General features: G+C 70.3%; 86 protein-coding genes (1 of these 86 cut by a window edge). 61 read left to right on the forward strand and 25 right to left on the reverse strand.

Annotated features, from left to right (window positions below; genetic code table 11):
* The 7 genes from ACWGKS_RS20550 to ACWGKS_RS20580 form a co-directional block, all read left to right on the forward strand.
* Positions 1–599: the 3' portion of a DegT/DnrJ/EryC1/StrS family aminotransferase gene (locus ACWGKS_RS20550; RefSeq protein ID WP_358509661.1), read on the forward strand. 547 nt of this gene lie to the left of the window's left edge; 599 of the gene's 1,146 nt are visible here — the last part of the coding sequence; its start codon lies off the left edge, out of view; it ends in the stop codon at positions 597–599.
* A 134-nt stretch (positions 600–733) separates the two neighbouring features.
* Complete coding sequence (locus tag ACWGKS_RS20555; RefSeq protein ID WP_358509664.1) at positions 734–1,732, forward strand: UbiA family prenyltransferase; 999 nt, start codon at positions 734–736, stop codon at positions 1,730–1,732.
* Positions 1,729–3,078, forward strand: coding sequence for a protoporphyrinogen/coproporphyrinogen oxidase (locus ACWGKS_RS20560; RefSeq protein ID WP_358509667.1), 1,350 nt, complete (start codon positions 1,729–1,731; stop codon positions 3,076–3,078). The genes ACWGKS_RS20555 and ACWGKS_RS20560 overlap by 4 nt, the downstream gene beginning before the upstream one ends.
* Positions 3,075–4,685, forward strand: a complete 1,611-nt coding sequence (locus ACWGKS_RS20565) for a class I adenylate-forming enzyme family protein (protein ID WP_358509670.1) — start codon at positions 3,075–3,077, stop codon at positions 4,683–4,685. The genes ACWGKS_RS20560 and ACWGKS_RS20565 overlap by 4 nt, the downstream gene beginning before the upstream one ends.
* Positions 4,682–6,343: a CoA transferase gene (locus ACWGKS_RS20570; protein WP_452523556.1), complete on the forward strand. Its 1,662-nt coding sequence runs from the start codon at positions 4,682–4,684 to the stop codon at positions 6,341–6,343. The genes ACWGKS_RS20565 and ACWGKS_RS20570 overlap by 4 nt, the downstream gene beginning before the upstream one ends.
* Complete coding sequence (locus ACWGKS_RS20575; RefSeq protein ID WP_358509676.1) at positions 6,340–7,956, forward strand: class I adenylate-forming enzyme family protein; 1,617 nt, start codon at positions 6,340–6,342, stop codon at positions 7,954–7,956. Before ACWGKS_RS20570 ends, ACWGKS_RS20575 begins: the two co-directional genes overlap by 4 nt.
* Complete coding sequence (locus tag ACWGKS_RS20580; RefSeq protein WP_358509679.1) at positions 7,953–8,756, forward strand: class I SAM-dependent methyltransferase; 804 nt, start codon at positions 7,953–7,955, stop codon at positions 8,754–8,756. The genes ACWGKS_RS20575 and ACWGKS_RS20580 overlap by 4 nt, the downstream gene beginning before the upstream one ends.
* A gap of 33 nt (positions 8,757–8,789) precedes the next feature.
* Here ACWGKS_RS20580 and ACWGKS_RS20585 read toward each other — a convergent pair whose 3' ends face one another.
* Together ACWGKS_RS20585 and ACWGKS_RS20590 are read right to left on the reverse strand one after the other, a co-directional pair.
* A complete protein-coding gene (locus tag ACWGKS_RS20585; RefSeq protein WP_358509681.1) occupies positions 8,790–9,236 on the reverse strand; it encodes a carboxymuconolactone decarboxylase family protein in 447 nt (148 codons plus the stop codon).
* A gap of 72 nt (positions 9,237–9,308) precedes the next feature.
* A complete protein-coding gene (locus tag ACWGKS_RS20590) occupies positions 9,309–10,253 on the reverse strand; it encodes a ketopantoate reductase family protein (RefSeq protein WP_358509684.1) in 945 nt (314 codons plus the stop codon).
* A 238-nt stretch (positions 10,254–10,491) separates the two neighbouring features.
* On the opposite strand from ACWGKS_RS20590, the gene ACWGKS_RS20595 reads away from it, so the two are divergent.
* Entirely contained in the window at positions 10,492–12,012 is a 1,521-nt protein-coding gene (locus ACWGKS_RS20595; protein WP_452523559.1) for a fatty acyl-CoA synthetase, read from the forward strand.
* Positions 12,013–12,017: 5 nt separating this feature from the next.
* Here the strand turns inward: ACWGKS_RS20595 and ACWGKS_RS20600 are convergent, their stop codons facing one another.
* A complete protein-coding gene (locus ACWGKS_RS20600; protein WP_452523561.1) occupies positions 12,018–13,877 on the reverse strand; it encodes a CPBP family glutamic-type intramembrane protease in 1,860 nt (619 codons plus the stop codon).
* Positions 13,878–13,954: 77 nt separating this feature from the next.
* Between ACWGKS_RS20600 and ACWGKS_RS20605 the strand changes: the two genes are divergently transcribed.
* The 5 genes from ACWGKS_RS20605 to ACWGKS_RS20625 all read left to right on the forward strand — a co-directional run bounded on the left by ACWGKS_RS20605 (position 13,955) and on the right by ACWGKS_RS20625 (position 19,055).
* On the forward strand, positions 13,955–14,713 hold the full coding sequence (locus ACWGKS_RS20605) for a TetR/AcrR family transcriptional regulator (protein WP_358509693.1): 759 nt from the start codon (positions 13,955–13,957) through the stop codon (positions 14,711–14,713).
* Positions 14,714–14,786: 73 nt separating this feature from the next.
* Positions 14,787–15,476: a FadR/GntR family transcriptional regulator gene (locus ACWGKS_RS20610; protein WP_358509696.1), complete on the forward strand. Its 690-nt coding sequence runs from the start codon at positions 14,787–14,789 to the stop codon at positions 15,474–15,476.
* On the forward strand, positions 15,473–16,261 hold the full coding sequence (locus ACWGKS_RS20615; protein ID WP_452523564.1) for a creatininase family protein: 789 nt from the start codon (positions 15,473–15,475) through the stop codon (positions 16,259–16,261). The genes ACWGKS_RS20610 and ACWGKS_RS20615 overlap by 4 nt, the downstream gene beginning before the upstream one ends.
* Before the next feature lie 196 nt (positions 16,262–16,457).
* Positions 16,458–17,435, forward strand: coding sequence for an alpha/beta hydrolase family esterase (locus ACWGKS_RS20620; RefSeq protein ID WP_358509703.1), 978 nt, complete (start codon positions 16,458–16,460; stop codon positions 17,433–17,435).
* A gap of 33 nt (positions 17,436–17,468) precedes the next feature.
* Entirely contained in the window at positions 17,469–19,055 is a 1,587-nt protein-coding gene (locus tag ACWGKS_RS20625) for an AbgT family transporter (RefSeq protein WP_452455012.1), read from the forward strand.
* Between the two features lie 59 nt (positions 19,056–19,114).
* On the opposite strand, the gene ACWGKS_RS20630 is transcribed toward ACWGKS_RS20625, so the two are convergent.
* Complete coding sequence (locus ACWGKS_RS20630) at positions 19,115–21,544, reverse strand: GH92 family glycosyl hydrolase (RefSeq protein WP_452523567.1); 2,430 nt, start codon at positions 21,542–21,544, stop codon at positions 19,115–19,117.
* A 142-nt stretch (positions 21,545–21,686) separates the two neighbouring features.
* On the reverse strand, positions 21,687–22,334 hold the full coding sequence (locus tag ACWGKS_RS20635; RefSeq protein WP_358509708.1) for an NAD(P)-dependent oxidoreductase: 648 nt from the start codon (positions 22,332–22,334) through the stop codon (positions 21,687–21,689).
* A 253-nt stretch (positions 22,335–22,587) separates the two neighbouring features.
* Between ACWGKS_RS20635 and ACWGKS_RS20640 the strand changes: the two genes are divergently transcribed.
* Positions 22,588–23,157, forward strand: a complete 570-nt coding sequence (locus ACWGKS_RS20640) for a TetR/AcrR family transcriptional regulator (RefSeq protein ID WP_358509711.1) — start codon at positions 22,588–22,590, stop codon at positions 23,155–23,157.
* A 913-nt stretch (positions 23,158–24,070) separates the two neighbouring features.
* On the opposite strand, the gene ACWGKS_RS20645 is transcribed toward ACWGKS_RS20640, so the two are convergent.
* A complete protein-coding gene (locus ACWGKS_RS20645; RefSeq protein WP_452523569.1) occupies positions 24,071–25,276 on the reverse strand; it encodes an ISAs1 family transposase in 1,206 nt (401 codons plus the stop codon).
* Positions 25,277–25,459: 183 nt separating this feature from the next.
* On the opposite strand from ACWGKS_RS20645, the gene ACWGKS_RS20650 reads away from it, so the two are divergent.
* Positions 25,460–26,053 carry an HNH endonuclease signature motif containing protein gene (locus ACWGKS_RS20650; RefSeq protein ID WP_452523571.1) on the forward strand — a complete coding sequence of 198 codons (594 nt, stop codon included), beginning with the start codon at positions 25,460–25,462 and terminating at the stop codon, positions 26,051–26,053.
* 949 nt (positions 26,054–27,002) lie between these two features.
* On the opposite strand, the gene ACWGKS_RS20655 is transcribed toward ACWGKS_RS20650, so the two are convergent.
* Positions 27,003–27,458, reverse strand: coding sequence for a hypothetical protein (locus tag ACWGKS_RS20655; protein WP_358509142.1), 456 nt, complete (start codon positions 27,456–27,458; stop codon positions 27,003–27,005).
* Positions 27,459–27,543: 85 nt separating this feature from the next.
* Positions 27,544–28,284, reverse strand: a complete 741-nt coding sequence (locus tag ACWGKS_RS20660) for a GntR family transcriptional regulator (RefSeq protein ID WP_358509139.1) — start codon at positions 28,282–28,284, stop codon at positions 27,544–27,546.
* Between the two features lie 137 nt (positions 28,285–28,421).
* Here ACWGKS_RS20660 and ACWGKS_RS20665 point away from each other — a divergent pair, with 137 nt between their 5' ends.
* From ACWGKS_RS20665 to ACWGKS_RS20780, 24 genes are all read left to right on the forward strand, one after another.
* Entirely contained in the window at positions 28,422–29,423 is a 1,002-nt protein-coding gene (locus ACWGKS_RS20665) for a Gfo/Idh/MocA family protein (protein WP_358509136.1), read from the forward strand.
* Between the two features lie 41 nt (positions 29,424–29,464).
* A complete protein-coding gene (gene iolC, locus ACWGKS_RS20670; protein WP_358509153.1) occupies positions 29,465–30,406 on the forward strand; it encodes a 5-dehydro-2-deoxygluconokinase in 942 nt (313 codons plus the stop codon).
* Positions 30,396–31,316, forward strand: a complete 921-nt coding sequence (locus tag ACWGKS_RS20675; RefSeq protein ID WP_452523574.1) for a Cgl0159 family (beta/alpha)8-fold protein — start codon at positions 30,396–30,398, stop codon at positions 31,314–31,316. Before iolC ends, ACWGKS_RS20675 begins: the two co-directional genes overlap by 11 nt.
* A complete protein-coding gene (iolB, locus tag ACWGKS_RS20680) occupies positions 31,313–32,200 on the forward strand; it encodes a 5-deoxy-glucuronate isomerase (protein WP_358509134.1) in 888 nt (295 codons plus the stop codon). Before ACWGKS_RS20675 ends, iolB begins: the two co-directional genes overlap by 4 nt.
* Positions 32,197–34,104 carry a 3D-(3,5/4)-trihydroxycyclohexane-1,2-dione acylhydrolase (decyclizing) gene (gene iolD, locus ACWGKS_RS20685; RefSeq protein WP_358509131.1) on the forward strand — a complete coding sequence of 636 codons (1,908 nt, stop codon included), beginning with the start codon at positions 32,197–32,199 and terminating at the stop codon, positions 34,102–34,104. Before iolB ends, iolD begins: the two co-directional genes overlap by 4 nt.
* Positions 34,105–34,124: 20 nt before the next feature.
* On the forward strand, positions 34,125–35,075 hold the full coding sequence (locus ACWGKS_RS20690; RefSeq protein ID WP_358509129.1) for a TIM barrel protein: 951 nt from the start codon (positions 34,125–34,127) through the stop codon (positions 35,073–35,075).
* A 43-nt stretch (positions 35,076–35,118) separates the two neighbouring features.
* Entirely contained in the window at positions 35,119–36,096 is a 978-nt protein-coding gene (locus ACWGKS_RS20695) for a substrate-binding domain-containing protein (RefSeq protein ID WP_358509126.1), read from the forward strand.
* Positions 36,097–36,098: 2 nt separating this feature from the next.
* Positions 36,099–37,163, forward strand: a complete 1,065-nt coding sequence (locus ACWGKS_RS20700; RefSeq protein WP_358509123.1) for an ABC transporter permease — start codon at positions 36,099–36,101, stop codon at positions 37,161–37,163.
* 2 nt (positions 37,164–37,165) lie between these two features.
* Complete coding sequence (locus tag ACWGKS_RS20705) at positions 37,166–37,996, forward strand: ATP-binding cassette domain-containing protein (protein WP_358509120.1); 831 nt, start codon at positions 37,166–37,168, stop codon at positions 37,994–37,996.
* Positions 37,997–38,062: 66 nt separating this feature from the next.
* Positions 38,063–39,115 carry a LacI family DNA-binding transcriptional regulator gene (locus ACWGKS_RS20710; protein WP_358509117.1) on the forward strand — a complete coding sequence of 351 codons (1,053 nt, stop codon included), beginning with the start codon at positions 38,063–38,065 and terminating at the stop codon, positions 39,113–39,115.
* Between the two features lie 175 nt (positions 39,116–39,290).
* Positions 39,291–40,607, forward strand: a complete 1,317-nt coding sequence (locus ACWGKS_RS20715; RefSeq protein WP_358509114.1) for an extracellular solute-binding protein — start codon at positions 39,291–39,293, stop codon at positions 40,605–40,607.
* A gap of 25 nt (positions 40,608–40,632) precedes the next feature.
* Positions 40,633–41,598, forward strand: coding sequence for a carbohydrate ABC transporter permease (locus ACWGKS_RS20720; protein WP_358509111.1), 966 nt, complete (start codon positions 40,633–40,635; stop codon positions 41,596–41,598).
* A gap of 34 nt (positions 41,599–41,632) precedes the next feature.
* Positions 41,633–42,430, forward strand: coding sequence for a carbohydrate ABC transporter permease (locus ACWGKS_RS20725; RefSeq protein WP_358509108.1), 798 nt, complete (start codon positions 41,633–41,635; stop codon positions 42,428–42,430).
* 202 nt (positions 42,431–42,632) lie between these two features.
* The gene (locus tag ACWGKS_RS20730; RefSeq protein ID WP_358509105.1) at positions 42,633–43,631 is read left to right on the forward strand and encodes a substrate-binding domain-containing protein; all 999 of its coding nucleotides are present in this window, start codon (positions 42,633–42,635) and stop codon (positions 43,629–43,631) included.
* Positions 43,632–43,682: 51 nt separating this feature from the next.
* Positions 43,683–45,203: a sugar ABC transporter ATP-binding protein gene (locus ACWGKS_RS20735; protein WP_452523578.1), complete on the forward strand. Its 1,521-nt coding sequence runs from the start codon at positions 43,683–43,685 to the stop codon at positions 45,201–45,203.
* A gap of 14 nt (positions 45,204–45,217) precedes the next feature.
* A complete protein-coding gene (locus ACWGKS_RS20740) occupies positions 45,218–46,228 on the forward strand; it encodes an ABC transporter permease (protein ID WP_358509099.1) in 1,011 nt (336 codons plus the stop codon).
* 21 nt (positions 46,229–46,249) lie between these two features.
* A complete protein-coding gene (locus tag ACWGKS_RS20745; protein ID WP_358509097.1) occupies positions 46,250–47,338 on the forward strand; it encodes a zinc-dependent alcohol dehydrogenase family protein in 1,089 nt (362 codons plus the stop codon).
* Positions 47,335–48,537, forward strand: coding sequence for a hypothetical protein (locus tag ACWGKS_RS20750; RefSeq protein ID WP_358509094.1), 1,203 nt, complete (start codon positions 47,335–47,337; stop codon positions 48,535–48,537). Before ACWGKS_RS20745 ends, ACWGKS_RS20750 begins: the two co-directional genes overlap by 4 nt.
* 9 nt (positions 48,538–48,546) lie before the next feature.
* Positions 48,547–49,302 carry an SDR family NAD(P)-dependent oxidoreductase gene (locus tag ACWGKS_RS20755; RefSeq protein WP_358509091.1) on the forward strand — a complete coding sequence of 252 codons (756 nt, stop codon included), beginning with the start codon at positions 48,547–48,549 and terminating at the stop codon, positions 49,300–49,302.
* A 25-nt stretch (positions 49,303–49,327) separates the two neighbouring features.
* A complete protein-coding gene (locus ACWGKS_RS20760) occupies positions 49,328–50,059 on the forward strand; it encodes a FadR/GntR family transcriptional regulator (protein ID WP_358509089.1) in 732 nt (243 codons plus the stop codon).
* On the forward strand, positions 50,056–51,201 hold the full coding sequence (gene dgoD, locus ACWGKS_RS20765) for a galactonate dehydratase (RefSeq protein ID WP_358509086.1): 1,146 nt from the start codon (positions 50,056–50,058) through the stop codon (positions 51,199–51,201). Before ACWGKS_RS20760 ends, dgoD begins: the two co-directional genes overlap by 4 nt.
* A 16-nt stretch (positions 51,202–51,217) precedes the next feature.
* Entirely contained in the window at positions 51,218–52,078 is an 861-nt protein-coding gene (locus ACWGKS_RS20770; RefSeq protein WP_452523581.1) for an SMP-30/gluconolactonase/LRE family protein, read from the forward strand.
* Complete coding sequence (locus tag ACWGKS_RS20775) at positions 52,075–53,055, forward strand: sugar kinase (RefSeq protein WP_358509080.1); 981 nt, start codon at positions 52,075–52,077, stop codon at positions 53,053–53,055. Before ACWGKS_RS20770 ends, ACWGKS_RS20775 begins: the two co-directional genes overlap by 4 nt.
* A complete protein-coding gene (locus ACWGKS_RS20780; RefSeq protein WP_358509077.1) occupies positions 53,048–53,644 on the forward strand; it encodes a bifunctional 4-hydroxy-2-oxoglutarate aldolase/2-dehydro-3-deoxy-phosphogluconate aldolase in 597 nt (198 codons plus the stop codon). The genes ACWGKS_RS20775 and ACWGKS_RS20780 overlap by 8 nt, the downstream gene beginning before the upstream one ends.
* Positions 53,645–53,661: 17 nt before the next feature.
* Here ACWGKS_RS20780 and ACWGKS_RS20785 read toward each other — a convergent pair whose 3' ends face one another.
* The 5 genes from ACWGKS_RS20785 to ACWGKS_RS20805 form a co-directional block, all read right to left on the reverse strand.
* Positions 53,662–54,759, reverse strand: coding sequence for a M20 family metallopeptidase (locus ACWGKS_RS20785; protein WP_358509074.1), 1,098 nt, complete (start codon positions 54,757–54,759; stop codon positions 53,662–53,664).
* Positions 54,760–54,801: 42 nt separating this feature from the next.
* Positions 54,802–56,052, reverse strand: coding sequence for an AI-2E family transporter (locus tag ACWGKS_RS20790; protein WP_358509071.1), 1,251 nt, complete (start codon positions 56,050–56,052; stop codon positions 54,802–54,804).
* Between the two features lie 293 nt (positions 56,053–56,345).
* Positions 56,346–56,738 (reverse strand): VOC family protein, encoded by a 393-nt coding sequence (locus ACWGKS_RS20795; protein ID WP_067604217.1) that lies wholly within the window; start codon positions 56,736–56,738, stop codon positions 56,346–56,348.
* An 88-nt stretch (positions 56,739–56,826) separates the two neighbouring features.
* On the reverse strand, positions 56,827–57,036 hold the full coding sequence (locus tag ACWGKS_RS20800) for a hypothetical protein (RefSeq protein ID WP_358509069.1): 210 nt from the start codon (positions 57,034–57,036) through the stop codon (positions 56,827–56,829).
* A gap of 105 nt (positions 57,037–57,141) precedes the next feature.
* A complete protein-coding gene (locus ACWGKS_RS20805) occupies positions 57,142–57,657 on the reverse strand; it encodes a pyridoxamine 5'-phosphate oxidase family protein (protein WP_358509067.1) in 516 nt (171 codons plus the stop codon).
* A 131-nt stretch (positions 57,658–57,788) separates the two neighbouring features.
* Here ACWGKS_RS20805 and ACWGKS_RS20810 point away from each other — a divergent pair, with 131 nt between their 5' ends.
* From ACWGKS_RS20810 to ACWGKS_RS20830, 5 genes are all read left to right on the forward strand, one after another.
* Positions 57,789–60,344, forward strand: coding sequence for a M14 family zinc carboxypeptidase (locus ACWGKS_RS20810; RefSeq protein WP_358509065.1), 2,556 nt, complete (start codon positions 57,789–57,791; stop codon positions 60,342–60,344).
* A gap of 109 nt (positions 60,345–60,453) precedes the next feature.
* A complete protein-coding gene (locus ACWGKS_RS20815) occupies positions 60,454–60,915 on the forward strand; it encodes a GNAT family N-acetyltransferase (protein WP_358509064.1) in 462 nt (153 codons plus the stop codon).
* 369 nt (positions 60,916–61,284) lie between these two features.
* Positions 61,285–62,007 carry a DUF4352 domain-containing protein gene (locus ACWGKS_RS20820; RefSeq protein WP_358509062.1) on the forward strand — a complete coding sequence of 241 codons (723 nt, stop codon included), beginning with the start codon at positions 61,285–61,287 and terminating at the stop codon, positions 62,005–62,007.
* Positions 62,008–62,353: 346 nt separating this feature from the next.
* Positions 62,354–64,498, forward strand: coding sequence for a fibronectin type III domain-containing protein (locus ACWGKS_RS20825; RefSeq protein WP_452523587.1), 2,145 nt, complete (start codon positions 62,354–62,356; stop codon positions 64,496–64,498).
* Between the two features lie 37 nt (positions 64,499–64,535).
* Entirely contained in the window at positions 64,536–64,991 is a 456-nt protein-coding gene (locus ACWGKS_RS20830) for a hypothetical protein (protein WP_358509058.1), read from the forward strand.
* Between the two features lie 51 nt (positions 64,992–65,042).
* Here the strand turns inward: ACWGKS_RS20830 and eccCa are convergent, their stop codons facing one another.
* A complete protein-coding gene (gene eccCa / locus ACWGKS_RS20835) occupies positions 65,043–68,930 on the reverse strand; it encodes a type VII secretion protein EccCa (protein WP_358509147.1) in 3,888 nt (1,295 codons plus the stop codon).
* Positions 68,931–69,288: 358 nt separating this feature from the next.
* Between eccCa and eccD the strand changes: the two genes are divergently transcribed.
* Complete coding sequence (gene eccD, locus ACWGKS_RS20840; RefSeq protein ID WP_358509056.1) at positions 69,289–70,635, forward strand: type VII secretion integral membrane protein EccD; 1,347 nt, start codon at positions 69,289–69,291, stop codon at positions 70,633–70,635.
* Between the two features lie 61 nt (positions 70,636–70,696).
* Here eccD and ACWGKS_RS20845 read toward each other — a convergent pair whose 3' ends face one another.
* Positions 70,697–73,426: a TPR repeat region-containing protein gene (locus ACWGKS_RS20845; RefSeq protein WP_358509054.1), complete on the reverse strand. Its 2,730-nt coding sequence runs from the start codon at positions 73,424–73,426 to the stop codon at positions 70,697–70,699.
* A 66-nt stretch (positions 73,427–73,492) separates the two neighbouring features.
* Positions 73,493–73,921 carry a hypothetical protein gene (locus ACWGKS_RS20850; protein WP_358509052.1) on the reverse strand — a complete coding sequence of 143 codons (429 nt, stop codon included), beginning with the start codon at positions 73,919–73,921 and terminating at the stop codon, positions 73,493–73,495.
* Between the two features lie 393 nt (positions 73,922–74,314).
* On the opposite strand from ACWGKS_RS20850, the gene ACWGKS_RS20855 reads away from it, so the two are divergent.
* The 7 genes from ACWGKS_RS20855 (at position 74,315) to ACWGKS_RS20885 (ending at position 81,382) form a co-directional block, all read left to right on the forward strand.
* The gene (locus tag ACWGKS_RS20855) at positions 74,315–74,647 is read left to right on the forward strand and encodes a hypothetical protein (protein ID WP_358509050.1); all 333 of its coding nucleotides are present in this window, start codon (positions 74,315–74,317) and stop codon (positions 74,645–74,647) included.
* 67 nt (positions 74,648–74,714) lie between these two features.
* On the forward strand, positions 74,715–75,011 hold the full coding sequence (locus ACWGKS_RS20860) for a WXG100 family type VII secretion target (protein WP_358509048.1): 297 nt from the start codon (positions 74,715–74,717) through the stop codon (positions 75,009–75,011).
* Positions 75,012–75,034: 23 nt separating this feature from the next.
* On the forward strand, positions 75,035–75,415 hold the full coding sequence (locus ACWGKS_RS20865; protein WP_358509046.1) for an ABC transporter permease: 381 nt from the start codon (positions 75,035–75,037) through the stop codon (positions 75,413–75,415).
* A gap of 102 nt (positions 75,416–75,517) precedes the next feature.
* Positions 75,518–76,450 (forward strand): AAA family ATPase, encoded by a 933-nt coding sequence (locus ACWGKS_RS20870; protein ID WP_452523602.1) that lies wholly within the window; start codon positions 75,518–75,520, stop codon positions 76,448–76,450.
* Positions 76,450–77,580, forward strand: coding sequence for a DUF58 domain-containing protein (locus tag ACWGKS_RS20875; RefSeq protein ID WP_358509042.1), 1,131 nt, complete (start codon positions 76,450–76,452; stop codon positions 77,578–77,580). The genes ACWGKS_RS20870 and ACWGKS_RS20875 overlap by 1 nt, the downstream gene beginning before the upstream one ends.
* Entirely contained in the window at positions 77,568–79,847 is a 2,280-nt protein-coding gene (locus ACWGKS_RS20880) for a DUF3488 and transglutaminase-like domain-containing protein (protein ID WP_358509041.1), read from the forward strand. The genes ACWGKS_RS20875 and ACWGKS_RS20880 overlap by 13 nt, the downstream gene beginning before the upstream one ends.
* Entirely contained in the window at positions 79,844–81,382 is a 1,539-nt protein-coding gene (locus ACWGKS_RS20885) for a serine/threonine protein kinase (RefSeq protein WP_358509039.1), read from the forward strand. Before ACWGKS_RS20880 ends, ACWGKS_RS20885 begins: the two co-directional genes overlap by 4 nt.
* A gap of 87 nt (positions 81,383–81,469) precedes the next feature.
* On the opposite strand, the gene ACWGKS_RS20890 is transcribed toward ACWGKS_RS20885, so the two are convergent.
* From ACWGKS_RS20890 to ACWGKS_RS20910, 5 genes are all read right to left on the reverse strand, one after another.
* A complete protein-coding gene (locus tag ACWGKS_RS20890) occupies positions 81,470–82,102 on the reverse strand; it encodes an MBL fold metallo-hydrolase (protein WP_358509037.1) in 633 nt (210 codons plus the stop codon).
* The gene (locus ACWGKS_RS20895) at positions 82,099–83,184 is read right to left on the reverse strand and encodes an S-(hydroxymethyl)mycothiol dehydrogenase (RefSeq protein WP_358509035.1); all 1,086 of its coding nucleotides are present in this window, start codon (positions 83,182–83,184) and stop codon (positions 82,099–82,101) included. The genes ACWGKS_RS20890 and ACWGKS_RS20895 overlap by 4 nt, the downstream gene beginning before the upstream one ends.
* Positions 83,185–83,294: 110 nt before the next feature.
* Positions 83,295–84,116, reverse strand: coding sequence for an alpha/beta fold hydrolase (locus ACWGKS_RS20900; RefSeq protein WP_358509033.1), 822 nt, complete (start codon positions 84,114–84,116; stop codon positions 83,295–83,297).
* 159 nt (positions 84,117–84,275) lie between these two features.
* Positions 84,276–85,079 carry a peptidoglycan recognition protein family protein gene (locus ACWGKS_RS20905; RefSeq protein ID WP_358509031.1) on the reverse strand — a complete coding sequence of 268 codons (804 nt, stop codon included), beginning with the start codon at positions 85,077–85,079 and terminating at the stop codon, positions 84,276–84,278.
* A 278-nt stretch (positions 85,080–85,357) separates the two neighbouring features.
* A complete protein-coding gene (locus ACWGKS_RS20910; protein WP_358509029.1) occupies positions 85,358–85,705 on the reverse strand; it encodes a DUF3817 domain-containing protein in 348 nt (115 codons plus the stop codon).
* 284 nt (positions 85,706–85,989) lie between these two features.
* On the opposite strand from ACWGKS_RS20910, the gene ACWGKS_RS20915 reads away from it, so the two are divergent.
* A complete protein-coding gene (locus tag ACWGKS_RS20915) occupies positions 85,990–86,793 on the forward strand; it encodes a siderophore-interacting protein (protein WP_358509027.1) in 804 nt (267 codons plus the stop codon).
* Between the two features lie 6 nt (positions 86,794–86,799).
* Here ACWGKS_RS20915 and ACWGKS_RS20920 read toward each other — a convergent pair whose 3' ends face one another.
* A complete protein-coding gene (locus ACWGKS_RS20920) occupies positions 86,800–87,504 on the reverse strand; it encodes a VOC family protein (RefSeq protein ID WP_358509025.1) in 705 nt (234 codons plus the stop codon).
* Between the two features lie 295 nt (positions 87,505–87,799).
* Positions 87,800–93,268 carry an ATP-binding protein gene (locus tag ACWGKS_RS20925; protein ID WP_358509023.1) on the reverse strand — a complete coding sequence of 1,823 codons (5,469 nt, stop codon included), beginning with the start codon at positions 93,266–93,268 and terminating at the stop codon, positions 87,800–87,802.
* A gap of 435 nt (positions 93,269–93,703) precedes the next feature.
* Here ACWGKS_RS20925 and ACWGKS_RS20930 point away from each other — a divergent pair, with 435 nt between their 5' ends.
* The 5 genes from ACWGKS_RS20930 to ACWGKS_RS20950 all read left to right on the forward strand — a co-directional run bounded on the left by ACWGKS_RS20930 (position 93,704) and on the right by ACWGKS_RS20950 (position 99,466).
* Positions 93,704–94,534 (forward strand): siderophore-interacting protein, encoded by an 831-nt coding sequence (locus ACWGKS_RS20930; protein WP_358509021.1) that lies wholly within the window; start codon positions 93,704–93,706, stop codon positions 94,532–94,534.
* A 145-nt stretch (positions 94,535–94,679) separates the two neighbouring features.
* Positions 94,680–95,150 carry a hypothetical protein gene (locus ACWGKS_RS20935; protein WP_358509019.1) on the forward strand — a complete coding sequence of 157 codons (471 nt, stop codon included), beginning with the start codon at positions 94,680–94,682 and terminating at the stop codon, positions 95,148–95,150.
* Positions 95,151–95,207: 57 nt separating this feature from the next.
* Entirely contained in the window at positions 95,208–95,903 is a 696-nt protein-coding gene (locus tag ACWGKS_RS20940) for a TetR/AcrR family transcriptional regulator (protein ID WP_358509018.1), read from the forward strand.
* 41 nt (positions 95,904–95,944) lie between these two features.
* Positions 95,945–98,473 carry an MMPL family transporter gene (locus ACWGKS_RS20945; RefSeq protein WP_358509016.1) on the forward strand — a complete coding sequence of 843 codons (2,529 nt, stop codon included), beginning with the start codon at positions 95,945–95,947 and terminating at the stop codon, positions 98,471–98,473.
* Between the two features lie 96 nt (positions 98,474–98,569).
* Complete coding sequence (locus ACWGKS_RS20950; RefSeq protein ID WP_358509014.1) at positions 98,570–99,466, forward strand: GAF domain-containing protein; 897 nt, start codon at positions 98,570–98,572, stop codon at positions 99,464–99,466.
* A gap of 95 nt (positions 99,467–99,561) precedes the next feature.
* Here ACWGKS_RS20950 and ACWGKS_RS20955 read toward each other — a convergent pair whose 3' ends face one another.
* Positions 99,562–100,809 carry an amidohydrolase family protein gene (locus tag ACWGKS_RS20955; protein WP_452523596.1) on the reverse strand — a complete coding sequence of 416 codons (1,248 nt, stop codon included), beginning with the start codon at positions 100,807–100,809 and terminating at the stop codon, positions 99,562–99,564.
* A gap of 164 nt (positions 100,810–100,973) precedes the next feature.
* Here ACWGKS_RS20955 and ACWGKS_RS20960 point away from each other — a divergent pair, with 164 nt between their 5' ends.
* From ACWGKS_RS20960 to ACWGKS_RS20970, 3 genes are all read left to right on the forward strand, one after another.
* Positions 100,974–101,807, forward strand: coding sequence for a MurR/RpiR family transcriptional regulator (locus tag ACWGKS_RS20960; RefSeq protein WP_358509011.1), 834 nt, complete (start codon positions 100,974–100,976; stop codon positions 101,805–101,807).
* Between the two features lie 104 nt (positions 101,808–101,911).
* Positions 101,912–103,321, forward strand: a complete 1,410-nt coding sequence (locus tag ACWGKS_RS20965; protein WP_358509009.1) for a sodium:solute symporter family protein — start codon at positions 101,912–101,914, stop codon at positions 103,319–103,321.
* Positions 103,322–103,444: 123 nt separating this feature from the next.
* On the forward strand, positions 103,445–105,610 hold the full coding sequence (locus tag ACWGKS_RS20970) for an NB-ARC domain-containing protein (protein WP_452523599.1): 2,166 nt from the start codon (positions 103,445–103,447) through the stop codon (positions 105,608–105,610).
* 1,922 nt (positions 105,611–107,532) lie between these two features.
* On the opposite strand, the gene ACWGKS_RS20975 is transcribed toward ACWGKS_RS20970, so the two are convergent.
* Positions 107,533–109,461 (reverse strand): calcineurin-like phosphoesterase C-terminal domain-containing protein, encoded by a 1,929-nt coding sequence (locus tag ACWGKS_RS20975; protein ID WP_452523600.1) that lies wholly within the window; start codon positions 109,459–109,461, stop codon positions 107,533–107,535.
* Positions 109,462–109,906: the final 445 nt, after the last annotated feature.

The following is a 109,906-nucleotide window of genomic DNA, read 5'->3' on the forward strand; positions in this document are numbered from 1 at the left end:
ACGCCGGTGTGTACTCCTTCGTTCAGGTCAAGGTCTTCGGGATGCCGGGTGAGGGCGGCGTGGTCCTCACCGACGACACCGACCTCGCCGAACGGGTGCGTATGTCGCGCAACCACGGTCAGGACGGCCGCAACCGCTTCCTGCACCACCACGTCGGCCACAACAGTCGCTTCGACGAGGTGATGGCCGCCTTCCAGCAGCACCGCCTGGCGGGCCTCACCGAACGGATCGACCGCCGCACCGCGATCTGTTCGTACTACTCCGAACGCCTGGCCGACCTGGCCGACGCCGGGATCGTCGCGCCGCCCGTGGGCGGGGACGGCCGATTCCCCTACGTCTACACGCTTCTGTGCGAGGACCGTGAGGGACTGCGCGACCACCTGGCCGCCGAAGGGGTCGCCGCCCACGTCTACTACCCGCGGATCCTGCCCGAACAGCCGGCCTTCGCCCCCCACGCCCGACCCGACGGAACCTGGCCCCGGGCACGGGAGGCGGCTCGCCGCAACATCTCCCTGCCCCTGTACCCGCACCTGAGCGACGCCCGCGTCGAACACGTGGTCGAGGCCGTTCGGTCGTTCGTCCACACGCGGAACCGCTGACGGGACCCACCCCCACAGGAGGCCCCTCCGATCGGAGGGGCCTCTCCGCGGACATGCTCCGGAGCCCACACCAGCAAGAAGGAGGCAGGGGCGCCCTCCCCGGCCCACGCCGGAGTGGTCGCCCCGAGAACACGATGACCGACCAAGTGAGCGCGCCCTCCGAGTCGCCCACCCCCGAAACCCTCACCGGTTCGGCGGCCCCGCCAAGGCCCACCCTGGGGACCTACGCCCGGCTGGCCAAGCTCGACATCGTCGACTACTACATCGGTCTGCCGTTGGTGTTCGCCCTGACGCTGCCCCTGTTGGGCATGCGCGTCGACACGATCGGGTTCCTCCTGCTGATCCTGGTCGCCGAGATCGCGGTGGTGGCCGCCATGGTCGCCTTCGACGACGTCACCGGCCACCGGGACGGTTCCGACGCCGCCAACTACGGTTCCGACGCGGCCCGCCGCCGACTGGCCCGCAAACCCCTGGTCGCCGGGACGCTCACCGAGCCCCAGGCACTGCGCTTCGGGCGGGTGGCGACCGTCGCGAGCGTCGCCCTGTGGACCCTGGTGGTGGCGCTGGCCCCGCACCGGCCGCTGTGGGCCGTCATCGGCGCCGCCCTGTGCCTGGTCGCGTCGGTCCAGTACTCCTGGGGACTGAAGATCAGCTACCGGGGTTTCCAGGAGATCTTCCTCGTCGGCCTGGGCGTGGGGTGGATCCTGGTGCCCTACGGGCTGCTCATCGGGCACGTCGACGGGTTCGTCGTCGTCCAGGCGTTGATCTTCGGTGGCGGCCCGATGATCTTCGGCCTGTACTCCAACACCAACGACGCCGACGGGGACCGGGCCGCCGGACGGATCACCGTCGCCACGATGGTCTCGCCGCGCGTCAACTCGATCTTCATCATCGCGCTCACCGCGGTGGAGACCCTGCTGGTCACCGCATCGCATCTGGTCGGCATCGCGCCCTGGTGGTTCCCCCTCGCCCTGCTGCCCGTCATCGCGCTGCGCGTGACCCAGCTCTTCATCGGGTTCGTCCTCGGCGACATCCTGCGGGCGCGACGCATGGCCATCCACACCCACCGCGTCACGGTCGTCCTGCTCATCGGCGCCAACCTGATCGCCGCCTTCCTCATGGGGGCGTCGTGAACACACCGATCGACGTGGCGGTGGTCGGCGCCGGTCCCGCCGGGTTGGCGACGGCGCACCTGTTGGCCGGGGCGGGGCGCGGCGTCCGGGTCCTGGAGTCCGCCGACGCCGTGGGCGGACGGACACGCACCCTGCGCACCGAGGGCCACCTCATCGACACCGGCGCCGAGATGATTCCGTCGGCCGACGCCTACCCGGCGACCTGGCGGCTCATCCGGGCGATGGGGCTCGACGGCGACCCCGAGGCGATCCCCCTGGTACGCGACGCCCTGTCGGTGAGGTGGAGGGGGCGATCCCATCGGCACGCGGGGCGCCCCCTGGGATTGCTCACCGGGATGGGCCTGTCCCCGCGCGCCCGCTGGGACCTGGCGCGTCTGCAACTGAGCCTGGGCCGGGCGGGCCTGGACCCCGAGCACCCCGAGAGGGCCGGGCCGGGGGAGACGACCATCGCCGACCTGCTCCGCCCTCATCACCCGCAGTTGCGCGAACGGCTGTTGGGTCCCCTGGCGGCGGGGTTCTTCGGCTGGCCCGCGGACCGGGCGGTGGCCGCGCCCTTCGCCGCACACCTGGTGGCCTCCGGAAGCACCGCGACCTGGCGCACCTACCGGGACGGGATGGACACCCTTCCCCGGGCCCTGGCCGCCCGGCTCGACGTGCGCACCGACCACCCGGTCACCGCGGTGGCCCCCGGCCCGGACGGGGTACGCCTGGACTCACCGCGAGGCGCGCTCACCGCACGGGCGGTCGTCCTGGCCGTGCCCGCCCCCGTCGCCGCGCGCCTGTACCCGGACGCGCCCACGGTCGAACACGAGTACCTGGCGGCCTGTGGGTACGCGCCGATGCTCCGACTGTCCCTGATGTTGGACGCCCCACTGTCCCCGCGCGGTGCCCGCCGAGGCTTCGCCCACCTGGTGCCCGACGACCCCCTGATCGGGGTGGTCACCATCGACCACGCCAAACATCCCGGACGGGCGCCGCGGGGGCGAGGCCTGATCTCGCTGATCGCCACCCCCACGGCGGCGCGGGACCTGCTCGACGCCCCCGACGAGGAGGTGACCCGGCGATTCCTGGCAAGGGTCGAACGCTACCTGCCCGGTGCGGGGGCGCGCGTGCGCGGGGCGGTCACGCACCGTTTCCGGCACGGTCTGCCCCTGCCCGAACCACGAACGATGTCCGCGCGCCCCGCCTTCGTCGACCGTCCCCTGGCGGCCGTCGACTACGCGGGGGACTGGATCTCCTCTCGACCCTGCAGTGAGGGGGCGGTGGCGTCGGCTTACACGGCGGCCGAACGCGTCTTCGCCTTCCTCACCGCGACCCGCGAACCCACTCCGATCGAGGCAACGTGATACCGAGCAAACCCATCCACCTGGGCACCCTCTTCGACGACCTGACCATGCGCGGGTCCACCACCGCCGTGCGCCTGAGCCGGCCCCTGGACATCGCCCCGGAAGCGGGCGTCGAACTCGACGTGCCGGGTGCCCGCACCCTGGTCCATCGGATCTGTGGATGGTTCGCCCAGGCCGGGGTCCGATCGGGCGACCGCGTCGCCATCGCCAAACGCAACCACTGGGACTACGTCCTGCTCGCCTGCGCCGCCGCGCGCATGGGAGCGGTTCCCGTGTCGCTGTCGGCCCACCTGGCGCCGTCGGCCCTGGCGACCCTGCTCCGGAGGTCGGAACCGGCGCTGCTGGTCACCGACACCGCCCTGCTGCTCGGCGCGAGGGACGCCGGACACGACCCCTCGCTCCACGCCGCCCGGACCCTGGTGGTGGACGGGGACGTCGAGGGCGCGCTCACCCTCGACGACGTGCGCGGGGGCACCGCGCCCCCACCGCGCCGCCCGCACCTGGACGCCCCACTGACGATCATGCACACCTCCGGCACCACCGGTGTACCGAAACTGGCCGTGCACTCCACCCGAACCCTCATGCGCAGGTTGGCCGGGTTCGAATCCCACCGGTGGCCGATCCTGGGCAGCCGCCGCGACGACACCGTCACCTCCTCGATCTCCTTCGCCCACGGCCGCGCCCTGGCCTGGACCGCCGGGGTGCTGTGGCTGTTCCCCGACGCGCTCTCGGCGATCACCTCACCGGACCTGGAGGAAGCCGGGCCCGCGCTGCGCCTGCACCGACCCACCGTCCTGGAGGCCCAACCCGCGACCCTGGCGCGCTGGCAGCGCCACCTCGGCCAGGAGGGACCACGGGAGGGGCTACGACGGGTGCGGCTGTTCGTCAGCACCTTCGACGCCGTGCACCCCTCCACCGTCCGCACGTTCCTCGACGCCAGCGAACGCCGGTTCCCGGTGTGGATGCAGGGATGGGGCCAGAGCGAGACGGGACCGCTGACCTTCCGCTTCTTCACCCGCCGGTCGCTGTCCCGACGTCAGGGTGTCGGCGCCACCACCCGCGACCTGGGGCGACCGATCCCGGGCCGGACCCGGTTGCGCGCCGTGGACCCCCGCACCCTGCGCCCCCTCCCGGCCGGGGAGGAGGGCCTGCTGTTCTGCCGTACCGAAGCCCTGTGCCTGGGCTACGTCGGGGAGGAGGGGCGCTGGCGGGACAAGCTCGTGGGCTCTTGGTGGAACACCGGCGACATCGGCTCCATCGACCGCACCGGCGCGGTCCGCCTGGTGGACCGTGAGGTGGACGGCCTGACCGAGGGAGGTTGCCTGGAGATCGAGGACGTCGTCGACGAGCGACTCCCCCGGGTACTGGAATGCGTCGTGCTCGGCGTCGCCGAGGGGCCGCCCGTCCCGGTGTTGGCCACCGAGGACGGGACCCTGGACCCGGGGGAGTGGAAGAAGGCCGTCGAGGACCTGCCGACGATGGCCGACCCGATGGTCCTCACCTGGGACGAACTGCCGTGCACCGGGACCGGCAAGGTACGGCGGGGCGCGTTGCGGGAGAAACTGGGCCTATCCTTCGGAGGCCGTGGGACGGGGCGGTGGACGTGACCGCGACGGCGGCCGTCGCGGCACCGTTGACGGGGACCACGGTGCGGGCCGTGGGCGACACGGTGCCGGTACGCGTGGCGATCTCCCGGTTGCGGGAACTGGGCTGTGCGGTCGAACGGGTGGGCGAGGCCCCGCCCGACCCCGGGTCCGCCGGACGGATCGACCTGCTCCCCGGCCCCGCAGGCCCCGCGGGACCGCCCGCGGGCTGCGACATCACGTGGTCGACCCCTTCGGTGCCCCTGTACGGCGAACGCGACGTCCAGGCCGCGTGCGGTCTGGCCCACCTGCACGGCCGTGCGCGGGGCCGCGACCGGTTCCTGCCGATCGACTACGCGTCGGTGTGCGCGGGCGTGCTCGCGGTGCAGGCGGTGCTGGCGACGAAACTGACCCTGGAGCGCGGTGGACCGGCGCTGCGGGGGTCGGTGTCGGTGGCCGGGGCGGCGTTGATGGCAGTCGCCCCCTACGTCGCCGAGGCCACCGCGACACGGGGGACACCGCCGCAAGAGCACCCGGGGCAGGCACCGCCGTTCCGTTCCTCGGACGGGGTCCGCTTCGAGGTCGAGACCCTCGATCCCGAGGCGTGGCTCCTGTTCTGGCGGACGTCGGGCGCACCCATGGAGGCGATCGCCGCAGGGTGGGCACCATTCCAACGACGCTTCGCCACCGCGGTGTGTCCGCTGCCCGAGGCGCTGTTCGACACCCTCGCCGCACGGTCGTTCGCGGTCGTGCGCGACATCGCCCGAGAGTGCGCGGTGGGGGCCGTCCCCTTGCGCTCACCGGGGGAGAACACCGAGGAGGGACCTTCCTCACCCGGCCGACTACGCGACCTGGACGCCACGCCCGGCCCGCCCCTGCCCTCGTGGCCGGGCAACGGGACCGCGCCCCTGTCCGGGCTGAGCCTGGTGGAGGCCACCAACCGGGTCCAGGGCCCCTTGGCGGGGCTGGCGCTGACCCTATTGGGCGCCGAGACGGTGCGCGTCGAACCGCCGGGCGGTGATCCCATGCGCGGGGTGCCACCCCTGGCGGGAGGGCTCTCGGCCCGCTTCGCCGCGTTCAATCGGGGCAAGGACGCGGTCGAGTGCGACCTGAGGAGCACCGAGGGCCGTCGCGCGGCGGGCGAGTGGGCGGCGCGGGGGCACGTTCTGCTCTACAACTGGCCACCCGGCCGGGCCGAACGGTTCGGGCTGGGCGTCGACGACCTCACGGCTCGTGCCCCGGGTCTGGTGCACGTCCACGCCGAGGGTTGGGCCGGTGAGGAACCCGCCCCGGGGGCTCCGGCCACCGACTTCTCGATCCAGGCCCACGGCGGGATCGCCCACCTGCTGGCCGACGACGACACCGGCCCTGCTCCCTCCCTGGTCACCCTCACCGACGTGCTCGGCGCCCTGCTGGCGGCCGAGGCCGCCCTGGCCGGACTGTTGCTACGTGCCCGCACGGGTGCCGGTGTCGCCGGCCGCACGGCGCTGGTCGACGCCGCCCGCCTGCTCCGGTGGGCCGGTCGCGGCCGTGCCGGTTCGACCGGGCACGGCACGCCGCCGGTCGCGGACCCGGAAACCGTCGCCCGGAACTTCCCCGAGGCGTTCACCCGGGAGCACGGGGTCGCCCTGCCCCGCGCGCCCTGGACGTTCGCGCCCCTGGACGGGGAGGCGCCGCGATGACCTGGACCTCCTCGGCGGGCATGACCCTGCCCGACCTCGTACCCGCCGGCCTCCGTGAACGATGGGTCCAAGAGGGGACATGCCCGGGACGGGACCTGTACTCCCTGTTCCTGGACACCGTGCGTGCGGACCCCGGGCGCGAGGCGATCGTGGACGCCCACGGCGCCCTGGACCGCGCGGGGCTGGCCGCGCGGGCCGGCCGGGCCGCCGCGGCCCTGACCGTTCACGGGTGCGGTGAACGCGACGTCGTCGCGGTGCTGCTGCCCGACGGCCGGGACGCGATCGCCGTCGAACTCGGCATCGCCGCCCTGGGCGCGGTCGCCCTCCCGATCCCCTACGGGCGCTCCCGGGCCGACGTGCTCTCCCTGGTGGAGCGGTCCCGCGCAAGGCTGGTGGTCACCGACACCGGTCGGGTCGACGACCTGGGACGGACCTCCCACTGGTGCGTCGACACCGGGGGACTGGACACGAACGGCCCGTTCGCGCACACGCCGGTTCCCGAACCGGCGCGGCCCGACTCCGACTCGCCCGCCCGCATCCTCGTCTCCTCGGGATCGGAGGGCGCACCGGGCATGGTCGCCTACTCCCACGACGCCATGGCCGGGGGACGGGGCAACTACGCGCGGGCGCTACTGGGCGGCGCCGGCCCCGTCCGAGCGCTGATCCCGGTCCCCCTGGCCTCGTCCTTCGGTTCGTTGGGCATCGTGTCCCTGATCCGGCTCGGGGCGACCCTGATCGTTCCGGGACGCTTCGATCCCGTGGCCGCGCTGCGCTCCATCGAACGCCACCGGCCCACCCACGTGATCGGCGTGCCCACGATGCTGCGCCGCATCGCCCTGGTGGAAGAGGGCGTCGATACCTCGTCGCTGCGGGCCCTGGTGGCCAGCGGGGCGCCTCTGCACCGGGACGTTCTGGACCTGTGCCGGGAGCGCTTCGGCCGGCCCGTGATCAACGTCTACGGCTCCACGGACGGGGTGAACTGCCACACCGCGCACGACCCCGACCGATGGGAACCGGGCATGGCCGGTCGACCCGACCCCGAGGTCACCGAGATCCGGGTGTGCGATCCGCGAGGGCGTCCCCTGCCGGCGGGGCGGGACGGCGAGATCCTGGCCCGGGGGCCGATGACGCCCCTCTGCCAGGTCGGCGCACCCGAACTCCACGCGCGCGGGCGCACAGCCCACGGTTGGGTCCGCACCGGCGACGTCGGGCGTCTGGACGAGGACGGCACCTTGTGGGTCGTGGACCGGCTGCGCCGCACGGTGATCCGGGGGGGTGTCACCCTCTTCCCCGCACAGGTGGAGCGTGCCCTGGTCGCCCACCCCGCGCTGGCCGAGGCGCAGTGCGTGCCCGTACCCGACCCCGACCTGGGCGAACGCATGTGCGCCTGCGTCTGCTCGCTACCCGGCGTGGATCCGCCCACGCCCCGCGAACTGATCCTCCACCTGCGCGACCGGCACGGGATGGACGTTCGGGCTCTGCCCGAACACGTGCTGTTCCTGCCCGCGCTACCGCTCGGCCCGACCGGGAAGACGTGCACCTCCACCCTGACCCGGATGGCGGCCGACGCGGTGCGAGACCGACCGACCGTACTCTCAGGAGACCCCAAGTGACACAGACCGTTCCCGCCGAAGCCGGTTACGTCTTCGACAACCACAACGAGAACGCCGGCGACCAGCACCGGTTCCTGGCCGCCGCCTACGACCCCCTGACCACCCGCAGGCTCGCCGAGACCGGGGTCGGACCCGGATGGCGCTGCCTGGAGGTGGGCGCCGGGGGAGGCGGTGTCGCCCACTGGTTGGCTCGGCGGGTCGCCCCGGGCGGTGAGGTTGTGGCCACCGACATCAAGCCCGACCACATCGCCCCCGCCGAAGGACTGCGGGTCCTGCGGCACGACGTCACCCGCGACCCGCTGCCGGAGGCCGCCTTCGACCTGATCCACTCGCGTCTGGTGCTGTTGCACCTGCCCGAACGCCTGGAGGTGTTGGACCGGTTGGTGCGCGCCCTCAAACCGGGCGGGGTACTGCAACTGGACGAATTCGACATCGACTACGGGCCGTCCCTGCTCATGCCGGACTCCGAGGCCGGGGCGCTGTACGAGAGGTTCCTGGCGGCGAAGGTCGCGCTGATGCGCCGGGCCGGCGCCGACCCGGCCTGGGGGCGCCACGCCGGTGAGGCGATGCGCCGGGCCGGCCTGGTCGACGTCGATCCGCGCCCGCACGTGGAACTGTGGGACGCCGGTTCCCCGGGCGTGCACCTCATCTCCCACCACACCCGGCACCTGCGCGACGCCTTCGTGCGCGAGGGCATGACGGACGAGGACCTCGCCCGGGTGCGCGCGCTGTTGGCCGATCCCACGTTCCGGGCCTGCTCCTGCCTGACCTACTCCGTGTGGGGGCGCAGGCCCGCGTGAGCGGGGCCGCCGGCCCCGCCGGACGCCCCGGTGTCAGCGAACGGGCGGGGTCAGCGCGGTGCCCACCCCCAAACGGTTGTAGAGGTTGATCAGACCGACGGCGGTGATGAGGGCGACCATCTCCCGCTCCGAGAGATGCTCGGCGGCCCGCGCGTAGACATCGTCCGCCAGACCGTTCTCGCCGAGCCGGGTGAGGGCGTCCACGACCTCCAGGACGGCGCGTTCGGCCTCGCTGAAGTGGTCGCCCGCCTCGCGCCAGGCGGCGACCAGGGTCACGCGTTGCGCGGACACGCCGGCCTTCAGCGCCGTGTCGGTGTGCATGTCGACGCAGAACGTGCAGCCGTTGAGCAGGGAGGCGCGGAGGTCGACCAGGGCGTGCAGTTCCTCGTCGAGGGCGGCGGCGACGGTCGCGCGAAGCCGGCCCAGGTCGGCGTGGATCTCGGGCAGGTGCTGTGCCGACTGTGCACGGGGCGTACCCAATGGGGTCATCCTCTCCTCGGAGCGTCCGGGCGGGGTGCGCCGAACAGAGGAAAACTACCAAGGGTGACGTCGTCAGTGCTGTGGGTTCGCGAAAAGGTCGCCACGGCCGGCCGAGTACACGCTCAGGTGCGTGTGGGCCAGCGAGAACAGTGGAGTGGGCACACCCAGTTCCCGGCCCCGCCCCACCAGGTCACCGACGATGTGGTCGCCCTCCACCGGGTTGTCATGGGTCAGGTCCCAGTACATGGACGTGGACGTCTCGCGTTCGGTGTCACCGATGGTCTTCTCGGCGAAGGCCCGGATGTGTTCACTCGGTGGGAACCCGGCGGCGGTGGCCACAGCCATCGCCTCGGCGAACACCGCGGCGCTGAACTCCGCGCCGCCCGGGGCCCGGTTGACCCGGCCGATGGGGGCGCGCATCAGGCAGGTCGCGGCGCCCAGACTTGCCAGGAACACCCACTTGTCCCACATCCGTTGACGGATGTCCTCGGCCGCCCGAGCGGTGAAACCGACCCCGTCCAGGGCCTTGTGCACCTGGTCGAGTCCCACCACGGGGCTCGACCCCAGCGGACCGTAGATCAGCTCGCCCATCTTGCCGACCTCGACGATCTCCCCGGCCTCACCCAGCCGGGTCATCACCATGCTCACTCCGCCGTAGACACGGTCCTCGCCGAAGCGTTCGGTGAGCACGTCCAGGTGCCGCATGCCGTTGAGGAAGGGCACCACGACGGTCCGCGGCCCCACCGCCCCGGCCAGGTCGGCCACGGCCCCCTCCAGCCCGTAGGACTTCACCGCCAACAGGACCACGTCGTACTCGGGGGTGAGCTCGGCCGCGGTGACGGCGCGCACGGGCACGCTCTCGGTCTCGCCCTCCACCGTGCGCAGCACCAGACCCCGCTCGCGGAGCACCTCGGCTCGGGCCGGTCGCACCAGGAAGTCGACGTCCCGCCCGGCCTTGACCAGCCGAGCACCGAAGTACCCGCCGACCGCCCCGGCGCCCACCACAAGGATCCTCATGCCGCTCCCACTCCGTCGAACCCGCTGAACCAGGCAAAAAGGTATGACGATGGGACACCCCACCGCAAGAGCGAATGTCCCGCCTGTGGACGACCCCGTATCAGGCGAGCCGGGCCCGTTCCGAGGTCGGAGCGTCCTGACACCTCGACCCTTGCGAACGGGGTCGGGGGGACAACAGGATGGGGTCCGTGCCGACGGCCCCGACCCTCGGGCCGCGACCTTGGGAAGAGCAGGTGCCATGACCACTTCGACCACCTCCAGCCGCGTGGACGACATCCTCCACCGCAGTGCCGCGAGAACCCCCGACCGCACCGCCCTGGTCTTCGAGGACCGTACCTGGACCTACACCGAACTCGACGACGCGGTCACCCGCGCCGCCGCCCGCCTCCTGGGCCTGGGCGCGACCAAGGGCGACCGGATCGCCGCCTACGGGCGCAACTCCGACGCCTACCTCATCGGCTACCTGGCCTGCGCCCGTGCCGGCTTGGTGCACGTGCCCATCAACTTCGCCCTCCAAGGCGAGGAACTGGCCTACCTGCTCGAACAGTCCGGCAGCGGCATGGTGCTGGCCGACCCGGCGCTGCGCTCCGCGGTGGACGGGCTGCGTGCGCGCACCGGGATCGAACAGGTGCTGGAGCTGCGCGGCGGTGCCGGATCACTGCTGGCCGACGCCACGGAGGGTCCGGTCCCGGTGTTGGACGTGGAGGTCGTCGACACCGACCTGGTGCAGTTGCTCTACACCTCCGGGACCACCTCACGGCCCAAGGGCGCCATGATGACGCACCGCGCCCTGGTCCACGAGTATCTGTCGTGCCTGGTCGCCCTGGACCTGGACGCCGACGACGACCCGCTGCACGCGATGCCGCTCTACCACAGCGCCCAGATGCACGTCTTCCTCATGCCCTGGCTGGCGGTGGGCGCCACCAACACCCTGGTGGAGGCGCCCGACCCCACCGACCTGCTGCGTCGGATCGAGACCGACCGCCACGGCGCGTTCTTCGCCGCGCCCACCCTGTGGGTCGCCCTGGCCGGCCATCCCGAGTTCACCGACCGCGACCTGTCCAGCCTGCGCAAGGCCTACTACGGGGCCTCGATCATGCCCGGACCGGTCCTGGAGAAACTCCGGACGACCCTTCCCGAACTGGGGTTCTACAACTGTTTCGGGCAGAGCGAGATCGGACCGCTGGCCACCGTGCTGCGCCCCGAGGAGCACGTCGACCGCCCCGCCTCCGCCGGACGATCCGTCCTGTTCGTGGAACTTCGGGTGGTCGACGAGCAGGACCGCGACGTCGCCCCGGGAGAGTTGGGCGAGTTGGTCTTCCGATCCCCACAGCTGTGCCAGGGGTACTGGGACAAGCCGGAGGAGACCGCCGAGGCGTTCCGAGGCGGCTGGTTCCACTCCGGTGACCTGGTGCGCGCCGACACCGAGGGCTACATCGAGATCGTGGACCGGATCAAGGACGTCATCAACACCGGCGGCGTGATGGTGGCCTCCAGGGAGATCGAGGACGTGCTCTTCGCCCACGAGCAGGTGGCCGAGGCCGCGGTGGTGGGCGTGCCCGACGAGAAGTGGATCGAGGCGGTGACCGCCTTCGTGGTGCCCGCGCCCGGAGCCGACACCGACAGGCTTCCGGACGCTCTCGTCGAACACGTTCGGGAGCGGCTGGCCCCGTTCAAGGTGCCCAAGGCGGTGCGGGTGGTGACGGAGCTGCCCCGCAACGCCTCGGGCAAGATCCTCAAGCGCGAACTGCGTGGCTGAAGGCCTCAGCCCCGGTCCGCTGTGGAAGGGACGTCGGCTCCGTAGCGGCGGGCCAGGGCGTGGAAGCCCTCCTTGGGTTCCCAGTGTCCGTCGTCGGGGGACAGACCCGACTCCAGGGCTGGCGGGCGCACGATCCCGAAGCTCGCCATGTCGCAGTCGCGGGTGGGGTCGGGGGAGTAGCGGCAGTCGCCCTCGACGAACATGCACAGGAACGCGCCGTGCACGTCCTCGGTTTCGTACACGTCGATGAGCCGCTCGATCATGTCGGCCTGGACGCCTTCGTCACGGACCGGGTTCCCCCGTACCCTCCGATCGTCCAGGTCGCGCCAGTCCAGGATGTCGGCGCCCGAGCCGCCCAGGGTCTCGGCGCCCCGGTAGGAGCAGCAGCCGAACTCGGTGACCACCACCGGTTTGCCCAGCCGGTTCAGGGCGCGCAGCCCCTGCCGGTAGGAGCCGCGGGTGAGCTCGTCGAGGTAGTAGTCCACTCCGATGATGTCGAAGGGCGTCCAGTCCACGGTCTCCCAGGTGCCCGAACCGTAGGTGAGCGGGCCCGGGAACTCCTCGCGGGCGGCGGCGACCAACCGGCGCAAGACCCTGTTCAGCCGGTGGTTGTAGTAGGAGGGCAGCATCCCGAACACGTACAGGGCCATCGTCCGGCGTCTCATGTCGCGGCCGGGGATGATGTCACGGTTGAGGATGGTGAGTTCGCAGCCCACGTTGAGCACCACCCGGTCGGGGTACTCCTCGATGAGTCGCCCGGCGAGTTCGGCGGCCCGGCCCACGTGTTCGACGAGTTCGTCGTGGCGGGCGTCCAGGGAACGGGGTTGCAGCCACACGTCCAGCCCCTGGGCCAGGGCGAAGCGGGCGGCCTGCTCCAGGCGGTCCAGGTCCTGACCGAACAGGGACACGGTGGTGCAGTGCAGGTCCTCGTGGATGACGCGCATCTCCTCGCGGACCACCTCGGGGTTCCAGCGCTCGCGTGAGTTCTGTCCGGGCACGTAGCCGGAACCGACGTCGTACATGACGCCGCGCACGGGGATCCGTCGACGTGGCAGGGCGTCCTGCTCCGCCGGTACCCGAGTGAGTTCGGGGCGGGCCGCGAACAGGAACCGGATCGCCAGGTAGGCGGCGAAGGCACCGCCCATGTTCACCCCCAGGTTCCAGGCCCCGGAGCCGGCACCGAAGGAGAGGTCGACGCCGTGCAGCACGATGGCGGTGGCGGTCAGGGCCAGACGCACGCCCACCCCGGCCCAGACCCCGCCGGTGGTCATGCGCAACAGGCCGGTGAGGACACCGAGGAGGACGAGGTCGAGGAGTGCGTCGGCGGACCCCATGGACATGGACACCGCGCCCGCGAACAGGACGGTCTGGACGAGGATCACGGCTACCTGTGAGAGGTGGAACCCGAGCATGTGCTGGACGTAGCCGCGAAAGACCAGTTCCTCGGGCAGGATCTGCGCGAGCGTCATCAGCGGGGCGAGCAGCAGGGCCCAGAGGAGGGCCGGGAGCAGGGCCGCGGTGTCGAGGGTGGCGTTGCCGGTGATCAGCGCGGCGCCCACGACGAGGGCGGACACGGACCAGGCGCTCAGGGCGGCGGTCACCAGTGGCGGCCAGGCCCGTCCCGGGGTGCTCAGGCCGATCGAGGACAGGGTGCGCCCGGCGGTGCGGCACAGCGCCCACACCATCGGCAGGATCACCAGGACGAACGCGGTCGAGCGGACCGCCGTCCCCAGGGGTGCGTCGGGCGTGGTGGAGAACAGGTCGATGAGCGCGTACGCGGCCACGCCGGTCAGGGCGAACACCACGACCAGTGACCCGATCCGGATCAGGTCCTCGCGTAGACGGGGGGTTCCCGGTGGGGACATGAGTGCTCCAATGAACTCCGTACACTGTTCGATTAATGTAGAACAGTGTACGGAGTTTTGGCAAAGGGGGATGTCGGGTGAGTACCGCACGAAAGAGCGTCGAGGCCACGCTGGACCTGTTGTGGACCGGTCTCGGTCGGCCCAAACGCGGGCCCCGCCACCGGCTCACCGTCCAGCGCGTGGTGGAGGCGGCCATGGTCGTCGCCGAGTCCGAGGGCGTCGAGGCGCTGTCGATGCGCAAGGTCGCCGCCCACTTGGACGTCGGCGCCGCCACCCTGTACACCTACGTGCCCGACAAGGCCGCCCTGTTGGCCCTGATGGTCGACGAGATGACCGGTCAGGCGCCGCTCCCGCACACCCGCCCGGGCACCTGGCGGGAGAAGGTCCAGGCCTGGGCCCGTGAGGACCTGGCCTCCTTCCGCGCGCACCCTTGGCTGGTCGAGATCACCTCCGGCCCGTTCATCGGCCCCCACGCCTTCGCGTGGACCGACTCGGCCATCCGCGTCTTCGACGGCACCGGGCTCGACGCCGAGGAGGCCCTCGCCGTGGTGGAGGCCGTCGACGGTCTCGTCCAGGGGCACGTCGCCAAGGTGATCGAGGCCGACCGCGCCCGAGGCTGGGTCGATCCCGAAGGGCGCTCCTTCGCCACGATCCAGGAGGGCTACCTGACCACGCATCGGATCGAGGCCGGCCGTTTCGAGGCCATCGAACGTCTCCGGGACCCCTACGAGCCCGTGCGGGTCTTCGAACGGGCCCTGGCATGGCTGTTGGACGGGGTCGAACGGCGCGTCGCCGAACGCGCCGCGCAGGGCCGAGCGGAGGACGGCACCCTCTGACGTGCGGATCGTTCCGGGGAAGGGGCACGGGTGTGACTTGACGCACCAACAGACTAAGTGATTTAGTCACTATATGAACAAGAACGCGCCCTCCCTGTCCGAGCGGCTCGCGGACGACATCGTGGAGATCATCCGCCAGGAGAGCCTGGCGCCCGGAGACCTCATGGCCTCCTCCCGCGAACTCGCCCAGCGATTCGACGTCACCACCCCGACCGTGCGCGAGGCGCTGCGCCGGCTGGAGGCCACCGGCGTCGTGGAGTTCAGGCACGGGTCGGGCACCTACGTGGGCGCCGGATTCAGTCGGACCCTCCTGGTCAACCCGCACCTGCCCAGGGAGAGCGGGGACTCGGTCCTGGAACTGGCCGAGGCCCGTCTGGTCCTGGAACCGCCGATCGCCGCCACGGCCGCCCGTGTGCGCGACGACGAGCAACTGGCCCAGATCGAACGCTCCACCGTCAACGCCCTGCACCCGCCCCGCTTCGACGCCGAGGCACCCGTGCACTTCCACGTCGCGCTCGCCGCCGCCACCGGCAACACCCTGCTGCGGGAGACCGTCGAGGCGCTGCTCTTCGTGCGTTCACGCGAACAGGTAGAGATCAGGCACCGATACCACGACCGCGAACGCGACCACGCCGAGCACCTGGAGATCCACACCGCGGTCAAGGACCGGGACGCCGAGGCCGCCGAACGCCTCACCCGAGAACACCTGACCGCGATCAGGGACGCCGTGGCGGCCGCTTCGCGTGAGGCGGCGAACCGATGAGCACTTCCAGACCCCACACGCCGCGCCCCCATCACCTCGCCGACATGACCACCGAGCAGGCGGCCGAGGCCGTCACCGAGAGCCCGGTCGTCATCCTGCCCGCCGGGGCCTTCGAACAGCACGGTCCCGCCATGCCCTTGGCCACCGACCTGGTCAGGGCCGAGGCGGTGACCGATCGAGTGGCCGCACGCCTCTCCGGACGGGCCGTGATCGGCCCGAGCCTGCCGGTGGGAGTCTCCCCCCACCACATCGCCTTCGCCGGCACCCTCACCTTGTCCGTCGCCACCTTCCACACCGTGCTGCGCGAGTACCTGGACGGGCTGTACGCGCACGGATGGCGCAAGGTCCTGGTCGTCACCGGACACGGCGGCAACAACGCGGCCCTGACCACCCTGGCCCAGGACCTGCTGGCGGAGCTGCCCGACCTCGAATTCGCGTGGTCGCCCCTGACCTCCATCGCCGCCGACGTCGTGGCCCGCATGCCCAAGAGCGAGGTCCACGGCCACTGCGGTGAGGCCGAGACCTCGCAGATGCTCCACCTGGCACCCGACCTGGTCCACACCGACCGCTTCGCCCCCGGCACCAGGAACCTGTCCGAACTCGACGCGCTGCCCCGACTCGCCCGCCGTCCCGGGCACCCCACCCTCCAGGTGCGCTACGACCGACTCAGCGCCAACGGCGTCCTGGGCGACCCGGCCCGGGCCACCGCCGAGGACGGCGCGGCCATCGTCGACCGCGTCGTCGCCGAGATCACCGAGTTCGTCGAGGAATGGCTCAAGGCCTGACCCGGCCCTGAGCGGGTCGATCCGCCGCACCAAGGCGGACCGACCCCCTCGCCCAAGCCCACCGGGCCCGCCACCGCCGCGGGCCCGGTAACGACCGAATCCACAGGCCCCCGGTCGCGTTCGCGATGGCCGAGGGTCCGCCAGCCGTACCCGAAAACGCTCCCGAGGCGTCCGCACACCGACGGAAGAGGACACCATGAGTCGCCCGCACCGACGACCCCTCGCCCGCCTGACGATCACACTCGCCCTACCCGCCCTGATCCTGTCGAGCACGTCCACAGCCGCGACCGCCGTCGCCCCGGCCCACGACACCACCGCCCCGCACCGCTCCCAAGGCTGCGCGAGCCCGCCGCCCCAAGAACCCGGGCAGAGCGTCCAACACCGCCTGAACAGCGCGGACATGGAACGCTCCTACTGGCTCCACCTGCCCGACGACTACGACGAGCACCGCGCCTGGCCCGTCGTCCTCGCCTTCCACGGACGGGGCAACACCGGTGCCGGAACCGAGGAGTTCTCCGGACTCTCCGAACTGCCCGCCGTCGTCGTCTACCCCGAAGGGGTGATCGGCCAGGGCGACGGCGACCGACAGGCCTGGCAGGGCGCCCCCTACTCCGCGCCCGGTGTGGACGACGTCGCCTTCACCCACGACCTCCTGGACACCGTCGAGTCCGATCTGTGCGTGGACCGCGCACGCGTCTACGCCACCGGAAAGTCCAACGGCGGCGGCTTCACCGCGCTCCTGGCCTGCGCCGCCGCCGAACGCGTCACCGCGATCGCCCCGGTCGCTCCGGCGCTCTACCCCCACGACCTGGACTGCGAGCCCGAGCGTCCGGTCCCCACGCTGTCCTTCCACGGCACCGAGGACGCCACGATCCCCTACACCGGAGACCCCGAGCGCGGCCTGCCCGACCTTTGGACCTGGAACGCCGAACGGGCCGAGGCCGGCGACTGCCGACCCGACCCGCGCACGCGCAGGGTCGACCCCGACGTCATCGAGTACCGCTGGACCGGCTGCGCGCCGGGAGCGGCGGTAGGACACGTCGCCATCGAGGGCGGCGGACACACCTGGCCCGGCGCCGACTCCTACAGCGGCGGCGGTCACACCACCCGGACCATCGAGGCCCATGAGGAGATGTGGCGGTTCATGAGCCGCTTCCGCCTGCCCCTCGTCTGACCCGCACCGCACAGCTCAGCTCAGGAGTACCCCATGTCCCGATCCACCTCCGGTGGCCCTGACGCCACCGGTTCCGACCACGCCGGCGACCCGACCACGGACAACGACGTCCCACTGCCGCGCATCATCCGTGCCATGGCGGTGATCGAGCGGGTCGGCAACGCGCTCCCGCACCCGTTCTGGCTGTTCTGGATCCTCGCCGCGATCCTGGGAGTGGCCAGCGCCATCATGGCGGGGCTCGACGTCTCCGTGGTCTCCCCGAGCGACGGGGAGACCGTGGTGGTCCGCAACCTGCTCAGCGGCGAGGGCATGGCGATGGCCCTGTCGACGATGATCGACAACTTCGCCGCGTTCCCGCCCATGGCGACCATCGTCGCGGTCATCATGGGCGTGGCGGTCGCCGAACGCAGCGGGTTCCTGTCCTCGCTCATGCGGGTCAGCGTCTCCCGTGTCCCCACCGGCTGGGTGGTGTTCGCGGTCGCCTTCGCCGGAACGATGTCGCACGTGGCCTCGGCCGCCGCCTACATCATCCTCGTCCCCCTCGGCGGGCTGGCCTTCCGCGCCGTCGGACGTTCACCGATCCTCGGTGTGGTCGTCGCCTACACCGCCATCGCCTCCGGCTACGACGCCAGCCCGATCCCCACCCCCAACGACGCCATCTTCGCGGGCATCACCACGGCCGCAGCCCAGGTCGTGGACCCGGGGGCCTTCGTCTCGCCGCTGAGCAACTGGTACTTCAACATCGCCTCCTCGGTGGTGCTGGCCACGGTCATCACCGTGATCACCAAGTTCGTCCTGGCCAAGCGGCCCGACCTGGACCCCGACCCGGACGCGGACCTGGAGAACATCGGTTCGCTGCACCTGAGCGACGCCGAGCGCTCCGGGCTGCGCCGCGCCCTGGTCGCGCTGATGCTCGCCCTGATCGTCCTGATCGCCATCGTCGTCCCGCAAGGCTCCCCGCTGCGCGGCGAGGACGGCGGCCTGGCCGAGTCGCCGCTGCTCACCGGGGTCGGCGCGCTGGTGGCGCTGCTGTTCGGTCTGGTCGGCATCGTCTACGGTCACCGCGTCGGCACCATCGAGAAGCCCGGCGACGTGCCCGCGCTGATGGTCCAGGGCATCAAGCAGATGGCGCCCGTCCTGGTCCTGTTCTTCGCGATCGCCCAGTTCCTGGCGTACTTCGACTGGACCCACATCGGTGACGTGATCGCGGTCCGCGCGGCCGAGGCCCTGCAGACCAGCGGCATCCCGGTGGTCGTGCTGTTCCTGTTCATCCTGGTGCTGCTGAGCCTGATCAACATCATCATCACCAGCGGTTCGGCCATGTGGGCGATCTGCGCACCCGTCCTGGTACCGATGCTCATGCTCATCGACGTGCCCGCCGAGACCACCCAGGCGCTGTTCCGGATCGCCGACTCCGGCTCGACCGCCATCACCCCGATGAGCCCCTACTTCGTGATGGCGCTCGGATTCCTGCAGCAGTACCGCAAGAGCGCCGGAATCGGCACCCTGGCCTCCTACACGTTGCCGTTGGCGATCGGCATGACGGCGGTCTGGACCCTGCTGTTCCTGGCCTGGTGGGCCCTGGGCATCCCGCTCGGCCCCGGCGCCCCGGTGCGCTGACCCAGGACACGCTCCGGCCCCGACGGTGGCACGAGGCCATCGGGGCCGGAGCCTGGCGTTCAATGGTCCACGGGCGGTTCCCCGGGCGCCGTCGCCCACGTGGTGTCGGCCTCGGTGCCCAGGTCGAACTCCAGGTGTCCGCCCTCCTCCAAGAACGACTCCGGCAGCCACGAGGCGCCGTGCTCGTCCCCGTCCAGACGTACCCCGTGCACGTACACCGAGTCCGGGCCGGCCCCGGGGGCGCTGATGGTGATCGGGCCGCGCCCCGGCGGGGTCAGGCGGACGTGGGTGAAGACCGGGCTCGACAGCAGCATCTCACCGCGCCCGGGCGCCTGCGGGAACAACCCCAACGACGCGAACACGTACCAGGCCGACATGGTCCCCAGGTCGTCGTTGCCCGGCAGGCCCGCCGGCCCCGTCCCGTACTGGGACGCGATGATCTCCCGCACCGTCTCCTGGGTCTTCCACGGCTGCGCCAACCCGTTGTACAGCCACGGCGCGTGCAACCCCGGCTGGTTGGTCGGATCGTAACGAAGCGGGTCACCGCCGCCCACCGACCACTCGCCGTCGGGGGTGCGGAAGAACCCGTCCAATCGCTCGGCGGCCACCTCGCGCCCGCCCATCGCCTCGGCCAGACCACCGACGTCGTGCGGTGCCATCCACGTGTACGTCGCCGCCGTGCCCTGCGCGAACCCGGTCCCCGACGCCGGATCGAAGGGCCCCACCCAGGAACCATCGCCGTTGCGAGCCCGCATGTACCCCGCGTCCTCGGTGGCCCGCGGGTCGAAGACGTTGCGCCAGTACCCGCCCCGATCGGCGAACATCTCGGCGTCCTCCGCAAGGCCCAGACGCCGCGCCCACTGACCCAGGGAATGATCGGCCACGGCGCCCTCCAAGGTCTCGGCCGCCCCGCCCCAACAGCGGCAGTCGTCGTGCGGGGCGTACTCCAACTCCAGGTAGCGCTCCAGGTTCGGGCGCTGCCCCTCGCACTGACCCGGGCAACCCGCGTCGGACAACCCGTCCGGATGCGGTTCGGTGGCCTGGGCCCGCAACGACGCGTAGGCGGCCTCGGCGTCGAAGCCGTCCACCCCCATCGCGGCGAACGTGGCCAGGGTGATCGCGGACGGGTCGCCGGTCATCACGTGCGTGGGGCCGTTGACGTGCACCCACCGGTCCCACACGTGGCCGTTCTGCTCGGAGAAGTTCAGCAGCGACTGCGCGAAGTCCCCGGTCACCTCCGGCTCCAACAGCGCCGACAGTTGGATCTGGGCGCGGTACTGATCCCAGCCGGAGAAATTGGAGTACTGGGCGCCCTGACCGTCGACGATCCGCTGAGGTTCGCCGTCCATACCGGGGTAGCGTCCGTCCACGTCACTGACCAGGTTGGGCTGGAGCAGCGAGTGGTACAGGGACGTATAGAACTCGGTGTGGAGGTCCTCGTTCCCGCCGCCGACCGAGACCGCGCCCAACCGTTCGTTCCAGGCCTCGCTCGCCCGCTCGGCCACGGTGTCGACGGTGGCGTCGTCCTCGACCTCCGCCTCCAGATTCGCCCGGGCGCCCTCGGCGCTCACATAGGAGACCCCCACGCGCATCCGCACGTCCGACCCCTCGGGGAAGGACACGTAGCCGCCCGAACCAGTGCCCCGGCGGGCGTCGCGGTCGTACCCCTCGCCACCGGAGGCGGTGGTGGCCCCGGGCATGAGTTCGTCGTCCTCCCAGGTGCCCACCTCGCTGAAGTCGGTGTCGAAGCTCGCGGTGAAGTGCAACCGGTAGTAGGAACGGCGGTTGTTCTCTCCGCCGTTGGCGCGTTGGCCACAGAAGGAGCCGGTGAGCACCGACCCGGAGACCGTCCGGGTCTCCTCGTCGATGCCGACCTCGGCCTCCTCGCTGCCGTTGAGCGAGTTGGAGGCGCGCAGCAACAGGGTGGCCGGGTCGCCCTCGGGGAAGGAGAACTCGCCCACCCCGGCCCGATCGGTCACGGTCAGGTCGGTGTGCACCCCATTGGCCAGGGTCACCGTGTAGCGGCCGGGCTCGGCGGACTCGTCCTCGTGGTCGAAGTCGCTCGCGTAGATCTCGTCGGTGGTGTCGGCGCTGGGGGAGGAGTCCACCGGAACGGTCACCGGCATGATCGGCAGGTCCCCGGCCGCGCCCGGGTGGCAACCGGCCCCGTTGACGTGTGTGAGGGCGAAGCCGCGCACCCGGGTGGTGTCGTAGTGGTAGCCGTTGGCGGCGCCGGTGTCGGTCTGGTCGCCGGGGGTCGTCGTGGGGCTCCAGGAGACCATCCCGAACGGGCGTACCGCTCCGGGGTAGGTGTTGCCGCCCCCGGCGGTGCCGATGAACGGGTCCACGTACCCGACCGGGTCGGTGACCAGGTCGGGCTCGGATTCGGAGTTCGCGGTGGGGGAGGAGGGCGCGATCAGGCTGAGGGCGAGGAGCGGCGTGCACAGCGCGGCGAGCAGGGCACGGGGCGTACGGGAGGAAGGGGGCATCGGAATCCTCTGCGGGGTGGCGGGTCAGGGAAGTGTCCCCCATCCCGTGGCCCGCGCCCAGACCCCCGGACGCGACGGAACGGGATTTCCCCGAGGCTTCCCCGCTCGGTCACCCTCCCGTGGGAGTTCGCCACCGGACCGCTCAGGCGGCGACGGTGAACATCCGCCTCGGGTGGGCGCCGGCCTCCACCTCATCCACCATCGCGACCGCGTAGTCGGCCTTGCTGATCCGGCTGCGGCCCTGATCGTCGGTGAGAAGGACGTCGCCGCCGGCCCGGTAGTGGCCGGTGCGTTCACCATCGCCGACCAGCTCGATCGGCGGCGCCAGGTAGGTCCAGAGCACGTCGCGGTTGATCTTGTAGAGGAAGAAGACCCGCTCCATGGTGCGGCCGGCCTTACGTCGGGGGCCGCGGGCAACGCTCTGCTGCCAGTGAATGGAGGTGCGAGAGGCGTCGGCGAACAGGGGGCCGGGATCGCCGACGGTGATGAGGCGGATCGGGGAACGGGCCAGTAACAGCAGCAGGTGGCGGTTGACCGAGAGGTGGTCGCGTTCGCGGCCGGCGGGCACCTGGTAGGCGTTGATCAGGACGTCGAACTCCGCGAGGTCGGGGCGGGTGAGGTCCCGGGGGTCGCGTCGGACGGCGGTAACGGGCGCGGACCATCGTTCGGGATCGTCCACGAACGCGGTCACTTCGTGGCCGCGCGCGGCGGCCTCGGTCGCTATGTGTTCGGCGAGCCCACCGGCGACGCCGATGATGCCGATCGTGCTGGTCACGGAAGTTTCGTGCATGGGAGCCCCCTGCGAATAGATGTGCGCTCCAGTCGTGTCATTCGGGGCCGGTACGGGTGGGGGTCGAGGCCGACCTCGTGGCGGAGATGTCTCCGCCACGTATTACAACTTATCCGGAGAACCCTCCGCCAAACAAGACCTCCTCGGTGTGACGAGGATTCCCACCCACCGAAAACCCCGCTCTGAACAGGGGACACATCGGATACGCTGAGGCGGAGAAGTCTCCGTGGCACCGGCCGTAGGAAGGTCCTACATGTCGACGAAGCGTGTCGAACAACTCCACGCACAGGGGCTTCGAACGCGTGCCAGCCTGCTGGAGGTCGCGCGCGAGGCCTTCGAGGAGTCCAGGGACGTCTCCCTGAACTCCATCGCCAAGAGGGCCGGGGTGGGCATCGGCACCCTGTACCGGCACTTCCCCACCCGCGAGGACCTGGTCTTCGAGCTCTACCGCGACCAGGTGCAACGGCTCACCCGGGCCTCCGGTGAACTCCTCGATGAGCATTCGCCGCAGGAGGCGTTCCGGCTGTGGCTGGAACGCTTCGCCCGCTACGCCATGACCAAGGCCGGGCTCCTGGAGGTGCTGCGCACCGCCACCGCCCACGGCCGATTCGCCCAGGTCGGGCGGGGCCCCGTGGCCGACGCCGTCGAACACCTGCTCGTCGCCAACCAACAGGCCGGCACCCTGCGCGCCGACCTGACCGCCGACGACGTCCTGCTGGCCGTGGCAGGCCTCTATCAGCTCGACCCCTCCGCCGAGGACTGGGAACGACGCGCCCACCGCCTCCTCGACCTGGCCCTGTGCGGTCTACGCCCCCGCGACTGAGCCCGGGGCGGAATGCCGCACCCACATGGTCGGTGGTCGGTTCGTGAGGGAATGGGCCTTCCGGAATGGGCCTTCCGGAATGGGTCTTCCGAGAACGGCCCTTCCGGGGGCTGATCTTCTGGGAATGAGCCTTCCGGGAGCTAGTCACGCACGGGATGCGTGGGGCCACCCCGGGGACTGGTCCAGTACGCCAGGCCACAGTATGTCGGGCCCCAGTACGCCGGGGCCAGCGCGCCCAAGACCGTTCGGGACGGGCGGCTGCTGCCTGTGGTGGGTTATCCACAGGTGGGAGAGTTCGGGCTGGCGAACTGTTCCGCCTACGTGATCCCATCGATCTTGGGGGAGCCGCTGGTTTCGCCGGTTTCGTGCTGTCCGGGGGTTGGTTCGTGCTGGTCGGGGTGGGGCGTGGGGTGCCTCAGGTTTCTGGCTCTTGGGGCTGGTGGGGTTGCTCGGGTGGTTGGTGTGGCGCCTCGGGCCGGGAACCCACCGGTTTACGGGGCGTCACTCAGGTGTGTGGGTGGGGCGCCTGAGGTCTCTGCTCTTGGGGTGGTTGGGCGGGGTGGGGGTGGGTTCTCCCTCCTTCCCCGCCGCGTGATTGTTGCCGCCCGCACCGCACGCGTCAAGGCAATGTTGAGTGCTGTGACGCTGTGGTGGGTGGCCTTGACCCGTACGGTGCGGGCGGCGGTTTGGCGGCTATCGGGGAAGGGGGGAGAGTGGTTGAGGTCCCTACGGCCCTGTGGGCCTGCGGCCCACTCCGGCCGCAAGCGGCCGGATCCCTTCCCTTCCCTCTGGTGTCCTCGTTGAGCGCGTCGCCACTACGTGACGGGTCGGGTCACGAAGGGCCCGCTACAGGTGGGGCACGGGGTGGGGCGCGTCCCTGCGGTAGCCGGCACCGGTGAGGCTCAGGGCTCGTTCAAGTTCCTGAAGGGTCGGGTTCGTAACTGATCCCGAAGAACGGCAACGCTCGTTCGGGTAGGTCCCGGATCGCGCGGGTGGTCTTGGCGATGTTGTCCGCCCGCAGAGTGTGGAGCACACCGTTGGCCAGGTTCCTCAAGGCCGCCAACGCTCGGGGCGCGTTGCCAGCGTGGACGGTGCAGGCGTCCTCGGCGAAGGTGACATCGCGGATGTGATGGCTGGAGTTCTCGATCGCCCATTGCCCCCGCAGGTAAGCGGCCAGCTCGGCCGGTGTCGCCTGGTGGGCGTCCAGACTGGTGAGAGCGTAGACAGTCTCGCGGGTCTGCTTCTTGCCCCTTTGCCGACGGCGGCGGTGAACCCTGATGGCCAGCTTGGCGTGGGGGAAGGCGATACCGCCGAGACTGTCAGCGATGGCCATGACCTTGATTGAGCGAGACTCGACTCGTCCGTGCCCGGTCTCGGATCGGGTGTAGGCGATGGTGGCCTGTGACCAGGGCAGACCCGAGATCTGCTGGTGGGCGAGGGGCTGGTTGGTCTTGATCACCGCGATGTAGTGGGCCTCCTTGGTACCTACGAGCCAGCTCAGATGGTCCTTGACCGTGTGCAGGGCATCGAAGGTGACCACGCACCCGGCCAGGTCCAGGTCACGCAGCAGGGGTCGAAAGTGCCGGGTCTCGCCTGTCTTGGCGCCCACCTCGGCCTGGGCGAGGGTGATGGGGCGGTGGTGGGTGATGGCGGAAAGCAGGTGGCGGCAGCGTTGCCCCAGGCGGGCTGAGCCCTTGAGTGCTTTGCCGTCCAGGGCGATCGCGGGCCGCCTCGGCCTCGGGGTGTCCTCGCCTTCGGCCTGGTCAGCGGTGGCCTGGTGTCGGTCGGCGAGGTAGGCACCGATGGCGGCATCGAGCGCGTCACCGTCGATGCGTGCCAGCACGCGGTCGATGGTGGGTGCCGAAGGTGAGCGACGCCAGGCCAGGGGGTGGGGTCGTGCTCCGAGTGCGGCCAGGACACTGAGGTGTGCGCGTTGGCCCCACTCGGCGAGTTCGTCGATGCTCTTGGCGCCGGAGATGATGGCGCACGCGCACACGAGCAGGATGCAGGTCAGGGCGTGCCAGCGTCCCCGTGGGGAGCGTGGGTCGGGAACGGTGTCCAGGTAGGGGCGCAGGTCGGTGATGGACTCGGGGTCCAGGGGGCCGAGTTTGGCGAGCACGGCCGGGATCGGCGAAGATGGGCGGGCAGGCACGGCAGACTTTCGTGATCATGTGGCTTAGACACCTTCATGATCTCGGGTTCCGTGCCTGCTTTTGTGTGTATCGTTCCAGGTCAAATCGGATGAACTGCGTGATCCAGGAACTTGAACGAGCCCTGGCCGTATGGGCCGGAGAACGCGGCGATGCCGAAGCATCAGCGCACCTATGACGCGATGATGCGCATCTTCGAGACCGCTCTGGGCCACCGGGGTTGCTCCAGTCTGAGCCGCCAACCTCTGGCGACCATCAACATCACCGTCCCCCTCACACGCTTCCTGGGCGATGAGACGGCTGAACCCGCCGTCACCGAGGACGGTGTGGTCATCCCCGACCAGATGGTGGCCCGCCTGACCCCCGACAGTTGGCTGCGCCGGTTCGTGACCGACGAACAGGGCCGCACCTTGTTGGATGTGGGGCGAAAGAAGCGGTGCGCCCCGGACCCGGTCCGCCAGGCAGCGGGGTTCAAGAAGTCCTACTGTGAGTGGCACGAGGGCTGTGATGTGCCGCGTAGCTGGTCGCAGTACGACCACATCGTCCCCTTCTCCCACGGCGGGGCCACTAGCGCGGCCAACATGCAGGTGCTCTGCTCGACCCATAACCGGCTTAAGCACCGGTTGCAGGCCAAGGTGAACCGGCAGATCTGGGAACACCACCACGCCCAGAACCACCAAGAAGCGGGAAAGGACAGCGGGACCGGGGACGGGGAAGGCGAGTCAGCCCCAGCCACCGCCCTCTAACCACCGCGTACTTCCACCACCCGTTTCCGCCAGGTGGAACCCCACCCCGCCGAGACCACCCCGCCGCGACCACCCCGCCGCGACCACCCCGAGTCCACCCCCGGTTGGGTGTCAGACCCCAAGGGTCCTGTGCCCTGTGGGGATATCGGCATGCCCAGGGGCAGAAACTCCGCGAACCCCCCGCCCGGAGTCATATCCCGGGCACGGAGTGGCTCCCATCGGGGGTGTCGGCGCCACTGCCACCACAGGTACCGGCCCACCGACATCATCAACCCCGTGCAACCCTGTGCTGTCTCTCCACCATGATGATCTTGTCCGTAGCGCCATGTTGGGCGCCCAACATGGCGCTACGAGCAAGATCATCGCTGTGAAGACCAGAGCCGGCCACCGCGGGGACGCGGCTCGCCACCCGTCCCACCTGTAGCGGGCCCTTCGTGACCGGACCCGTCACGTAGTGGCGACGCGCCCCACGAGGACACCAGACGGAGGGGAAGGGATCCGGCCGCCTGCGGCCGGAGTGGGCCGAAGGCCCACAGGGCCGTTGGGACCTCAACCACTCTCCCCCCTTCCCCGATAGCCGCCGAACCGCCGCCCGTGCCGTACGGGTCAAGGCCACCCACCACGCTGATGGGGACTCAACATCGCCTTGACGCGTGCGGTGCGGGCGGCAACAATCACGCGGCGGGGAAGGAGGGAGAACCCACCCCCACCCCGCCCAACCACCCGCAGGCCCCCGACCTCAGGCGCCCCACCAACGACCCGAGCAACGCCCAATAACCCCAAGGCATGAGATCTGGGGCGCCCGGCACCCCTGATACGCCCCCGCTTATCCAACCCCCTTGACACCCCCCCCTGTGCACCCACCCCCTTGCGCGCCCCCGACCCCCGCACCCCGTACGCCCGGAGTGCCCGTACATCCATCGAGCCAAGCGGTTTTCCCGGCCTGGCCTCAGAACCCGGCTTTGTCGAGGGCGGTGGTGACGACCGCGACGTCGATGGGAACCACCGCCATCTCCCAGGGGTGGCCGCCGGCGAGGAAGTCGACGATGCGCATGTCCCCGAGTCGGCGTTCCCGCCAGGACGACGGTTCACGCACGCCGAGTACCTCGGTCGGGGTGGGGAGCAACAAGGGCTGCGCGTAGGTCCGGAAGGGTCTCCACTGGCGCCACTTCAGCCGTTCCCGTTCGGGGGCGGCGAAGTGCATGACGAGCAGGCCTTGGTAGAAGGCGTGCCCGTGGCGGAGGTGGGCGACCGAGTGCAGCGGAAGGCCCTGCCGGAGGTCGTCCAGGTCCTGCGCGGCGGCCCGGGGGTCCCCGCCCTGGATCCCCCACCACCACTGGCGGGGATCACGGAGGACATCCGAGAGCGATCTGGTGCCCGCGGTGTTACGGGGAGCGAGAGCCATGGGGTACGTCCTTGCGCTATGGGAGATCGCAGGAGCCTATCCGGGCATGAGGAAGCGCCGCGAGGCGTGTCCGGTTCAGGGCGTCTCAGCCGGTGAGGGTGAGCTCGAAGGAGTAGCGCGAGGCGCGGTAGACGTGGGATCCCACCTCCACCACTCGCCCGGTGTCGTCGTAGACCACCCGCTCCATGGTGAGCAACGGCGCGCCTGATGGCTCGTCCAGGGCCTCTGCCTCGGCGGGGGTGGCGTTGCGGGCGCCGATGCTCTGTGAGGCCATCTTCAACGTGACGCCGGCGGCGCGCAGCAGCCGGTAGAGCCCCTGTTCGCGGAGTTCGCCCTCACGCAGTTCCACCAGGCTCACGGGCAGGTGGTTGCGCATCAGGGCCAGGGGTTCGCCCCTGGCCAGGCGCAGCCGTTCGAGCACGTACGCCTCGCTCCCGGGCGGCAGCTCCATCTGTGCCGCGATCGGGTCGGGCGGCACCTCCACGGCCAGGCGCAGCACCCGGGTGCCGGGTTCCTCGCCCACACGGGCCAGGTCGTCGTAGAGGCTGGACAGCTCCACTGGACGACGCACGCGCGGGCGGATCACCTGCGTTCCCACGCCGCGTTTGCGCACCACCATGCCGCGGTCCACCAGGTACTCGATGGCCTGACGCAGGGTCGGCCGGGACAGACCCAGCCGTTCGGCCAGCATGAGTTCGTTCTCCAAACGGGTGCCCGCGGGCATCTCGCCCGCCATGATCCGCCGTTCCAGTTCCTGGGCGACCTGGAAGTAGAGCGGCACGGGGCTGCTGCGATCCAGGTCGATGGACAAAGGACTGTGGGTCACCGGTGCTACCTCGTGTACGGGAGAACGGAATACGAGGTTACTACATCAGTATGTCCGGACAAAGTATTGACAGCGGGAAGAGCGACGGGTGAGCATGAGGCCCCGGATGTGATACGCGCTACACCCCAGGGAGTCGCATGCGCATAGGCCTGGTCGGAACCGGACGCATCGGACGATCACACGCCGCCGCCCTTCGGGCCCGCCCCGAGGTGGCCGAACTCCTGCTCGCCGACGTCGACACCGACAGCGCCCACGCCGTGGCCGACCGGATCGGCGCCCGACCGGTCGAGGTCGACGCGCTCCTCGCTCCCGGCGCCGTCGACGCGTTGGTCATCGCCGCCGCCACCCCCGCCCACCCCGAGTTGATCCGGGCGGGGATCGCCGCCAAGGTCCCCGTCTTCTGCGAGAAACCGGTCGCTCCCACGGTCGCCGAGACCATCCGGTTGCTGAAGGAGGTGCGGCGCGCCGAGGCCGCCGTGCACATCGGATTCATGCGCCGCTTCGACCCCGGATACCTGCGCGCCCACAGCGCCGTCCGCGCGGGCGAACTCGGCGACCTGCACCGCGTCCACGCCCTGACCTGTGACATGGCGCCGCCGCCCGCCGGCTACGTCGCGGCCTCCGGCGGGCTCTTCCGGGACTGCCACGTGCACGACTTCGACATCCTGCGCTGGGTCACCGGACGCGAGGTCGAGGAGGTCTTCGCCTACGGCGCCAACCGGGGCGATTCCTACTTCACCGACCATGGCGACGTCGACACCTCCGCCGCGGTGCTGCGCCTGGACGACGGCACCCTGGCCACGCTCCAAGGGTCGCGGTACAACGGGGCCGGGTACGACGTCCGCATGGAACTCGCCGGCTCCCGTTCCACCCTGGTCGTCGGACTGGACGACCGGGTGCCGCTGCGCTCGGCCGAACCCGGGATCGACTTCCCCTCGGGCGAGCCCTGGGAGGTGTTCTGGCCTCGCTTCACCGCCGCCTACGAGGCCGAGATCGGCGCGTTCGTCGCCATGGTCGTCGACGGCGCCCCCAGCCCCTGCACGGTCGCCGACGCGTTGGAGGCGGTGCTGATCGCCGAGGCCGCGGACCTGTCGCGCAGGGAACACCGTCCGGTCCGGATCACGGAGGTGCGGCCGTGAGCGAACCGGACCCGTCGACCACCCCGCCCGAGGTGATCACCATGGGCAGGGTCGGTGTCGACATCTACCCGCACCAGGTGGGGGTCGGCCTGGACGAGGTGGAGTCCTTCGGCAAGTTCCTCGGCGGCAGCCCCACCAACGTCGCGGTGGCCGCGGCCCGCCACGGGCGCGCCGCCGCCGTCATCACCCGCGTCGGCGACGACCCCTTGGGCCGGTTCGTGCACCGGGCCCTGCGCGGCTACGGGGTGGACGACCGCTTCGTCGACGCCGTGCCGGGCACCACCACTCCCGTCACCCTGTGCGAACTCTTCCCACCGGACGACTTCCCGCTGTACTTCTACGGCCGAGACCCCGCGCCGGACCTGCTCATCGAGGCCGACGAACTCGACACCGGGGCCATCGCCCGAGCCGACCTGTTCTGGGCCACCGGCACCGGGCTGTGCCGCGAACCCGGCCGCACCGCCACCCTGACCGCGCTGCGCGTACGCGAGCGCCGCCACCCCACCGTCCTGGACCTGGACCACCGCCCCATGTTCTGGGACTCCCGGGAACAGGCCCGGCGTCACGTCGCCGAGGCGTTACCCCTGGCCACCGTGGCCTGTGGAAACCTCGACGAGTGGGAGGCGGCCGTCGGTACCCGCGACCCCGTCGAGGCCGCCCGCCGTGGCCGCGAACTGGGCCTGACCCTGGCCGTGGTTAAACAGGGGCCGGACGGAGTGTCGGCCGTCGACGACACCGGTCCGCACAGCGCGCCTCCGGTACCGGTGGAGGTGGTCAACGGGCTCGGCGCCGGGGACGCCTTCGGAGGTGCCCTCTGCCACGGCCTGCTCTCTCGATGGCCCACCGAACGCATCCTGCGCTTCGCCAACGTCGCCGGCGCCATCGTCGCCTCCCGGTTGGCGTGCTCGGACGCCATGCCCACGACCGCCGAGGTGCGGGCCGCCCTGGAGACCGGTGGAGCGGGGGCACCCCATGCCCGATGACGCGGTCCACCGAACCGCTTCCGCCATCACCCGCGAACAGGTCCGGGAACTCACCCGCGCCCGTCTGTTCCATCCCGCCGCCATCACCGACGCCGCCGCTCGACGAAGACGCCCCACCACCCCCGTGGGCCCCTCGGGGCGGGCGCTCATCATCGCCGCCGACCATCCCGCCCGCGGCGCCCTGCGCGCCGGAGCGCACCCCCTGGCCATGGCGGACCGCGCCGACCTGCTCTCCCGCCTGTGCGCCGCCCTGGCCCGCCCCGGGGTGACCGGGGTCCTGGGCACCGCCGACGTCCTGGAGGACCTGCTCCTGTTGGGCGCCCTGGACGGCAAGGCGGTGTTCGGTTCGATGAACCGGGGAGGTCTGGCCGGCGCCGACTGGGAGGTCGACGACCGGTTCACCGGCTACACAGCGCACGGCCTGGCACGCTCCGGCTTCGAGGGCGGCAAGATGCTGCTGCGCCTGGACTACGCCGACGACCGCACCGCACGCACCCTGGAACACTGCGCCCGGGCCGTGGCCGACCTGGCCGAGACCGGACTGGTCGCGATGGTCGAACCCTTCGTGTCCCGCCGGCCGGACGGACCCGGCCAGGGACTGCGCAACGACCTGTCCATCGAGTCCGTCACCCGCGCCGCCACGATCGCCGCCGGTCTCGGCTCCTCCTCGGCGCGCACCTGGCTCAAACTCCCCGCGATCGAGGACATGGAGCGTGTCGCCGCCGCCACGACACTGCCCACGGTCATCCTTGGCGGTGAGGTCGCCGCCGACCCCGAGGCCGCCTACGCCCGCTGGGCCAAGGCGCTGGAGCCACCGACCGTCATCGGGCTGGCCGTCGGCCGGTCCCTGCTGTATCCGGCCGACGACGACGTCGAGGCCGCCGTCGACACCGCTGTGGGGTTGCTGTGAACACCGAACACCACCTGTCCGCGCTGAGCACCGCCCAACCGCCGTTCCGCACCGTGGTCACCCCCGACACCGCGGGGTGGGGCTATTCGGGCCTGCGGGTTTTGGAACTGGCACCCGGGCATTCGGCTCGGATCACCACCGGGGACTCCGAGGCCCTCGTCCTACCGCTGGAGGGCGGCTGCACCGTCGCCCTGGACTCGATGGTCTTCGAGGTCGAGGGCCGCGACGACGTGTTCTCACGGGTGAGCGACTTCGTGTACCTGCCACGAGACGCCCGCGCCACCATCACCAGCCGGGACGGAGGCCGGTTCGCCCTGCCCGCCTCGCGCTGCGACCGGGCCCTGCCCGCCCGCTACGGACCCGCCGAGGACGTCCCCGTCGAACTGCGCGGGGCCGGACAGAGCAGCCGCCAGGTCAACAACCTGTGCCTGCCGGGCACCTTCGCCGCCGACCGTCTCCTGGTGTGCGAGGTCCTGACCCCCTCGGCGAACTGGTCGTCCTACCCGCCGCACAAACACGACGAGGTCACCGCCACCGAGTCCGAGCTGGAGGAGATCTACTACTTCGAGATCTCCGATGGGCCGCACGGACACGGGGTGGGCTACCACCGGGTGCACGGCACGGAGAGACGACCCATCGAGGTCATGGCCGAGGTGCGCAGCGAGGACGTGGTCCTGATCCCGCACGGCTGGCACGGGCCGTCCATGGCCGCGCCCGGCTACGACATGTACTACCTCAACGTCATGGCCGGCCCCGGGACCGAACGCGCCTGGCGGATCAGCGACCACCCCTCCCACGCCTGGGTCCGGGACACCTGGGCCCGACAGCCGATGGATTCCCGGCTGCCGTTCAGCTCGCACCGAGGCAGAGGAGGTCGGACGTGAACCGGCCCGGGTCGACCGATTCCACCGATACCGTCCGGCTCACCACGGCCCAGGCCCTGGTGCGCTTCCTGGCCGCCCAGTACACCGAACGCGACGGCGAACGCCACCGTCTCATCGCCGGCGTGTGGGGCATATTCGGCCACGGCAACGTCGCCGGAATCGGCCAGGCCCTGCTCCAGGCCGCGGTCACCGCGCAGGTGGACCTGCCCTACCGTCTGGCCCGCAACGAACAGGCCATGGTGCACACCGCCGCCGCGTACGCCAAGGCCACCGACCGGCTCTCCACCTACGCCTGCACCGCCTCCACCGGCCCCGGTTCCACCAACATGGTCACCGGCGCCGCCCTGGCCACCACCAACCGGGTCCCCGTCCTACTGCTGCCCTCGGACATGTTCGCGAGCCGCGCCGTCGATCCGGCCCTGCAACAGTTGGAGGATCCGCGCGCCGGCGACGTCTCCGTCAACGACACCCTGCGCCCCGTCTCCCGCTACTGGGACCGCCTCAGCCGACCCGAACAGCTCCTCGCCGCCGCACCGGCCGCGATGCGGGTGCTCACCGACCCGGTGGAGACCGGCGCCGTCACCCTGTGCCTGCCCCAGGACGTCCAGGCACAGGCGCACGACTGGCCCCTGGAGTTCTTCCGCGAACGTCTTTGGCACGTGGGCCGCCCCGTACCCGAACCCGCCGCCCTGGCCCGTGCCGTGGCGGCGATCCGCGCCTCCCGCCGTCCCCTGCTGGTGGCCGGGGGAGGGGTGGTGTACTCGCGCGCCACCGCCGAACTGCGCGCCTTCGTCGAGGCCACCGGTATCCCCGTCGCCGACACCCACGCCGGCAAGGGCGCCCTGCCCTGGGACCACCCGCGGGCCGTGGGCGGGCTCGGCTCCACCGGCGCGCGTTCGGCCAATGAACTCGCCCGTGAGGCCGACCTGGTGATCGGCGTCGGTACCCGCTACGGCGACTTCACCACCGCCAGCCGCACGCTCTTCCAGCACCCGCACGTGCGCCTGGTCAACGTCAACGTCGCCCGCTTCGACGCCGCCAAACTCGCCGCGACCGAGGTCGTCGCCGACGCCCGCACCACCCTCACCGCGTTGCGCGAGGCGCTGGCCGGATGGCGGGTGGATTCCGACCACGAACACCGCTCCCGCGCGCTGGCCGACGACTGGGTCGCCGAGAGCGATCACCTCCGTCGCGCCGGACCCCACGGCGGCCTGCCCGCGCAGAGCGCCGTCATCGGCACCCTCAACGACGTCCTCGACGACCGTGACGTGGTCGTCAACGCCGCCGGGAGCATGCCCGGCGACCTGCAAAAACTCTGGCGGGCCCGGGACCCCAAGGGCTACCACGTCGAGTACGCCTACTCGTGCATGGGCTACGAGATCGCCGCCGGACTCGGCGTGAAACTGGCCGCCCCCGACCGGGCCGTGTTCGTACTGGTGGGCGACGGCTCCTACCTCATGCTCGCCCAGGAGATCGCCACCCTGGTCGCCGAACGCGTCGCCATCGTCATCGTCGTGGTCGACAACCAGGGATTCGCCTCCATCGGCGCCCTGTCCGAGAGCGTGGGATCCCAACGCTTCGGCACCGGCTACCGCTACCGCGACCCCACCACCGGACTGCTGGACGGGGCCCCACTGCCCGTGGACCTGGCCGCGAACGCGGCCAGTCTCGGCGCGCACGTCATCCGGGTCGAGGAGCCGGGCGACCTGGCCGGCGCCCTGCGCGAGGCCCGCGCCGCCCGCACCACCACCGTCGTCCACCTGCGCACCGACCCCCACGCGCCCGGACCGCCCACCACCGCCTGGTGGGACGTGCCCGTGGCCGAGGTGTCCACCCTCGACACCACCAGGAACGCCCACGACGAATACCGGCGGCACCGGCGCACCCGTCGCCACCACCTGTGAGCCCCCCGCGAGGAGCAGCCATGACCGACACAGCGGCACCCACCGGACCCCGCACCGTCCACGACCACCTCGTCCTGGGCTCGGCCCCCGACTCCTGGGGCGTATGGTTCCCCGACGACACCCTCCAGATCCCCTGGCCCCGGTTCCTCGACGAACTCGCCGACTCCGGCTACGGGTGGCTCGAACTGGGCCCCTACGGCTACCTGCCCACCGACCCGGCCCGGCTCGCCGACGAGGTCGGCCGCCGGGACCTGCGCGTCAGCGGCGGCACCGTCTTCGGAGACCTGCACAACGCGCACAACCGCGAGGAGACCTTCGCCACCGCTCGCACGGTCGCCGCGCTCACCGCGGCCGTGGGCGCCCACCACCTGGTGTTCATCCCGCCCATGTACCGAGACCAGCGCACCGGCGAGTACACCGAGTCGCCCACCCTGGACGCCGACCAGTGGCGGCACCTGACCCGCACCGCCGACGAACTCGGCCGGATCCTCATCGACGAGTACGACGTGCGCCTGTGCCTGCACTCGCACGCCGACACCCACGTGCGCACCCAGGACGAGATCGAACGGTTCCTGGACGCCACCGATCCCGACCTGGTGTCGCTGTGCCTGGACACCGGCCACGTCGCCTACGGGGGCGGTGACGCCGTCGACCTCATCCGGCGTTACCGGGAGCGGGTGGGCTACGTCCACATCAAGCAGATGGACCCCGAGGTCCTGCGGCAGGTGGATACTGAGGGACTGAGTTTCGGCGAGGCGGTCCGACGTGGGGTGTGCGTGGAACCCCCGGCCGGGGTGCCCTCGCCCGCATCGGTGGTCGACGCCCTCGCCGAGGTGGACGCCCGGGTGTTCGTCATCGTCGAGCAGGACCTGTACCCCTGCGGTTTCGACGTGCCCAGGCCGATCGCCGAACGCACTCGCCGCTACCTGAACGGGTGCGGTCTGGGCGCACGCCACCAACGGCTGCCCTGAACCACCCCCACATCCATTCGACATGATCCCCCGGAGGCCAACGATGCGACGTACACCCACCACTCGGGCCATGGCCCTGGGAGCCGCGGGCGCGCTCCTGTTCGCCACCGCCTGTAGTTCCGAGGGCGGTAGGGAACAGTCCGCGCAGGACACCGAGAACGTCGACCTGACCATCGCCATGATCACCCACCAGGTGCAGGGCGACACCTTCTGGGACATCGTGCGCAACGGCGCCGAGGCCTCCGCCGAGAAGAGCGGCGTCGAACTGGAGTACGCCTCCGACCCCGAGGCCGGTGAACAGGCGAGCCTGGTGCAGAACGCCGTCGACCGCGGCGTCGACGGTATCGCCGTCACCCTGCCCAGCCCCGAGGCGATGGAGGGGGCGCTGGCCGCCGCGGAGGCCGCCGACATCCCGGTCGTGGCCCTCAATTCCGGTATCGAACAATGGCAGGACCTGGGCGTGCAGCAGTACTTCGGCACCGACGAGTATCTGGCCGGTGAGGCGTTCGGCGAACGCCTCGACGAGGAGGGCCTGGAGAACGTCGTCTGCGTCATCCACGAACAGGGCAACGTGGGCCTGGAGTCGCGCTGTGAGGGTCTGACCGAGGAGTTCGACGGCGACTCCGAGACGCTCTACGTCGACAGCGCCAACATGCCCGAGGCGCGTTCGGCCATCGCCGCCCGTCTGGAGGAGTCCACCGACATCGACCTGGTCGCCGCCCTGGGCGCCCCGATCGCCATCACCGCGCTGGACGCCGTCGACGACGCCGGCAGCGAGGCGGCCATCGCCACCTTCGACACGAACGCCGAACTCGTCGCCGCCCTGCAGGACGGCGACGTGCTGTGGGCCGTGGACCAACAGCCCTACCTACAGGGATACATGGCGGTGGAGTCGCTGTGGCTGTACCGCACCAACGGCAACACCCTGGGCGGCGGAGAACCCGTCCTGACCGGACCGGCGTTCATCGACGAGACCAACATCGACGAGGTCGCCGAGTACGCGGAGAGAGGAACGCGCTGACCATGGGCAGCACAGTGGTACCTAAGGTGCCGCCCGCCGCCGAGGGCGGGGAGAAGACACTGCGCGTGGGACGACGGGGTCCGTTGCGTCGCTTCCTGACCCGCCCCGAGGTCGGGTCGTTGCTGGGCGCCGTCGTCGTGTTCGCGGTGTTCTTCGCCATCGCGGAACCCTTCCGCACCGGTTCGGCCATGGCCACCGTGCTCTACGCGGGCTCCACCATCGGCATCATGGCGGTGGGCGTGGCCCTGCTGATGATCGGCGGCGAGTTCGACCTGTCCGCGGGGGTCGCCGTCATCACCTCCGCGCTGAGCGCGTCCATGTTCGCCTGGTGGTTCTCGCTGAACGTGTGGGTCGGCGCCCTGTTCGCGCTCGCGGTGGCCCTGGCGGTGGGGTTCCTCAACGGATGGATCCTCACCCGCACCAAACTGCCCAGCTTCCTGGTGACCCTGTCGATGTTCCTCATGCTGCAGGGCGTCAACATCGCGGTCACCCGCCTGGTCACCGGGGGAGTGTCCACCCGCGACATCTCCGACATGGACGGCTTCGAGTCGGCCCGGACCGTGTTCGCCTCCACCATCCCCGTGGGCGGGGTGTCGGTGCGGATCACCGTCCTGTGGTGGCTGCTGTTCGTGGCCCTGGCCACCTGGGTGCTGGTGCGCACCCGCGTGGGCAACTGGATCTACGCGGTGGGCGGCGACGCCGAAAGCGCACGTGCCGTCGGCGTTCCCGTCGCCGGGGTCAAGATCGGCCTGTTCATGACGGTGGGCTTCTTCGCCTGGTTCTCCGGCATGCACCTGCTCTTCGCGTTCAACACCGTCCAGTCCGGCGAGGGCGTGGGCAACGAGCTGCTGTACATCATGGCCGCCGTCGTGGGCGGATGCCTGCTCACCGGCGGCTATGGAACGGTGATCGGCGCCGCCATCGGCGCGTTCATCTACGGGATGACCCGACAGGGCATCGTCTACGCGGGTTGGGACAACAACCTGGTCATGTTCTTCGTCGGCGCGATGCTGCTCGCCGCCGTCGTGATCAACGGCTGGGTGCGCACCCAGGCCGATCGGAGGTGAGCATGGGCGACGACACACCCCTGCTGGAGCTGCGCGGCGTGCATCGCCACTTCGGCAACATCCGTGCCCTGACCGGTGTGGACCTGCGCGTTCACGCCCGACGGGTCACCTGCGTGCTCGGCGACAACGGCGCCGGCAAGTCCACGCTGATCAAGATCCTGTCCGGCCTGTACGGGCCCACGACGGGGGAGTACCTGGTGGACGGCGAACCGGTGACGTTCACCTCGCCGCGCCAGGCCCTGGACCGGGGCATCGCCACCGTCTACCAGGACTTGGCGTTGGTGCCGCTGATGCCGGTGTGGCGCAACTTCTTCCTCGGTTCGGAACTCCGTCGAGGGCGGGGCCCGCTGTCGATGCTGGACGTGGCGCGCATGCGTTCCATCGCCGACACCGAACTGCGCAAGATCGGCATCGACCTGCCCGACATCGACGCGCCCGTGGGTCACCTGTCCGGTGGACAGCGCCAGGTGGTGGCGATCGCCCGCGCCATCTACTTCGGGGCGCGGGTGCTCATCCTGGACGAGCCCACCGCCGCGCTCGGGGTCAAACAGTCCGGGGTGGTGCTCAAGTACGTCAACGCCGCACGCGAGGCCGGACTGGGCGTCGTGTTCATCACCCACAACCCCCACCACGCCCACCTGGTCGGTGACCACTTCACCGTGCTCAAACTGGGCGCGGTGGAACTGGACGAGCCCCGCGAGAACCTGTCGCCGCAGGAACTCGCCCACCACATGGCCGGGGGCGCCGAACTCGACGCCCTGGAGCACGAACTCCAGGGCGGCACCGCCCCGCCCGTGGAACCGTTGCACGACGAACCCCGTGCCCAGGGGTGAGTCGGGGATCCGCGCCCGGATATGGCCGATCGGGGCGTGGACCCCGGTCCCACTATCATCCCACCTATGACGAGTGGGAACCCGGGACGAAAGCGTCCCACGATCAGTGACGTCGCCAGACGAGCGGGCGTGTCCAAGGGCGCGGTGTCGCGGGCTTTGAACAGCGGCACCGGGGCCAGCTCCGAAACCCGTGAGCGCATTCGTCAGGCGGCGGTGGAGCTGGGCTGGAGCCCGAGCTACGCCGCACGCGCGCTCAATGGCAAGCCGCTGGGCACCATCGGTCTGGTGGTGCGTCGTTCCCCCGAGATACTCGACTTCGACGCGTTCTTCCCCTCGGTCCTGTCGGGTATCGAGTCGGTGCTCTCCGGTGAGGAGCACGCCACCGTCATCCGCTTCGTGCCCGACACGCGGACCGAGACCGCGACCTATGAGCGGTTGTTCAATGACCGCTTCGTCGACGGTTTCCTCGTCACCGACCTGCGGGTGGACGACGGTCGTCCCGAGTTGTTGCGCCGGATGGGCGCGCCCGCCGTCGTGGTCGGTGTGCCCGAGGGTTCCACGGACCTTCCCTCCGTCACCATCGACTCCGAGGAGGCGATCCGCGGTCTCGTGCGGCGCTTCGTGGAGGCGGGCCATCGTCGTATCGCCCATGTCCAGGGTGCCCCCGACATGCTGCACGCCTTCCAGCGCAGGCGTCACTGGGAGCGGGCGGTCCGCGAGTTCGGGCTGGAACCGGGCCCGGTCGAGGAACAGGGGGGTTACACCATCGAGGGTGGGGCCCGGGCCACACAACGCCTCATCGACCTGCACGTCGACGAACGCCCCACGGCCATCTTCTACGGCAGCGACATCATGGCCGTAGGGGGCTACTCGGTATTGGGGAAGGCCGGACTGGCCGTCCCCGACGACATGGCGGTGGCCGGATTCGATGACATCCCCCTGGCCTCGTTCGTCTCGCCGCCGCTGTCGACCGTCCGTAGCAGGCATCGAGCGCTGGGCAGCGCCGGGGCGCGCATTCTGTTGGACATGCTCAAGGGACAGGAACCGCCGCTGTCGACCGTGATGACCGGTGAGCTTTGTCTGAGGGAGTCCTCCGGGCGGCCGGACCCGCCCGAGTAACGGTTTCACAACCACCTCTGCTATGTCCGCGAGATCTCACTTACACTTGCGCGGTAAACCGGTTTACCTGATTGGTCGGAGGCCGATCGGAGAACACGTGGCCGGTCGATTCCATTGCGCTCCGAACCGTCGGTGATGGGCGGGTGCGCATGACCAATGGGAAACGGAGACGGTCGTGAAGATTTCCGCCAGAGCGGTGTTGTCCGCTTCGACCGCGCTCGGACTCGTCGCCGCACTGACCGCCTGCGGTCCCGACGAAGGTTCCGAGGGCGAGACCCTGACCTATTGGGCCAGTAATCAGGGCGCGAGTGTGGAGGAGGACCTGGAGGTCCTTCAGCCCGCGCTCGACCGCTTCACGGAGGAGACCGGAATCGAGGTCGAACTGGAGGTCGTCCCCTGGAGTGAGTTGTACAACCGCATCCTCACCGCGGTCAGTAGCGGCAATTCGCCCGATGTGCTCAACATCGGCAACACCTGGGCGGCCAGCCTTCAAGAGACGGGTGCCTTCGTGCCTTTCGAGGGCGCGGAACTGGAGGCGGTGGGCGGAGAGGAACGCTTCGTCACCACCAGCTTCGCCACCGGTGGCGCCGAGGGACAACCCCCGACGTCGGTGCCGCTCTACGGCCTGTCCTACGCGTTGTTCTACAACCCCACCATGTTCGAGGAGGCGGGCATCGAGGAGCCGCCCGCGACGTGGGAGGAGTTCGTCGACACCGCGAACGAGTTGACCCGTGACACCGATGACGACGGTGAGATCGACCAGTACGGATTCGGGCTGGAGGGCGGCAACGAGCGCCAGAACTCCCACATGGCCTTCATCCTCGGTCGGCAGCAGGGCGGACACCTGTGGGCGGAGCAGGGGCCCACGTTCTCCTCCGACGAGCAGGTCGCCGCGGTCAAGCAGTGGGTGGACCTGATGGCCGTGGAGGACGTCGTCGACCCCAGTAGCGCCGAGTTCAGCGACGGCACCCAGGCCATCAGCGACTTCGTCGACGGGCGCTCGGCCATGATCATCGTGCAGGGCAGCGCCCGCACCACCATGGCCGCCCGCGATTTCGACGACTACGAGATCGCCGAGGTGCCCATGCTCGACCCGCTTCCGGGGGATCCGATTCAGAGCCTCGCGGCCGGCATCAACATCAGTGTCTTCAACGACACCGACGACCAAGAGGGCGCGTTGCGGTTGGTCGAGCACCTGACCAGCCCGCAGGAGCAGGTCTACCTCTCGCAGGAGTTCCAGACGCTGCCGGTGGCCACCGAGTCCTACGACAACGAAGACCTCCAGGACGAGTCGATGGACACCTTCCAACGGATCCTCACCGAACACTCCGAACCGATGCCGTTGATCCCCGAAGAGGGACAGATGGAGACGGTGCTCGGTGCGGCGATCGGTGGGATCTTCGCCGACATAGCGACCGGAAGCGAGATCACCGAGGCCGACGTCCGTCAGGCCATGGAGGACGCCGAGGCCGAGATGGACGCCGCGAACTGAGCGGCGTACCCCTGGAGGGCACCAGATGTCGTTCACCGAAGAACCGCGGTCCGGTGCCGCGCCCGGGTCCGACCGGCGACGGTCGCGCCGACCCGGGTGGTTCCTGCCGTACGGCATGATCCTGCCGGCGGCGGTGCTGGAGTTGCTGGTCCACATCATCCCCATGCTTCTGGGGATCTACATCGCGTTCACCTCGCTGACGCAGCTGACCATCCGGCGATGGACGACGGCACCGTTCGTCTGGTTCGACAACTTCGTACGCGGCCTCGACCCCGGGAGCGCCCTGGGCAACGCCCTGTTCGAAAGCCTCATCCGCACCATCGTCTACACCGTGCTGGTGGTGGGGTTGTCGTGGGCGCTGGGCATGGCGGCGGCCGTCGCGCTGAACACGAGGTTCCGGGGGCGCGGCGTGCTTCGCACGCTGTTCCTGGTGCCCTACGCGCTGCCGGTCTACGTCGCCGCCATTCTCTGGGCGTTCATGTTCAACCAGCGCGACGGCATGGTCAACCGCGTGCTGGTGCAGGACATGGGCCTGTTGGACGAACGTCCCTTCTGGCTCATCGGTGAGAACGCGTTCTGGGTGCTGGTGATCGTGTCGGTGTGGCGCCTGTGGCCGTTCGCGTTCCTGATGTTGTTGGCGGCGCTACAGAGCATCCCCGCGGACGTCTACGAGGCCGCCGCCATCGACGGCGCCTCGACATGGAAACGGTTCACCGACATCACGCTGCCCATGGTCCGATCGGCGAACCTGGTCGTCCTGCTCGTCATGGGGTTGTGGACGTTCAATGAGTTCAACATCCCCTATCTGCTCTTCGGCGATACCTCGCCCGAGAGCGCACGATTGATATCGCCACTCATCTATGAGCATTCCTTCGTCAACTGGAACTTCGGGTTGGGCGCCGCGATGAGCGTGATGTTGCTGGTCGTGTTGATCGTCGCGTCGGCGATGTACGTCCGAATGGTGCTGCCCAAGGGGAGTGGCAATGATTGAGACCAGGGGGTTCCGTTGGTTTCGAAGGGTCGTCTTGACCTTTCTCACCGTGTTCACCGTGCTGCCGCTGTATGTGTTGGTGGTGACCTCGGTGAAGCCATTGGAAAACGTCAGGGGGACGTTCACGTGGTTCCCCGACCGGATCACCTTCCAACCGTTCGTGGACATGTGGACGACGATCCCCTTGGCGAGCTATCTCGTCAATAGCCTCATCGTCACGACCACGGCCACGGTCCTGGCGCTGCTGGTGGCGGTACTCGCGGCCTACCCGCTGTCGCGACTGCGTTTTCGCGGCAAGCGATTGTTCAGCATGACGGTGCTCTCGACACAGATGTTCCCGGGCATCCTGTTCCTGCTACCGCTCTTCCTGATCTTCGTGCGGGTGGAGGACCTCATCGGTATCGAGCTCACCGGTTCCTACCTCGGGCTGATCATCACCTATCTGACCTTCGCCCTGCCGTTCTCGATCTGGATGCTGGCCGGGTACTTCAGCGCCATCCCCGAGGGGTTGGAGGAGGCGGCGATGATCGACGGCACCACCAGGGTCGGCGCCTTGGTCCGTGTCATCCTTCCGGTGGCCAGGCCCGGCATCATCGCGGTCGGTGTGTTCGCGTTCATCACGGCTTGGGGCGAGGTGCTGTTCGCGTCGGTGCTGACCGACACCGAGACCCGCACGCTCTCCATCGGGCTCAAGCTCTACACCAGCCAGACCGACACGCTGTGGAACCAGCTCCTGGCGGCATCGCTGACCATCTCCCTGCCGGTGGTCATTGCGTTCATGCTGATCCAGCGCTACCTCGTGTCCGGACTGTCGGCGGGGGCGGTGAAGTAGCGCGAGGCGGTGCTCCGGGGAGGCTCCCGTTCGGGGAGCCTCCCCGACGTGCGTTCGGGGTCAGGGGCCGGCACCGCCATCCGTAAAATAATTAATTAGTATTTATTCTTGACGTTACATAGGTCACTCTGCGATGCTCGGGCGCAGTCGATAAAGGCGTCCGCGCAGGTGAGCGGTACGCCCTACGTCAAGGAGGACCCCCATGGGCAGACGACCGCCACGCCCCCCGGGCCGCGCGCTCGCCACGCTCGCCGCCATCCTGTGCGTGCTGACACTCGCCGGATGCGGCGCCCGGCTCGGAGAGGACGGCCGGATCGGCGTGGTCTACATGGACGCGCAGGGTTTCTACGCGGGTGTCCGCCAGGGCATGCAGGACTACGCCGAGAACTCCGGACGCGAACTCCAACTCCTGGAGCTCAACGCCCGCGGCGACGCCTCGGAGGAGAGCACCTTCGTCGACGTCGCCTCATCGGCCGACGTCGACGCCCTGGTCCTGTCACCGGTCTCGGCCACCGCCTCGGTCCCGGCCCTGCGCCTGGCCCACGAGAGCGGCGTGCCGGTGATCTGTTACAACACCTGCATCGAGGACGAGGCCGCCCAGGAGTACGTGACCTCCTACATCCTCGGTGATCCCCACGAGTTCGGACGTCTGCTCGGCGACTCCGCCGCGGACCACTTCGAGGGCGAAGGGGTGGAGGATCCGCAGATCGCCGTCCTCAACTGCGAGTTCGTCGAGGTCTGCGTACAGCGCCGCGAGGGGTTCGAGGAAGCGCTCTTCGATCGCCTGCCCGAGGCGCGGATCGTGGCCAACCAGGAGGGCGCCACCATCGACGAGGCCGTCGACGTGGGCGAGCGCCTCCTCACCGCCCACCCCGACCTGGACGCCTTCTACGGCGAGGCCGGCGGAGCCACCATGGGCGCGGTCCGCGCCGTGGGCAACCGCGGTGCGGAGGGCGAGGTAGTGGTCTTCGGCAGCGACATGTCCACCGACGCCGCCCGCGCGCTGTCGGACCACACGATCCTCAAGGCCAACGTCGACATCTCCGGCATCGAGGTGGGACTCCTGGCCGGTGAGACGGTCGAGCGCGTCATCGCGGGCGAGGAGTCCGACGAGTTCGTCACCCCGGCCCCCATCGACCTCTACACCACACCCGAGGACGGCGAGGAGTGGCTCCAGACCCATCCGGAGGGCATCCCCTGACGGTTCTTCCCCGACCACCCGTCCATCCTTCGTCCCATCCATGGAGCACCCATGAGCGACAACCCCGTCGAGGCGGCACCCGCCACGAAGGTCGTGGCCCGCGTGCGCGGCGCGACCAAGAGTTACCCCGGAGTCACCGCCCTGGACCACGCGGACTTCGAGATCCACGCCGGAGAGGTCCGCGCCCTGCTCGGCCGCAACGGAGCCGGCAAGTCCACCCTGATCCGGCTGCTGGCGGGGGTGGAGACCCCCGACGAGGGCGAGATCGAGATCGGTGACCTCCCCCTCGGAGAGGGTGGGATCCGCCGTTCCGCCGAGCTCGGCGTGGGCACCGTCTACCAGGAACTCAGCCTGGTCCCGGAGCTCTCGGCGGCGGAGAACCTCTACCTCGGGTCCTGGCCCAAGGGACGTGGACGCATCGACTACGCCGCCATGACGTCCGGGGCCGAGGAGATCTTCACCGAACTCGGAGTGCGCATCTCTCCCGGCACCCGCGTCGGAGAGCTGCCCCTGGCCCAACAACAGCTCGTCGAGATCGCACGCGCCTTCCGGTCCAGGCCCCGACTCCTCATCCTGGACGAACCCACCAGCGCCCTGGCCGCGGCCGAGGCGGAGGCCGTCCTGGAGGCCGTCACCCGCGTGGCCGCACGCGGAGTGGGCGTCATCTACGTCAGTCACCGCCTGGACGAGATCCGCCGCGTCGCCGACACCGTCACCGTCATGCGCGACGGCGCCATCGTGGAGACGGTGCCGATCCAAGGCGCCACCACCGAGCGCATCGTCTCCCTCATGCTCGGCGAACGCGCCGAGGAGGCGGAGACCGTGCCACGGCGTCGGAGTCCCCTCTCGGACACGCCCCTGCTGTCGGTCCGCGACCTGGCGGTCCCGCCCAAGGTCGAGAGCGTCTCCTTCGACCTCCATCCCGGTGAGGTCCTGGGCCTGGGCGGCCTCATGGGGTCCGGGCGCACCGAACTCCTGCGCGCGCTGGCCGGGTTCACCCCGTCCCAGGGCACCGTAGAGGTGGACGGCGGGCCGGTGGCCCGCACCACCCCGCGCACGATGCGGCGCCTGGGCGTGGGCATCACCCCCGAGGACCGCAAGGGAGAAGGCGTGGTCCCCCTTCTCGGAGTCTCCGAGAACATGGTCATGACCTGGTACGGAGGGGCGTCCCGGGCCGGGACCGTGCTTCCCTCACGGGTCTCCTCCATCGGACGCGACCTCATCGATCGGCTGTCCATCAAGGCGGCCACACCCGAGACCCCCATCGTCAACCTCAGCGGCGGCAACCAGCAAAAGGCCGTCATCGGCCGTTGGCTGCACGCCGGAAGCCGCATCCTGCTCCTGGACGAGCCCACCCGCGGCGTGGACGTGGAGGCCAAGGCCCAGATCTACGCGATCGTCCGCGAACTCGCGGAGCAGGGCGCCGCGGTCCTCTTCGTCTCCAGCGAACTGGAGGAACTCCCGCTCGTGTGCGACCGCGTGCTGGCCCTGCGCGGTGGCCGCCTGGAAGGCGAGTTCACCGGCGAAGACATCACCCTGGACAACATCATGGCCGCCGCGATGGCGGCGTGAAGGGCGAGGTAACAATGACCACCACGACCAAGGTCACCGGCGAAGCGGTCTCCGCCCGTGGCGACCTCATCGGCCGCTACGGCCACCGCCTCAACGAGATCGGCCTCCTGGCCGCCATCCTCATCCTCTACATCGTCCTCGGGCTCTCCGCCTCCGGGTTCCTGAGCATGGACAACCAACTCGGCCTGCTGCGCAACGCCGCGACGATCGGCATCGCGGCCTGGGGCGTCACCCTGGTGATCATCGCCGGGGAGATCGACATCAGCATCGGCCCGGCCGTGGCCTTCGCCTCGGTCATCGTCGCCAAGGGCGCCACGGAGTGGAACCTGGGAGTCCTCGGCGCCATCCTGCTCACCCTGGCCATGGGTCTGCTGTGGGGCGCGCTCGCCGGGTGGCTCAGAGCCCGGTTCAACGTGCCCTCCTTCATCACCACGCTGGGCCTGTGGAGCGTGCTGGGCGGGCTGGCGTTGTACATGACCGACGCGCTACCCGTGCCGCTGCCCGAGAGCGCCCTGTTCGACGTGCTCGGCGGGTCCGTCCTGGGTGTGCCCACGGCCGCGCTGGTCATGCTCGTGCTGTTCGCGGTCTTCGCCTACGTGGCCAAGTACACCGCCTACGGTCGGTCCGTGTACGCCACCGGCGGCAACGCGGCCGCCGCCCAACTGGCCGGGCTCAACGTGGCCCGGGTCCGCATCCTGCTGTTCGCCACCACCGGGCTGCTCGCCGCCATCACCGGTGTGCTGCTCGCCGCACGTCTGGGCTCGGGCAACGGCGGTGCCGCGGCGGGCCTGGAGTTCGACGTCATCGCCGCCGTCGTCATCGGGGGCACCGCGCTCGCCGGTGGACGCGGCTCGCTCGGGGGCACCTTCCTCGGCGTCGTCTTCATCACCGTCATCGCCAACGGTCTGGTGCTGCTCGGAGTCAACTCGTTCTTCCAGGACGTGGTGCGCGGCCTCATCATCGTCGGGGCCGTCCTGATCAACGTCGTCATCAGCCGGCGCAGCGCCGCCAACCGACTCGCCTGACCCGAACGGGGGAACATCGACATGAACGTGACGGACCCGAACACCCCGCCCCCGACCATGCGCGGGGTACGCCTGCCCGGCGACTCCACCGCGGTCGTGGAGACCCTGCCCGTGCCCGAGCCCGGACCCGGCCAGGTCCTGTTGAGGGTCGGGGCCTCGGGCATCTGCGGCAGCGACATCGGCTACATCTACCACGAGCACAAGACCCACCGCGGCGTCGACGGGCCCGCCTACCGCGGCGTCGTCGCGGGACACGAACCCTCCGGGACCATCGTCCAGGCCGGTCCGGGGTGCCGAAGGTTCGGCCCGGGAGACCGGGTCATCGTCTACCACATCGCCGGATGCGGGCTGTGCGACAACTGCCGGCGCGGCTACATGATCAGCTGCACGGCACCCGACCGGGCCTCCTACGGCTGGCAGCGCGACGGCGGCCACGCCGAGTACCTGCTGGCCGAGGAATCGACCTGCGTCCCCCTGCCCGACGAACTCTCCTTCGTGGACGGGGCGCTCATCGCCTGCGGGTTCGGCACCGCCTACGAAGGGCTGCGGCGCATCGGGGTCGACGGCGACGGGGACCTGCTCGTCGTCGGCCTGGGACCGGTCGGCCTGGCCGCCGGCATGATCGGCCGGGGCATGGGAGCCACCCGGGTCATCGGGGTGGAACCCAACGAGCGGCGCCGCGCGTGGGCCGCCGACCTGGACGTCTTCGACACCCTCGCCGCACCGGCGGAGGCGGCCGAGGCGATCGGTCGGGCCACCGCCGGCCGGGGCGCGGCGACGGTCATCGACTGCTCGGGCTCGCGCCCGGGCCGCTCCCTGGCCCTTGAGAACGCGGCCGAGTGGGGACGGGTCTCGCTGGTAGGCGAGGGCGGCACGCTGGAGACCGAGGTGTCCGACACCCTCCTGCACAAGCAGCTCACCCTGTACGCCTCCTGGGTGACCTCGCTACCGGCCATGGCCGAGTTGTCGGTGAACCTGGTCCGGTGGGGGCTGTCCCCGGAACGCGTGGTCTCCGACCGTTTCGATCTCACCGAGGCCGACACCGCCTACCGGCTCGCCGCGGGCGAGAGCCGGGGCAAGGTGTGCCTGGTGAATCGGGAGGAAGGATGAGTCCCGTCGAGGTCCGCCATGAGGGTTCGGGCGCGCGCGAGCTGATCGTGCTCGACAACGGGCCGGTCCGGCTGGTCGCGGCGCCCGGACTGGGCGGCCGCGTCCTGTCGGTCCGCCATCGCGGACACGAACACCTGTACCGCAACTCCCGTCTGCTGGACGAGGACCTGCGCCCCGTGGAAGGCGTGGTGCTCGGCCCGGTGGACGGGCCGATGAGCGCCTGGAACAACGTCGGCGGCGACAAGACCTGGCCCGCGCCCCAGGGGTGGGACGGCCCCCACGAGTGGGCCGGTCCGCCCGATTCCGTCCTGGACTCGGGCCACTACGCCGTCGAGATCGCCTCCGCGCCGGACGGCTCCGTCACGCTCACCCTCACCAGTGGGGACGACCCGAGGTCGGGCCTGCGCCTACGCCGTCGCCTGACCCTGGAACCGGGCGTCGCCGGCTACCGGCTGGAGTTGGAGGCGGTCAACGTCTCCGACACGGTGCGCCGGTGGGCGCTGTGGAACGTGACCCAGATCGACGGCGCGCCCGCCACGAGGGAGGACGCCGGTGGCGTCTTCGTGGGCGTACGAGGGGACGGGCCCCACGTCGTCGCGCTCATCGCCGGCAACGGCCACCCGCGCGTGGTGGAACACACGCCCCGGGTGATGCGGGTGCCCTCGCAGGAGGTCGTCGGCAAGGTCGGCTTCCCCACGGCGTCCGGATGGCTGGCCCACGTGGGCGCCTCGGGCACGCTCACCCAGCGCTTCGACGTGAACGAGGGGGCCGACTACCCCGATTCCGGGTCCCGGGCCGAGGTCTGGTTGGAAGTGCCGGTGGAGCGACCGTTGGAGCACCTGGGCGGGCTGTACCCGGTGGACCGGGTGACCGAGGTCGAGGCACTGGGGCCGCGCACCGAGCTCGCACCGGGGGGACGAACGACCCTGGGCATCGAGTTCGGCTTCGGTGCGGGGGCCGAACCTGTCTCCGAGGTGGTCCCCGACGGCTTCTGGAGCGAGCCACCGCACTGGACCGGGTTCGACGCCCGGGGAGGGCGGCTGGCCGGGACCTTCACCGCCCTGCGTTCCGGCGACCTCCTCCACCGGGCATCCGGACACGTCGTGGCCCGGACCCGGCCGGGAGAGCCGACACACTGGGCCGCCCCGATCCCCGGAGCCGACGAGCACACCGCGACCGACGTCGAGTTCGTACCGTAAGGGAGAGACATGACCAAGACCAGGCACGACGGAGTGACCGCCGTGGTCACCGGAGCGGCACGGGGCATCGGCGAGGCCACCGCCCGCCGCCTCGCCGCCGAGGGGGCCGCGGTGGTGATGACCGACCTGTCCCCGAGCCTGGAGGGGGCCGCCGAACGCATCCGTGCGCGGGGCGGACGCGCGCTGGCCGTGCGGGCGGACGTGAGCGACGAAGCCTCCTGGGATCGGGTCGTGGCCCAGGCCCGAAGCGCCTTCGGTCCGGTGGACGTCCTCGTCTCCAACGCCTACACGTTCGAGGAGGCGCCCGCCCACGAGACCACACTCGCCTCCTGGGAGCGCCAACTGGCCGTCAACCTCACCGGGGCCTTCCTCGGGGTTCGCGCCTGCCTGGACGACCTGATCGCCCGTGAGGGAAGCGTGGTCGTCACCTCCTCGGTCCACGCCTGGTTCGGACTGCCCGGCCGACCGGCCTACGCCACCGGCAAGGGCGGCCTCACCGCCCTGACCCGCCAACTCGCCGTCGAATACGGTCCGCGGGTGCGCGTCAACTGCGTACTGCCCGGGCCCGTCCTCACCGCCGCCTGGGAGGGGGTGGGGGAGGAGGAACGTCGCGCCAGCGTCGCCCAGACCGCCGCGGGCCGCTTCGGGGACCCCGACGAGGTCGCCTCCGTCATCTCCTTCCTGGCCTCCGCCGAGGCCTCCTACGTCACCGGGGCGAGTGTCCCGGTCGACGGAGGGTGGAGTATCTACAAGGCGTCCTCGTGACCGGACGCCTGGAGCGGAGGAAGTGATGGCGGCCTATTCGGGACGCGGTGTGCACGGCCAGACGGTGCGGTTGTTGGGTGAGCGCCTGCTCTCCGGCGGGTTCGGTGAGGGGGAGACGATCGACCTGGTCGCGCTCAGCGAGGAACTCGACCTGAGCCTGACCGCGCTCCGCGAGGCGATCAAGGTTCTGGCGGCCAAGGGCCTGGTGGGCTCGCGGCAGAAGAAGGGGACGTTCGTGCGTCCGCGAGGGGACTGGAACCTGCTCGACCCGGACGTGGTCCGGTGGCGGATCGCCGCCGGGGCGGGCGACGTCTTCTTCCAGGAGCTGGCCGAACTGCGTGACGCCTTGGAACCGGCCGCCGCCCGGCTGGCGGCCGGACGCCGTGAGGACGCCGACGTCGTCGAGCTGCGCGCCGCGCTCGCCGACATCGCGGCCTCGGTCCAGGGACCGGCCGAAGCCGCCGTGCGGGCCGACCTGCGCTGGCACAGGGCCCTGCTGGACGCCACGCACAACGAGCTGTTCACCCGCACGGACGTCTTCTTCGCCGCGGGGCTGTCCGAACGCGACCGCCTGGTCCACGGGGGCGACCATGGCGATCCGGTACCCAGCCACGGCGCGGTCACCGAGGCGGTCGTCGCCGGCGATCCCCTCGCGGCCGAGGCCGCCATGCGTTCCCTGCTGGCCCAGGCCAGGGCGGACCAGCTTCGCGTCACCGAGTACGACGCGACCGAAGATCGACTGGAGAGACCACAGTGAGAATCACCCGTATCGAGACCTTCCTGGTGCCGCCCCGGTGGCTGATGTGCCGGGTGGAGACCGACGCCGGGATCGTCGGCTGGGGCGAGCCCGTGGTGGAGGGCCGGGCCGAGACCGTGCGGGCCGCGGTGGAGGAGCTGTCCGATCTCCTCCTGGGCCAGGACCCCGCCCCCATCGAATACCACTGGCAGCGACTCACCAAGGCCGCCTTCTACCGGGGCGGGCCGGTGCTGTCCAGCGCGGTCGCGGGGCTCGACCAGGCGTTGTGGGACATCGCGGGCAAGACCCTGGGCGTTCCCGTGCACCGACTCCTCGGCGGCCCCGTCCGAGACAAGGTGCGCGTGTACGGCTGGGTCGGCGGTGACGACCCGGCGGAACTGGCGGACTCGGTCGCCGCGCGCGTGGAGTCCGGTCTGACCGCCGTGAAGATGAACGCCTCGGGGGTGATGGGCCGCTCGGCCACCGTCCGCGAGCTCGACGGCGTCGTGGAGCGGCTGGCCGGGGTACGCGAGGTACTGGGCCCGGACCGGGACGTGGCCGTGGACTTCCACGGCCGCTTCAACGCGGCCACCGCACGCCGGGTCCTGCCCCTGCTGGAACCCCTGCGCCCCATGTTCGTGGAGGAACCCGTGCTGCCCGAGTACGGGCACCTGCTGGGCGACGTCGTACGGTGCAGCCCGGTGCCCATCGCCACGGGAGAGCGCCTGTTCGGCCGCGGCGACTTCCTCCCCGCCCTCCAGGCCGGCATCGCGGTCGCCCAACCCGACCTGTCCCACGCGGGAGGGATCTCCGAGGTGCGCAGGATCGCCTCCCTGGCCGAGACCTACGACGTCCTTCTGGCACCGCACTGCCCGCTCGGCCCCCTGGCCTTGGCGGCGAGCCTCCAGGTCGCCTTCGCCACCCCCAACTTCCTCATCCAGGAACAGAGCATCGGCATCCACTACAACCGGGACGCCGAACTGCTCGACTACGTCCTGGACGCCGACGTCTTCGCCTTCCCCGACGGGCACATCCACAGGACCGACGCCCCGGGGCTGGGCGTGGACGTGGACGAGGACGCGGTGCGAAGGGCGGACCGGAAGGGCCACCGCTGGCGGCCCCCGCTGTGGACCCACGACGACGGCTCCTTCGCGGAGTGGTGAGGAGGAGGTGACACGGATGCGACACGAACCTTGGAGTACGGACCGCTTCGAACTCGGGGAGGGCCTGCGCCTTCATGGACCGGATCTGCTGATGGTGGACATCCTCACCGGCAGGCTCCTGCGGCTCGACCCCGGCCTGCCCGGATCGGCCCAGGTGCTCGTCGACCTGGACGTGCCCTTGGGCGCGGTCGCCCCCGTACGGGACCGGCCGGGAACCTACGTCGCGGCCGCGGGCACCGGGGTGGCGCTGCTCGCCGAGGGCGCCCGACCCCGATGGCTGGCCAGGCCCGGGGACGAGGCGGCCACACCGATGAGGATGAACGACGGCTGCTGCGACCCCCAGGGGAGGTTCTGGGCCGGGTCGATGGCCTATGACGGCACACCCGGCGCAGGTGCGCTCTACCGCGCCGACCCCGACGGCGGGGTCACCCGGGTCCTGGACGGCTACACGGTCCCCAACGGACCGGCCTTCACCGCCGACGGCTCCCGCATGTACCTCGCAGACAGCGCCGCGGGCAGAATCGACACCTACGAGGTCTCCGCGACCGGGGAGCCCACGAACCCGTCCGTCTTCGCCCGCGTCGACGAGGGTGGCCCCGACGGGATGCAGGTCGACTCGGAAGGACACCTGTGGGTCGCCGTCTGGGGAGCCGGTCGGGTGCACCGCTACGACCCGGACGGAACCCTGGAACGCGTGGTCACCCTGCCCGCCGCCCAACCCACGAGCGTGTGCGTCGTGGACGGGCCGCGACCCCGGATGTTCGTCACCTCCGCCACGGTGGGCCTGAGCCACCCCGGCCCCTTCGACGGCGCGCTCTTCGCAGTGCCCGTGGACGTCGGCGCCCCGCCGGTCCGGTACTTCGGAGGGAACCCGTGACGCACCGAGTGACCTGTGTCGGTGAGACCATGCTGCTGCTCACCGCGACCGAACCGGTCCCCCTGGACCGGGCACCGCACCTGGCGATGGGCGTCGCCGGCGCCGAGTCCAACGTCGCCTGCGGACTGGCGGAACTGGGCCACCGGTCCGCCTGGCTGAGCGCCGTGGGCGACGACCCCTTCGGGCGGGTGGTCACGCGGAGCGTGGGACATCGGGGCGTGGACGTGTCCGGTGTCCGAGTCGACCCCGAACGGCCCACGGGCCTGATCGCCAAGGACCCCTCGCCCTCGGGGAGCACGGTCCACTACTACCGGGCGGGATCGGCGGCCTCGGCGCTCGGGCCCGAGATCGCCGATCACCCCCATGTCCGCTCGGCCGGGACGGTGCACCTGTCGGGCGTCACCCCGGCCCTTTCACCCGAGTGCGACGCCCTCGCCGAGCGCCTGCTCACCGACCCCGACGTGAGGGTGAGCTTCGACGTCAACCACCGGCCCCGGCTGTGGAGCCCCGGGCGGGCGGCCACCCGTCTGCTGGAACTGGCCCGGCTCGCCGACCTCGTCTTCGTCGGCAGGGACGAGGCGGAGGAACTGTGGGGTACCACCACGGCCCGCGAGGTGCGCTCACTCCTGCCCGACGTGGACCGTCTGGTGGTCAAGGACGCCGAACACGGGGCCACCGCGTTCGACGGTGACACGGAACTCCACGTACCCGCACCGGTGGTGCAGGTCGTCGAACCGGTGGGTGCCGGAGACGCGTTCGCCGCCGGGTACCTGGCCGGTGAACTGCGCGACCTGGACACCACGGGCCGCCTACGACTGGGGCACCTGTGCGCGGGGCGTGTCCTACGGGTGACCGGCGACCTCGCCGCCCCACCCCCTCCGGAACAGGTGGATGAACTGTTGTCGGTCCCCGACGAGCGGTGGATCGACCGAGCCTCCGCGGCGATGGCCGCGATGAGAGGAGACGACCATGAGTGACGAAGGTCTGGACGGCCTGTTCACCGGACACAGCGTGCTGGCGATCCTGCGCGGCATGCCCGTGGACACCACCGTCGCGTTGGCCGAACGCGCCTGGGAGCTGGGTGTCACCGCGATCGAGGTACCCGCCCGGGACGAAGCGGGTCTGGAGGCGTTGCGAGCGACCGTCCGGGCCGGGGCCGAACGCGGCCACCCCGTCGGCGCGGGCACCGTGATCTCCACCGAGCAGGTCCGAGCCGTGGCCCTGGCCGGCGCCGCCTTCACCGTCGCCCCGGGCTTCGACGCCCAGGTGATGGCCGCCTCGGAGGCCGCGGGCCTGCCACACCTGCCCGGGGTGGCCACCCCGAGCGACGTCCAGGGCGTGCTGAAGGCGGGCGGGCACTGGGTGAAGGCCTTCCCCGCCACGGCCCTGGGCACGGAGTGGTTCCGTGCCATGCGCGGGCCCTTCCCCGACGTGCGGATCGTCGCCACCGGCGGCATGGACGCCCGCAACGCGCGGGAGTACCTCGACGCGGGGGCGCGGATGGTGGCGGTCGGCTCGGCACTGGCCGACCCCGACCAGATCCCCCTCCTCGCCGAACTCCTCTGATCCGGTGACTCCGTGGGTCAGGTGCGGATCGCCCTCACCAGGTCGGCGGCCAGCCGCGCGCGCTCGACCATGGAGTCCACCACCAGGTACTCGTGGTCGGCGTGCGCGCCGCCTCCGACCGCGCCCAACCCGTCCAACGTGGGCACGCCCGACGCCGCGGTGAAGTTGCCGTCGCTGCCACCGCCCACCGCTACACCCTCGATTCCCGGCAGCGACCACCGGGCCTTCGCCAGCAGCTCCGCCGCCCCCTCCGGCGGCATCGGCGGCCGGTTCACCGAACCCGTCACCGTGAGCTCCGCGCCCGCCAGGACCGGGCTCAGATTCGCGAACGCCGTCTCCACCCGGTCCTTCTCCGCCGCGGAGGGCACACGCACGTCCACCACGATCGTGGCCTCCGCCGGCACCACGTTGTCGGTGGTCCCCGCCGCGGCCACGGTCGGCGTCACCGTCGTGCCCACCTCTGGGCGATCCAACGCGGCGATCGCCAGGACCTGGTGGGCGGCTTCCACCAGCGCGTTCACGCCCGCCTCGGGTTCCAACCCGGCGTGTGAGGCCACGCCGCGCACCGCCACCTCGAACGTCCCGCAGCCCTTACGGGCGACCTTCAGGTGCCCGTCCGCGGTGGCGCCCTCGAACACCAGCACCGCGTCGCACGCCCGCGCCCGCTCCTCGATGAGCGCCCGCGAGTAATGCGAGCCGACCTCCTCGTCGGCGGTCACCAACAGCTCCACCCCGGAGGGATTCTCCAACGTGGCCAGACCGTGGATCGCCTGCACCAGGCCGCCCAACATGTCGTAGACACCGGGGCCCGTGGCGTGACCGCCCTCCACCCGGAACGGGCGGTGCTCCAGGGTGCCCAAGGGGAAGACCGTGTCGTGGTGGCCGAGCACCAGGACCCGGGGCGTACCCCCGCCCGACCAGCGCACGTGCGTCCCGGCCGGCCCGTCCACGAGGGTGGCGCGCCCGCCCAGGCGGTGCTCGACCAGCGCGGCCACCGCCTCGGCCGACCTTCGCAGAGCGGCGAGGTCCCGGGAAGGGGACTCGACCTCCACGAGCGTCCGCAGGTCTTGGAGCATGGCGTCGACGTCGAGGTCGGTATCTTCGCGCTTGATCATGGAGTCAGGTTACGGGCCCGGCACCGGAGCCACCTCGGTGTACTAGGGCGTAGGTGTACCGTCCGGCTCGGAGAGGGGCGCGGTGTCCGGCCCGCTCCCCGGGCGTTCGCGCAGCAGCGCCGCCAGCACCGCGGCGATCGGGGTGGCCAGGAACAACCCCGCGACGCCGCCGAGGAAACCACCGACGGTGAGCGCGATCAACACCACGGCGGAGGGCAGGTCGAGGGATCGGCCGTAGACGCGCGGCGCGAAGACGTTGCTCTCCAACTGCTGCACCAGCAGCACGACGCCGAGGATGATCAGTGCCACGATCCAGCCCTCGGTCACCAGGGCCACCAGAACGGCCAGAAGACCGCTCACGAACGCGCCGACGACCGGCAGGAACGCCCCGACGAAGGTGAGGACGATCAGAGGGACCGCCAGGCCGGTGTCGATCAACAGGAGCAGCGCGATACCGACGCCCACCGCGTCGAACAGGCCCACCAGCGCCACGCCCCGAACGTAGTGACCCATGACGTCCCAGGTCACTCGGGAGGAGCGGTGCAGGACCGGGCGAGAACGGGGCGGAAACAGCCGCGCGATCCACTCCATGAGCTTGTCGCCCGAGTGCAGGAAGTAGATCGTCAGGACGAGGATCAGCACGATTCCGAGCACGATCCGGGACACGGCGGTGGTCGCCGTCCACGCGCCACTGAGGATCTGGTCGGAGTTGTCCGAGATCAGGGACCTGGCTTGGGCCCAGGCGTTGTCGATGGCCTCGGTGAGCAGGGCCGGATCGAGCCCGAACGGCAGCTGAATCGACCCGATCCGGGCGATGGCCTGGTTGACGCTGTCCACCAGGCCACCGAAGCCGGCGACCGCGGGCGTCACGATCAGGGTGACGGCCACGCTGTAGACGATCAACGCCACGAGCAGGGTGATGGTCGTGGACGCGCCCCGGCCGAACCCCGCGCGTCGGATCATGTTGGGCCGACGCAGCCGGTTGGCCAGCGGCATCAGCAACGCGGTCAGGAACACCGCGATGATCACCGGAAGCGTGACCACGGACAGGTGGATCAGTCCGTAGACCAACAGGCCGGCGAACACGCCGATGATCAACAGCCGCCAGCACGTGTCGCTGACCACGCGCAGGAGGTCACCGGCGCCGGTGTCGTCCCGCGTCTCGGTGCCCTCGTCGACGGGGAGGCTCTCCGCCCGCTCGGCCTCCCGCCGTCGGTCCTGTTCGGTACGGGCCCGGCGGGTCGCGTTCCACCTGTTGGCAAGTGCCCCTACTCCCGGCCACTCGGATCGCACATGGACTCCGTTCTCTCGGTGGTGTCGTCTTCTATGGGGGATACGGGGGGAGAGGGGAGGTGGCCCGGGCCGTTGGGGCGGCACGGGATGGTCAAGAGTCTGCCCGTGCCGCACGGGAGGGTGCCGGATCGTGGCGCGGCGTGTCGTCGTGAAGTGGTGCCCCTCACCACGTGGGGGCCGGCGCTGTTGAGGAGACGACGCGAACGAGGAAGACCCCGCCGTGGGGGTCGGCGGGGTCGTCGGGCGCGTGATGGCGACGGGTCGGGCGGGCGAGCGTCAGGCTCGTTCGGTGGTCAGAACTCGCGCTGGTCCCGGCGCAACGGGTGGTCGTCCGGAACCTGCACCAGGACGATGCGCACCCCGTCCGGGTCGGCGACCCACGCCTCGACCAACCCCCAGAACTCCTTCTGCGGGGGACGCAGCCCCCGGGCGCCCAGGGCGGTCACCCGGGCGTACTCGGCGCGCACGTCGCGCACCTGCAACCACAGCGACATCGACGGCACCCCGGAGGATTCTGCGTGCCCGGACACCTCCAACAGGCCGTTGCCGAGGAAGAACACGGTTCCTGGCGCGTCGGGCGGCCCGAACTCGCGGTGCACGCCGAGTTCGAGCACGTCACGGTAGAAGGAACGGCTACGCGTCGGATCGGTGGGGTGGATCATCACGCGGCTGCTGAGAACATCCATACCCGACATCCTGCCCGTTACGGAAGCGCGGGCCCAAACGGCACTCCGTTTCGTGCCCCCGGTCGCGAAACCGCCCCGGAGCCGCCGCTCACTCCGAGGGCTGGGGGAGCGTCGGGCACTCGATGGTCGGGTTGACCCCGAGGTAGTTGAGCGGGCCGACGAAGACGGTCACCACGGTGCTGCCCAGCGTCGAACAGTTGGTGTCCGCTGGACTGAAGTAGCCGCGTTGGAAGGCCGCTACCAGACCGATCACCAACCACAGCACGACGAGGACGGAGAGAACGATACTGATGCGCACTAATGCCTCCCGGGGGTGGAGCCGTTGCGATCGTCGGGGTCTCGAATTTCTTGGGAAGACCTACCCCGCGATCCCCGATCCTCACCTACGAGCGCGTCCCCGTGGTCATGGGCGCTCGAACCGCCAGCGGGTGGGGCCGTGGTCGGTGGTGTCGGTGGGAAAGGCGTACACGGTGCTCGGCCGTACCGCGTACACCGCGTAAGGCGGGGGACCGGCGGTGGGGGCTCCGTCCGGGCCGACCAGCAGATCTCCCTCGGATAGCGGGGCCCACCCATAGACCACCGGGTAGGTCTCGGCGACCACGCGCACCTTCTCGGGGTCGCGTACCCGTTCCGCGGGGCCCTCCACCACCACGTCCCAACGGCCGGTGGACACGGCCAGACTCACCGGTGCCCCCTCGGTCAGCGATCGCGCCTTCGCGCTGTCCGGCCCGCACGCGAAGTGGGGCAGTCCGCGCGACCACACCGCGAGCAACGGCCGCGTGTGCGGGGCCGAGCCGGTGCGAGTGACGGTCAGCCAGTAGGTGCCGGTCGTCTCCGACAGCTCCCGCGACATCGCGGTCCAGGCCGCCGCCGGAGCGTCGATCAGTGCTTCGGTACCGGTGGGGAGGTGCTCGTCCATGGTGCGCACCCTAAACGGGGGCACCGACATTCCGGCAGAGGTCGCGGGTGGACACGGAAAAGTCGACCCTGGCCGTCTTGTGGCAGCCCCACCGGACAGGTAGGAACGTCGAAGACCACAGGAGGAGCCTCGTGCACAATCCCCCCGATAGCCGCACCGCCCGTCCCGTAGCACTCGCCGGAGCCACGGCCGCGTTCGCGGCCCTGTGCCTGATGGCCGCGCCCACGCCCGCCCTCGCCGAACCCCGCGACGACGCCAACGGCCCCGAACGCGACGAGGTCGCCGCCGGTGCGGAGTCCCTGACCGCCGAACCGTTGGCCGAGCCCCCGTCCGCGCCCGGGGTCGAGGCGGACGCCGCCTACCCGCGTCAGAACGAGCTTCCCGTCCCGCCCGAGGATCCCGACGACCACTCCGTCAAACTCGGACTGGTCCCCTTCCACGACATCGCGCCGACGCTCAACGACCTACAGGAGACCTCCGACCGGGTCAGCGCCGAGATCATCGGTGAGTCCGTGCAGGGACGCGACCTGTACCTGGTCACCCTCACCGAACCCGAGACGCGCGCCGAGGCCCGCCATCAGCGGCGCATGCGCGAGCTGATCTCCGAGAACCCCGATCGGGCCGCCCGCGACCACACCCTGATCGACCGGTACAAGACACCGGTGCACGTCAACGCCAACATCCACGGCAATGAATGGGAGGGCACCGACGCCTCGCTGCGCGTCATCGAGGAGCTGGCCACCGCCGAGGACGAACGGACCGAGGAACTGCTGGAGTCCTCACGTCTGTACTTCACCGTCACCGCCAACCCGGACGGTCGGGTGGCGGGCACCCGCGCCAACAGCGCCGGGTTCGACCTCAACCGTGACTTCGTCACCGTCTCCCAACCGGAGTCGGCCGCGATCCGTCAGGTCATGATCGACACCCGGCCGGTGGTGATGATCGACCAGCACGGGTACGTCAACGGCACCCTCATCGAACCCACCACGCCGCCGCACGGCCAGAACTACGAGTACGACCTGTTCATCAAGAACACCTACGCGAACGCCATAGAGATGGAGCAGGCCGTCCTCGACCTGGGGTACACCCCCGAGGAGGACGGGGTGGAACCGCCACAGATCCCCTTCCGGGACCAGGAGGACGGCTGGGACGACTGGCCGCCCATCTTCACCCCCATGTACGCCCCCTACCAGGGCGCGGTCGCCGCGGCCACCATCGAGTTTCCGATGCGGGTCAACAACGCCGACTACGACCTGCCGGAGGAGGAACTGCGGCGGCGCAGCGCCATCAACACCGACATCTCAGCCGCCACGATCGAGGCCACCCTGGACTACGCCCAGGACAACCACGAAGAGTTGGTCGGTGACCAGATCGAGGTGTTCCGTCGCGGGGCCAACGGTGAGGAACAGGTCGTCCCGCCCCGGGATTGGGTGCCGGGCTTCGGCCCCGAGGACGTGTACACCACCGACTTCCCACGTGGTTACGTGATCCCCGCCGGGGAGGGACAGAGATCCGTGCCGGCCGCCGCACGCCTGGTCGACTTCCTCGTCGCCAACGACGTGCGTGTCCAACGCGCCGACGAGGGGTTCGAGCTGGACGGCGCCGTCTACCCGGCCGGGTCCTACGTCGTGGACATGCATCAGCCCAAACGCGGCATGGCCAACGTCCTGCTGGAGGACGGACGCGACATCAGCGACGACGTGGAGGCGATGTACGACATCTCCGGGTGGAGCCACGGGCGCCTGTGGGGCGCCACCGTGACCGCCGTCGAGTCCGAGCCGCCCACCGGCACCGCGGTGGCGGTCGCCGATCCCACCGGGAGGGTCGAGGGTGAGGGCGACTGGAACCTGCGACTGGACGACGCCGCGGACGTCGCGGCGCTCAACGACCTGGTCGAGGCCGGAGTGGAGCCGGTCCAGGCAGGTCAGGGAACGGTGTGGGTGCCGGCCGAGGCCGCCGACACGGTGGCCGAGGTCGCCGAACGCCACGGAGCGGTGTTCACCGCCGCCGACACCGCACCGGACGGTCCCGTCCTGGGGCCTGTCCGGGTGGCCGTGGCCGGGGCCGCCGACGAGGTCTTCACCCTGGGCGAGCTGGGATTCGACGTGACCACGGTGTCCACCGCCGTGCTCAACGACGGGTTCGACTGGTCCGACATCGACGTGTTGTACGTGGCCGGTGGCCTGGTCCACGGTGACCTGAACGAGGACGCGAGGGCGGCCCTGGACACGTTCCTGGAACGGGGCGGGGTCGTGGCGCGCGGCGCGACCGGGGCCCGGTTCAACGAGGCGGCCGGCCTGTTGGACGCCACCCGTGACTCGGGCCGTTCCGACGCCAACGGTGTGGTGCGTGTGGACGACGGCGACGGGGTCCTGGGTGGGACCGGCGGGTACGGGTTCGTGTACTCGCCCGGGTGGTTCACCGACCTGGGCGACGGCGTCACGGTCGAACAGTCCTACGCGGCCGAGAACCCCTTGGTCGCCGGGCACTGGCGGCCCGGGGCCGATGGCACGGGAGGTCGGCAGGACGCGGCCGGACAGGCGTCCGTGGTCAGCGGGGTCGCCGAACCCGGCGCCGCGGTGGTGCTGTTCGGTACCGAACCGCTGTTCCGCAACCACCCCAAGGGCCTGTTCGGTCAGGTCGGGCAGGCCCTGCACTGGTCGGCCGCCGTCGACGGCGCCGCCTGATCCTCGGCACGAAGAGGTGCGCCCCGAGACCACCCGGTCCCGGGGCGCACCCGTGTCCGGGCGTGAAAAACGGGTGGGAACCGTGGAAGCGGACCTCTACGGTGTTCGGATGCGCACCCCCTCTCTCCACGCCGTGGAGATCACCCCCGACAACGTCGTCACCGCCATCAAGGTGAAGGTCCGTGAGGACCAGAACACCTTCGTCGCCCCCGTCGTCACCTCCTTGGCCGAGGCCTACGCCTCCCGCGAGACCGTGTGGACCCGCCTGATCCTGGACGGCGACCGCCCCGTCGCCTTCGTCATGGCCGACTTCGTCTCCGATGAGGACGACCCCGATTTCCGCTGTGGCCTGTGGCGGCTCAACGTCGCCGAGGGGGAGCAGGGCAAGGGCTACGGGCGCTTCGCCGTGCGGTCCTTCCTCGCGGAGGCGCGCGGTCGTGGAAACGAGCGGGTCACCGTGATGTGGGTGCCGGGGGAAGGTGGCCCGGCGGAGTTCTATCGCAAACTCGGCTTCCGCGAGACCGGCCGGGTCTTCGACGGTGAAGTCGTCGCGGAGCTGTTCCTGGACTGACCCACCGCCCCCGACAAGCCGAGCCGTCCCGGGATCACCGAAAATTCGGCCTTGATCATGAACGTCGCGTCGAAGCCAAGGAAGGGTATCGCGTGCCACCTCCACCATCTAGAGCGCGTGAAAACCCGGAATGGGAGGGGGTGTGTGAGGCCGGTTCAGGGAGAAATCCCTGGTTTCTTCGGGTAACCCTATCCGGAGGTTGCCTCGGCTAATTGAATTTTCCGGGGAATTGGGAATTCCCGGCCGCATTCCAAGTGAACATTTTTGAGGAATTTGTGCTACTTACCCGGGCGTAACACTCAATCTTGTGAGTGAGGTTGAACCCGCCCGACCTGGGTTTGGTTCCTTCTCTCCCGGAGGTGGAGCGCCATGGGTGGCATGCAGCACGGCCAAGATCCGGAACAGCCCGAGCCGTATGGGCCCGGCCCGAACCAGGGCTACGTACCCCCGCACGGAGCGGCCCCGCCCCAGGGATACACGCCGCCCCAGGGGTTCCCTCCACCACAGGGTTACGGGCCTCCGCAGGGTTACGGGCCACCGCCGATGGCGCCGGTCGCGAAGAAGAAGCGGCGCAAGTGGCCCTGGATCCTGCTCGGGATCTTCCTCTTCTGCGTGCTGGTGTACGCCTGCACCGCGGGAGGTGGCGGGGAGGATACCGAGAGCACCGCAGGCGGAGGAGGAACGGCCCCGGAGGAAGAGTCCGTCGAAACGGTCGGTGTCGGAGAACCCGGGGAGGTCGGCAGCTGGCTCGTCACCGTGAACGGAACCGAGACGGCAGGCGCCGTCGGCGACGGTTACTCCCAGGAACAGGCTCAGGGCGAGTTCGTCATCGTCGACGTGACCGTGGAGAACAGCGGTACGGAAGCCACCTACTTCGACGAGACCGCGCTGTCCTTGATCGATGCCGACGGTAACGAGCACTCCGCCGGATACGTCCCCGGTGAGGAAGACTTCTTCCTCGAACAGATCAACCCGGGTAACGAGTCCTCCGGACGTGCGGTCTTCGACGTTCCCGAGGGAACCGAACCGGTCACCCTGCAGGTCGAGGACACGCTCTCCTTCGAGGACCCGCTGGAGATTCGGCTGGGCTGAGTGAAGAACGCAGGAGCCCCGCACACGGATGAACCGGTGCGGGGCTCCGGGCATGATCGGGCGCCAGGGCCTCGGCACTGAGGGCGGTGGAGTCACCGTGACCGGTGTTGACCAGGATCTCTTCTTGTAGAGGCGGTGAACGCTCCCGGATGGCGGCCACGATGGTCGGGAAACCCGAGGGGGACCGACCTGTCATCCCCGGCGGTGTCGCGGGGGATTCGCGTTGACGTCTTCCGGGGCGTCTGGTTTTGTACAGATGCCCGTATCGCCCCCCGATGCGGTCGATTCCACCTCCCTTGCCGCCTGGAGGGCGGAAGGCGTTCGGCGTGGACAGTCGAAGGAGAGCGTGGAGATCGTGAGCCATCAGTCGGCGCGTGCTGGATTCGGGCGATCGAAACGGTTACTCGGCACACTCGCCAGGCGTACCCGGGCGGGCTCCTCCGGGCTGGTGTTGACGATCATGGCCACGGCCCTGGTCGGTACCGCCTTCGGGGTCGGTGCCCTCGGCCAGGAGGACGACGTCTCCGACGGCGCCGCCTGGTTGTGGAACTCGTCCGTCGGTGAGGCCATCCGCGTCAACGGCAACAACGCCGAGATCGACCTGGTGGCGTCCCTGCCCGAATCCGAGGGCGGCCGGGTCGAGGTCGAGCAGAACGACGACTACCTGTTGCTCACCGATCCCGAGACGGGTCGGGTCACCTCGGTCGACCTCGATGACCTGGGCTTCTCCGGGAGACTGGACCTCGGAGGAGGGGACTTCGCCGTCATCTTGGGAAAATCGGCGGCGGTGGTGGTCGATCGCGCGGCCGGGGAGGTCAGAGCGGTCGACCCGGCCACGCTCCAGGCCACCGGCGCCTCCCTCACCCTGGAGGGCCCCCTGGTGGGAGGGGGCTTCGACGACTCCGACACCCTGTGGTTGGGTGTGCCCGCCCAGGGCAACGCGGTCGGTATCCAGGTCACCGAGGGCGAGGCCGCCATCACACAGACCGTGGCCGTCTCCTCACCCGGATCCGACATCGGGGTCACGGTGTTCGACGACGGGGCCATGGTGCTCGACCGCGGTGGTGACCGGGCGGTCGCCATGCGAGAGGGCGACGAACCGGTCATGGTCACCATGCCCGTGACGCTGGAGGGCTCACAGATGCCCGCTCGCACCCATGGGGACATGGCCGCGGTGACCAAGACCGAGGACGGGGAGATCGTCACCCTCCTGCACCCCTACGGCGCCGCGCAGACCTCGAAGTTCCCTCTGGGCCATCCCGGGGGCGGCCTCGGCGTTCCCTTCGAGGGGCGTGTGTACGTGCCCTACGACGACGAGGGCGTCGTGCGGTCCTACACGCCCAACGGTCGTGAACTCGACACGGTCACCCTGCCCGACGCCGAGGGACCCCTCGAACTGGAGGCCCGGGAGGGCAGCCTGTTCGTCAGCGCCCCCGACACCGGTGCGGCCGCGGTCATCGACCCCTCCGGACAGGCCACCCTGGTCGACCTCGCTGAGCCCCCGCCCGGGCCGGGCGAACTGCGAGGAGAGAGCCCCACGTCCTCCGACGCCCCCGGGACGGGACGACCGGAGAACCTGCCCGAGGCGGGCGGCGATCCGGGGCAGGACGGCGGTGGCTCCAACGCGGCGGGAGGGGCCGGGGAACCGACGGAGGAGACCGGTGGCCCGCCCGGTGCCCCGACCCCGGTGACCGCCGAGGCCGGGAACGGTGATGTGCGACTGAGCTGGACCGAGGCCTACTCACCGGACGCCCCCGTCACCTCCTACGAGATCACTTGGGACGGTGGGGAGACCACGGTGGCCGGCGACGAGCTGGACACCGAGGTGAGCGGACTGGAGAACGGGACCGTCTACCGGTTCCGGGTCCGTGCGGTCAACGAACACGGCACCGGACCGGCCGCGCAGTCGTCCCAGGTCACCCCGGACTCCGAGGCCCCGGGAGCGCCCGGGGAGGTCTCGGTGGAGGTGATCGACGCGCGGACCGCCACCGTCTCCTGGGGTGCGGCCGACGACGCCACCGACTACCTGGTGTCCACCACCGAGACCGGAGGGGGATCGGCCCCCGCCGACCGCACCGGAGCGCAGACCTCCCTGGACGTCACCGGGTTGACGGAGGGCGGTACCTACACCTTCACCGTGACCTCACGGGGGACGGGCGGGGTGACCGGGGAGTCGGTCACCAGCGACCCGGTCACCATGCCCGAGGCCGAGGTGGGCGATCCCGGCGAGGTGTCCCACGGCGTCTCGGGTACCGACGTGACCGTCACCTGGGCGGCGGCGGAGAACGCCGAGGGGTACCGGATCACCCCCATGGGGGACGCGGTCGACTTCGCCACGGAGACGACGGTGGAACAGACCACCTCCCAGACCTTCACCCGAACCGTGGGAGCCCACCGGTGCTTCTCCTTCACCGTCACCGCGCTGGGCCCCGGTGACACCGAGGGGGGTTCGGTGCGCAGCGCGTCGAGCTGCCTCGCCCCCTTCGAGTGACCACCGAATCCAGCCCCTCCAGGAGGGAACCGAACCGATGACAACGCAGAGGAAATGGCGCCGCCGGGCACTGTGGTCGGCCGCCTGCGCCCTGGGAGTGGGCGGCCTGCTCCTGAGCGGGGCGACCGCCGTGCAGAGCGCCGACCCCGCGGACCTGTGCAGCGACGCCCACCCCGAGGTGGGCCAGGTGCCCAGGTACACCCAGGTCGCCGATGGCTGGCCCGATGGCGTTCCGGGAGATCCAGGGGGACAGGTGCACCTCTTCTACGAGAGCACCGGTGGGTACAACTGCGCGGTGGTGGTCTCCAACGGCGGTCCCGCCCGCATGGACATCGGTATCCGCGCCGATGGCGTGGCCCCGCAGACCTCCGTCGTCGAGAGCGGCACGGTCGCGGGACCGGTCCTGGTCCATGCCCCCGGTGTGTGCGTCCAGGTCACCGCCGCGGTGGGGGAGCGGTCGACACTGTTCCCGAGCGGCAACTGCAACGAGTGAGGTAGGACCCGTGAGCCAAGGGGTGGGCCCGGCACCGGGCCCACCCGGCGCCTAGTCGGTCGGGTCGCTCCACGCCACCTGTACCTGTTCGGCCGGGACGCCCCTGCGGGCCGACAGGGCGCGCCCCTGCGGCAGGCGACGGGACGCCACACCGTTGGCGAGCCGACCCTCCATCCGATCCCCGGAGAACAACAGCCCCGGCGTGGCCATGTCCACGATCGTCTGTGTGACAGGGTCGAACATCGACCGTGAGGCACCACCGGTACGTCGCGCGGTGATCAGGTGCAGCCCCAGGTCGGCGCCCTGTGTGAGGAACTCCGCCAGCGGCTCCATCGGGTTGTTCCGGCCGGCCACCAGGTCCAGGTCGTCGACGAACACGAACACCTCCAGTCCCTCCCACCAACTGCGCTCCCGCAGTTGCCGGGGGGTGATCTCCGGTCCGGGCAGCCGTTGACAGATCATCCCGGCCAGCTCTTTGGCCATCCCCTGGGTGTGCTGCGGGCTGGTGCTGTAGGCGAGCAGGTACTCCTCCGGGATCAGACCCAGGTGGGCCCGCCGATAGTCGACCATGACGATGCCGACCTCCCCGGCCGGGCGTCGCATCACCTGACGCACCAGGGAGCGGATCAGGGTGCTCTTGCCGGTCTGCGGATCGCCGTAGACCACCAGGTGCGGATCCTCCTCCGGCCGGTACAGGGCGGGGGCCAGGTCGCTCTCGCCCAACCCCAGGATCAGCTCGGGCCCCTGGTGGCGGGGGAGGAGTTCGTCCAGGGTGACCTGGGTCGGTAGCACCCGGACCCGGGGCACCGGAGCGTGGGGCCAGCGGTCCGCCAGCACCCGCACCGCCTCGCGCACGGCCTCGCCCAGGTCGGCGTCCTCACCGACCCCGTCCAAACGGGGCAGGGCGACCTGAACGAACGACTCGTCCGAACGCAGACCCCTGCCGGGGACGTCCTTGGGCATCCGCTCGGCGACCTTGCGTCCCGCCTGGGAGTCGTAGGGGTCGGTCAGGCGCAGTTCGAACCTGCCGCCGAAGAGGGACTGCGTCTTGGACCTGACCTGGTTGCCGGCCGAAGCGGTCAGCACCGTGTGCACGCCCAGGGCGGGGCCGCGCGAGACGATGTCGTTGAGGACGTCGTCCACGTCCTGCAGGGCCTCGCGAACCCCGGCCCAGCCGTCGATGAGCAAGAACACGTCGCCGTGGATCCCCTCGGGCACCCGGCCGTCGACCCGGGCCTGACGCAGGTCGGCGGGGGAGTCCAACCGGGCGCGTCGGAACACGCGCTCGCGCTGGTCGAGAAGGAGGCGTACGTCGGCCAGGACCCGTTGGACCCGTTCCAGGTCCGAACGCCCGGCCACACCCGCCACGTGCGGTAGATCGTCGAACGGCGTCAACGAGCCGCCACCGAAGTCGATCGCGTAGACCGCGACCCGTCCGGGGGGATAACGCCAGGCCAGCGTGGTGATGAGGGTGCGCAGCAGGGTCGACTTGCCGGACTGGGGGCCGCCCATCACCACGACGTTGCTCTCACCACCGGTGAAGTCGAGGTCGGCCGCGCTCTGCGCCTGTTCCCGGGGCAGGTCCGCCAGGCCGATGATCGCCCGCACTTCCGCCGGGTCGGGTTCCACGGGGGAGCCGTCGGGCCCGGTCAGGTCCTCACCCAGCCGCTCCAACAACTCGTCCATGGTCATACGTGCGGGTAGTGGCGGCAGCCAGACCGGCCGCACGGGATCGGCGCCCGAGGCCACCAGGCGGTCCACCGTCACCTGCAGGGTGGTGGGGACCTCGTCCCGCGGGTCCTCCTCGTCCAGGCCCTCCTCCCGTGTCGGTTCGGCGGCCCGGGTCAGCGCCGCCAACCCGTTGAAGGAGATCACCGGCAGCACCCGGGGAACCTCCTCCTCGTGGTCCCGACCCGGCGGCACGTACGGCTGGGAGACCATGGCGGCCTTGAACCGCTCGAAGACGGTCGTGTCCACCTTCAGGTATCCGGACCCCGGCTCGGGTGGCAGGTGGTAGGCGTCGCCGACCCCGATGGCCTCGCGGCTCTCGGCCTCGGAGAAGGTGCGCAGACCGATCCGGTAGGACAGGTGCGACTCCAGGCCCCTGATCTTGCCCGAGTCCAGCCGTTGGGTGGCCAGCAACAGGTGCACGCCGATGGAACGACCGATCCGGCCGATGGCCACGAACAGTTCGGCGAAGTCCGGGTGCGCGGTGAGCAACTCGGAGAACTCGTCGATGATCACCATCAGGTGGGGGAGGGGTTCCAACTCGGGGCGTCTGCTCCGCGCGGTCTCGTAGGCGTGCAGGTTGGGCAGATTCCCCGCGTCCTTGAGCGCCTGCTGTCGTCGGTTGAGTTCACCGAACATCGCCTCACGGAAACGCTCCACCAGGGAGTCGTCGTCGGCGAGGTTGGTGATGAGCCCGGCGCTGTGCGGCAGACGGTCGGTGTCGGCGAAGGTCGCGCCGCCCTTGAAGTCCACCAGGAGCAACGCCAACCGGTCGGGGGCGTGGTTGATCACCAGCGAGGCCACCAGGGTGCGCAGCATCTCCGACTTGCCCGAACCCGTGGCACCCACCACCAACCCGTGCGGGCCCATCCCGCCCATGGCCGACTCCTTCAGGTCGAGCAGGACGGCGTTCCCCTCCGGGCCCACCCCGACGGGCACCCGCAGGAAGTCACCGGTACCGCGCGGGGCCCAGGTCCGCGTCGTGTCCAGCCGGGCCACGTCGGGCACCCCGAGGATCTCCGGCAGACCGATCGTGCTGTGCATGGCGTCGCCGCCGTCGGTGGCCGCCAACCGCAGGGGTGAGAGGGTTCGGGCCAAGGTGGTGAGCAGCTCCGGGTCGGCCTGGTCCGCCCGGCCCGACAACGGGGGATGCTCCTCCACTGGCGCGGCCTGACCGGGGGAGCGCCCCGGGCCCGCGCGATCCTCGCGGAGTGAGCCGTCGGCGCCCACGTACAGGCGGGTGTCGACGTGTTCGGGTTCCTCCTTGCGATCGGTCACCAGGAACACCAGGTGGATGCCGATGTCCGCCAGGGACCGCACCGGTGGTTCGGCGGCCAGACCCGACAAGGTGGCCTGGAACTCGCCGTCGACGATCAGGACCAGCCGCTGCGTTCCCGGTCCGGGTGGGGCTCCGCGTCGACGCTGCATGTCGACGGTGCGTCGTTCGATCTCCGCCGACAGCAGTTCGGTCATCTCCACGGTGTTGCCCGCGACCAGACGCGCGGGCAGCGGGCCGTCCCGGACCCCGTCGAAGTCGTTGTGCGGCAGCCACTTCACCGAGTCCCACTCGGTGATGAGCCGCTGGTGGCGCACCAGGCCCAGGCGTACGTCCTCCGGGGCGGAGAAGGTGGCCACCTGGGCGACCAGGGCCCTCGCCACGTTCCGGGTCATCGCCCGCTCTCCCACGATGGACACGACCCCGCACTCGCGCAGGGGCAAGACCAGGGGTTGCTCCGACACGTTCGCGTACAGGTCGACCAGTTGCTCGGCGATGCCCTGACACACGGGGTCGTAGACGACCAACGGATTGGCCCTGTCGACGCTCAGGCTCAGTCCTCGGGTCAGTGGTCGTACGCCCTCGCCGATGCGAACGTGTAGGAAGTCGGGGTCGCCCACCCGCCGCTCCCAACGCCGGGAGGGCAACCGTGCGGCCTCGAAGAGCAGGTGCGGGGCCGGGTGCCGGAACAGGCCCGCGGCCCGCTGTAGACCGGCGACCTCGCGCACCGTCTCCCTCAGGTGGTCGAGATAGTCCAGATACCGTTCGCGCTGCTCGCGGATACGCCGACGGGGGCCGTTGCGTTGGGACACGAACATGACGATGCCCACGGCGACACTGGCCAGCATGACCAGCGCGCCGATCACCGCGAAGAGTGGCCGGTTGCCCAGGGTGATGGTCATCAGCAGCGAACCCGAGCCGGTGATGATCGGCATCATGATCATCGCCGAGGAGCTCGTCGCGGGAGGGCTCTCCGGCAACTGCGGTGGTGTGGCGATCACCAGCGGTGAGGTTCCGGGGTCGGGAACCGCGTGGCGCGCCGGCCGATGGACCAACGTTGTCGACAAGGGGGGCCTTTCCGCTCGTGTGCGCCGGACGCACCGGAACACATCGATTGCTAACGTGATACTTCCGCTTCGCCCGACGACGGACAACTCCGCCCGTGCGGACCTGTGGAGAACCGGTCGCGATCTTGTGGGATCCCATCCAACGGCCTCCGGTTCCGCGGAATCGGGCGTTCCTCACCCCTTGAATCACCTACCCCCTGAACACCTGCGGAACGGAGTGCGTGTCGTGAGCGGATACTGCAGGGTCACGGTCACCGGGCCGGATAAATGGGCGGATCTCGCCCTTCCCGGAACCGTTTCCGTCGCGACCCTGATGCCCCAGGTCGTGCGGGTGTGCTCACCCGACCCCGAGGGGCTGCAGGCCGCGGCGTGGAGCCTGGCCCGTGTCGACGGCACCCCCTTGGCCTCCGGAGGTTCCCTGCGCGACGCCGGGGTCCTCGACGGTGACGTCCTCCTCCTGCGCAAGGAGGCCGCTCCGGAACGGCCGACCTTCGTCGACGACGTACGCGGCGCCGTCGAGGACCGGGTGGACGAGACCGCGTGGTTGTGGCGACCCTCCACCACCCTCGGGTTCGGACTGGCCCTGGCCACCCTCGGACCCCTGCTGCTCGCCGTGGTGATGGCCATGGTCCGCACGGCACCGGTCGATCTCGCGGTGGCACCGATGGGACTCCTGATCTCCCTGGGAGCGCTGTGGGTGGCCGAGCGCCGTTCCCTGCCCGGAACCGCGCACGCGCTCCAGGTCGCCGCCTGCGGCTGGGGCGCCCTGACCGCCTCCCTGGCGGTGTCGGCCATGGGTTCGGCGCCACCCGCCCCCGTGGCCCTGGGCCTGTTCGCCTGTGTCGGGGCGCTCACCCCCGCCGCCGTGGGTTGGGCACTGGACAACGCGATGCTGCCCTACCTGGCGGGGCTGAGCGTGGTCACCGGGGCCGCGGGCGGGCTCGTGGCCGTGGGCCTGTTCGTGGACGGTCCCATGGCGCTACGGCTGCTCGCGGTCCTGCTGGTGCTGGGTATCGGGGTCCTGCCGCGAGCCGCCCTGGCCCTGGGCGGGCTGTCCGGACTGGACTACGAGGTGCGTCAGGTGGGCCGGACCGACACCGAACGGTTCGAGACGAGTCTGGCCGCCGGCGACCGGTTGTTGCTGGGTTCCCTGCTGGGGTTGGTGGTGGCCACGGTCGCCGCCGTCGTGCTGTTGGCGTTCACCGGGTCGGGTGCGCGCGACTGGCTGCTGGCGGTCCTGGTGTCGACGGTCCTGCTGTCGCGTTCCCGGCTCTTCGACCGGGTCGCCCACGTGCTCGCGGTCCGCCTGGGCGGGGTGCTCGGCCTGGTCGTGACGGCCGCGGTCGCCTCGACCGGTTCTGGAGGGGTGTCGGCCCTGCTCCCCGCGCTGGGTCTCCTCGCGGGCGCCGCCGTCGGAGCCCTGAGCATGGTGCGCCTGACCGACGTGCCCCGCGCCTCCGTCCGGCGCCTGTTCAACGGTGTGGAGGTCGTCGCCGTCATCGCCCTGTGCGTGGCCGCCGTGTGGGCGCTGGGCGTGTACGAGGCCGTGACCTCGATCCGCCTGCCCTTCTGACACGAGGAACCGCCCGCTCCCACACGGGGATCGGGCGGTGTGCTTTGCGAAGAGGCGTCGACTACCGACTCGTGTTCTCCTTGTAGTCCTCCTTGTCGATGTCGGCACTGAGTTTTTCGATCACCTCGTAGTAGCCGGTGTGGTAGGCCTGCGAGTACTGAGCGGCTACCTCGTGGGCCTCACGACTCGTCTTGTCCGGGTAGGTGATAGTCGCTTCCTCGCTCTTGAGTAGACGGTCGAGCGCGGTATCGGGGCTGATCTTGGTCTTGTCGTCCCGTGCCCCGGTCCGGTCGTCCGTGCTGAACTCGTAGTAGTCCACGACCTTCCCGTCATCGGTGAGGAGTTGGGGGCTGACGGCCTCCACCTGTCGGGTGTCGATCCGGCCATCGCGGACCATGGCGTCGAGCAGATCCAGCTTGGTCTTGTAGTCGTGGTTCATCTGCGAATAGGTCCGGCCGTAGTCGTTCGCTCCGAAAGCGTGGGTGGAGTCGTCTCCGATTCCGGCGTCCACGGCTGTCAGATAGTTGTCGCTCTTGACCGATTGGTCGACCCGGTCGTTCAACTCGAATACCGACGTGGTGATACCGGAGATCGCCGCTCCACCTCCTGCGGGGGACAGGAGGTTGGCTCCGCCGAAGGCAAGGCCGCTCACCATGGCGATTTTGCGTTTCTTGTCCACCGCGGCCTGGGCCTCCGCGTTGTCCATGTCGATGCTGCGGTCGAGGGTGTCGCCGCGCACGGCGGCGTCCAGGAGGGCGCGGAACGTGGAGTTGCGGTAGGCGATGTCCTTCTGTTCGTCCTCACCCAGGAGCTGGTTCGTGCTGTTCAGATCGAGCAGCTCCGCGGTTTGATACAGCTTCCGCACCGTGGCGTCGTCGGCCGCCGCGAACTGGAGGAACCGCTGGCGCTCCTCGTACCCGAGTTTCATTTTGTCGCCGCCCTCGGGTTCGTTCTTGTTCCCGGGGATGCTGAAATCTTCCAGGTAGGCCAGTGCGATGTCGGCGAAGGTGTTGGACAGCTTTGGGTTCACTCGACTGAAAACCGCGTCCGGATACTCAACGTCGACCTTTTTACCGTCGACCTCGACCGTCTCCTTGACCGTGATCCCGGTGTTGGTCAGTGAGTCGAACACGTCCTTGTCGCTCACCGTCGTTCGGATCAACCCTTCGGCCGCTTCACGAGCCATTCGGCGCTGGGAACCGGACTCCGATTCGGAGGCGCGCGGAATCCAGTCGGTGAGCCCGGCGGCGGCCTCGCCGTCGTCCGCCCAGTCGAAGGCGTACAACCCCACGAGCGCGTCGGTGGTGTTCTTGAAGTCGGGCATGTACTCGGAGGAGTAGCGCGCATCCTCCACGTGGCCGGCCGGATGCTCGGCGTTCCCGGTGAGGATGCTGTGGTTGGCCTCCACGTTCCGGGTGCTCACGTCCAAGAGGGAGGAAAGCGCTTCGTTGCGCTCCCGGGTGATCGCGAGGTCGGTGTTGTCGAGGTGGTGCCCCAGGCTCAGGGTGACGTTGGTAGAGAACTCCAGACCACCCCGCAACCCCGAGTCCGCGTTCTTGAGCAGGAGACTGAAGTCCTCGGCGTCGGCGAGCCAGTTGTGCGAACGCACGCCCTCGGCCCGTCCTTCCGACATCCCGTTCGCCCTCCAGTCGTTGAAGGGGAGACCGTGGGCGAAGTCCTGGACACCATCGGGCAGGCGGTACTGGCCACCACCGACCTTCTCGTCGGAGAGGATGAGCAGACCGTTGGCGACCCCGGTCGCGAAGGCGTCCCGTTCCGAGGAGCTCCATCCCGGACCGGAACTTCCTTCCAACCAGGGCATCATGTGCACGATGCCGGTCGGGGACATCTCATCGAGTTCTTCGTAGAAGGTTTCGAGGAAGTCGAGCTCCTCCTCGCCCAGGGTCGGCCGGTGCATCGTGGCCTGGTAGGGCTGCCCCAGGGTGGACCGACCGGCCTCTTGGAGTTTCTTCGCCTTCGCCGACACGGCGCCGAGCGCCGCGATGATCTCGTGGAAGCGCGCGTCCGGCTCCTTGTCCCCGTCCAGGTAGGACTTCATCTCCCGGGCCATTTCCTTGGCCTCCTTCGAGGAGACCGGGAGTGGTACGTCCCGCTCCGCGCCCAGGATGTTGTACGCGCCCCAGCCCAGCACCCCGGCCTCCACGAGGACCTTCAGGTTGCTCGGTTCGGGGCCCTCCTTGAGCAGGGTGGCCCGTTCCGCCGCGGTCTCCTCCAAACCGTCCTTGAGCTTTCGCCCCTTGGCCATGTACTCGCGGTGCACCTCGTAGTAGGCGAGCTGGCGCGGACTGGGCACGTGGGGCCCGTACGTCGGTGGGCTCTGGAGCGGACCCGTTCCCCGGTACATCGGGTTCCCCTCGTTGGCGAGCCCCGCCATGACGATCGCGGTCGAGTACCGATCGATCAGCTTCTTGCGCTCACGCCTGAACTCCTCGACGTCCTCGCGCCACCTGTCGGCGATCGACGCGGCGTAGGTGAGGGCGAGGCAGGCCTTGCGCCACTCCTTCTCGTTGAAGGCCCCCGCGGAGCTGATGTCGCCGTCGATCAGATCGCTGAACTCCTTGGCGGACCTGGTGATGGCCGCGCGCCCCGTTCCCGCGTCGCCCATGACCCGTCCGGTCAGTTTCCAGGCGTCGTCGCACCTCTCCTTGAGGGAGTCCGTCCGCACCTTGGTGTCCGGCGGATCGAACTCGGGGATCCTCTCGGCGGGTGGGGTCAGGGGCGAGGGGGCGGAGGGGAGTAGGGGAACCGAGGGTTCCGGGGTCGAGGTCATGCTCGGTGCCTTCCATGACACGGAGAGGTGGGCGTGGGGTGGTCGAGGGGGCGGGAACACCCGGACCTAGCGGTTCACGTCGAGCCGGAGGTGGGTGGGCGCGACGGGACCGACCGGGCCGTCGGACGCCGGGGCGGCGATGCCCGGGGGCGCCTGGTTCGGGGAGGTGAGCCGCGGGTTCAGGTACGGGATGGCGGCGCGTTGCTCCCCCTCGGCCTCTCCATCGGTCCGTTCGATGAGTCCGGCGGCGGAGACGATGTTCCTGGAGATGGTGATCCCGTTGCTCTCGACCTTCTCCACCGGGCCCTTGTGGTCGGCGAAGTAGGTGGCGAAGGCGCCGTTGATCTTCGCCTCGACCGACTCCTCGTCCAGGGCGTCCATCGCGGTCTCGAAGGCCTTGGAGACCCCGGCCAGGAGTTCGTGCGTCCGCTCGCTGTCGCGCCCGCCAGAGGCCCCCTCACCGGTGTTGCCCGCGATCATCGACGCTTCGCCCATGGCCGACCCTCCTCATTTCCGCTTCGCTGGATGTACCGGTACGGCCAGGGGACCCGGGAGCACGAGGGGCCGGCTGGTGCCACGGGGCACGAGCCCTATGAGACTAGGGAATTCCTCCGACACCTTCCAGTGGGTTCCTCCCGGGCGGTGGTGATGGCGGTCACGCCTTGGGGGATAACCCACGGTCATCCGGATGCCCTGGGGCGCAGGGCATCGGACGGTGCTCGGCGCGATTCCAATCGCGTTGACAGAGGGCTCGAAGGTTCACTACCTTCCCTTTTCGAGTGGTTTCACAACCGAACCGGGCGACCTCCCGGAACTCCACGGAGTGGGAACGCCCCTGAACCGGCGATGAACGCAGTTCAGGGGGGTCGGTGAGGAAAGGACCGGTAGATGAGTCAGAGGATCGGAACAGAGGAGACCACCTCCCTTTCCCGAGGTGGGTCGCGTCTCGACGAGGAGAGCCAGGGGCTCAGGGAACGCCTGCAGTCGTTGCTGGGCGCGCTGGAACAGGACGGGCAGGCGCTCCAGGGCGGTGCTCTCAGGGCCTACCGGGAAGGCCAGAGCGAACTGGTGACCGGGTTCAACTCCCTGCTCGCCTGGTGCGACAAGTACGGCGTCAACCTCAACCTCGGTCAGGAACGCGTCAACTCGACCGACCTCGACAGCGAGGAAGACTTCGCCCGGGCTCAGAACGAGCTCTCCTTCATGAAGCCGATCAACTGAGCGGGCCCCTCGCGCCCGGCTCTTCGCAGCGGCCGGGCCTCAGCGCACCAGAGAGCGAGACCACCACATGAGCCTGAACCGATACGAGGTCGGTGGCGACATCGACCAGCTCACCGAGCTGAACATCGACCAACGCCAGTACCTGGGCTACTTCCGGTCGATCATGCAGGAGATCGACGGGCAGGCCAAGGACCTCGTCACCAAGTGGGAGGGCGGCGACGAGAAGTTCCAGGCCCGCGCCGCCGAGTTCAACAACGCCTTCGACATGACCAACCGCGGCTTCTCGAAGATGGTCGACGCGGTGGACGGCGCCGTGGACGGTTACCAGACCACCAAGCGCTACCTCGACGACCTGTTCGACTGACCGCGGCACGGTCCCGGACACACATGTCCCACCCACCCAAGGCGACGGCGGCGGAACCGGGGGCACCGGTTCCGCCGCCCCCCGCACGGCTCCCCGAGGCCTTCCAGAGCACGCCCGACAGCGAGCGCTACGTCCTCCAGGCCGACGCCCTGCGCCGTCGACAGTTGCGCGCGGCCATACTGTACGGGTCCAGCCGCTACTGGCGCACCCGACAACGCGTGTGGCCCTCGGTGATCGTCGGTCTGATCCTGGCCGCCCTGGTCGCCGCGGCACTCGTGGTGTTCGGCGCCTTCCAGACCCAACGCGACCTCAACGAGGAACGCCGTCAGGACCAGACCCAGAACCCCCTGACCCCCCTGACCCCACAGGAGAGGGATGCCCAGGGAACCGATCAGAACCCCTGATCGTCCACCCACGAACATCGAAAGACATCAGTGAACCTCCAAGGTCCCGCCGAGCCCCTCTCCGCGGACGAAGCGGCTCTCGAAGCGGACGCGTTCGACTCCATGGTCTCCTCCGTGGGGACCGCCCTGCTCGGCAAGACCGAGGTGGTCCGGCTCGCCCTGGTCGCGCTGCTCTGTGAGGGGCACATCCTGCTGGAGGACGTCCCCGGCACCGGCAAGACCACCCTGGCTCGGGCCCTGGCCGCCGGGGTCGAGGGCCGGTGGCGTCGGATCCAGTTCACCCCGGACCTGCTGCCCTCCGACGTGACCGGCGTCACCGTCTTCAACCAGGCCACCCGGGAGTTCGAGTTCCATCAGGGACCGATCTTCGCCAACGTCGTCGTGGCGGACGAGATCAACCGGGCCTCACCCAAGACGCAGTCCGCGCTGTTGGAGGTCATGGAGGAGGGCGCGGTCACGGTCGACGGGCACCGACACCGCGTGGACGCGCCCTTCCTGGTGGTCGCCACCCAGAACCCGGTGGAGATGTCGGGCACCTACCGGTTGCCGGAGGCCCAGCTGGACCGCTTCCTGATGAGACTCACCGTCGGATACGCGGACCCCGCCGCCGAACTCGCCATCATCCGCGGCGACCGTCTCGTCGCACCGGAGTCCCTGACCGCGCACACCGACGCCGAGAGGATCGCCCGCTCGCGCGCCGCCGCCCGCAGGGCCCATGTGGACGACACGGTCTACGAGTACGTCCTGCGTCTGGCGCACGCCACGCGCGGACACGACGCCTTGAGCGTGGGGCTGTCAACCCGGGCCACGGTCGCCATGGCCGACACGATGCGCATGCTCGCCCTCACCAGCGGTCGTCCCTACGTCACCCCGGAGGACGTCCAGACCCTGGCCCGCCCCGTCTGGGCGCATCGCCTGGTGCTCTCACCCGAGGCCTCGGTCGGCGGTCGCACCGGCGTCGACGTGCTCAACGAGATCCTCGACGCGACCCCGGCCCCACAGCCGGGCGGACCGGGGGCGACGGCGAACCGCTGATGCCGACCACAAGGGGGTGGTCGGTGGCGGCCGTGGGGGCGCTGCTACTGACCTTGGGCATCCTCTCCCAGTACCAGGAACTCGCCCTGCTCGGCGGGCTCGCCCTCATCACCGTGGTCGCGGCCGCACTGACCGTGGGCCGTGTGGCCGACGTGACGGTGCGCCGATCCCTGCCGACCGGAACCCGTACCATCCCCGGCCGGTCGGTGCGGGTAAGGATGGAGGCCCGCAACATCGGACGTCGATCCGTGCGGATCGCCGAACGGGTCCTGGGTCCCGACGGTGAACACGACGTCCCCCTGGCGCCCCTGTCCGGGGGCGGCACCGGTGGTTCGGACTACTGGGTCCAACCCCTCCGCCGCGGAATGATCGAACTCGGTCCGTTGTGGGCGGGACGTTCCGACCCCTTGGGCCTTGCCGCGAGCGGCCGATCCCAGGGCGCCGTGGACCGAGTGTGGGTGCATCCTCCGTGGCGGTACCTGCGGGCCATCCCGGTCGGCGACGTGGCCGACCCCGACGGTGAGGTCGACGGGGCCCGGTCCGGGACCCTCACCTTCCACACCCTGCGCGACTACGCACCCGGAGACGACCTGCGCCACGTCCACTGGCGCAGCTCGGCACGCCTGGACCGGCTCGTGGTCCGCGAATACGTCGACACCTCCCAGGCCCGACTGTGCCTTCTCGTCGACGACCGCCCCGCACCGGACGGCGTCGACCGAATGGACGAGGTCGCCGGAGCCGCGGCCTCCCTCCTGGCCACCGGGGTGCGCGCCGCCCTGCACTGCGAACTCCGGTTGGTCGGCGGGCGCGGCAGGGACAGCGGCGGTGGTCTGCCGCCCCTGCTCGACCTGTTGGCCGAGGCCGCACCCGACCCCGACGCGAACCTGGCCGACGCCCTCCACCTGGCCCGAACCCACGGCGAGGGCGACACCGCCATCCTGGTCAGTGGCCACCTGGACGCGGCCGACCTCGGCCTCTTCGCGCAGCTCGGGGACCGCTACCCCGGGTTGTACGCGGTGGCCCTGGGCGGGCGTGAACGCCCGGCCGCGCCGGCCTCCGTCACACTCATCACCGCCGGCGACGCCGTGTCGTTCGCCGACCGTTGGAACGAGGCACCATGGCCACGGTGACGACCCCCGCCCCCACCGCACCGGTGCGACGGTCGTGGTTCCCCTCGTCCTCGCCACGAACCCCGCTCGCCCACGTCGGACCGATCCTCGCCACGACCGCGGGCGGTGTCGCCCTGGCGCCCTCCTACGCCTCCCCTTGGCAGGTCGGCGCGATCCTGGTCGCCTGCGCGATCGTCTCCGTCGTGCTCACCCTGGTCCTGCGTTCCCGGTTCAGCGCGCTTCGGACGGTGCTCCTGGGCGTGCCGGTGCCCCTGCTCGCCGTGCCGGTGTGCGCGGTGTGGATTCCGGGTGAGGGGGAGGGGGCGTTTCGGGGCGCGGGTGAAGCGCTCCTGCACTCGGGGGCGCGCATCCTCACCAGCACCGCGCCCACACCGCTCAGCGTCGACACCCTCACCCTGCCGCTGCTGGCCACCTGGCTGACCGGTGCCGCCACCGCCCTGGCCTGGCGCGCCGGACGCCGAGGGATCGTCCTGATGCCGGGCCTGCTGCTCCTCGTCGGCGCCGTGATCATCAACGGGCCCGTGGCCCCACCGGGCTTCCCCGCGATCGCTCTGACCGGGGTGGCCGCGGTCCTGGTCATGTCCCTGCGTTCGGGACCCGGGACGGCCGGCCCCACGGGATCGGCCGCGCTGAGCATCCAGGTGGACGCGCGTCCCTCGGTCCCGTCAAGGCTTCGCCGGGCCGTGGTCGTCGGATCCATCTGCGTCCTCACCGCCACCATCGCGGTGGTCGGCGGGCCCCGCCTGCTCGCCGGGTGGGAGACCGAACCCGGCGACCCGCGCACCGTCCTCACCCCGCCCATGGACTCCTCGCGGGCCCTCAACCCCCTGGGATACCTGGCGGGTTGGGCCACAGAACCCGACGAGTACCTGCTCACCGTCGAGTCGGACCGGCCGGTGGAGCTGCGCTGGGTCGCCCTCGCCGACTTCACCGGGACCACCTGGTTGCCCGAGTCCGGGTACCGCAAGGCCGACAGCGTCCTTCCCGCGCCGGTGCCGCCTCCGCCCGGGGCCACCCCCGTCTCCGGGCACGTGCGGGTGGGAAAGGATCTGCCCGGTGCCTGGGCCCCGGTCATCGGAGTCCCCCGACGGGTCGGACTCGACGACCCCGGATACGACGCCCGTACGGGCACCGTCGCCACCATGGACGGACCCATCGCCGAGCAGGACTACGAGGTCGTCGGGGAGGTCGCGGACTGGGAATCGACGGACCTGACCCGGGCCTCCCCGCCCGCCGGTGACATCTACGACGTCTACCGGGAACTTCCACCGGGCGCCCCCGCCATCCTCAACGACGTGGTCGCCTCGGTGGCGGCCGAAGGCTCCTACTACCAACGCGCCACCGCCCTGGCCCGCTACCTGCGCGAGTCCCACTCCTTCGACCCCCACACCCCGGGTGGCCACAGCTACGCCCACATCGACGCACTCCTGGCCGCCCCCGGAGGGCAGGGCGGCGGGGGCACGTCGGAGCAGTTCTCCAGCGCCTTCGCCATGCTCGCCCGCGCCGCCGGACTGCCCAGCCGGGTCGCCGTCGGCTTCGCGCCCGGCACCGACCAGGGCGGCGGGGAGTACGAGGTCCGTACCGGTGACGCCGTGGCCTGGGGCGAGGTGTACTTCGACGGGGTCGGTTGGGTGCCCTTCGCCGTCACCCCCGGCGGGCAGGACGAACACGGCACCGAGGACACCGCGGAACAGGACGTCCAAGACTCCGAGGACACCGAGGCCGAGGACTACGAGGGTTCGGCCTCCGACGACCACGCCATCACCGCGCCGAGACGAGACGAACCCGACCGCCGCGGGTGGACCATCGGCCTGACCGTGAGCGGCTGCCTCCTCGCGCTGCTCCTGTCGATCCCACTCGGACGGATGGCGCGCGCCCGGCTCCGTCTGGCGTCCGGCCCACCGACCGCCCGCGTCCTGGGCGCCTGGCGCGAACTCCTCGACGGTCTGCGCCAGGCGTCGGTGCCGCTGTCGCCCGGAAGCACGGTCAGCGCGACCGTGGCCGCCGCCCGAGACCGGGTGCCCGTTTCGGCCCACGCCCCCGGGCTCGATCGGCTCGCCCAAGCCGTCAACAGCGTCGGTTTCGGCGTCGGACGGGACGTGGACGAGGCGGTCGCCCGTGGCGCCGCGACCACCGTGCGCACCCACCTGCGGAGCCTGCGGGCGACCCGTCCCCGCCTCAAGAGACTGACCTGGTGGTTCGACCCCCGGCCGCTGCTGTGGCGGGATCGGGGCCATGGGGCGCACACGCGGAGAGGACACCGATGAGCACGAGCGGATCCGACGACAGACTCGCCCCCGGGTACCACTCCCCACAGATCCTCTACCGCGGCGTGTCCTCCACCCTCTACCTGGCCGGACGCGATGGTGACGACATCACGGTGGTGCTCAAGGTCGTCCGTGACGAGCACGGCCGGGCCGAGGTCGAGCGGGCACGTGGGCTCTCGGACCTGCCGGGCATGATCCGGGTGACCGGGACCGGTGAGACCTCGTCCGGGCGCGCGTTCGCCGTGTTGGAGCACCACCCGGAGGGCGACTACGCCGCGGCCCTCGCCGACCGTGGTCCGCTGCCCCTGGCGGAGGTGCTGGCGGTGGCCCGTTCGGTCGCGGGCACCTTGCGGGCACTACACGAACGCGGCCTGCTCCACCACGGGGTGGAACCGGCCAACCTGCTGCGCACCCCGGGCGGGGCGACCCTCACCGACGCCGGAGGCGTCCTGCCCATCGGGGAACGACCCGAACCGGTGGCCCCCGATCCGATGACGATCGCCCACACCCCGCCGGAGATCCTGCGGGGAGAACCGGGCGGACCGGCCTCGGACGTCCATCGACTCGGGACCACGTTGTGGACGCTTCTGGCCGGACACCCGCCCTTCGCGCAGGGGCCCGACCCCGCCCTCGACCCCTTCGCCTACCGCGACAAGGTGTTGGCCTCCGATCCACCACGCCTGCCCCGTGCCGACCTGTCGGCCGGACTGCGCTCCGTCCTGGAACGCGCCGTGGCCCGGGAACCGGACGAACGGTATCCCGACGCGTCCGCGTTCGCCGAGGCCTTGGCGGCGCAGGACCACGATGACGAGGTGCCCGCCGACCCCGAGCCCGCCGGTTTCGATGAGTTCCTTCGGCAGAACCCCGACGTGGCCTGGGCCGCCCTCCCCGGCTGGAGTGGTGGAGCGAACCCGCCGGTCCCCGCGTCAGAGGAACGACGATCGGCCCCGGAGACACCCGAAGGCGGCGAAGAGCGCGCCGAGGCTCCGACACCACCGCGGCCCCCCGAACCACTCCGGTCGGGGTCACCGGGCACCCCATCGGTGGGACGCCCACTGGCCGTCATGATCACGGTCGCGGCGGTCGTGGTCCTCGCCCTCGGGCTGGGAGCCGTGGCCGTTCTGCGCCCCGACGCCGGCGACACGCTGGTCGAACGGGTGCGGGAGAGCCCGACCGAGACCCGGGCGACCCCCGAGAGCGGGGCACCACCGTCCGAGGCCCAAGACCCACCGGCGCCTGCGGCCGGCCGGGTCGAGGAGGCCCGCCCCACGGACGTCGAATTGGCGGACCAGGGCCACACGGTGGTGGTTTCGTGGACCGACAACACCGGTGTGGAGGCGCCCCATCAGGTCATCGGTGGTGTGGCCGGACAGGACCCGGGCAACGTCGCCGACGCCGAACCGGGGGCCGCCTCCGTCCGGGTCAACGCCCTGGAACCGGCCCAGGAGTACTGCTTCATCGTCATCGCGGTGCTCGGCGTCGACGAGATCGCCGTGTCGGACGAGGTCTGTACCGAGCGCTCGTCCGGAACCTGAGGGCAAGGGGACCGAACGCAAGGGGAGCACGGGAGCCCCGCGCCCGGATGGAACGGGTGCGGGGCTCCGGGGACGCCGGACCGGGACTCAGTTCCCCCGGTCGATCCACTCCTGCAGGTGCGGGGCCTCGGCGCCGATCGTGGTGGAGTCACCATGACCGGTGTTGACCACGGTCTCCTCCGGCAGGGACAGCAAACGGTCCCGGATGGAGGCCACGATGGTCGGGAAGTCCGAGTAGGACCGACCCGTCGCCCCCGGTCCGCCCTGGAACAGGGTGTCCCCGCTGAACAGCACGCCCGCCTCCGGCGCGTACAGGCACACCGCGCCCGGCGCGTGCCCCGGGGTGTGGACGACCCGCAGTTCGGTGCCGGCCACCTTCACCACCTGGCCATCGGACAGTTCCCCGTCCGGGGCGCGGTCGGGGTGGGTCATGTCCCACAACACCCGGTCGTCGGGGTGCAGCAGGATGGGCGCGTCCACCATGTCGGCCAGCGCGGGCGCGGCGTTGACGTGGTCGTTGTGGCCGTGCGTGCACACCACCGCCACCACCCGGCGTCCGTTCACCGCCCCGACGATGGCGTCGGCGTCGTGCGGGGCGTCGATGACCACGACCTCCTCGTCGTCACCGATCAACCAGACGTTGTTGTCCACCTCCCAGGAGCCGCCGTCCAGGGTGAAGACCCCGGACGTGGTCAGGTGTTCCACTCGCGCGTCACTCACAGTCGCACCACCGATCGCAGTACGTCGCCGCGCTCCATGCGGGCGAAGGCCTCTTCGATGTCACCGATACCGATCTCCTCGGTGACGAATCCGTCCAGGTCCAGTCTGCCCTGGGTGTAGAGGTCGATGAGCATCGGGAAGTCACGGGAGGGCAGACAGTCCCCGTACCAGGACGACTTGAGCGCCCCGCCGCGACCGAACACGTCCAACAGCGGCAGTTCCAGTCTCATCTCCGGGGTGGGCACCCCCACCAACACCACGGTGCCCGCCAGGTCACGGGCGTAGAACGCCTGCTCGTAGGTCTTGGGGTTGCCGACGGCGTCGATCACCACGTCCGCACCGAACCCGCCGGTGAGTTCCCGGATCGCCTCGACCGGGTCGGTCCGGGAGGCGTTGACGGTGTGGGTGGCGCCGAAGCCGCGCGCCCAGTCCAGCTTTCGGTCCTCCAGGTCCACGGCGATGATCCGGTTCGCCCCGGCCAGGCGGGCCCCGGCCACGGCGGCACTGCCCACCCCACCGCAGCCGATGACCGCCACCGAGTCGCCGCGGGTGACCCCGCCGGTGTTGACGGCCGCGCCGATCCCGGCCATGACCCCGCAGCCGAGCAGACCCGCCGCGGCCGCCGAAGCGGCCGGGTCGACCTTGGTGCACTGGCCCGCGGCCACCAGGGTCTTCTCCGCGAACGCGCCGATGCCCAACGCGGGGGAGAGCTCGGTACCGTCCTCCAGGGTCATCTTCTGCGTGGCGTTGTGGGTGTCGAAGCAGTACTGGTGGCGGCCCCGGGCGCACGCCCGACACTTCCCGCACACCGCCCGCCAGTTCAGGATCACGTAGTCGCCCGGTTCGAGGCCGGTGACGTCCTCGCCCACCGACTCCACCGTTCCGGCGGCCTCGTGGCCGAGCAGGAAGGGGAACTCGTCGTTGATTCCGCCCTCCCGGTAGTGCAGGTCGGTGTGGCAGACCCCACAGGCCTGGATCCGCACCACCGCTTCGCCCGGTCCGGGGTCCGGGACGACGATGGTGGTGAGTTCCACCGGCGCCCCCTTGGCGCGTGAGATGACACCTTGCACTCGTTGGGACATGTGAGCTCCTGTCGTCCGTGGTGGCCGGTTCGCGGCGCGTGGCGCGCCGCTCACCGCACACCATTGCACACCCGCCCCACCGGTATCCGGCTCCGGCGGACGTGGGTCGGTCACTCCCGGAGGAAGTCGAGCAGGGCGGCGGTGAGTCGGGCGGGAGCGTCCAATTGGACCAGGTGGCCGGCGCCGTCGATGGGGTGGGTGACCACGCCCGGGATCAGCCGTGCGAGTTCGCGGTCGCGCTCCGGTGGGATCCAGGTGTCCTGCTCACCCCAGGCCAGCAGCACCGGCAGGTCCAGTTCGGGGTAGGAGCCCTGGATCTCGTCGGTGTGCGCCTGGTCGGCCTGCTGGATCTGTCTGTAGAACGCGGGCTGGCCCTCGGCGCCCGTCCAGGGGTCCACCAGGGCTCGAAGCACGTCCGGTCGCAGCCCGACGGCGCTCGCCGAACTCACGTACTCGGTGACCAGGGCCCGGTGCAGGGCCGGCGGCAGCTGCTCGAACACCTCGGTGTTCTCGCCCACCAGGCGGAAGAACGGCGATCCCCATGGGGCCAGCGCCACCGGGGAGACCAGGGCCAGCCGGGAGTAGGAGGCGTGGTGCAACAGGTGGGCGCGCAGGGCCACCGCCCCGCCGAAGTCGTGCGCCACCACACGGGGCCGCTCCAGCCCCCAGTGGGCGAGCAGTTCGGTGAACACCCGTCCCTGCGCGGCCAGGGAGACCCGCTGGCCGGCGCGTTTCTCCGAGGCGCCGTACCCGGGCATGTCCCAGGTGTGGACCCGGTACCGGTCGGACAGGGCACCGGCGACCTCCCTCCACACGTAGGACGAGAACGGGGTGCCGTGCAGCAGCACCACGGGTTCTCCCGATCCGGTCGCCCGCCAACGCACCGTTCCCTCGGTGGACGCGAACTCCTCCATCGGTTCCGTCAACGCCATCCCCGGTTCCCCCTCCAAGTTCGTCGAGCGCTCCGAGACTAACGGCGCCCTCCGACGAAAACGAGGTGCCGGATTCGGGCACGAGGAAGGGGCGGCGCCTCTCCGGTGGCGCCGCCCCCTGTCAGTCGACGACGAGCGGGGAGTCGTCGTATCGGGTGGTCAGCGGGTGAAGTCGTCGGCTCCGCGACCGGGGCCGTGGAAGAACTCGCGCCGGGGCTCGTCCTCGGGGACCGGCGGGTAGGTGGGACGGTCCTCGGCCGCCACGTCGGCGGTACCGAACTCCATGCCCTGGGCGACCATCAGACCGCTCACCGCGTTGCGCAGCTCGGGCAGCATCGCGTAGAGCCGGTCGCCCGGGCAGGCGGTGGAGTTGAAGTCGCGGTGCCCCACGATGGCCTGCTGCGGGTCGAGGCCGTAGGCGCCGCACAGCCAGGCGAGGGTCTCGATGAGCCTGTCGGTGAGCTCCTGGGTGGGGCCCTCCTCCATGTAGGTGCCCTCGTTCTCGATGCCCACGGTGGTGCCGTTGTGGTCGGCGACGTGGGTGCCCACGCAGTGGGTGCCCTCGCGGACGGCCACGACGGCGAGGTTGCGACCCTCCATCAGGTGACCGCCACGGCTGATGGTGAACTGCTGGCCCGCGTCGATCCAGCCCTGGGAGTCCATGTGGTAGTTCTGGATCGACCTGGACAGCGCCAGGGCGTGGGCCTCGGAGTAGTCGGTGCTGTTGGGGGTCGCGGTGTGGTGGACGACCACGTGGGTGGGAGGGGCCGCCAGGACCTGGACGGGGCTCGACGGGGGTCGGGCGTTCCAGTCGGCGCGGAAGTACATCGCCGGTTCGGCCGCGGCGGCCCGGGTGTCGGCGTTCGCGGTGGCCACGCCGGCACCTGCGACGAGGGCGGCGCCGGAGGCGACGGCCGCTCCCTGCAGGACCGTGCGACGTGCGGGTCCATCTTGCTGACACATAGCGGGGGAGCCCTTCTCGGATCGGGGAGGTTACTTGCCGGTCACAACTGAACACGGATCCCCGTCCGCACGCAAAGGGGTCAATGAAAGTTTCTGTTGTCCGTTACCGGTCAGTTGGTAAACCTTTTACACCCCTTCTCAGGAAGATCATTCTGCGGTAGAGGAGTGGTCTCCTGTGGCTGAAGTGACCGATGAGATCCCTGTGTTCGGCGCGAACGACAAGAACGGGTCACGAAGGGAATCGTGACCCGTTCGGGGGTTCGTTTCGAGCGGTGGGGTCAGGCCACCGGTTCGGGCGTTCGGTCGTCCTTGGCGGGCTCGGGGGTCAGACGCCCGGTCCGGTGCAGCCACCAGTCCGCGAGGAGCGTGCCCAACGGAGGAACCGACGCGGCCAGTGCCACCAGGGTCGGCCGGATGCCCCACCGGAGTCGGTAGGCGGCCACCAGGGCGACCAGCCCGTACGCCACGAAGGCCCCGCCGTGCAGCGGGCCGAAGATCTGTACGCCGAGCTCGCTGCCGTTGCCCAGGTACTTGAAGTACATGCCGATCAGGAGTCCGACCCAGGTGAAGGCCTCGAATACGGCCACCACGCGGAAGGTCAGGGCGGACAGGGAATTGAAGTTCAAGGTGGTTCCTCGGGTTCGTGGCAAGGCGCGACGTGCTGTGGGGGCGGCCTCCACCAGGTTAGGACACCCTTGCCGACCGGTCGGACCCGGGTTCGGGCGGCCGGAGGGCGAACCTCGCGCACACGCCTACGTTAAGGTAAGGCTAACCTCAGAAATGTTTCAGGGTTCTGGCAGGCCTCGGACGGAACACGACCCACACCGGGAAGGCCCCCGCCTTCGTGGTGGCCGCGTGCGCCGCCCCACCCCCACGACCTCGACGAAGTCCCGAACCACGAGGAGAGCAAGTGACCCACGAACGCCGTATCGACATGTACCCGCTCAAGCCACGCGTCCTGGAGGTGGCCGAGGTCGAACGCGTCACCCCGCGCATGATCCGGATCCATCTGGAGGGCTCCGACATCGAGGGCCTGCGCAGCGACCACTTCGCCGACCACGTCAAGCTGTGGTTCCCCAACGAGGAGGGCGAGCACGTGCTGCCCATCGTCGAGGACGACCGCTGCCTCAACTTCCGTGCCGACGGGGTGATCTTCCGCGACTACACCGTCCGTTACCTGGACACCGAGGCCGGACGCCTGAGCGTCGACTTCGTCGCCCACGACCACGGTCCGGCCGGGCGGTGGGCGATCAACGCCGAACCCGGCCACAAGCTCGGTGTGCTCGGCCCGCGCGGCACCGCCTACATCACCGGCGAGTTCGACTACCACGTGCTCCTGGTCGACGAGACCGCTTTGCCGGCCGCCGCCCGATACGTGGAGGACCTGCCCGCCGACGCCAAGGTGTTCGCGTTCTTCGAGGTCGTCGACGCAGCCGAGGAACAGAAGCTGCAGGCCCCCGACGATGCCCGCATCACCTGGCTGCACCGGGGCGAGGCCGAGCCCGGCACCACCGAGCTGCTGTTCGAGGCGTTCAGGGCATTGGAGCTGCCCGAGGGCGACGGGTTCGTCTACGCAGCGGGTGAGGCCACCACCCTCAAGCCCATCCGCCGGCTGCTCAAGGAGCGCGGCTTCGTGCGCAACGAGACCAGCGAGGTGGACGGCTACTGGCGTCGGGGCATCACCAACCTCGACCATCACGAGGAGGACGACTGATCGAGGTCAGCGCACCGGCAGCCGGAACTCGTTGCCGGAGGGGTCGGCCCACACCCGCCAGGGCGAACCCGGGTCCGATTCCACCGGGCGCGCTCCCAGGTCGGTGAGCCGGGTGTGGGCATAGGCCTCGTCCGGGTCAGGGCGCAGGATCGGGGTCACCGTGTTGCGCACGCCCGGTGGTTTGGGCGCGAGTTCGTCGCAGTACTGCAGCACGAACCCGCCGCCGCCGGGGTGACGCAGTCCCGGCCCCTGTTCGTCGACCGGGGACCAACCGACGAGATCGGCCCAAAAGGCCCGGTCGACCTCGGGCCGGGCGCTGTCCACCGGCAGCGAACCCAGGACCGGGCCCACGTTCTCGTACCGGCGGCCGGGCATGACACAGAACAGGTTGCCCTCCACGTCGGCGAGCACCTCCCAGGGGACGTCGCCCTGCCCGACGTCCCTGCGCTCCGCACCCAGCGACACCAGCCGTTCGGCGTGGGCGTGGTGGTCGGGGCCACCGTCGAGGTCGAAGTGGATTCGGGTGATCCGATCCCCGTCGCGGTCGGAGGGGGAGGGCCCGGTCGGAACCAGGAGCAGGGGCACCACGGGTGTGGCGATCTCGACACCGAGCGGCCCGCGATCGAGCGCCGGGGCCGCCAAAGCACGGGACCAGAATCGGGCCAGGGTCGATGGGTCTTCGGCTTCGAAGGCGATGGCGTCCAGATACATGCCCCGACCCTAGGGCGCTGGTACGACATTCTCGCCGAATCCTCGACACCTCGGACCTGGATCGGACATCGATGAGGCCGAGGGTGGAATAGGGGAGGGGGTGGGCTCGTTACAGCTGGTGGGTCGGCGCGGTATCAAGTGTCCCCCGGGCTCTACACACAGCCTTCAGGGAATACCGCACCGTCAGGTGGCAGGAACCCTGTTGTGCCATCCGCCGTGAGGCGACCGCCGTGCCGGCCCACTTCAGCGCGAAGGGGCCCACCGAGAACTCTCGGTGGGCCCCTTTCGCTTGCCGCTACGCGCCCTTGTCCCGGTGCGCCTCGATGGCCTCGATGATGCGCGGACGCATCTCGGCGGCGCGGATCACCGCGTCCACCGAACCCACCTCGACGGCCCGCTGGATGCTGTGCACCCGGTCGAACTCCGCGGCCACCTCGCCCAGTTTCTCCGAACGCACCGAGGCGCGCGCCTCGTCCAGTTCGGCGGCCAGGGTCGCCCGACCCGTTCCCGAGGACTCGGCCAAACGTCCCTCCAGGTCCCTCACCCGCGGGTCGGCCGCGGTGCGGGCGTTGACCTCACCGGAGAAGACCACCGCGGCGGCCGGGGCGCCACCCAGCACCGACGCGAACGAACCCTCCAGGGCCAGCACCGTCATGTTCGGGTTGAGCGCCTTGGAGAAGACCACGAACGCGCCACCGTGGTACCGGGAGATCACGCAGAACACGATCGGGCCCTCGAAGTTCACGATCGCCCGGCCGATCTCCGCGCCGTACTCCAACTGGAGCCTGCGCATGGACTCCGGCGACCCGTCGAAACCCGACAGGTTGGCCAGCACCACCAGCGGACGGTTGCCGCTGGCGGTGTTGATCGCCCGCGCCGCCTTCTTCGACGACTGCGGGAACAGGGTGCCCGCGGTGTAGGTGTCGGGGCCGTCCGCCGGCGGGAAACCGCGGCGCGGCACCGACCGCGACTCGATGCCCAGCAGGCACACCGGGACCCCGCCCAAGTGCACGTCCTGCACCGCCGCGGTGTCGGCGTCGGCCATGCCGGCCCAACGCTCCAGCACCGGATGGTCCTGGTCCGACAGCGCCCGCATCACGGTCCGGATGTCGAACGGCTTCTTGCGGTCGGGGTTGGCCGCACTGGAGAAGATCTCCCCGACGGTGGTGAAGTCGCTGCCCTCCACCACGTGCGGGAAGTCCGAGACGTCCCGGTCGGCGGGGTCGGAGGTCGCGGCCCGTCGCGGAGCCTGCTCACCCGGCGCGATGTAGGTGTGGTCGTAGTGCGCCATGAGGGTGTCGCGGGCGGCGATGAGGTTGGGCGCCCAGTACTGGGCCTGACCGTTGGGGCCCATGACCCGGTCGTAACCGCCGATGCCGTGGTTGTCCTCGGCCGACACACCACCGGAGAAGTCCAGCGACTGCTTTCCGGTGAGCACCATCGCCGAGTCCGGGGTCATCACCAGGATGCCCTTGGTGTGCATGAGCATCGTCGCCTCGGCGTTCCAGTACGGCTGCGCGCCGACGTTGATGCCCGCCACGACGATGTTGATCTCACGGCCGTCCTGGGTGAACTCCACGATGCGCTTGAGCGCCGCGGCCACCCAGTCCATGTTCTCGGTGCCCGAGTCCATGGAGATCCGGGCGCCCGCGGACAACGCGTACCACTCCAGCGGCACGTCCATCCGCTCGGCCAGGTCCAGGGCCGCGATGACCCGGCGGCACTCGGCCTCCGACAGCGCGCCCAGCGACTTGGTGGGGTCGCCCAGCAGCACCACCCGGCTCATGCCCTCGGGGTGGCGTCGGGTGCGGGTGGTGATCACACCGGCGACGATCGCCGCGGAGTTGCGCCCCTTGGGGCGGTCCACCGGAACCAGCGTGTGGTGCTCGTCCAGGTCGTGCTCGACGAAGTCGCCGAGCAGGTCGGTGAGCTCGTAGGGGTAGACGGTGTTGCGGCTGCCGGCGCGCAGCACCTTCTGGCGGTAGTCGTCGATCGGTTCGACCGGCTCGGTGGACAGACCGCCGATGGCCAGGCCCGGTTCACCGGTGGCGTCGAAGGGCACCCGTACCGCCGTCTTGACCAGATCACCGGTCTCGGCGTCGCGCCGGCGCGCGATGAAGAGGATCTCCTCCAGACCGGCCCCGGCGACGGTGGGCAGGACCCGCCGCCCGATCGCCTGGATCTCCTCGTCGGTGATGCCGACCGGAGGCCACACGTACATGACGATCCGGTTGGTGTTGAACCGCTTCTTCTTCGGTCGTCCGGCCTGGGCGCGACGGATCGAGTCCAGGCAGGTGGCGATGGTGTTCTCGGCGGTGGGCAGGGAGATGAGCCGACCCTCGTGGTCGCGCAGCTCGGTCAGGTCGCGGATCTGGGTGAAGGCGACCAGTCGGTCGTCGGAGGGGTTCTCCCGCGCCACGGCCCGGAACAGGTACACCTCCTCGTCCGCGGACGGCAGACGGGTCAGGTCGAACCGGTTCCAGCGCTCCATTTGCATGCGTTCGGCGATGTGCGGGTGCAGCCCGCGGATGAGCCGGTCCTCCTCCAACCCGGCGGCGGAGGGACGGAACGTGAAGTGGTGGTGCATGACCGAGCCGTCACGACCGGCGACGGTGGTGGTCAGGCGGCGCACGCCCGCGGGCATCGGGTGCAGGTTGACGGCCTGGTGCAGGGCGGCGGCCGTCGCCTCGAAGTCCTCGGGCTGCTTCTCCCACGCCAGGTACAGGTCGGCGTCCACCGGAAGGTCGCCCTCGGTGTGCTCGGCCAGGCCCCGGACCGCGTCGCCCAGGTTCTCGAATCCGACGGCGGCCGACACCAGGCGCACCCCGGCGCGTTCGGCCACCACGTACGTGCACCCCGAACCACGCGTGGTGCGCACGTCGGCCAGACCCTTGTTGCCGTAGTAACGACGGGTCAGCACCTCCAGCAGCACCGAGTTGTCCAGGTCGGCGCGGACCAGTCGCTGACCGAGCAGCCGCACCAGCGGTTCGGTGGTGCGCACCATGGCGGCCACGCGCTCGGAGCGCTCGGGAGAGTCCGGGTTCTGGTCCAGGTGGCGCAGGTGACGGCGCACCTCGGCGTAGACCTCGGCGCGGTGTCGGCGCAGCGTGGGCTGGCCGAACCACGAGAACACCACGCCTCGGGCCAGGTCGGCCACGGCCGGGAAGCGCACCTGGGTGGCGGCCACGAGCCGTTCCAGGGCCAGACCGGTGGGCTCGTGCAGTTCGGACTCGGGCGGGGAGTCCTGCAGCCAGGCGCGCAGCAGGCCGGTGATCAGACGCGCGTCGGTGGAGGAACGCTGCTGGGCGAGGAAGACGCGGAAGACCGCGGCCTCCAGCTCGGAGGTGCGCTCCAGGTCGGTGACCCCGTAGTGCGCCAGGGCGCGGGACAGCCTGGTCTGGAACGACTCGGGCAGACCGGCCCGCTCCACGTCCAGGCTCTGCAGGTAGGTGTGCAGGTACTCGCGCGGGCTGTGCACGTGGGTGTCGCCGACGTCGTCCGCTCCGGCGGGCCGGTTACGGCTCAGCTCGGCCAGGTCGGCGAACACGTCCAGCAGGTCCAGCTCGGCCGCCAGGGGACGGTGCCCGGCGGAGACCGCCTCGTGCCGGGCCGCCAGGTACTCGTCGAACACCCGACGCTCGTCCAACGGGTCGACGTCGAAGCCCAACAGCAGACCGAGCAGGTCCTCGCGGCCACGCGCGAGGCGCTCGACCACGGGGACGTCCCCGGAAGGGGAGGGAAGATCGAGCTCGACCGGTGTGGTGTCGGCCTCCTCGACCTCCTCGGTGTCGGCCAGCGGCTCAAGACGCAGCAGTGGGGCGCCGGTCTCCACCTGGGCGCCCACGATCACCGTGCACTCCTTCAGGCGTGCGCGGAACGGCGCGCGCAGCACCGTCTCCATCTTCATGCTCTCCAGCACCAACACCGGAGCGCCGGCCTCGACCTCGGCGCCGACCCCCACCGGGGTGGCCACCACCAGGGCGGGCGTGGGCGAACGCAGCACGCCGCCCTCGTCCAGGCTCACACGGTGCGCCACACCGTCGACCTCCACCAGGTGGACCGGGCCGTGGGCGCCGATGAGCAGGTGGTGGCGGGAGCCGTTGACGGTGATGCGACCGCTGTGCCGGTCGAAGCGCTCCAGCTCCACGTCGGCGGTGCGCGTGTCCTCACCGGAGGTCACGACCACCCGGAACCGGTCGGCGCCCAGACGCGCCACCCGCACCCGGTAGCCGACCCCGCGCAGCTTCAGGTCGAGCGGGCGACCGCTCTCGTGCTGTACCTGGGGGCGCCCGCCGAAGGCGGTGGACAGCAGCCGCTGCCGCTCGACCCGCTCCTCCTCCTCGTAGGCCTCGATGGCGGCGGCCGACAGGGCCACCGCGGAGTGCCGGTGTGAGACCAGGTCGCCCTCGGCGCGCACCCGGTCGATCCACCCGGTGTCGACGGAGGCGTCGATCACCTCGGGTCGGTCCAGCAGGTCCAGCACGAAGCTCTTGTTGGTGGCACCACCCTCGATGATCACGGTGGTCTCGCGCATCGCCCGACGCAGACGCGCCATCGCCTGTTCGCGGTCGCTCCCGTAGGCGATGATCTTGGCGATCATGGAGTCGAAGTCGGCGGGGATGGTGTCGCCCTCGGCCACACCGGTGTCCACGCGGATGCCGGGGCCCGCGGGCAGGTCCAGACGGGCGATGCGCCCGGGGGAGGGGGCGAAGTCGCGGTCGGGGTCCTCGGCGTTGAGCCGGGCCTCCACCGCGTGCCCGCGCTCGGTCGGGGCCTCGCCCTCCAGCCTCCCGCCGCCGGCCACGTGCAGCTGGCCGCGCACCAGGTCGAACCCGGTGGTGGACTCGGTGATGGGGTGCTCGACCTGGAGGCGGGTGTTGACCTCCAAGAACGCGAACAGCTTCTGACCGGGGTGGTAGAGGAACTCCACGGTGGCGGCGCCGCGGTAGTCCACCGCCACGGCCAACCGCTCGGCGGACTCCTTGAGCTCCCGGGTCTGCTCCGGGCTCAGCAGCGGGGAGGCGGACTCCTCGATGACCTTCTGGTTGCGACGCTGCACCGAGCAGTCGCGCACGCCCAGTGCCCAGGCGGTGCCCTGACCGTCGGCGATGACCTGGACCTCGACGTGGCGGGCGCCGGTGACCAGGCGCTCCAGGAACACGATGCCGCTGCCGAAGGCCCGGGCGGCCTCCTGACTGGTGCGCTCGTAGGCCTCGGCGAGCTCCGCTCCGTCGTTGATGACGCGGATGCCGCGCCCACCACCACCGGCGGTGGCCTTGAGCATCAACGGGTAACCGATCCGCTCACCCGCGGCCAGGGCCTCTTCGAGGCTCTCGACGGCGCCACGGCTCCACGGGGCGACCGGGACCCCGACCTCCTCGGCGATGAGCTTGGCGCCGATCTTGTCGCCCAGCCTGCGCATGGCCTCCGGGGAGGGGCCGACGAAGGTGACCCCGACGCGTTCGCACAGTTCGGCGAAGGCCGGGTCCTCGGCGACGAAACCCCACCCGACCCAGGCGGCGTCGGCGCCCGACTCCACCAGGGCGCGCTCCAACACCTCCATGTCCAGGTAGGGACGGGAGGCGGCGGGACCGAGGTCGTAGGCCAGGTCGGCCTCGCGCACGAACGCGGCCGTGCGGTCGACGTCGGTGTGCAGGGCGACGGTCTCGATCGGTGTTCCGCTCTCCGCGGCGATGTCACGGACGGCGTGGATGAGCCGCATGGCGGCCTCACCACGGTTCACGATGGCGACACGACTGAACACCCGAATGAGCCCTTCTGTAAGACCAATGATGTGCGCGCGGCGACATGAGAGACGGCCCCGGCGTTCTCCACCTTCTCGTCTGGGGGCCTCCGAGCGCCATGACGCACCCAACGCATCTTGAGGGGGTGGAGTTGTGGAGATCGACCAAAAACGGCCCTTGATCCGACGCCGCGGACCACTCGGACCTCCGGGGGGCGTGTTCCCGCCCACACCGTGACACGGAGCGCTCTGTGGGGTTCCCACAACCCCGACCCGGCCGGCTTGGAAATTCGATGCCGACCCGGCCTCGATAATTTAGTTAGGTTAGTCTAACCTGGCCAAGGTGAGGTCCTTCGGGTTCCCGTCCGGAATCGTGGCCGCACCCACCCCGAACAGCCCGAACCGCGGATCGAGGACGCCCCCTCCCGATCACCCGCACCTTGAGGAGGCACCCCCATGGCCGAGAAGCTCGCCGACTTTCGCCCCGTCCACCCCCGCGCCGCCTCGGTCCGTTCCTTGGCCGTGCACGCCACCTCCCGCCCCTTCCCCGGCTTCGCCCGCGTCACCCTGCGCAGCACCGGCGACGGGTTCGAGGACGACTTCGAGTACCTGGGCTTCGACCACTGGTTCCGACTGTTCCTGACCGCCCCGGACGGCACCCTCGACCTGCCCCTGGGCGGAGCGGAGGGGTGGTACTCCCGCCTGCTGGACATCGAGGAGTCGCACCGTCCGCTGGTGCGCAACTACACCATCCGTGACGCCCGCCGGGTGGGCGATGTCTGGGAGCTGGACCTGGACTTCGTCATCCACCGCTGCGTCACCACCGGCGACGTCGAGGGTGTGGCCGCCCGCTGGGCCCTGGAGGCCCGCCCCGGTGACCGCATCGGCATGCTGGACCAGGGGCGCATCTTCAACGTCGAGGACCACACGGGCCCGGTCCTGGTGGTGGCCGACGAGAGCGGACTGCCGGGCGTGGAGGGGATCGCCCGTTCCCTGAACGGCGCGCCCTGCGACTACGTCCTGGAGATCCCCGACGCCGCTGACCGTCGTGAACTGGTCGGCGCCGACCCGGTCTGGAACGTGCGCACCTACGGTGAGTCCGCCGGCGACCGGGCCCTGGAACACCTGCGCTCACGCGGCATCGCCGCCGACACCCGCGTGTACGTGGTGGGCGAGGCGTCCTTCGTCCTGGCCGTTCGCTCCCTGGCCCGGACCTGCGGGGTGCCCAAGGACGAGATCCAGTTCTGCGCCTACTGGCGTGTGGGCCGCCGCGCCAAGCGCAAGTGACATCGGGGCCCGCTCGCGCGCCACGACTCCCCCCACCGTGGGACACCGCTCCCTCCAACGGGGGAGGCCCCACCCGACCTCACGGGACTATTCTGGGTGTGAGGGCCCGGCGACCGGCCGGCCCGCGCCTGACAGGGGAACGTTCGTGAACGACCGCCGCCCACGATGGTTCGCCGCGCCACTGGTGGTGGCCTTCCTCGGCTACGCCCTCGGTAAGGCCTACTACGCCTCCCAGGGCCGTCTGGGTTTTCCCGGCGGCCCGGACGTGCCGCCCCAGGCCTATGAACGCCCCGTAAGCGCGGTGTTGAGTGTGGCCGCCGAACAGTGGCTCGCGGCCGCCACAGGGCTCGCCGGAGCCCTGCTGATCCTGGCCGCGGTGACCGAGGCCGGCCGCCGAGTGCCACGGTTGCTGATGCTGTTCCTCCTGGCCGGTGCGCTGATCGGGGTGGGCGCCGCCGCCGTGGCGATGGTGGGTGGAGCCTTCCTCGGATCGGGCCCGGAATGGGAGTGGTACCACGGCCTGCTCGGCGTCGCGGCGCTGGTGCTCATGGTCGCCACGACCGCGTCCTATGTCCGTTCGGTGGGCCCATGGGTGGACACGTCCGAAGCGATGTGATCCGGTGCACTCAGTGCGTCGTTGCACTGAGTGCACCGAGTTCCGTAGTCTTGCACCATGGCAGAACAGCGGCGCTCGCCCGCCCTCGATCGACGTGAGGCTCTCAAGGCACGGCACCGGCGCTCCATCGTCGACGCCGCGGCCGAGCTGATGTCCGAGATCGGCGGCACCGACTTCACCGTCGACCGTCTCGCCGCGCGCGCCGACGTCTCCCGACGCACCGTCTTCAACCACTTCAAGACGGTGGACGACATCACCCTCGAAGTGTTCCGCGAGATGCTCGCGGTCATCCTCGACGGCGTCGACGCCAACCTCGCCGCGACCGACGAGGGCACATCGATGTTCGACCGGGTCGCGGGCGCCCTGCGCGCCACCGACCTGGTCACCCCGATCAACGAACTCACGCGCATCTTCCAGACCGATGACCGCGGCGCCGGCCACGTCCTCGCCACCGGTGACCGGGCCCTGAACCCGCGCCAGGCCGTGCTCTTCGAGCGCGCCCTCACCGACCTGGGAACCCGGATCGCGGCCACCACCCTGCGTCACCACCCCTCGGCCGACCCCATGGAGGTCGAACTGATGTGCGGCGCCCTCATCGGGGGCGCCCTGGTCGTGGTCCGTCGTTGGGAGAGGGCCACCCAAGGGGCCGACACCGCCGAATCCCGCCGTGTCTGGAACGAACTGCTCGACCGCATGATCGGCACCTACCGCGACGGCCTCGGCACCCTGGACACCGGCACCGCGGCCACCTGAGCGGATCCGCTCACCACACCCACCACTCCTGCGGAAGAACCATGGCTGAACTTCTCTACCGACTAGGGCGTGCCTCGGCACGGCACGCCCGCATCGTCATCGCGCTCTGGCTGGCCCTGCTGGTCGCCGCCGGCGGTGCCTTCTTCCTCTTCTCGGGAGAGCTGGAGGACGGTTTCTCCATCCCCGGCACCGCCACCGACCAGGTGAACCAGCGCCTCAAGACCGAGTTCGAGGGCATGGGCGGCGGCGCCGGCACCATCATCTACGAGACCGATGACGGTGAGCCCTTCGGCGACGAACAGAAGGAGGCCATCGGTGAGCGGGTCGACCTCGCCACCGAGGTCGACGGGGTCGAGGGTGTCGTAGACCCGTTCGCCACAGAGGACGAGCGCGCCGAGCAGGTCGAACTCCTCCAGGACGGGCGCGAACAGATCGACGACGCCCGCGCCGAGATCGAGGCCGGCCAGGAGGAACTGGACGAGAACCGCGCCCAGGCCGAGGCCGCCGGGATGCTCGACCAGATGGAGGAGGCCCTCGACGGCGGACAGGACGAGATCGACCAGGGCCTGGAGACCCTGGAGACCGAGGAGGAGCAGCTCGAACAGGGCGAGGCCCTGATGGAGATGGCCGACGGCATCGGCACCGTCTCCGAGGACGGCAACGCCGCCATGGTGATGGTCTCCTTCACCGACGCGCAGGAGGAGGTTTCCCAGGAGACCCGCGACGCCGTCATCTCCGTCTTCGAGTCGGAACCGGTCGACGGGGCCACCGTCGAGTTCGCCGACGACATCGCCATGGAACTGCCCAGCCTGGTCAGCAAGGCCGAGATCATCGGCGTGGTTGTCGCCGGCGTCGTCCTGGTGGTCATGCTCGGCACCCTCATCGGAGCCGGCCTGCCGATCCTCACCGCCCTCGTCGGCGTGGGCATCGCCACCCTGATCACCATGGCGCTGTCCGGTGTCCTGGCCATCGCCGACATCACCCCGATCCTGGGTCTCATGCTCGGCCTGGCGGTGGGCATCGACTACGCCCTGTTCATCGTCAACCGGCACCGACGCCAACTCAAGCAGGGACTGGAACTCCAGGAGTCCGTGGGTCTGGCCAACGGCACCGCGGGCAACGCCGTGGTGTTCGCCGGCGCCACCGTGCTCATCGCCCTGCTGGGCCTGAACCTGACCGGCATCGGCTTCCTCGGCCTCATGGGCAGTGTCGGCGCCATCGCCATCGCCATCGCGGTGATCGTCGCCATCACCCTCATCCCGGCACTGCTGGGACTGGTGGGCAAGCGCATCCTGTCCAAGCGTGAGCACGCCCGCCTGGGCGCCGCCTCAGTCAACGGCCAGGCTCCTGAGAGGCCCGGCCACGTCAAGCCGATGTCCAACGTTCGGGCACTCGGCCGGGCCGCCATCGCGATCATCGTCCTGGGCGTCATCGCCCTGCCCGTCCTGGACCTGCGTCAGGGCCTGCCGGACGGTTCCTCGCAGTCGGTCGACTCCACCCAGTTCAAGGCCTACACCGCCATCGAGGAGAACTTCGGCGAGGGCCAGAACGGCCCGCTCCTGGTCACCGCCGATCTGCCCGGCGGCCCCAACGACGACGAGGCCGAGGCCAACGCCGAGCAATACCAGTACGAGGTCGCCGACGCGATCTACGCGCTGGAGGACGTCGAGGCGGTGGCGCCCATCGGTGTCTCCGACGACCAGACCCTGGCCATCTTCCAGGTCGAACCGGTGGAGGGTCCCTCCAGCGAGTCCACCGAGGACCTCGTCCACACGCTGCGCGGCATGGAACCCATCCACGGCGAGGCGCCGCTCGGCGTCGCCGGTATGGCCAGCGGCAACATCGACATCTCCGAGCAGATCGCCGGTGCCCTGCCCACCTACCTGACCGTGGTCGTGGGCCTGTCCCTGGTCATCCTGCTGCTGGTGTTCCGGTCGATCTTCGTGCCGGTGGTGGCCACGCTCGGGTTCATCCTGTCCTACTTCGCGGCCCTGGGCGGTGTGGTCGCCGTCTACCAGTGGGGTTGGCTCGGCGGTCTGCTCGGGATGGAGAACCCGGGTCCGGTGCTGAGCTTCCTGCCCACGATCATGGTGGGCATCCTGTTCGGCCTGGCCATGGACTACATGCTCTTCATCGGTACCGGCATGCGCGAGGCCTACGTGCACGGCGCCCCGGCCCGCCTCGCGGTGGTGCAGGGCTTCCGGGCCGGCCGTTCGGTGGTCACCGCCGCCGCGATCATCATGATCTCGGTGTTCGGCGGGTTCATCTTCTCCGAGATGATGATGATCAGCTCCGTGGGCTTCGGGCTCGCGTTCGGTGTGCTGCTGGACGCGTTCCTGGTCCGGATGCTGCTCATCCCCGCGGTGATGCACCTGGCCGGTGACGCCGCCTGGCGGCTGCCCAAGTGGCTGGAGCGTGTGCTGCCCGACGTGGACGTGGAGGGATCGGCCCTGGAGCGCGCCCACCTGCACCAGGACGAGACCGTCGAGGAGACCGGCGAGACCGACGAGGACCGGAAACCGACCGAGGAGATCGAACCCGGATCGGATGTCACCTCCGGTCGTCACTGATCCGTACTCGGGCCCGGTGGAGCACCCGGCATCACGCCGGTGCCGCCCACCGGGCCTTCGTCACGCAAGGGCGCCGACCCCGCTACAGTGAGCCGCGTGAAAAAGCCCGTGAACCCCCTCCTGGGCACGCTTTCGTGGCTGGGTTACATCGCGCACCGTCACAAACCCCTGGCCCTGACATTGTCCGGGCTCCTGGTCGCCTTCGGCGGTATCGTCTCCGGAATCGTGATCTGGTGGGGAGTGCCGCCCATCGTCGTCGGCGTGGTCATCCCCGCCCTCGACCTTTGGTGGGAACGGCGCAGCAAGAACAACAACGAACTCACCACCGCCCGGGAGAAGGTCCTGGAGGAGGCGCTCGCGCCGCTGTTGGAACTGGCCGCGACCGTCACCTTCCGCCCCCGTGACAAGAGGGTGGAGACCGCCGAGGCCGCGGCGATGCGGGTGGCCGGCGACCTGCGGGCCGCCTTCATCTCGGTACCGGGGGTACGAGCCGTGGTGTTCGTGGTCTCCAACGACGGGCGACGGATGGAACCCCGCTTCCCCGCGGGGCGCCCCGACCGCCCCCGCGACTTCGTCCGCGGCACCGAACGCGGTGACCAGGCCTTCCGTATCCTCGACGAACTACCCGGCCGTTTCGTCATCGTCGAGGACCTGCGCTCCGAGGGCGCCGACACCCCCTATTGGGCGGGCACCGGCGCCCACTACAGCACCTTCATCGCCGCGCCGATCCGTTCCACCGAACACGCCTTCGGAATGGTCACCATCGACGCCCCGGACCCGGGCAGCCTGGACCACCAGCACGGATCCACGATCGCTTTGTTCGCCGCCGCACTGGGTATATTGTTCGCGGAGGCGGCCCGAGGCGCGACCGGAGGGCCCGACCCCGAGAAGAGGAATGGTCGTGATGGGAAAGTTCAAACTGACCAGCCCCCGCGAGAACTACCTGGCCGAGAAAACGGAAACGCCCGAGGAAAAGCTCAAGAGGGCTCTTGAGGAAGTGCGCTGCGAACGCCGCAAGCGCGACCGGGCGCTGCTGCGCTCGACCGGCGCGGTCCGCCCCGCCTGATCCCTTGGGCGCACCCGTGCCCTCAAAGACCCCCGCGGCGTAGAACACCGCCGCGCAGCACCGCCCGCACGCCACGCTCGGGTTCGGCCAGCACCGACAGGTCCGTCAGCGGGTCACCGTCCACGACGACCAGGTCGGCGCGCGCCCCCGTGCGCAGCGTGCCGACCTCGCCCTCCAGATCCAGCAGGGCCGCCGCCTCACTGGTGGCCGCGCGCACCACGTCGGCCGCGGGCTGGACCTCGCCGCGAATGGCGAACTCCGCGCTCTGGTGGACCTGCATGCCACCGAGCAGGTCCGTGCCGAACACCAGGCGCACCCCGCCCTCGTGTGCCATCCGCAGGGCCTCCAGACCCCGGTGCAGCACCGTGTCCACCTTCGCCTGACTCTCGGCGGGAAGCCCGTTGCGAGCTCCCTGTCGGGACAGTTCGCGGTAGGTGACCAGCGTCGGGACCAGGAACGCGCCGTGCTCCACGAACAGCTCCACGCTGCTCTCGTCGATGAGGTTGCCGTGCTCCACGCAGCGCACCCCCAGACGCAACCCGCGGTTGACCGCCCGGGCGGTGTAGGCGTGCCCGGTGACGTAGCGGTTGGCGGCCTCGGCCTCCTCCACGACCGCGCGCAGCTCGTCCTCGGCGGACTGGGTGGAGTCGATCCGGTCGGTGGGCGACGCCACCCCGCCCGAGAGCATCATCTTGACGTGGTGGGCGCCGGTGCGCAGCTGTTCACGGGCGGCGCGGCGGAACTCGATCGGTCCGTCACAGATCAGACCCGCCCCCGGGCAGCATCCGTGCTGGTCGGTGCCGTGCCTGCCGCGTGGACGGAAGTCTCCGTGCCCGCCGGTCTGGGACAGGGCCTTGCCGCCGAAGATCAGGCGGGGCCCGTCGATGAGTCCGTCGTCCACGGCCTCGGCGAGCCCCCAGTCGGCGCCGCCGACGTCGCGAACGGTGGTGAACCCCCGGCCGAGCATGTCGGACAGTGAGTTCGCGGCGTAGGCGGCCACGTAGGAGGGGGAGTGGTCGCCTACGGCGCCCAGGTCGGCGCTCAACGCGGTGGCGTGCACGTGGGCGTCGATGAGGCCGGGCATGAGCGTGGCCCCGGCGAGGTCGACCGTCTCGGACCGGTCGGTGACGCTCGACGGGACCTCACCCGCACCACGGGCCGCGATGACGCCGTCCTCGACGAGCAACCAGCTCCCGGGCGCGCGGGTTCCGGTCTCGGGATCGAGCAGCGCGGTGTTCGTGTACACGATGGGGCGCGGGTGGTCGGTCACGGGGAACCTCCAAGGCGTGGGTGCACGGTCGGTCGTAGGATGGGCCACGACGATGAAATGCAATATACGTTGCATCTGGGTGTCGTTGTCCAGCGGGGGTGATATCGCTGGGTTCGGCGCGAACCGGGCGGTCCGGATCGCTCGAACGAAGAACGGACGGGGCGATGGCGGACTGGATCGAGGAGACACTGGAGCGCGGGCGCGCGGGCAGGGCCACCGAGAGGGTGCTGAGGGTGCTGCGGGACGAGCCCAGGTTCGCCTCCTACGCGACCGCCGCCGAAGTGGCCGAACGGGCCGAGGTCAACGTCGCGACGGTGGTGCGGGCCGGCCAACAGTTGGGTTACTCCGGCTGGCCGGCGCTGCGCGTGGAGTTGCGTTCGCGCTACCTGGCCTCGCTCAGCGCGGGGGAGGTGCTGGCCGAACACGCCGGCTCCGACGCCGATCCGGTACGGGCGGCGGTGCGTTCGGACCGGGAGAACCTGCGTCTGTTGGAGCGGACCCTCGAACCCGATCGGGTCCGCGCGGTGGCCGCCGCCCTGCACCGGGCGCGCAGGTCCCTGGTCCTGGGCTCGGGCACCTTCGCCGCGCCGGGGGTCCAGCTCTCCCACGCCGCCCAGATCATGGGCTACGACGTGCGACTCCATGACTCCGGCGGCACCTCACTGGTCAACGCCCTGGCGCGGATGGACGAGCGCGACCTGTTGGTGGTCTGTGATCTGTGGATGCTCCCCGTCGCGCTGGGTCGGGCGGCGCGTATGGCCGCCGACGAATCGGTGCCGGTCGCGCTGATCACGGACCGTCGGGACTCGCCCTTGGTCGCCGTGGCCGACCACGTCGTCGTCGTGCCCAGCGAGGGAGTGGGCATGTTCCCCTCGCTGACCGCGGCGATGGTGATCGTGCACGCGATCTTGGCCGATCTGGCCAGGGTCGGGGGCGAGACGGCCCTGGCCGCGGTGCGTCGCACCGAACGGCTGTGGGAGCAGGCGGAACTCTTCTAGGTGATCCAGGTCACATAAGATGCAATATCTATTGCATTCCTGTCGTCGTTGCTGGTTACATCGGGCCTCAGCCAAACCCCTCCGTCTCCCTCTAGAGGCCATCCATGCAAACGACGCACCTGATCCTCATCACCCTCTACCTCGTGGTGATGGTCGGGATCGGCCTGTACTACACCCGATCCTCGAAGGTCCGCACAGGCGAGGACTTCCTCTTCGCCGGGCGGAGCCTGTCCACCCCCGTCATGATCGCGACCCTCGTCGTCACCTGGGTCGGATCGGGCACCATCATCGGCGGCGCGAACTTCGCCTACAACCACGGCCCCATGGCGGGCATGGTCTTCTTCGCCGGCACACCCCTGGGCATCCTCGTCCTGTTGCTGGCCGCACGCCGCATCCGCAGGGCGGCTCGCCACACCGTCCCCGAACTACTCGAAGCCCGCTTCGGCACCGGGGTCCGTACGGTCGCCGCGGTGGTCACCACCATCGCCTACATCGGTCTGGTCGCCTCCCAGTTCGTCGGCGGAGGCTACGTCCTCGCGCTCATCACACCGCTCAGCCCCACCCAGGGCGCGCTGGTCGTCGCGGCGGTCGTCACCATCCTCACCGTCACCGGAGGTCTGTTCTCGGTCGCCTACACCGACTTCGTCTCCGCCATCCTCGTCTTCGGCGCGCTGATCGTGGCGGTACCGCTCATCCTGGTCGCCGTCGGCGGACTACCCGCCTACTGGGAAGGGCTGCCCGAGGTCGCGCGCACCCCCACCGGCGGACTCGGCCCGCTGCAGCTGCTCGGCTACTTCCTGCCGCTGTTCCTGCTCCTGCTCGCCGACCAGAACCTCTACCAGCGACTGGCCGCGGCCAAGGACGAACGCGCCGCCCGCAACTCCACCCTGGGCATGCTCATCGCCAGCTTCTTCGTGTTCGTCCCCGTGATCATGCTGGCCACCTCCGCCGCCGTGCTCATGCCCGGCATCAACGGCGACGAGTCCGTGCTGCGGTTGGCATCCGACGGCCACCTGCCCACCATCATCGGCGGCCTGCTGCTGGCCGGCGCGGTCGCGTTCGTCGTCACCACCGGATCGTCCTTCATGCTGTCGGGCGCCTCCAACGTCGCCTACGACCTGTTCGCCAGGTTCGCCGGCGACAAGATCGGAGAACGGGGCACCCTGGTGGTGCAGCGCACCTCGGTCGTGGCCATCGCCCTGGTCGCCATCGCCCTGGGCCTGTACTTCCCCACCGTGTTGGACCTGCAGATGTACTCCTACACGGTCTACGGCGCGGCCATCACCCCGGCAGTCCTGGCGGTCCTGTTCTGGAAACGCGCCACCACCGCCGGTGCCGTGGCGGCCCTGATCACCGGGTCCGCCGTCACCATCGGCTGGGAGGTCGCGGGGGCGCCCGGCGGCTTCAACGGCGTGATCGTGGCGCTGCCCGCGGCCGTGTTGGCACTGGTGATCGCCAGCCTGCTCAGCAAGGCCCCGGACGCGAGCACCCTTGAGGCCGCCGGCGTGGACTGAACCCGAGACCGGAAACGGACAGATGGGGGCGTCCTAGGCCCCGGGCCCGGCCCGGGGCCTAGGATCGGCGGTGGCCGTGACCACTCGGCGCACGCGTGCGAACACACCCTTAGGAGGCCGAAGGTGTCCGACCCCCGACACCACTACCAGCTGCGGGACAACCACGGCACGTCCATCCAAGGAGACCGGGTCTCCGTCACCTTCATGGAGCCGAGGCCGCCCGCGCCGCCGCACCAGGCGCCCAACGCCGATCGCAAGTACACCAACCGCGTCGATGAACTCGCCCGGCTGGAGAGTGTGGCCGCGCAGGTCCTACGGGAACGACGTGGCGCGCTCGCCCTGCTCACCGGGGAACGAGGGGTCGGCAAGAGCGTCACCCTCGCGGAGGTGGCCCACCGTGTGGGACGCGGGTTCGAGGCCCGCGACCTCTACTTCGACCTGCGCGACTGGCGCGACGGGGAAGGTGTGCTCGACGTGGCGGCGGTGCTGCGCAGGATGCTCGCCGAACTCCAGGTGGGGGACGTGGGCGAGGAGACCGACGCGTCGGTCCTGCACGGCCGGCTGCGCAGGACCACCACGGGAAAGCCGCTCCTGCTGCTCCTGGACGGGGTCGCCGACGAGAGGGATCTTCGCGCCCTGTCCCTGGGCACCGGACCGCACCTGGTCGTGGCCGCCTGCGCCTTCGGGTTCACCTCGACCGCGGAGCTGGTGGCCGGTGGCGCCGAAGCCGTCACCCTCACGGCGTTGGGCGGGGACGACTCGCTCGCGCTCCTACGCTCCTTCCACGGTGTCGACCGACGTCTGAGGGGCCGTGACGAATGGGCCGCCGCCGAACGGCTCGTCGAACTCTGTGGGGGCCTGCCCGCGGCACTGAGGATGGCCGCCGGGCACATCGAGGCCCAGGAACTGGGCGTGGCCGAACTGGTGAGCGCGATCCGGGAACGGCAACGCTCCACTTTTCCGCCAAGGAGCGGCGCCGAGGTCGTGGTCGACCTCGCGGTCTCCGGTCTGGCACCCGATCGGCGCCGAGTCCTCGACGTCCTCGCCACGGACCCGGGCCGCGGCTTCGACCGGGAACTGGCCCATCTCGTGCTGGGGGAGCGGGCCGACGAAGTGCTGAACGGACTGGCCGAGGCCGGGATGCTGCATCGCGGCGAGGGCGGCGGTCGCGGGATGGTGGAACTGGTCCGCGAACGGGTCCGGGAGGAGGCGGGTGAGAACTGGGCCTCCGACGCGTTCGCCGTGCTGCGCTACCACACCGTCACCCACCACCTGGCCGATCGCGCGGCGCTCGGGGAACGACACCGGCTCACCGACGACCTGCCCACCGCCGAACTCACCGTTCCGCCCGGAGACCACCTGGTCCCCTTCGACGGCCGGCGGGAGGCCGCGGAGTGGCAGGACCGTCAGATCGAGCGTGTCCCCGAACTGATGTCCCTGGCCCTGGAACTCGACCGCCCCCTGGCGGTGCCGGTACTGGCCGACGCGGTCTGGCCGACCTGTTACGGCCGTCGTCGTCTCAAGACCGGCGTTCGTATCTATCAACGTGCCCTGGAAGTGGCACGGCGGTCGGAACACCACGGTGCCGTCGCCCGCTGCGCCAACTACCTCGCCCGTCTGTACATCGAGCTCGACATGACGGAGCAGGCGCTTCCCCTTGTCGCCGAGGCGGAACGCGAGGCCGACCGTACCGACCACGAGCTCGACCGCGCGGTGGTTTTGGAGACACAGGCGCTGCTCAAGGAACGCGACCCCGACCTGCCCGGGTCGCCCCAGGACTCTCCGAGCGAACTGCTCACCCGCTGCCGTCGGATCCACCGCGAGGCGGGACGTCCGCGCGGTGAGGCGATGCAGACCTACCAGCTGGGTGGTCAGGCCCTGCGCCGAGGCGATCTCACCGAGGCGCTCCACGAGCTCACCCACGCGGAGGACATCGCCGACCGGCGTATCGCCGAGCTCGACAGGGAGAGCCCGGACCGGTGGGCACGGTGGGTCGTGGACGACTGGAAACAGCTTCGGGCCCGGATCCGACTGCTCCTGGCGCGGGGCCTGGCCGGGATCGACCGCACCCACGAGGCCGCGCGCAAGGCCGAGGCGGCCCTGGAGGTCTTCGTCCAGGTGGCCGACCCCGTCAAACAGGTGCGGGGCGCGCGGTTCCTGGCCGAACTGGACCGCACACGGGGCGAACACGACCTGTCACGCAAGCGGTTGGAGTGGGCTGGGAAGGTGGCCGGACATTACCACCTGGAAACCGAATCGGCGCAGATCCGGCGCGAACTCTACCGATAGCCCCGGACCTCCTCGACATCCCCCAGAAAAGCGAATTCCGGCGGGGGGGGGTGCCTTTCAGACGCAGGGTTCGTTCACCCACGCGAAGGGGCAACCCATGGTGCCAGGCCCGCCACGGGTGGGCACGGCGTGACCAGGCCACGGCGGCGGCCGCCACCATGGAGGCGTCCAGGGGGTGGTCGCCGTGTACGTCGTGCACCCGCATCGCCGCACCGGAACGGTCCAACAACAGTGTGGAGTTCCGGTCCAGGGCGGCGACCGCCGACCGGGCACGCGGATAGGAGGCGATCCGCTCCTTCACCCAGGAGACCGAGTCCGCCTCACTCCGTACCCGCCGACGCGACCAGGCGTCGGCGGCGTCCCGGCGAGGGAGGGCGGTGTCCTCGGTGTCCACCACCAACGGGCGGGTGGCGGCCTCCTCCGGCGACCCGATGGGCACGGCCGAAGGGTGGCGTCGCAGAGACAGCTCTGTCCCATCCGGCCCCTCAACGGCCTCCGAGTCGATCCGCCAGGCGGTGACGTCGTCGACCTGGGGTTCCAGGTCGGGCAAGGGCGGGAAGTAGGCGGGGCGTTCGGGTTCGGTCAGATCCAGCAGTGAATACAGCACCGTACGGAGCCGGGACGCCGAGTCGCCGTGGTGTTCGATGAGTAGATCGGCCACCGGCACCACGGGGGACCGTGTGGCCAGGTCCACCTGTTCGACCAGGCGCCCCGAACCCAGACGCGGCAACAGGGAACCGAACTCCAACAGGGGCGAGGCCGGATCGATGTCGGCGATGTCGAAGGCCGCGAGCAGCACCGGCCGGCCCAGGGCGGCCGCGTAGTAGGTCACCGAACCCACGTCGCCCACCACCACGTCCGAGGCGATCAGGGCGGCGCGCCAACCTTCCTCCGGCGGGATCAGGGCCAGACCCGCCTCGATCTCGTCGGCCAACCACAGCTCCAACTGGGCCCGCCCGCGCGATCGCCACACGTTGGGGTGGGCGATGAGCGCTACCCGGTACTCGTCGTGGGGCAGCTCGGCGAGCAGGGCCCGCACCAGGTCGCGGCGCGCGCCCAACAACGACCCCCGATTCCAGGTGGAGGAGACCACCACCAGTCGACGATCGTCCACGTTCAGGGCTTCCCGGTACCGGTCGCGGCGCCCGCCGGCGGCGAGCATCCGATCAAAGGCCGGGTCGCCCACCACCACACCACGGCCCCGGGCCTCCGGGAGCACTCGATGGAGACGTTCGAGCTGCTCACGGTGCGAGTACAGGAATCGCGTCGCGATGGGTTCGCCCTCGTGGAGGAGTTCGCTCGGATCCAGCCCGGAGGCCCTTGCCAACGAACCCGGGGCGGCGCCCACCCGTCGGTTGTGTCCGACCCCGTGCGGCATGAGCACCAATGGGGCCGGCACCCGGTGAGGGGCGCCCTTGGCGCTGGCGGCCAACGCCAGGTCGTGCGGGCTGCGCAGGGCCTCTTCCCAGGGCAGGACCTCGTCGACACCGGCGGTGCGCAGCAGGGATTCGATCCCGGACTCGGAGGCCGAACCGGGGGTGATGGTGAAGGTGACCCCGACCCGCTCGTCGGCCAGCAGCGAGGTGACGTCCAGCAGCCGCCCGGCGGCGGGGACGCTGCGCACGATGGCGAGGACCTCGCGCCTGGGGGAGAGGGTCGCCCATTCGGGCGCTCGACGCTTCACGTTGCGGTTCTCGGAGCTCTCTGGATCGCCGGTCCGGTTCGTCCCGGTTCGGCAGGTCAGCTTACGGGAGCTCCGGTCAGGGCGCGCGATCGACCCGGGGTCCGACCCCAGGTGCGACAGAGGCCATACGCGAGAGCACGGACGACGACCGTGCTGCGCGCAGTGATGCTTCCCGGCCACGACGAAGGGCCGTCGCCGGTGATCGAACACCGGCGACGACCCTTGTCGTGGGGCAGGTCTACCCCTCCTCGACGACCTCGAATTCGAGGACGTCGGTGAACTCGCGGCCGTAGGAGTCGGTCGCGGTCACCTCGGCGGTGTGGGCGCCGGCTTCGAGGTCGCCGGGCAGGTCGAACCGCCACAGGTGCATGCTCCGGTCGGCGAGGCTGCCGCCGTGCACCAACTGCTGGGCGATCGCGTACGGGTCGGAGTACTCGACACCGACGTTGACGTCCTCACCCTCCATCTGCTGGGTGCGGGTGGCCTCCTGCGCGGGGGCTCCGTCGACGGCGACCTCGACGGTCGAACCGGTGGAACCCATGAAGAAGTTGGTCGTCAGCCAGGTGCCGTCGGCCAGGTCGGCCCGGTCGAGCACCAGCGGCTCGTCCAGCTCGGGGGCCTCTCCGGCGGGGTCGTCGTTCCACTCCTGGCGCTCGTCGAACCACTCGCGGAAGGTGGGGCTGTTCAGGCTCAGCTGCGTCTGCACCTCGTCGGACTCGCCCGTGACGGTGTAACGCTCCTGGAACTCGTTGCCCTCCACGTCCAACGTCACCACGCCGGGGCGGCCACCGTCACGGCCGATCGCGGTGGGGTAGCCGTCCTCGCCGACCTCGCCGGAGTACCAGTCACCGGAGATCGCGCCCGCGGTGATGTGCGGGAACGGGATTCCCTCGATGCCGAAGAGGTCACGCCAGCCCTCGACGTCGTCGCCGGTCTTGAGGTTCTCGATGCTGTGGCTGTGCCCGGCCACCGTGACGGCCTCACGGCCCTCCAACAGCTCGTGCACCCGGACGACCTGGTCGACCTGGTGCACCGGAGAGCTCTCGTCGGCGTAGTTGAGCAGACCGATGTGCCCGGCGACCACGATCAACTTGTCGTCGGACACGTTCTCCAGGTCGCTCTCCAACCAGGCCAGCTGCTCGTCGCTGATCCGGCCGTTGTACGACGGGCTGCCCTCCGGGTCGGCGCAGTGCTCTTCGATGCCCTCCGGGCTGTCCTCGGCCGCCGTGCACGGGTAGTCGACGGTGTTCAGCGCGACCACGTGCATGTCGCCCACGTCGTAGGAGTAGTAGGCGGGGGCGAGCTGCTCGCGGAAGGTGTCGAAGGAGTGCGCGGCGCTCGGGGCGTCGAAGTCGAGGTCGTGGTTGCCGGGCAGGAAACGGGCGGGACCGTTGGTCTCGGCGGTCAGTTCCTTGATGTCGGGGTAGAGCGACAGGTCGTCACCCACGACGTCGCCGACGAACAGAGTGCCGCAACCCGCGTAGTCGTCACGCTCGGACAGGTCCTTGATGGCGCCGGCCCGGGCGTACTCGACCTCCTGCTTGTCATAGGTCTGCAGGTCACCGGCGATGACGCAGCTCTGCGCCGCCTCGGCGGTCAGCTCGCTCTCCACCAGGGGGAAGTTGATCGCGCCGGGCAGCGGACCGGTCGGCTCGATGCCCCCATAACGCAGCTCGGGGGAGCCCTCGGGCAGGTGGTTGTAGTGGAACTGCGGAACGTTGTACTCGTCCACCGGCACCTGGTAGCCGGACGGCTGGGTGATCGAGACCGTCATGTTGTCGAAGACGGGCAGTTCGTACCGACCCTCGTCATCGGTCCGCACCACGTCGCGGCCGTTGGTCACCGTGACCCCGGCCAGCCCGGCCTCGTCGTCACTGGCGCTGTCCCGGTCCTGGTCGATGAACACCTTGCCGGTCAGTACCGAGTCGTCCTCGGGAGTGTCCTCGGCCTGAACGACCTCGATCGCGCCACGGTAGGCGATGTCGTCCCAGTCCTGGTGCTGGGCCTGGGTCTGGTCCTGGGGCTGGGTCGGCGCGGCCGTGGCGGGCACCAAGGTGAGGGCACCGACGACGACCGCCGCCGTCGACACGGCGATAAGGGCACGAGAACAGCGGCGTGCCTGCGGAGGGAAGGGGTTTCGAGCATGTTGGGAACGTTTCGTGAGCATGCGGATTGCTCTCCGTCGCCTCGGGGGTGAAGCCGGTCGGGGGACCGACGGAAAGCAACCTTCGTCGATGGGGCTGAACACGGACCTAGTTGCCGACCAACAGCCGATTATCGGTCGGTGACGTGTTGTTCACTCATCGTTAGATGTTGGAGGCTTGGGGTCTTGGGGTCTGGGGGTTTGGAGTCTTGGAGAGGGGCGTCTGGTTTCGTGCTGCCGGTGGTGGGGGTGGGGGTTGTTGGGCGTTGCTCGGGCGGGTACGTGGGGCGCCTGGGGTCGAGTTCCTTGGGGTGGTTGGGCGGGGTGGGGGTGGGTTGGTGGGGCGCCTGAGATGGAGAACCTTGGGGTGGCCTGGCGGGGTGGGGGTGGGTTCTCCCTCCTTCCCCGCCGCGTGATTGTTGCCGCCCGCACCGTACGCGTCAAGGCAATGTTGAGTTGCTCATCAGCG

Source organism: Nocardiopsis sp. NPDC055879, from assembly GCF_053615935.1.

Bases quoted from the DNA above. Each gene is read 5' to 3' on its own strand.
- ACWGKS_RS20555 (WP_358509664.1), top strand. From the start codon at position 734: ATGACCGACCAAGTGAGCGCGCCCTCCGAGTCGCCCACCCCCGAAACC.
- ACWGKS_RS20575 (WP_358509676.1), top strand. From the start codon at position 6,340: ATGACCTGGACCTCCTCGGCGGGCATGACCCTGCCCGACCTCGTACCC.
- ACWGKS_RS20590 (WP_358509684.1), bottom strand. From the start codon at position 10,253: ATGAGGATCCTTGTGGTGGGCGCCGGGGCGGTCGGCGGGTACTTCGGT.
- ACWGKS_RS20595 (WP_452523559.1), top strand. From the start codon at position 10,492: ATGACCACTTCGACCACCTCCAGCCGCGTGGACGACATCCTCCACCGC.
- ACWGKS_RS20600 (WP_452523561.1), bottom strand. From the start codon at position 13,877: ATGTCCCCACCGGGAACCCCCCGTCTACGCGAGGACCTGATCCGGATC.
- ACWGKS_RS20610 (WP_358509696.1), top strand. From the start codon at position 14,787: ATGAACAAGAACGCGCCCTCCCTGTCCGAGCGGCTCGCGGACGACATC.
- ACWGKS_RS20615 (WP_452523564.1), top strand. From the start codon at position 15,473: ATGAGCACTTCCAGACCCCACACGCCGCGCCCCCATCACCTCGCCGAC.
- ACWGKS_RS20620 (WP_358509703.1), top strand. From the start codon at position 16,458: ATGAGTCGCCCGCACCGACGACCCCTCGCCCGCCTGACGATCACACTC.
- ACWGKS_RS20625 (WP_452455012.1), top strand. From the start codon at position 17,469: ATGTCCCGATCCACCTCCGGTGGCCCTGACGCCACCGGTTCCGACCAC.
- ACWGKS_RS20630 (WP_452523567.1), bottom strand. From the start codon at position 21,544: ATGCCCCCTTCCTCCCGTACGCCCCGTGCCCTGCTCGCCGCGCTGTGC.
- ACWGKS_RS20635 (WP_358509708.1), bottom strand. From the start codon at position 22,334: ATGCACGAAACTTCCGTGACCAGCACGATCGGCATCATCGGCGTCGCC.
- ACWGKS_RS20640 (WP_358509711.1), top strand. From the start codon at position 22,588: ATGTCGACGAAGCGTGTCGAACAACTCCACGCACAGGGGCTTCGAACG.
- ACWGKS_RS20650 (WP_452523571.1), top strand. From the start codon at position 25,460: ATGCCGAAGCATCAGCGCACCTATGACGCGATGATGCGCATCTTCGAG.
- ACWGKS_RS20655 (WP_358509142.1), bottom strand. From the start codon at position 27,458: ATGGCTCTCGCTCCCCGTAACACCGCGGGCACCAGATCGCTCTCGGAT.
- ACWGKS_RS20665 (WP_358509136.1), top strand. From the start codon at position 28,422: ATGCGCATAGGCCTGGTCGGAACCGGACGCATCGGACGATCACACGCC.
- iolC (WP_358509153.1), top strand. From the start codon at position 29,465: ATGGGCAGGGTCGGTGTCGACATCTACCCGCACCAGGTGGGGGTCGGC.
- ACWGKS_RS20675 (WP_452523574.1), top strand. From the start codon at position 30,396: ATGCCCGATGACGCGGTCCACCGAACCGCTTCCGCCATCACCCGCGAA.
- ACWGKS_RS20690 (WP_358509129.1), top strand. From the start codon at position 34,125: ATGACCGACACAGCGGCACCCACCGGACCCCGCACCGTCCACGACCAC.
- ACWGKS_RS20695 (WP_358509126.1), top strand. From the start codon at position 35,119: ATGCGACGTACACCCACCACTCGGGCCATGGCCCTGGGAGCCGCGGGC.
- ACWGKS_RS20700 (WP_358509123.1), top strand. From the start codon at position 36,099: ATGGGCAGCACAGTGGTACCTAAGGTGCCGCCCGCCGCCGAGGGCGGG.
- ACWGKS_RS20705 (WP_358509120.1), top strand. From the start codon at position 37,166: ATGGGCGACGACACACCCCTGCTGGAGCTGCGCGGCGTGCATCGCCAC.
- ACWGKS_RS20710 (WP_358509117.1), top strand. From the start codon at position 38,063: ATGACGAGTGGGAACCCGGGACGAAAGCGTCCCACGATCAGTGACGTC.
- ACWGKS_RS20720 (WP_358509111.1), top strand. From the start codon at position 40,633: ATGTCGTTCACCGAAGAACCGCGGTCCGGTGCCGCGCCCGGGTCCGAC.
- ACWGKS_RS20730 (WP_358509105.1), top strand. From the start codon at position 42,633: ATGGGCAGACGACCGCCACGCCCCCCGGGCCGCGCGCTCGCCACGCTC.
- ACWGKS_RS20735 (WP_452523578.1), top strand. From the start codon at position 43,683: ATGAGCGACAACCCCGTCGAGGCGGCACCCGCCACGAAGGTCGTGGCC.
- ACWGKS_RS20740 (WP_358509099.1), top strand. From the start codon at position 45,218: ATGACCACCACGACCAAGGTCACCGGCGAAGCGGTCTCCGCCCGTGGC.
- ACWGKS_RS20745 (WP_358509097.1), top strand. From the start codon at position 46,250: ATGAACGTGACGGACCCGAACACCCCGCCCCCGACCATGCGCGGGGTA.
- ACWGKS_RS20750 (WP_358509094.1), top strand. From the start codon at position 47,335: ATGAGTCCCGTCGAGGTCCGCCATGAGGGTTCGGGCGCGCGCGAGCTG.
- ACWGKS_RS20755 (WP_358509091.1), top strand. From the start codon at position 48,547: ATGACCAAGACCAGGCACGACGGAGTGACCGCCGTGGTCACCGGAGCG.
- ACWGKS_RS20760 (WP_358509089.1), top strand. From the start codon at position 49,328: ATGGCGGCCTATTCGGGACGCGGTGTGCACGGCCAGACGGTGCGGTTG.
- ACWGKS_RS20770 (WP_452523581.1), top strand. From the start codon at position 51,218: ATGCGACACGAACCTTGGAGTACGGACCGCTTCGAACTCGGGGAGGGC.
- ACWGKS_RS20780 (WP_358509077.1), top strand. From the start codon at position 53,048: ATGAGTGACGAAGGTCTGGACGGCCTGTTCACCGGACACAGCGTGCTG.
- ACWGKS_RS20785 (WP_358509074.1), bottom strand. From the start codon at position 54,759: ATGATCAAGCGCGAAGATACCGACCTCGACGTCGACGCCATGCTCCAA.
- ACWGKS_RS20795 (WP_067604217.1), bottom strand. From the start codon at position 56,738: ATGGATGTTCTCAGCAGCCGCGTGATGATCCACCCCACCGATCCGACG.
- ACWGKS_RS20805 (WP_358509067.1), bottom strand. From the start codon at position 57,657: ATGGACGAGCACCTCCCCACCGGTACCGAAGCACTGATCGACGCTCCG.
- ACWGKS_RS20815 (WP_358509064.1), top strand. From the start codon at position 60,454: ATGCGCACCCCCTCTCTCCACGCCGTGGAGATCACCCCCGACAACGTC.
- ACWGKS_RS20820 (WP_358509062.1), top strand. From the start codon at position 61,285: ATGGGTGGCATGCAGCACGGCCAAGATCCGGAACAGCCCGAGCCGTAT.
- ACWGKS_RS20830 (WP_358509058.1), top strand. From the start codon at position 64,536: ATGACAACGCAGAGGAAATGGCGCCGCCGGGCACTGTGGTCGGCCGCC.
- eccCa (WP_358509147.1), bottom strand. From the start codon at position 68,930: ATGCCGATCATCACCGGCTCGGGTTCGCTGCTGATGACCATCACCCTG.
- ACWGKS_RS20845 (WP_358509054.1), bottom strand. From the start codon at position 73,426: ATGACCTCGACCCCGGAACCCTCGGTTCCCCTACTCCCCTCCGCCCCC.
- ACWGKS_RS20850 (WP_358509052.1), bottom strand. From the start codon at position 73,921: ATGGGCGAAGCGTCGATGATCGCGGGCAACACCGGTGAGGGGGCCTCT.
- ACWGKS_RS20855 (WP_358509050.1), top strand. From the start codon at position 74,315: ATGAGTCAGAGGATCGGAACAGAGGAGACCACCTCCCTTTCCCGAGGT.
- ACWGKS_RS20860 (WP_358509048.1), top strand. From the start codon at position 74,715: ATGAGCCTGAACCGATACGAGGTCGGTGGCGACATCGACCAGCTCACC.
- ACWGKS_RS20865 (WP_358509046.1), top strand. From the start codon at position 75,035: ATGTCCCACCCACCCAAGGCGACGGCGGCGGAACCGGGGGCACCGGTT.
- ACWGKS_RS20870 (WP_452523602.1), top strand. From the start codon at position 75,518: ATGGTCTCCTCCGTGGGGACCGCCCTGCTCGGCAAGACCGAGGTGGTC.
- ACWGKS_RS20875 (WP_358509042.1), top strand. From the start codon at position 76,450: ATGCCGACCACAAGGGGGTGGTCGGTGGCGGCCGTGGGGGCGCTGCTA.
- ACWGKS_RS20880 (WP_358509041.1), top strand. From the start codon at position 77,568: ATGGCCACGGTGACGACCCCCGCCCCCACCGCACCGGTGCGACGGTCG.
- ACWGKS_RS20885 (WP_358509039.1), top strand. From the start codon at position 79,844: ATGAGCACGAGCGGATCCGACGACAGACTCGCCCCCGGGTACCACTCC.
- ACWGKS_RS20895 (WP_358509035.1), bottom strand. From the start codon at position 83,184: ATGTCCCAACGAGTGCAAGGTGTCATCTCACGCGCCAAGGGGGCGCCG.
- ACWGKS_RS20900 (WP_358509033.1), bottom strand. From the start codon at position 84,116: ATGGCGTTGACGGAACCGATGGAGGAGTTCGCGTCCACCGAGGGAACG.
- ACWGKS_RS20905 (WP_358509031.1), bottom strand. From the start codon at position 85,079: ATGTGTCAGCAAGATGGACCCGCACGTCGCACGGTCCTGCAGGGAGCG.
- ACWGKS_RS20920 (WP_358509025.1), bottom strand. From the start codon at position 87,504: ATGTATCTGGACGCCATCGCCTTCGAAGCCGAAGACCCATCGACCCTG.
- ACWGKS_RS20930 (WP_358509021.1), top strand. From the start codon at position 93,704: ATGGCCGAGAAGCTCGCCGACTTTCGCCCCGTCCACCCCCGCGCCGCC.
- ACWGKS_RS20940 (WP_358509018.1), top strand. From the start codon at position 95,208: ATGGCAGAACAGCGGCGCTCGCCCGCCCTCGATCGACGTGAGGCTCTC.
- ACWGKS_RS20945 (WP_358509016.1), top strand. From the start codon at position 95,945: ATGGCTGAACTTCTCTACCGACTAGGGCGTGCCTCGGCACGGCACGCC.
- ACWGKS_RS20960 (WP_358509011.1), top strand. From the start codon at position 100,974: ATGGCGGACTGGATCGAGGAGACACTGGAGCGCGGGCGCGCGGGCAGG.
- ACWGKS_RS20965 (WP_358509009.1), top strand. From the start codon at position 101,912: ATGCAAACGACGCACCTGATCCTCATCACCCTCTACCTCGTGGTGATG.
- ACWGKS_RS20975 (WP_452523600.1), bottom strand. From the start codon at position 109,461: ATGCTCACGAAACGTTCCCAACATGCTCGAAACCCCTTCCCTCCGCAG.